This is a genomic window from Kitasatospora sp. P5_F3 (assembly GCF_054049135.1).
Genome location: NZ_JBFUMY010000035.1, coordinates 1 through 97230 on the forward strand (window position 1 = coordinate 1; position 97230 = coordinate 97230).

The window sequence follows — 97230 nt, forward strand, 5'->3', positions numbered from 1 at the left end:
GAGCAGGCCCGCGCCCTGGTGGCCGGTGGCCGGGTGGAGCGCTCGCTGCGCAGGCAGGCAGCCGCCCGGGCCGCCTGGGAGGAGGCCGCGGGCCTGCTGGCCGAGGCCGGTGCGGCGCCGTGGCTGGAGCTCACCAGGGAGTTGCTGGCCCGCCTGAACGGCACGGCCGGGTCGATCAGCCCGGCTCTGGCGGCCGAACTGACCTGCACCGAGCGCCGGTTGGCCGGTCTGGTGAGCGACGGCGCGAGCAATCGGCAGGCGGCCCAGCAGATGTTCGTCTCGGTCAAGACGGTCGAGGGCACCCTGAGCCGGATCTACCGCAAGCTCGGCATCCGGTCCCGTACCCAGCTGGCCGCCGTGCTCGCCGAGCGGTCGTCCTGACGGTCCGTCGGCCCGAGTTGATTGTTTCGAGGCCCGATGATGGCGACCAATTCGGCGCTCTGTTGAACTCGTTGATGAGCGCAGGCCCCACCAGATTCGGCCGGTGATCCCGGTCCGCTCCGTCAAGTCGGCTCGACCGAGCCGGTACCGACAGGCCAGGAGGAATGAATCGTGAACAGTGCACTGCTGGTTTCCGACGCTGCCCACTTCCGGGTCGACTACGAGATCAACCCGTACATGCACACCGAGATCCAGCCCGATCTGGCGGCCGCCGTCGCCGAGCACGAGGCGATCGTGGCCGCGCACCTGCAGGCCGGCCGCAAGGTCGAGTACGTGCCGTCCGCACCGGAGTGCCCGGACATGGTCTTCACCGCCAACGCCGCCGTGGTCCGCGGTGACCGGGCGATCCTGGGCAACCCTCCGCCGGAGCGCAAGGCCGAGGTCTCGTACTTCCAGGAGTGGCTGACCTGGCGGGGGTACGACGTGGTCGAGGTGCCCTACGCGTTCAGCGGCCAGGGCGACGCGCTGGCCTTCGGCGACCTGCTGCTCGCCGCGTACGGCCAGCGCACCGACCAGCGGATGCTGGCGGTGCTGGCCGAGGAGCTGGCTTACGAGGTGGTGCCGCTGCAGACCGTGAGCTCGCGCTGGTACGACCTCGACCTGGCCGTGGGTGTGGTCGGCCTGCCGAACACCCTGGCCTACTGCCCGCAGGCCCTGGACGCGCCGAGCCTGCGGCGGCTGCGCGGACTCGGGGCCGACCTGATCGAGGTGTCGGAGGAGGAGGCGGCGAAGTTCGCGCTGAACCTGGTCGGCGACGGCACCACCGTGACCATGACCAAGGGCGCGCCGCGGCTCGCCGCCGAGCTGCGCGAGCGCGGCCTGAAGGTGATCGAACTCGAGACCACCGAGCTGGCCAAGGGCGGTGGCGGGGTCCGCTGCACCGCCCTGACGTTGGACAACCCGCCCGCCAGGACGTCCTTCTGACGTCGGGGCAGGAGTGGCACCGCCTAGATTGAGGTGCCGATCATCTACAGCCGGGAAGTGCCAGGTATGACCGAACGATCCGTGTGGATACGCCGCACCGTCGGCGCGCTGGTCGCGCTGTTCGCAGCCGTGCTGATGCTGTTCGGAGGGGCGGGAACCGCAGCCGCGCACGCGGCACTGGTCTTGACCGACCCGGCGCAGAACTCGGTGGTGCCGTCCGCTCCGTCCGCCGTCACGCTGACCTTCAGTGAAGGCGTGACGCTCAGCGCCGACTCGGTCCGGGTCCTCGATCCGGCGGGGAAGCAGGTGGACGCGGGCGACACCGGACGCGCCGACGGCAAGGGCGACACCGCGCGGGTCACCCTGCGCACCGGTCTCGCCGACGGCACCTACACGGTGGCCTGGCGGGCCGTCTCGGACGACTCGCACCCGGTCAGCGGTGCTTTTACCTTCTCGATCGGGGCACCCTCGGCCACCGTGGTGCCCGCCGACTCGACCCAGGGCGTCAAGACGGACGGCCTGATCTCGTTCATGTACGACACCGGCCGGGTGGCGGCGTACGTCGCGTTCGCGCTGCTGGCCGGGGCGGTGGCCTTCGTGCTGGTCTGCTGGTCGGCCGGGGCGGCGGTCAAGCAGGTGCAGCAACTGCTGGTCACCGGCTGGCTCGGCCTGCTGGTCGCGACGGTGGTCCTGCTGCTGCTGCGGGGCTCGTACGAGCGGGGCAGCAAGATCGCGCAGGCCGCGGATCCGGCGCTCGCGCACGTCTCGTTGGACGGGCGGATCTACACCGCGCTGGCGGTCAGGCTGCTGCTGCTCGCCGTGAGCGGGGTGTATCTGGCCATGCTGGTCGGGCAGTTGGGCCAGCCCGGCGAGGAGCCCGCGCCGCGAAGGGCCCGCGCCAGGCTGGGCCTGACCGGGGTGCTGCTGGCGGTCGCGCTGTCGGCGACCTGGGTCGGCACCGACCACTCGGCGGTCGGCATCCAGGTCTGGTTGTCGCTGCCGACGGCCGTCCTGCACCTGCTCGCGATGGCGGCCTGGCTGGGCGGCCTGGCCACCCTGCTGGCCGGGCTGCGGCAGGGTGTCGGGGCCGAGAGCGTGGCGCGGTTCTCCCGGGTGGCGTTCGGCGCCGTGACGGTGCTGGTGCTGACCGGGGTGTACCAGTCCTGGCGCGGGGTGGGGTCCTGGAGTGCCCTGGTCGACACCGAGTACGGGCGGTTGCTGCTGATCAAGATCGGCTGCGTCGCGGTGATGCTCGGGGCGGCCTGGTTCTCCCGCCGGTGGATCGCCCGGGTGCGGACCGAACCGACGGCGGACGACGCAGCCGCGCGGTCCGGGCTGCGGTGCTCGGTGCTGGTGGAGGCGGCCGTCGCGGTGGCGGTGCTGGTGGTGACCACGCTGCTCACCAGCGCACCGCCCGGACGGGTGGCCCAGGCGGTCGCCGACCTGCCGAAGAGCCCGGCGCCGGCCGCACCCGGCCGGGGTGTGGAGCTGAAGCTGCCGTACGACACCGGTGGGCGGACCGCGAACGCCAAGGGCACCGCGACCGTGGGCATCGCCCCGGTGGCGGTCGGCAACAACACCGTCCGGCTGGCACTGAACGATGCGGGCGGCCAGCCGGTGGAGGTCACGGAGATCGAGCTGACCTTCACGCTGCCCGCCCGGGACATCGGGCCCCTGACGGTGGCCCTGCAACCGGAGGGGACCGGACGCTGGACGGGTACCGCCCAACTCCCGCTGGCGGGTGAGTGGGTGGCCTCGCTCTCGGTCAGGACCTCCGACATCGACCAAGCAACGTCCGTGCAGAAATTGACGATTGGGAGCTGAGCGAAGCATGGGATCACGCACCACCGGGCCATGGCCCGAACCTGACAGAGTTGACGACCAGCGCTATCCGGAACCCGACCGGGGCGAGCACTCTGGCCAGGTGATTCGAAACAAGCAGATCTGGCCATGGATGATTGCGGCCATCGGTTTCGTCGCGCTGGTCGGCGCGGCGGGCTTCCGGGCCACCCCGGGTGCACTGGTGGAACCGCTCAAACAAGAGTTCGGTTGGTCGTCCGGCACCATCGGACTGGCCATGTCGGTCAACCTCGCGCTGTACGGCGTCACCGCGCCGTTCGCCGCGGCCCTGATGGAGCGCTTCGGCGTCCGCAAGGTGACGGCCGGTGCGATGACCCTGATCGCGCTGGGCAGTGGTCTGACCGTGTTCATGACCTCGGCGTGGCAGCTGGTGCTGCTCTGGGGCGTGCTGGTGGGCCTGGGCGCCGGGTCCATCTCGCTCGGTTTCGTGGCGACCATCGGCACCCGCTGGTTCGTCAAGCGCCAGGGGCTGGTCACCGGCATCCTGTCGGCCGGCGGTGCGACCGGTTCGCTGATCTTCCTGCCGCTGGTGGCCTCGCTGACCGAGACCTCGGGCGGCTGGCGGACGGCCGCGATCGTGGTGTCGCTGGTGGCGCTCGCCACGGTGCCGCTGATCCTGCTGTTCTTCCGCGAGCACCCCGCCGACCTGGGGATCCCGCCGTACGGCGGGGACGAGATCGTGCCCCCGGCGGCCCCCACCGGCAGCGCCGCCAGGCTCGCCGTCGACGGGCTGAGGAAGGCCGCGAAGACCCGGACGTTCTGGCTGCTCGCGGTCGGCTTCGCGATCTGTGGCGCCACCACCAACGGTCTGGTCGCGACCCACTTCATCCCCGCCGCCCACGACCACGGCATGCCGACCGTCACCGCGGCCGGCCTGCTCGCCATGATCGGCATCTTCGACCTGATCGGCACCATCCTCTCCGGCTGGCTCTCCGACCGGGTCGACTCGCGCATCCTGCTGGCCGTCTACTACGTGCTGCGCGGATTGTCGCTGCTGGTGCTGCCCTCGCTGTTCAGCGAGGAGATCAGCGGGCCCATGGTGATCTTCGTGATCTTCTACGGCATGGACTTCATCGCCACCGTGCCGCCGACCGTGGCGCTCTGCCGGGAGCACTTCGGGATGTCGGCCGGGATCGTGTTCGGCTGGGTCTTCGCCTGCCACCAGCTGGGTGCCGCGTTCGCCGCCACGGCGGCCGGTGTCACCCGCGACAGCTTCGGTGACTACGCGCCGGCCTGGTACGTCGCCGGTGTCCTCAGCGTCGGCGCGGCGCTGCTGTCGATGCGGATCAAGCGGGCCCCCGTCGAGAGTGCCCCGGAGGCTCCGGCCGCCGCGGACCTGGTGCCGGAGGAAGCACGCGGCTGAGCACGTCATCTCGTTCGCACCACCCGTCGCCAACGCCTAAGCTATTCCGGTAAAACCCCCTTACTGAAAGGTGCGTCATGACGAACAGTCAGCAGGCCAAGGCCGTCCTCCTCCGCGAGCTGCACAAGGACGGTGTCCTGGTGCTGCCGAACGCCTGGGATGCCGGGAGCGCGGCGCTCATCGGCCAGGCCGGTGCCAAGGCGATCGCCACCACCAGTGGCGGGGTGTCCTGGTCGGCCGGCCGCCCGGACCAGCAGGCGCTCAGCCGGGACGAGATGGTGGCGGCGGTCGCTCGGATCGTCGACGCGGTCGAGCTGCCGGTGACCGCCGACATCGAGGCCGGATACGGGCTCGCGCCCGAGGACGTGGCGGCCACCATCACCGCGGTGATCGGCGCCGGAGTGGTCGGGGTGAACCTCGAGGACTCCAAGCCGGACTACTCGCTGTTCACCGCCGAGGAGCAGGCGGCCCGGATCCGCGCGGCCCGGCAGGCGGCCGAGCAGGCCGGTCTGCCGGAGCTGGTGATCAACCTGCGTACCGACGTGTTCCTGTTCGGGATCGGCGAGCCGGAGGGCCGGGCGGCCGACGTGCTGGCCCGCGCGGCGGTCTACGCCGAGGCCGGGGCGGACAGCCTGTTCGTGCCGGGCCTGCTCGACCTCGCGGTGATCGCGGAGCTGGTGCAGGGCCAGCCGCTGCCGGTGAACGTGATGGCCGGTCCGGGTGCGCCGACGGTGGCCGAGTTCGAGGCCGCCGGGGTCCGCCGGGTGAGCGTCGGCACCGCCGTCGCGCAGGCCGCCTACACGCTGGCCCAGCGGGCCGCCGCCGAGCTGCTCGGCAAGGGCACGTACGACGAGCTGGCCGGCGCGCTGGACTTCGGCGCGGTGAACAGCAGCTTCAACCGCTGAGCGGAACGGGCCGCACGGTCAGCCGCCGGGGCCGGGCGGCACCGCCCTACGGGGAGACCTTGCAGTCCGACGATGTCACGACGCACGGGGAAGTGGAGCAGCCGGAGACACCGGCCACCCAAGTCCGCCGTGCTTTTCCGTAGGTAACCCGGGGGAGTGGACCGGCCGGAGACAACGGCCGCCCATTCCCCCGGGCATTTCCGTCGGCACACAGGCCGTCTGTGTGCGAGTGAGCAAAAGGGGATGAAGAGCATGGGGAGGCCGGAGAAGCCGGTGGACGAGACGGGCGGCGCGGTCGCGGAGTTCGCGAGCGGGCTCCGTCGACTGCGTGCCAAGGCTGGCAACCCGACCTATCGGGACATGGCCAGGACCGCGATGTACTCCGCCTCGGTGCTGTCCAGCGCCGCCAACGGACACCGACTGCCCACCCTGCAGGTGGCGTTGGGGTACGTGGAGGCCTGCCGGGGCGACCGGGAGGAGTGGCGGCGGCGCTGGATGGTGGCCGCCGCGGGAGGAGGTGTGCCGATGGTCGGGCCGCGTCCGGCGGTGTCCTTCACCGAGCCGGCCGCCGAGCAGCGCCCGTCGGCACCGGCACTGATGTCGGTGCCGGAGCAGCGGATGTCGGGGGCAGCGGTGGCAGGGGTGCCCGCAGCCGGTATGCCGAGGCCGGCCCAACTGCCGCTGCGCCCGCAGGGGTTCGTCGGCCGGACGGCAGAGCTGGCCCGGCTGGCCGGGCCCGGCGGCAGCCCGGTGCTGATCAGCGGGCGGGTCGGGGTCGGCAAGAGCGAGCTCGCGCTGCGGCACGCGTACGACCTGGCCGACCGGCTGGTGGACGGTCAGCTCTACGCGGACCTGGGCCCGTTGACCAAGGCCACCTTCAACCTGTCAGAGCTGGTCGGCGGTTTCCTGTCCGCACTCGGGGTGCCGCCGGAGCGAATACCGGCCGCACCGGACCAGCAGGCCGGGCTGTTCCGCTCACTGCTGGCCAGGCGCAGCGTGCTGGTGCTGCTGGAGAACGTGCACTGCGAGCGGCAGATCAGGCCGCTGCTGGCCGACAGCGAGACCAGCACCACCATCGTGGTGAGCCGTACCCCGCTGCTCGGCCTGCGCGACGTCCGGCGGATCAGGCTGGAACCGCTGCCCCGGGCCGACTCGGTCGAGCTGATCGCCCGGGCGCTGCCCGAACGGGCCCAGGCCGACCCGGCCGGGGCGGACCGGCTGGCCGAGCTCTGCGGTGACCTGCCGCTGGCGCTGGACATCGCCACCCGCAAGCTGGCGGCCCGTCCTGACATCTCGCTGCGCTGGGCGGCGAGCCGGCTGGACTGCCCGGACACCCTGCTGGACTGGCTGAGCGTCGGCGACCTGTCGATGCGTGAGTCGCTCAACTCCGCCCATGTCCAACTGGGCGACCGGGCCGCCGAGCTGCTCGATCTGCTGGCGAAGCGGGCCGATTCCGAGCTGCGGGCCGAGGAATCAATCCCGGCCGGAGCGGACGAATTGATCGACGAGTTGGTCGATGCGGGGATGCTCGGAGCCGGTGAACGGCAGGGCACGTACCGGGTCGACCCGCTGGTCCGGGCCTTCGTCTCGGACCGCGATCCGGCCCACAACCTGCAGCCTCGTCGGGAACTGCCCTTCCCGAGGATGCGGCCGGAGCCCACCGCCGGGCAGTTGTCCGGTCCGGCCGACCAACTCACCGCCGGCGCTGCTTGATCGGCCTTGCCGGACAAGGCTGCCGATCAACAGCCGCACTCGCTTGACTCGTCCTACCGAACGGCGCCGAACACCAGAACGGGGCCGGAACACCTACTCGCTCGAAGGGGCGGTAGGACGAGTAGCGAGGTGGCATAGCAATGACGAACCACGAGGTCGAGGTTCTGGCAATCGGTGCCGGCCCGTCCAACTTGGCCCTGGCCGTGGCGATCGAGGAGTCCGGCTCCACCGGTCTCGCCAACAACACCCTGATCCTGGAGCAGTACCCGGACGTGAAGTGGCAGCGGAACCTGCTGCTGCCCTTCGCCCGCAGCCAGGTCTCCTTCGTCAAGGACCTGGTGACCCTGCGCAACCCGCAGAGCCGGTTCTCCTTCCTCTCCTTCCTGCACGCCAAGGGCCGGCTCGACGAGTTCGTCAACCTCGGCACCTTCAACCCCTTCCGCCGGGAGCTCTCCGAGTACCTGCAGTGGGTGGCCAACTCCCTGGACCACGTGGGCATCCGCTACAACGCGAAGGGCCAGAGCGTCGCCCCGCGGCGGGCCGACGACGGCACCGTGATCGGCTGGCGGGTCACCCTCACCAACGGCGACACGGTGGACGCCCGGGACCTGGTGGTCGGCACCGGCCGGGACGCCCACGTCCCCAAGGAGTTCGCCCACCTCCCCGCCGACCGGGTCATCCACAGCACCGCGTACAGCACCCGGATCGCCCAGTACCCGATCGACCGTCCGGTCCGGGTGGTGGTGATCGGCGCAGCGCAGAGCGCCGCCGAGATGTTCATGGCCGTGCACAAGGACCTGCCGCTCAGCCAGCCCACCCTGATCCACCGTTCGATCGGTCTGCAGAACTACCAGACCAGCAAGTTCGTCAACGAGCTCTTCTTCCCCTCCTTCGTGAACGAGTTCCACGACAGCCCGGTCGAGGCCCGGAAGCAGATCCTCGAGGAGATCCGGCTGACCAACTACGCCGGCCTGGCCGCCCCGTTCCTGGACGAGACCTACTCGATGCTCTACGAGCAGAAGCTCTCCGGCTCGCAGCGCTCCGCCGTCCGGTCGATGACCGAGGTGCTGGAGACCCGCGAGGAGGACGGCGAGGTGGTGCTGGAGCTGCGCGACCGCCGCACCGGCAAGACCGACCAGATCCGCTGCGACCTGGTGCTGCTCGGTACCGGCTACGACCAGCGGATGCCCGCGATGGTCCGTCACCTGGCCGGCCAGGTCGGCATCGAGGACATCGCGGTCAACCGCCGCTACCGGGTCGACCTCGGCGACTCCACCCGCGCCGGGCTCTACCTGCAGGGCTTCAACGAGGCCACCCACGGCATCTCCGACTCGCTGCTGAGCGTGCTGGCACACCGCTCCCACGAGATCACCACCGACCTGCTGGACCGTCGCACCGTCGCGGCCGAGCGGAGCCTGTGATGGAGATCCGTCGCCTCGACCGGGCCAACCTGACCCCCGCCTACGGCATCCTCGGCGACCCCCTGAAGCCCTGGGACGCACTCAACGCCCCCTTCGAAGCCGCCTGGTGCGTGATCGGCGGCGGCGGGGAGTCCACCCCGCACTCGCACCACGAGTACGAGATCTTCATCGCGATGGCGGGCCGCTCGACCCTGGTGGTCGACGGCACCGACCACGAGTTCATCGCCGGCGACATCGTCCGACTCCCGCCCGGCTGCACGCACAAGGTGGTCAACAACCACCCGGAGGACTTCGAGTACTACGGGATCTGGTGGGACACCGAGATGTCGGACCTGTTCCTGGCCCGTCACCACAAGGAGAACGCATGAGCAAGCGCGTGGCGGTGATCTCCCCCGCCCCGACCGCCAACGGAGACCTGCACCTCGGCCATCTGGCCGGGCCCTTCCTGGCCGCCGACGTCTACACCCGCTACCAGCGGGCGGCCGGCCGCGAGACGGTCTTCGGTACCGGCGCCCAGGACACCTCGACCTTCGTGGTCACCACCGCCCGACGTCTCGGCACCACCCCCGAGGCCCTGGTGGCCGACTCGACCGCCCGGATCGAGGCCACCCTGACCGCGATGGGCATCGAGGTCGACGGCTTCAGCCGGGACGAGGAGCGCTTCACCAAGCTGGTGCTGGACTTCGTCGGCCGGCTGCACTCCGCAGGCAAGATCGTGCTCCGGCCGACCCGGTTCCCCTACCTGCCGAGCACCGGCGAGTACCTGGTGGACGGTTACGTCAAGGGCGGTTGCCCGGTCTGCCTGACCGAGGGCTGCGCAGGTCTCTGCGAGAGCTGCGGCCACTCGTCGGCGGCCGGCGACCTGATCGACCCGCACTCCACCGAGTATCCCGACGCCGTCGTCGAGATGCGCGAAGTCCCGGTCCTGGTCCTGCCGTTGGAGGAGTATCGAGCACAGCTGAAGGAGTACTTCGCGAGCAGCGGGGCCGCGCTCCGCCCGCACATGGCGCAGGCCGTGCAGGAGATACTGGCCGGCCCGCTGCCCGACCTCCCGATCACCTACCCGATCTCCTGGGGCATCCCCGCCCCGTTCCCCGAGGTGGCCGGGCAGACCATCAACCCGAACGCCGAGACGATGGCCTGGTCCATCTACACCACCGCACTCGGCGCCGAGAAGCGCGGCGGGCTGCTGGCCGCCGACGACCAGCTCTGGTGGCCGGAGGCGGAGACCGAGGTGGTCTACTTCCTCGGCTTCGACAACACCTTCCCGTTCGCCATCGCCGGTGCCGCCATGCTGCTGGCGCTGGGGGACCGGTACGCCCTGCCGGCCGGCTTCGTCACCAACGAGTTCTACGAGCTGGAGCACCAGAAGTTCTCCACCAGCCGGGGTCACCTGGTCTGGGGCCAGGACCTGGCGGACCGGCTGCCCCGGGACGTCGGCCGGTTCCACCTGGCCGCCACCAGCCCGGAGAACCAGCGCACCAACTTCGGCTGGGGCGCCCTGGAGGCCGTCACCGGAGCCCGGCTGATCCAGCCTTGGAACCGGGTGGCCGCCAAGGTCGAGCAGTGGGCCGGACAGACCCTGCCGGTCTCCGCCGCCTCCCGCTTCGCCGCCGACCGGATCACCCAACGCTTCGCCGCCACCTACCAGTTGCCCGCCTTCAGCCTCGGCCGTGCGGCCGAGACACTGGCCGAGCAGCTCGGCCGGCTGGACCGCTGGGAGGTGACCGCCGAGCTCGCTGGTGACTTCTGCCACCAGGTGGAGGCGGTCCTGCGCGGAGCCGCCCCGATCCTGATCGACCTGGCCGCCGCGGCCCTGGACGACACCGCCGTCCGGCTGCAGGACGAGACCACCGAGATCACCCCGAAGGTCCTGCCCCGGCTCACCGGTGGGGCGGTCTGAGATGGCTACCGAAGCGCGTCGGGTGCTGGTGGTCGGGGCGGGGGTGACCGGACTGCTGACGGCGGTACGGGCCTCGCTGGCCGGTCACCAGGTCACCGTGCTGGACCGGGGGGCGATCCCCAACCCGGGCTCCACCTCCTTCGACCAGCACCGCGCAGTCCGGGCACTGGACCCGGACGACCTGGCGGGAACCAGGCGCACCGCGGTCGCACACCGCAGGTGGCTGGCCATGGAAGCCCTGCTGGGTACCAAGTTCTACCGCCAGGTCGGCATGCTCTCCGCCTGGCCGGCCGCCGGGATCGACCAGGTGACCGCAGCCGCGGCCGACGCCGGTCTCCCGGTGACCCTGATGGACACCGCCGACTTCCCGCACGTGCGGTTCCCCGCCGACTCGGTCGGCGTGCTGGAGCACCAGGGAGGCGTCCTGCTCGCCGACCATGCCCTGGCGGCAGTGGTCCGCTGGCTGGCCGAGCAGCCCAACGTGACGCTCCGCCCCTGGCAGGAGGTCAAGGCGGTGGACCCGGATACCGGCGAGGTGCACCTGCCCGACGCGGAGACCCTGGAGTCCGACCTGACGCTGATCGCCACCGGCCCCTGGTCGAAGAACCTGGTCGACCTGCCGATGCTGCTGCACCGTCAGACCCTGGTCTACCTCAAGCCACCGGAGGACCTGGCAGCGGTCTGGGAGCGGACCCCCGGCATCGGGCGGATCGGCTCCGAAGGCACCGCCTGGCTGCTGCCGCCCGGTGAGGGGACGCTGCTCAAGGCGAGCTCGGCCACCGTCTGCCGGGAGGCCGACCTGGCCGCCGACGGCAGCCCCGCCGAAGAACTCCGCTGGGCCGAGCAGGTGCTGTCCGAGCCGATCCTGACCGACCCGAAGCGCTACACGGTGATGGCGGTCAAGCGCTGCCACTACCTGGTGGATGCCGGCACCGGCGCCGCCCACCTGATCCAGCTCGGCCCGAAGACCTGGGCCCGTACCGCCAGCGGCGGCGACGGCTTCCGTACCGCCCCGCTGGTCGCCGACCGCATCGTGGCGGCTCTCGACGACACCGACAACCTTGGAGATGAAGCGAAATGACCGGCGACGACCGAGTGCTGCTGGTGATCGGCAGCGGGCTCAAACTCTACCGCGAGTACATCATCGAATCCGCCGCCCGGCGGGCGGGTGAACTCGGCCTCAAGCTGGTGCTGGTCAACAACCTCAAGCCCACCTGGCAGCAGGAGTACTTCGACGAGATCACCGTGGTCAACGTCTTCGACCACGAGCAACTCCGGGACGCGGCCCGGGAGATCGCCGGCCGCCGGACGGTGGTCGGGGTGGCCTGCTACGACGAGCCGTTGGTGATGCCGGCCGCCGAGCTGGCCGCCGAGTTCGGGGTCCCGGGTCTCGGGATCGAGGGTGTGCAGGGCTGCCGGGACAAGCACCGGACCCGCTCGCTGCTCTCCGCCGCCGGACTCCCGCAGCCCGGCTTCGAGTTGACCGACACCCTGGAGCAGGCCCGGGCGGTGGCCGAGCGGATCGGCTACCCCGTGGTGGTCAAGCCGCGGGCCCTGGGCGCCTCGATGGGCGTGGTACTCGCCGCGGACGAGGCCCAGTTGGACCAGGCGTACCTGGTCGCCTCGAACGCCAGCCTGGTCGGCGACGAGCCGTTCCGCGGCGGGGCGATCGTCGAGGGCTACGCCGTCGGACCCGAGATCAGCATCGACGGTGTGGTGCACAACGGCGAGTACCGGGCGATGTTCATCGCCCGCAAGGAGACCGGACACCACCCGTACTTCGAGGAGATCGGCCACGTCGTGGACGCCGCCGACCCGCTGCTCCGGGACCAGCAGCTGCTGGACGTACTGACCAAGGCGCACGAGGTGCTGAACGTCGAGAACGGGATGACCCACGCCGAGGTCAAGCTGACCTCCTACGGCCCGGTGATCATCGAGATCAACGGCCGGCTGGGCGGCGACCTGATCCCCTTCCTGGGCCGGATCGCCACCGGGATCGACGTCGGTGAGGTGCTGGTGGAGGCCGCCACCGGGATCCGCCCGGACATCTCCTTCACCCGGCACGAGGTGGCCGGCATCCAGTTCGGCTACCCGACCGAGGACGTCACCGTCCGCGAGGTGCGGGTACCGACCGGCCTGCCGGGCCTGGTGACCGCCGCGCCGATGGTCGACCCGGGCACCGAGCTGCGGCTGCCGCCCGGCGGCTACCTGGCCAGGCACTCCTTCGTGGTCTCCCAGGCCGAGGACCGGGAGGGCGTCACCGAACGCCTCCGGATTGCACTGAACGCAGTTGAGCTGGACGCAGATCCGCTGGAACGAAAGGACGTGAGTGCGGTGCTGGAGATGCCTGCAGGGCTGTTGGACGTGGACAAATGAGGATTGATTACGACGGACGCCAGTTCCGGAAGCTCGAATCGACCGACGGTGTGGTGGCGGTCTACCACCAGCGGGACGACCTGGTCTGGGCGGACTTCGCCGGTGGACCGGTCCGCCGGGGGAGCGTGGCCGGCACCTGCAGCGAGGACGGCACGCTGCGGCTCGCCTACACCATGGTGCTGACCGGCGGAGAAGTGATCGCGGGGCATTCGACGAACACCCCGGAGGAAGGCGCGGACGGCGAACTGCTGCTGCGCGAGGAATGGGAGCGCTACGGCCCGCACGCCGAGACCGGAACCTCCTACCTGTCGGAAGTGACGGAACGTCAGAAGCAGGAGGCAGTGCGATGAGTATCGACTGGGAGGGCCTGCGCAGCCAGGTGGACGGCCGGGTCAGCCGGCCGGGAGAGCCCGGCTTCGCGGAGAACAGCAGCGCCTTCAACAAGCGCTACGCGGGGATCACGGCGGCCGGGGTGCTCTCGGTGGCCAGCGTGGCGGACGTGGCCCGGGGGATCGCCTGGGCCCGCTCGCAGGGGCTGCCGGTGGTGGCCAGGGGCGGCGGTCACAGCTACGCCGGCCAGGCCGTCACCACCGGTCTGGTGCTCGACCTGCACGGACTGGACGCGATCACGGTGGACCGGGGCTCCGAGCTGGTCCGGGTCGGCGGCGGGGTCCGGGCCGGCCAGCTGTACGCCGAACTCCAGCGCCACGACCTGGCGGTGCCGCTCGGTAACTCGAACGACGTCGGGATCGGCGGCCTCACCCTCGGCGGGGGTGTGGCCGCGGTCTCCCGGGCCTTCGGGCTCACCTGCGACGCACTGGTGGAGACCGATCTGGTGCTCGCCGACGGCACCCTGGTGACCTGCAACGAACACGAGAACTCGGACCTGTTCTGGGCCTGCCGGGGCGGTGGTGGCGGCAACTTCGGAGTCAACACCTCCTTCACCTTCCAGGCCAGGCCGACCGTCGCCAGCTCCACCTGCCTGCTGATCTGGCCGCTGACCGACGCGGCCACGGTGCTGCCGGTGATGCAGCTGATCATGCAGGGCGCCCCGAACGAGTTCTCCGCCCGGATCGGCGTCAACCGCTCGTCCGGAGATGACGGATTCGTCTCGGTGATCGGTCAGTACCTGGGCCCCGCCTCGGAGTTGCGGGAGCTGCTGGCCCCCGTGCTGGACACCGTGGTGCCGGACCGGGCCGAGATCGAGGACCGGAGCTACTGGGAGGCCAAGGACTTCCTGCACCACGAGACCTCGGGCGACCCGTTCGCGGTCCGCACCAGGACGGTCAGCGAGCCGCTCTCCGAGGAGGCCGTGCACACCGCGCTGACCGCCCTGGCCGCCTGGCCCGGCAGCGCGAACCCGGACGGCGCCGGCATCGCGCTCTTCACCTGGGGCGGCGCGATCAACAAGATCCCGGCCACCGAGACCGCCTTCCCGCACCGGGACGTGCTCTTCCTGGTCTCGATGGACACCTCCTGGAGCACCGAGGACAGCGCCGAGGTCCGGCAGGCCAACCTGGACTGGCTGACCGAACTGCACGACGCGATGGGCGAGTTCGCCCGGGACGCCAGCTACGTCAACTTCACCGACCCCGACCTGCCCGGCGCCCAGTCCGCCTACTTCGGCCCGAATCTGGACCGGCTGCGGCAGATCAAGCGCCAGTACGACCCGGACCGGGTCTTCGACTTCCCGCAGGGAATCTGACAGACCGCCGGGCGCTCTTCCGGCATCTGACATACCGCCGACAGACGGACCGTCACCCGACGTACCGTCTTCCGAACCGAGCACGAGAGGACCCTGACATGTCACCCGATCTGCGCGGCGCGATGCGCAATTTCGCCACCGGAGTCTGTGTCGCCACCACCTACGCCGACCGCGAGGGCATTCGCCGCCACGACGCGGTGACGCTCAACTCCCTGACCTCGGTCTCGCTCGACCCGCCGCTGGTCTCGCTCTCCCTGCACCGTGACTCACAGTTCCTCACCGATCTGCTGGAGACCAAGAAGTGGGCGGTCTCCATCCTCGACTGCGAGGCGGAGCCGCTGGCCCGGCGGCTCGCCAAGGGACGGGTCGACCGCGCCGAAGCGGTCGACGCCCTCCCGGCCACCCCGGGGCCGAAGACCGGAGCGCTCGTCCTGGACGAGCACAGCGGCCTGGAGTGCGTGCTCTGGGACAGCTTCGACGTCGGCGACCACACGATGGTGATCGGTGAGGTGGTCTCCACCGGCGTCCGTGACCTTCAGCCCCCCCTGCTCTTCCTGCACGGCAGTTTCCAGCACCTGGCGTCCGCCAGCACCTCGAAGGAGTCCTGAAGATGTCGTCGAACACCCCGGCGGTACCGAACACCGCCGCCGAGATCCTGGCCGCCGCCAAGGCGCTGGCCCCGCAGCTGCGGGAGCGCTCGGTGGAGATCGAACAGAACCGCCGACTCCCGGCCGACGTGGTGGAGTTGATCCGGGGCACCGGCGCCTTCCGGATGGGTTTCAGCCGGGCCTGGGGCGGCCCCGAGCTCACCTCCATCGAGCAGACCGAGGTGGTCGAGGCGCTGGCCTACGGCGACACCTCGGCCGGCTGGTGCGCGATGATCGGGATGGACTCGGGCCTGTACGCCAACTTCCTGGACGAGGTGACGGCCAAGGAGATGTTCCCCAGCATCGACATGGCCACCGCCGGGCTGCTGTTCCCGACCGGCAAGGCCGACCGGGTCCCCGGCGGCTACCAGCTCAGCGGGCGCTGGCAGTTCGGCAGCGGCATCACCCAGGCCGACTGGGTGGTCTCCGGCGCCTTCATCACCGAGGGCGGCAAGCCCTGGCCGGCCGAGGGTCCGCAGGACTCGATCCTGCTGGCGGTCCCGCAGTCCGACGTCGAGGTGATCGACACCTGGCACACCACCGGCCTGGCCGGCAGCGGGAGTTGCGACTACACGATCACCGACGTGTTCGTCCCGGAGAACCGCACGATGACCTTCGCCGAGGTCCGCAACGGTGAGGGCCCGCTGGCCCAGCCCGAGGTGCACATGCGCAACATGCCGGGCGTCCCGCTCGGGGTGGCCCGGGCCGCACTGGACTGGGTCCGGGACCAGGTGGTCGCCAAGTCGCAGCCGGGCGGCGGCGGTTGGAACGACAACTGGCGGATGCAGGTCGCGCTGGCCGAGTGCGAGGCGGACTTCAACGCCACCCGGAGCGCGGTCTACGGCGCGATGCGGCGCCAGTGGGAGGTGCTGGCGGACGGCGGCACGATGGACGACATGACCGCCGACGAGCGCGCGGCGCTGCCGCTGTCCCGGCTGCACGCCTTCCGGACCGCCCGCTCGATCGTGATGCGGCTGTACGACCTGATGCAGACGGGCTCGATCTACCGCCCGAGCCCCCTGGACCGCTGGCTTCGCGACACCATGACGATGTGCCAGCACGTGGTGGCCCAGGACAAGATCCTGCAGACCGCCGGCGCGTACCTGCTGGGCAGCAAGCCCGGCTTCCCGCTGAGCCTCGGCATCACCGGCTGAGACCTCGGGCGCCCCGAGCACATCTTCCAACACCCCCGGAAGGACACACACCCTCATGACCGACCTCCTCGCCCGCGAGACCGCTGCGACCCAGCGGCAGGCACGCATCCGGCACTTCCTGATGTGCCGTCCGGACCACTTCGACGTCACGTACACCATCAACCCGTGGATGAACCCGGCGAAGCCCACCTCCAACGACCTGGCCATCGCGCAGTGGGAGGTGCTGCACACCCTGCTGGTCGAGCTCGGCCACCACGTGCAGACCATCGACGCCGAGGCCGGCCTGCCGGACATGGTCTTCGCCGCCAACGGCGCCACCGTGGTGGACGACAAGGCCCTGGTCGCCCGGTTCCGGCATCCGGAACGGGACGGTGAATCGGCGTACTACGTGGACTGGTTCCGCAAACAGGGGTTCGTGGAGGTCGTGCAGGCGCAGTACCCGAACGAGGGCGAGGGCGACTACCTGACCACCCGTCGGGCCATCCTGGCCGGCAACGGTTTCCGCTCCGACCCGCGTTCGCAGGCCGAGGCCGAGGCGCTGTTCGGCCGCCCGGTGGTCGGGCTGACCCTGGTGGACCCGCGCTTCTACCACCTGGACACCGCGCTGGCCGTGCTGGACGAGGACGAGGTCATGTACTACCCGGCCGCGTTCACCCCGGAGAGCCGCCGGGTGCTGGAGACGCTGTTCCCGGACGCGGTGCTCGCCGACGAGGCGGACGCGGTGGTCTTCGGACTCAACGCGGTCTCCGACGGCTACAACGTGATCCTTCCGGAGGCCGCCACCGGCCTGGCCGCCAAGCTCCGGGCCCGGGGCTTCCACACCCACGGGGTGGACCTCTCCGAGCTGCTCAAGGCGGGCGGCAGCGCCAAGTGCTGCACGCTCGAACTCCGGCACTGACCCCCATACTTCCTCTTTCCGTGACAGGAGAAGCACCAATGACCGAGCAGCCCTGGATCATCGTCGGCTTCGTGAACGTCCTCCCGTACATCAAGGAGTTCGCTCCCGGTTCGGTGATCGTCATCGACGAGCCGGACGTGATCCGCAAGGGTGAGGTCAAGGCCGCCCTGGAGGGCGCCGCGATGCTCCGCGAGCTGATCGAGTGGGAGTACCAACTCCCGGGCTCGGCAGACGAGTTCTTCAACACCTACCCCGACCTCTCGCCGGAGCTGGTCTCCCCGCTGGTCGAGTACGCCACCCCGTTCGCGGCCCGGCTGGCCGAGCGGTACGGCGTACCGGGGGCGGGCGCCGCGGCGGCCCAGATCCTGCGGGACAAGTCGGTGCTGCGCAAGGTCAGCCGGGCGGCCGGTGTCCCGAACCCGGCCTCCCTGGAGGTCTCCTCCCCGGACGAGGTGCGGGAGTTCGCCGCCGCCCACCCCGGCTCGCTGGTCCTCAAGCCGGCCAATCGGCAGGCCTCGGTCGGTACCAAGGTGCTGCACTCGCTGGAGGACCTGGACGCGGCGTGGGAGGAGTGCACCACGCAGGACGAGGGCAACGTGGTCCCGGACCGCGAGCGCGAACTGCGGATGCTGATCGAGCAGTTCGTGAAGGGCGAGGAGTACAGCGTCGAACTCCTGGTCCGCGAGGGCGAGGTGCTGTTCTCCAACGTCACCGGCAAGCTGCTGTTCGCCGGACCGCGCCCGATCGAGCAGGGGCACACCGTCCCGGCCGCCGGGATCTCGGCCGAGCTGAGCGAGCTGCTGGTGGCGCAGACCGAGACGGTGATCCGATCGGTCGGGTTCGGCAGCGGCATCATCCACTGCGAGTGGATCGTCAGCGACGGCGTCCCCTACCTGGTGGAGTGCGCCGGCCGGTTCCCCGGCGACGGCATCCCGATGCTGATCGAGGAGGCCTACCGGATCAACCTGGCCGGTGACTTCTACACCGTGATGAAGGGCGGCCGCCCCGAGCCGATGCCCCGTCAGGCGACGGTCGGCGCGGCGGTCCGCTTCCTCCAGGCGGTGCCGGGCGAGGTGGTCGCGGTCACCGGGGTCGAGGCGGCCCGCGAGCTGCCCGGTGTGCTCTCCCTGACGCTGAAGGTGGCGCCCGGCGACACCGTCCAGGAACTGCGGAGCTCCTGGGACCGGGTCGGTTCGGTGATGGCGAGCGGGCCGGACTCGCTGGCGGCGATGCGGACTGCGGAGGCGGTGGTCGACGCGGTACGGATCGAGACCACTCCCGCCGTCACGGTGGGCTGACGTGCCCCGGCCGGACGTGCCGTACCCCGGGAGGGTGTTCCCGGCGGGCGGCGCGTTCCCGGGCTGCCGGGCTGTTCCCGGGCTGTTTCCGGCGTGAAACGGTTGGGTCCCCGGGCTAGGCAAGGGGCGGTGGAGGCGGGATCATCGACGCCACCCCACCACCCTCGCCCGGGAGTTGCCCTTGTCCAGTCAGCTGGTCCACCCCGACCGCCGGGTCGAACTGCTCCCTGACGTGGCCCTCACCGATCCACGGTTCGCCAACGAGGACCTCCGCCCGGTGCCGGTCGCCGACCGGCGCTGGACCACCTACAACTTCCTCGCGCTCTGGGTCGGGATGGCGCACAACGTGCCGTCCTGGACGCTGGCTTCGGGCCTGGTCGCGCTCGGGATGGACTGGAAGCAGGCGGTCCTCACCATCGGGCTGGCCAACCTGATCGTGCTGGTCCCGATGCTGCTGACCGGCCACGCGGGCACCCGGTACGGCATCCCGTTCCCGGTCTTCGCCCGGGCCTCGTTCGGGCTTCGCGGTGCCAACCTGCCCGCGCTGCTGCGCGCCGCCGTGGCCTGCGCCTGGTTCGGCATCCAGTCCTGGATCGGCGGGTCGGCGATCTTCCTGCTGGCGGGCCAACTGATCGGCGCCGGCTGGCTGGAGGCCTCCGAGGTGGGCGGCTACCCCTGGACCCAGTGGCTCTCCTTCCTGCTGTTCTGGCTGATCGAGATGCTGGTGATCGCCCGGGGCATGGAGACCCTGCGCCGGTTCGAGAACTGGGCGGCGCCGTTCGTCATCGCCGGGGCGCTCGCGCTGCTGGCGTGGATCTCGGTCAAGGCCGGCGGCTTCGGCCCGCTGCTCTCCCAGCCCTCCGCGCTCGGCTGGGGCAGCGGCTTCTGGCAGGTCTTCTTCCCGGCCCTGATGGGCATGATCGGCTTCTGGTCCACCCTGTCGCTGAACATCCCGGACTTCACCCGCTTCGGCGGCAGCCAGCGCGCCCAGGCGGTCGGCCAGGCGCTCGGCCTGCCCACCACGATGACGCTGTTCGCCCTGCTCTCGGTGCTCGTCACCTCCGGGTCGCAGGCCGTCTACGGCGCGCCGATCTGGGACCCGGTGGCGCTGGCCGCGAAGATGGACAGCACCACCGGCATCCTGTTCGCGCTGCTCACCGTGCTGATCGCCACCCTGTCGGTGAACATCGCCGCCAACGTGGTCAGCCCCGCGTACGACCTCGCCAACCTGCTGCCACGGTTCGTCAACTTCCGTACCGGCGCCCTGATCACGGGTGTGGTCGGGATCGTGATCTTCCCGTGGAAGCTGGTCTCCGATCCGGCCTTCTACATCTTCAGCTGGCTCGGCACGGTCGGCGGCCTGCTCGGCAGCGTCGGCGGCGTCCTGATCGCCGACTACTGGCTGATCCGCCGCACCGAGCTCACCCTGGCCGACCTCTACCGCCGCGAGGGCAGCTACTGGTACACCGGCGGCTGGAACTGGCGCGCCGTCACGGCACTCGCGGTGGGCGGCCTGCTGGCGGTCGGCGGCTCGCACGGCGGCCCGTTCCCGGCCGACGGGCTGATCCCGCTGCTCAAGCCGCTGGCCGACTACGGCTGGGCGGTCGGCTTCGGCGCGGCGCTGCTGCTCTACACGGCCCTGATGCGGCTCGCCCCACCAAGCCGGGAGTGACCGGCGGGTTGCCGTCGTGAGCTCCCCGGCCTGCTGACGCATCGTCACCAGTCGCGGCCGGCCGACCCCGCCCGTCCTCGGTGCACACGGCGCCGAGGACGAGCGAGGCAGAGCGCCGGCGGACGGCCCGTGTTCGCCTACTCGTGGAACTCGAAGCGCCACGCCTGGCGGAGGTCTGCCGGGTCCAGCGGTCGCAGTGCGGTCATCGGCGGGAAGATCCTCAGGAGGCTGAGGTCCACCGCCAGTTCCGTGCCGTCGACCGGGCCGCCGGGGACGACGAGGTGGAACGTGAACGGCTGGGCGGACTGCTGGAGTCGCCACTCGGTGGCCTGTGAGGAGCCCCGGAGCATCTTGTTTACTTCGGGGACGCCGTCGTAACTGAGGTAGGTCTCGTACCGCAGGTTCCGGACGGTGACATTGCCGTTGGGGAGGGATTCGACCTGCCACTCCTGGTTCCCGGGTTCACCGGTCGGCGGCAGGATGACCGCGGGGGACTTGTCCTCGGTGAGCGTCAGAAGCTGCTCGTTCTGCTTGGTGATTCCGTAGATACCGTTGGGGATCGGTGCCATGACAGATGTCTCCTCGGCAGGGGAAGGTGTCGGTGCGGCTCTCCCGTTGGAGCGCACACGGATGATCCTGGCCCTGACTGCGTTCCGCATGGCGCAGAATCGCTCAGCGGTCGCCCGAAGAGGTGATTGCCGCTCGTGAGGGTTTGGTCGGCCACCGTCCGGGGACAGGCCGGCACCTGCGCGTCAGTCCTCGACGATCAGGGAGGGGGTGTCGTGGCGGAGGGTCTCGCCCCGGAAGTACGCGGGGGCGCGGTGCTGCCACAGGAACATCAGGACCACGCCGAGCAGCAGCAGGCCGAAGCCGATCAGGAAGACGGTGCCGACGCCGAACAGCGAGGTGCCGGAGCCGTAGTCCGGGTCCCAGGTGTCGACGGTGGTCTTGGCGAAGATCAGGGTGAGCAGCACCGCACCGGTCAGCGGGAAGAGGCCCTTGAAGAGGAAGTCCCGGACCGAGTGGGTGAGTTCACGTCGGAAGTACCAGACGCAGGCGTAGGAGGTGAGGCCGTAGTAGAAGCAGATCATCAGGCCCAGCGCGAAGATGGTGTCCACCAGCACACTGTCGCTGACCAGGGTCATCACGGAGTAGAAGACCGTGGTGCCCACCCCGGAGACCAGGGTCGCGGTGGACGGGCTGGCGAAGCGCGGGTGGACGTTGGCGAGCCTGGCCGGGACGGCCCGGTAGGTGCCCATCGCCAGCATGGTGCGGGCCGGCGGCAGAAAGGTGGTCTGCAGGCTGGACGCGGAGCTGGCCAGTACGGCGATGAAGATCAGGATCGCCAGGTTGCCGAGCACCGGATCGGCCAGCGCCGCGAAGACGTTGTCCTCGGTCTCCGGATTGCCCAGACCGTACGAGGTGCTGCCGACCCCGGCGAAGCGCTGGGTCGCGACCGCGACCACCAGGTAGCTGGTGAGGATCACCAGCATGGTGAGCAGTGCCGCCCGGCCCGGAGTCTTCGCGCTGCCGCTGGTCTCCTCGTTGACGGTCAGCGAGGTGTCCCAGCCCCAGTAGATGAAGAGCGAGAGCGAGAGCCCTGCCGTGAAGGCGGCGAAGGACTCGACCGCGAACGGGTCCAGCCACTGCCAGCTGAACTCGATGGCCAGCTCGGAGCGCCCCTGGTCGGCCTTGACGAACGCGAACAGCGCGAACAGCGTCAGCACCACCAACTGGAGCCCCACCAGGACGTACTGGACCTCCTTGGTGAGCCCGACCCCCCGGTAGGCGATCGCGGTGGCGGCGGCGACGAAGACCACGCAGGTCAGGACGTTGAGGCCCTTGTTGTCCGCCAGATCCGCCAGGCTGGGATGGTCGAAGACCCGGGCCAGGAAGAGGTAGAAGAACGAGACCGCCACCCCGGCCAGGTTGGAGAGCACGATGATGGTGGCCACCACCAGACCCCAGCCGCACATCCAGCCGACGTGCGGGCCGAACGCCTTCGCGGTCCAGGTGAAGGAGGTGCCGCAGTCCGGCATCACCCGGTTCAGCTCCCGGTAGGCGAACGCCACCAGCAGCATCGGCAGGAAGCCGGCCAGGAACACCGCGGGCATCTGCAGACCGACCTGACCCACCGTCGGCCCCAGGGTCGCGGTCAGCGCGTACACCGGCGCCACCGAGGAGACGCTGAGCACCACGCTCGCCACCAGGCCGACCGCGCCGGAGCGCAGGCCCTTCTCCTGCAGGTCCGGCTCCGCCAGGTGTTCGCCGTCGGTACTGCGGTCGCTCGCGCGCACTAGGGCCTCTCTTTCGGGTCACGCCGGGCGGTCGGCGCCGGGGCACGACGTGACCCGAAAGAGAGGCCCTGCCTCCCGACCGTGATCATCGGCGGCCGGGCGGCGCGAAGTCACGGACCGGTGCGCCGAACCGCCGGGAACCACCCGTTCGGCGTGGCCTGCCAGGAACACGCTCCGGCGGTCGGAGGGTTGTCCCCCGACAGGGACCAGGACGACGGAGGAGAACGATGGACACCACGATGCGGGCCGTAGTGCTGGAGGCACCGGGCCCGGTGGAGAAGCTGCGGGTGGTCCGGCTGCCGAAGCCGGAGCCCGCGCCCGGCTGGGTGCGGATCAAGGTGGAGGCGTTCGGCCTGAACCGCTCCGAGCTGCACACCCGGCTCGGGCTGGCCGAGGGGGTGACCTTCCCCCGGGTGCCCGGCATCGAGGCGACCGGGACGGTGGACCTGGACCCGGACGGCGTGCTGCGCCCCGGGCAGCAGGTGGTGACCATGATGGGCGGCATGGGCCGGACCTTCGACGGCGGCTACGCCGAGTACACCGTGGTGCCGCGCGAGCAGGTCATCCCGTTCGCCTCCGAGCTGCCCTGGGAGGTGCTCGGCGCCGTCCCGGAGACCCTGCAGACCGCGTACGGCTCGCTCGCCGTCGGGCTCGACCTGAAGCCGGGTCAGTCGCTGCTGATCCGGGGCGGCACCTCGGCGCTCGGCCTGGTCGCCGCCACCCTGGCCAAGGACCTGGGCGCCACCGTGCTCTCCACCACCCGCAACCCCGACCGGCTCGGGGCACTGGCCGAGCACGGCGTCGACCACCCGCTGGTGGACGACGGCAAGGTGGCCGCCCAGGTCCGGGAGATCCTCCCGGCCGGGGTGGACGCGGCGCTCGAGCTGGTCGGCACCCCGACCCTGCCCGACACGCTGGCGGCGGCCCGGGTGCACGGCACGGTCTGCTTCACCGGGATGCTCTCCAACCAGTGGACGGTGCCCGACTTCTACCCGATCGGCTACCTCCCGCCCGGCGTCCGGCTGTCCGCCTACGGCGGCGAGGCCGGCGACCTCCCGGCCGAGGTGCTGCAGCGCTACCTGGACCGGATCGCCGCCGGCGAGATCACCGCCGGCCCGACCCACGTCTACCCGATGGACCAGATCAGGGCCGCGCACACCGACCTCGAGCACGGCCACCGGTTCGGCAAGCTCGTGGTCCGGGTGAACTGAGCCACACGGCACACCGCCGGAAGCGGTGAACCCGCAGGTGGGAGCCGTCCGCCGGGCAACGGGGAGCAGAMCGGGCCGTGGCCCGGCGGGCGGGACGGGTGACAGAGTGCGGCCATGGTCAACTCCGCCGCCCCCGTCACCGCCGAGCCGCTGGCTCCCGCCGCCGTCTTCGACTGGCTGGACCAGGCCGCCGACCTGCGCGCCGCCGCCGGGCTGACCCGGACGCTGCGCAGCCGCCCCGCCGAGGACCCGGTACTCGACCTGGCCGGCAACGACTACCTCGGGCTGGTCCGCCACCCGGCCGTCACCCGGGCCGCCGCCGMCGCCGCGCTTCGCTGGGGCGGCGGCGCCACCGGCTCCCGGCTGGTGACCGGCACCACCGCGCTGCACACCGAACTCGAACTGGAGCTGGCCGACTTCTGCGGGGCCGAGGCCGCGCTGGTCTTCTCCTCCGGCTACGCCGCGAACCTGGCCGCGCTCACCGCGCTGACCGACCCCGACACACTGATCGTCTCGGACGCCTACAACCACGCCTCGCTGATCGACGGCTGCCGCCTCTCCCGCAGTGAGGTGCACCGGGCGCCGCACGACGACCCGGCCGCCGTCGCCGAGGTGCTGGCCGCGCGGACCCACCGGCGGGCGCTGGTGGTCAGCGACTCGGTGTTCTCGGTGGACGGCAACGCCGCCCGGGTCGGCGAACTCTCCGCCGCCGCCCGCGCGCACGGCGCCGCGCTGCTGATCGACGACGCGCACGGCCTCGGGGTGCTCGGCCCCGGCGGCAGCGGCGCGCTGGCCGCCGCCGGTCTGGCCGGGGCGCCCGACACGGTCGCCACCGTCACCCTCTCCAAGTCGCTCGGCTCGCAGGGCGGCGCGGTGGTCGGCCCCCGACGGGTGATCAGGCACCTGACCGAGACCGCCCGTACCTTCATCTTCGACACCGGCCTGGCCCCCGCCGCCGCCGGAGCCGCGCTGGCCGCGCTGCGCCTGCTGCGGGCCGAACCGCAGCGCGCCGACCGGGCGCGCGAGGTGGCCCGGTTGCTGTCGGCGCAGCTCACCGCCGCCGGACTGGAGGCCAGCACCCCGGACGCGGCCGTGGTCTCGGTCCGCGCCCCCGGCCCGGAGGCCGCCGTGGCCTGGGCCGCCGACTGCCGGATCGCCGGTCTCGCGGTGGGCTGCTTCCGCCCGCCGTCCGTGCCCGACGGCATCTCCCGGCTCCGGCTCACCGCGCGCGGCGACCTGACGGACGCCCAGATCGGGTACGCCGTCGAGGTGATCCGGCGCACCGCCCCGGGTCGCTGACCAGGCGTCAGTCCCGCCAGCCGGCCGCGCCGCCGAGCAGCACCAGCAGCAGGATCGCGCAGATATTGATGACGGGGTACGAGACCAGCACGGCGGCGAACTCCCGCAGCACGGCGCTCGGCCAGTAGTAGCCGGCGGTCGGCGCGCCGGTCACCTGGCCCGGGACGCCGGCCCGGCGGGTGATCAGCGCGGTGCGCAGCACGTGGAAGTCGTTGGTCACCACCACGCAGCGGTAGTGTTCCCGCTCGGCCGACATCACGGCCGCACTGAACCCGATGTTCTCGACGGTGTTGCGGGACCGGTCCTCCAGCCGGATCCGGTCGGCCGGGAGCCCACGCCCCGTCAGGTACCGGGCCATCGCGGCGGCCTCGGAACACTGCTCGTCGGAGCCCTTGCCGCCGGAGACCACCAGGACCGGCGGTCGGCCCCGGGCGTCCTGCGCCAGGCAGAGGTCGAAGGCCCGGTCCAGCCGGGCGGCCAGCAGCGGGGGCACCTCGGTCCCGTTCACCAGCCCCGCGCCGAGCACCACCACGAAGTCGGCGTCGCGGCGGACCGGCAGCCGCCCGTACAGCCAGGAGTACCCGAGGAAGCAGAGCAGCAGGAAGGCCAGGTACCCAGCGGGCAGCAGGACCGCGCCCGCCACCACGTGCAGCGGCCGCGAGTCGACCCGGGCCGCCGTCCAGAGCAGGGCGAGCACCCCGAGCACGGCCAGACCGGCGCCGAGCGACAGCAGGTTGGCCGCCCGCCCGCTGCCCTCCTGACGGGCCATCACCACGCCGTTGGCGAGCAGGCAGACGGCCACCGCCACCGCGGCCAGTACGGCGGCGAACGGGGTCAGCACCTCGACGGCGTCCAGCACCCCGACCGGGAGCCGGTCGAGCTCGCCGAGCACACCCAGCACGAAGAAGGCCACCGCGAGCCCGAGCAGCACGGCGTTGCTGAACCGGCGGCGGTCCCGGCGGACGTTCCGGCCGAAGAGCACCAGGAACAGGACGGCGAGCGCGTAGGCGATCATCTGATGATCCTAGGCAGGCTGGTGCGTTCCGGGCGGTCAGCGCTCCGCGAGCGGTACGCCGTTCCAGCGCCACTTGGTGAGGCGGGGCCGGCCCGGGAGCTCGCCGCGGCCGGTGGACCAGAGCAGGGTGGGCCAGGGGTCGGTGTCGGTGGGGGAGTCGGGGAAGAGCCGGGCCAGGACGCGAGCGCAGAGGTCGGCGGGCGGGGTCCAGGACAGGCCCAGGCCCTCGGCCAGGTCGTGGGTGTGGGCCAGGATCTCCACGATGCCCATGGCGGTGAAGCCCTCGGGGTCGGAGACGCCGAAGCCGTGGTGGGCGCGGACCTGCGGCGGCGTGCAGCGGGCCATCGCGACCAGCAGCGCGCCGGTCGCCTCCAGCACCTGGCACATCCCGGCGGGCCCGGCCGCCCGGTCGGCCCAGATCGCGTTGGCGGGCCCGCCCGGCCGCTTCCGTTCCCAGCTGAACGGCACCTCGCGCTCCAGCGGCGGGGTGCGCGGGCCGATCTGGGCGGCGTACGAGAAGAGGTCGTCCGCCAGGTGCTCGGCAGTCTCCCAGCAGGTCCACTCCAGTGAACCGGCGGTCTGGTCCCAGGCCGCCTCGGGCGCCTCGCGCAGGGTGCCGACGGCGAGCCGGACGGCCAGGTCGAGGTCGTCCGGCGTCACCGGCCGGTCTGAAGAGATCATGGTCATGGCAGGACGGTACCCCGCCGGTCAGCGGCGGTGCGGTGATTATTCGTCAGTGCTTGCGGGCCCTGCTCGGCTGCACCCGGGGAGGTTCGCCCTCGACCTTGGGGTGGTCCGGCGGGTACGGCAGGTCGCCGACCCCGTGCTCGGCGGCCTGACGCTCCGCCAGCTCCAGCAGCGGGTCGAGCCGGAACGCGTGCTCGGGCAGGTCCGCGTGCAGGTCGCCCAGCTCCGCGTAGCGGGCGGGCATGGTGCGGATGGTGAAGTCGAGCGGAGCGACCTCGTCCAGCTCCTCCCAGCGCAGCGGCGCCGAGACGGTCGCCTCCGGGCGCGGCCGGACGGAGTAGGGCGAGGCGATGGTCCGGTCCCTGGCCATCTGGTTGTAGTCCACGAAGATCCGCTCGCCGCGCTCCTCCTTCCACCAGTTGGTGGTCACCTTGCCCGGCATCCGGCGCTCCAGCTCCCGGCCGAGCGCGATCACCGCGTGCCGGCAGTCGGCGAAGGTCCACTCCGGCACGATCGGCACGTACACGTGCAGGCCGCGCCCGCCGGAGGTCTTCGGCCAGCCGCGCAGGCCGTGCTCCTCGAGGACGGCGCGCAGCTCGTGCGCGGCCCGGACGGCGTCGTGGAAGTCGGTGCCCGGCTGCGGGTCGAGGTCGATCCGCAGCTCGTCCGGGTGCTCGGTGTCCGCGCGGCGGACCGGCCAGGGGTGGAAGGTCAGGCAGCCCAGGTTGACCGCCCAGAGCACGGCGGCCGCCTCGGTCGGGCAGATCTCGTCGGCGCTGCGGCCGCTGGGGAAGGCGATCCGGGCGGTCAGCAGCCAGTCCGGCAGGCTCTTCGGGGCGCGCTTCTGGTAGAAGAACTCGCCCTCGACCCCGTCCGGGAAGCGCTGCAGCGTGGTCGGCCGGTCGCGCAGCCCGCGCAGCGCGCCGGGGGCCACCGCCAGGTAGTACTCCGCCACATCCCGCTTGGTGTACCCGTGCTCGGGGAAGTACACCTTGTCCGGGCTGGACAGCCGCACCGCCCGGCCGTCCACGTCCAACTCGATCGCCGTACTCGCCATGCGCACCACGCTAGGCCGGGTGAGCTCCGGCCGCGCGCGCTGGCTGACGGACCGCCACCATCGGGGTATGGACCTCCCCGTGCTGCCGCCCGTCTCGCCGATGCTGGCCAAGGCGGTGACGAAGATCCCGCCCGGCCTGCACTACGAGGCGAAGTGGGACGGCTTCCGGGCGATCGTGTTCCGGGACGGCGACGAGGTCGAGATCGGCAGCCGTACCGGCAAGCCGCTGACCCGGTACTTCCCCGAGGTGGTCGAGGCGGTGCGGGCCGAGCTGCCGGAGCGGTGCGTGATCGACGGCGAGATCGTGATCGCCCACGACGGGCGGTTGCACTTCGAGGAGCTGTTGGAGCGGATCCACCCCGCCGCCTCCCGGGTCCGCACGCTGGCCGAGCGCACCCCCGCCTCGTTCGTCGCCTTCGACCTGCTCGCGCTGGGCGCGGACTCCTACCTGGAGCGGCCGCTGAGTGAGCGTCGGGAGGCGCTGGCGGCCGCGCTGGCCGAGGCCCGGCCGCCGGTCCACCTGGCTCCGGCGACCACCGACCTGGCGGTGGCCGAGCGTTGGTTCGGCCAGTTCGAGGGCGCGGGTCTGGACGGGCTGGTGGCCAAGCAGCTCGACCAGCCGTACCAGCCGGGCGCCCGGGCGATGTACAAGATCAAGCACACCAGGACCGCCGACTGCGTGCTGGCCGGCTACCGCGAGCACAAGAGCGGACCGGTGGTCGGCTCGCTGCTGCTCGGCCTGTACGACGGTGCCGGGCGGCTCCAGCACGTCGGCGTCTGCGCCTCGTTCACCATGGCCCGGCGGGCCGAACTGGTAGAGGAGCTGGCGGAGTTGCGGCTTCCGGAGGGGGCCGAGCACCCGTGGATGGCCTGGCAGGACGAGGAGGCCCAGGCGTCCGGCCGGCTGCCCGGCGGGCAGAGCCGGTGGACCGGGGGCAAGGACCTGAGCTGGGTACCGCTGCGGCCGGAGCGGGTCTGCGAGGTCGGCTACGACCACATGGAGGGCACCCGGTTCCGGCACACCACCCAGTTCAAGCGCTGGCGCCCGGACCGGGAACCGGCGTCCTGCACGTACGAGCAGCTTGAGGAGCCGGTGGGCTACGACCTGGCGGAGCTGCTCGGGCGCTGACGGGTGGTCAGCTGACCATGGTGCAGGGCAGCGGGTCGAAGCCGTTGAAGCCCTGGGTCAGGTAACTGGTGGCGTACGCACCGCTGGAGAGGATCCAGACCGGGTCGCCGGAGGCCACCGCCCGGGGCACGGGTACCCGGGCGTGCTCGGAGTCGTAGGCGTCGTCGCTGTCGCAGGTCGGGCCCGCCACCACGGCCGGGACGTACTCCGCGTCCGGGTGGGTCGGGAAGACCAGCCGGTACTGCAACTCGTCCATCTCGTAGAGGCCGTTGAACTTGCCGCAGCTCAGGTAGAGCCAGTGCTGCCGCTCGCCGCCCGGCTGCCGACGGGACGACAGCCGGTACACGTGCGCCCGGATCGCGCCCTGGTCGGCGACCAGGTGGCGGCCGGGCTCGATGACGAAGTCCAGGGTGCCGCCCGCGAGTTCCCTGAGCCGCTCGGTGCCCTCCCGGATCACCGCGAACATCTTGTCCAGCGGCGGGTCCAGCGGCCTGCCGTGCCGGTCCTGGTAGCCGAGCGCGGGCAGCCCGCCGCCGAGGTTGACGTGGTCGAGCCTGATGCCGTGCCGGCCGAGCGTCTCCAGCACCTCGCCCAGCTGCTCGAAGGCGTCCTGCCAGGCCTCGGTGGTCATCTGCTGCGAGCCGACGTGCACCGACAGGCCCGCCGGGGTCAGCCCCGCCGCCCGGGCGGCCGTCAGCACCAGCACCGCGTCGGCCGCCGAGCAGCCGAACTTCCGGCTCAGCCCCCAGAGCGCGCCGTCCCCGCTGGTGGCCAGCCGGCAGAACACCCGGGCGCCGGGGGCGTGCGCGGCGATCGCCGCGACGTCCTCCAGGCTGTCGGTGGCGAAGTCCCTGATCCCCAGCCGGTACGCCTCGGCGATGCCCCGGTCGGACTTGACGGTGTTTCCGTAGTGCACCCGGTCGGCCGGCACACCGGTGCGCAGCGCCTGGGTGATCTCGTTGGGGCTGGCCGCATCGAACCCGGCGCCCTGCCCGGCCAGTTGGGACAGCACTTCGTCCACGGGGCAGGCTTTCAGGGCGAACCTGACCGCGACCCCGGGCAACTCCTCGACCAGCGCGGCGTAGCGCTCGCCGATCCCGGCCAGGTCGTAGACGATCCGGTCCCCGGTGGCGGCGGCCAGCGCGGTCCGCAGTCCGGCGCTCGGGATCACTTCTCGGCGTCCTGTCCGCTCTTGGCGTCCAGTCCGCGCCAGGACCTGAGGCCGAGCAACTTCTCGCCGAGCTCGTCGAGTTCGGGGCTGCCGTAGCGCTCCGACTCGGGCCGGACGGCGTCGCCGACCAGGGTCCAGTTCCACTCGGGGGTGCTGAGGGTGCGCCAGGAGTTGATCCGGGAGCTGCGCAGCTCCTCGTGCTCCTCCAGGGCGGGCATCATCGAGAGGTACTGGACCGCCCGGACGCCCTCGGTGGAGGTGTTGGCGGCGACCCCGTGGGCCAGCAGACCGTTCCAGATCAGCAGGTCACCGGCCTGTAGTTCGGGTCGCACCACCGGGAGCTCGGCGCGGTCCACGGCGGGCCGGATCGGGTCGCGGTCGGCGGGCTGGGCGGCCTGCCACTGGTTGAACTGCCGGAACAGCTCCGGGTTGCACTGGAAACCGCCGAGCTCGGCCCGGGTGTCGTTGAGGGCGATGATCCCCTGCACCCGCTGCGGGAGGATGCCCTGGGTGGTGTCGACGTCCCAGTGCAGTTCGATGTCGAAGCCGCTCTCGGTGGCCTCGATCAGCGAACGCGAACGGCTGCCGGTGTTGGGCGGGTTGAGGTTGAGCCGGTCCAGGGTGACCCAGAGCTCCTCGCTGTCCCAGACGTCGACGAAGGCGTCGTAGATCCGCGGGCTCTGCCGCATGGCCCACTGGAGACGGTGCTGGTATGCCTCGACGAAGCCGTAGACGTGCAGGTGCCGGTCGAGCTCGTCCCGGTAGGGCCGCTCCGGGTACCAGGTGTCGGGTCGGTCCGGGTCCATGTCCTGGAACTCCCAGGCGAAGTCCAGCAGTTGCCTGGCGCTCTCGGCGGGGACGGCCTGCTTGACGATCACGTAGCCGTAGGTCTGCCAGAAGGTGTAGTCCTCCTCGGAGAGGACGCGCAGCGGCCGGGTCTTCCGGATCTCCCGCAGCGCCGTCTGCGCCAGATACGTCTCGCCGTCTGCACTGAAGTACGGTCGGTCGGTTGCGGCGCGGTGGAGATACCGGTCGGGCGTCGGCATGCATGCACTCCAGGTGGGGTGGTCGACGTGGCCCGGATTCCCGTCAGGGGAAAGGGCGTTGGAATCCGGCCGTGGGGAGTGGGCGCCGCACGAACCGCTTCCCTCACATTGGACTAGACCAACTTTCGGCGTCAACCCTTTCCGGGCGACAACTCGGCCCGGTGGCCCGGAAATCGGCGAAATTCTGCCCTGATGGTCAGTCGGCAGATGAAGAAAAGGGCAACGGGGCGATTATGTGCAATTGGCAAACAAAGAAGGGCACCCGCTCGGCGGATGCCCTTCTGCTGCGGAGGCCGACTCAGTGTGCCCCGGCCGGAGTCGCATACTGACGACGGGTCAGCCGCCAGACCAGATCCTCGCCGGTCTCGGCCGGGGCGAGGCGTTCGGCCGGGCGCCGCAGGTGCTCGGTGTAGCCGAGCCTAGCCGGTATCGCGCCACTGGCGACGTTGGCCGGGTCGTGCACGATCTCGACGAATTCCACCTCGGGAAGGCGGAAAGCCTGTTCGGTCACCGCCCGGGCAGTCCGGGTGGCCAGACCGCGGCCGGTGGCGGCGGGGTGCAGCCAGTAACCGATCTCGCGGCCGCCGGCCGGGGTGCCATCGTGGCGGAAAAGGGCGCAGATACCGACCATCGCTCCGTCCAGCACGATCGCGTAGGTGTACTCCGACCCGTCGGCCCAGCACTCCGCGCGGCGGCCGAGGAAGTCGGCGGTCTTGGCCGGACTGTGCTCGGCCACCCAGCCCATCCAGGGCCGCAGGTGCTCCAGCGACTCGTCGACCACCCGGAGCAGCTCCGGGAGGTCGGCCTCGCCGTCGAAGCGGCGCAGCGTCAGCTCGTCCAGCTCGATCACCTGCAGGGGAAGATCCATGCCCGGGATGATCGTCCGCGACGGGATCGCGGGGCAACGGAATTAGGGACGGCCGGCTGGCCGCGCGGGCGACGGACAGTGACCACGAACCATCCCTCGTGCGTCTGTGCGAGAGGCCGGTCGATCCGGTAAGGAGTACACGGAGCAGTGAAGTTGTGACCTATCATCGCCCGCGGGCCGGAACCTGTCGGCCGTCAGCCGCGTCACTCTCGGTGGCCACATGCGGTGTGGACCGACCTCTCGGGGGTGCAACAGATGGACGACGCGACAGCCAAGGCCGGACCGCAGGACCAGCGGTGGGAGCTGCCGGACTACGAGCACGGGCGCGAACTCGGTGCCGGCGCGGCGGGGCGGGTGGTGCTGGCCCAGCACCGGGCCACCGGTACGCCGGTCGCGGTCAAGTACCTCTCCGGAGCCGCCGCCGACCACGAGGGCTTCCGCGCCGAGGCCGAGCTGCTCGCAGCCCTGCACTCCCCGTACGTCACCCGGCTCTACGAGTACGTGGAGAGCCCGTACGGGGCCGCGATCGTGATGGAGCTGATCGACGGCATCTCGCTGCGCGACCTGCTCAGGGCCGAGGGGGCCACCGGGCCGGAGGCCGCCCTCACCGTGCTCAAGGGCTCGCTGCTCGGCCTGGTCGCCGCCCACCGGGCCGGGGTGGTGCACCGTGACTACAAGCCGGGCAACGTGCTGGTCGCCACTGACGGCTCGTCAAAGCTGGTGGACTTCGGCATCGCGGTCCGGGTCGGCGCCACCGGCGCGATCGCCGGTACTCCCGCCTACATGGCCCCCGAACAGTGGGCCGGCCGGCCCGCCGCACCCACCACCGACGTCTATGCCGCGACCGCCACCTTCTTCGAGTGCCTGACCGGGGCCAAGCCCTACTCCGGTACCACGCTGATCGAGTTGGCCGTCCAGCACACCGAGGCGGAGATCCCGGCCGAGCAGGCGCCCGAGGCGCTGCGTCCGCTGATCCTGGCCGGCCTGGCCAAGACGCCGGAGCAACGGCCGGACGGCGCCGCCCTGCTGATCGAGCAGTTGGAGGCGGTGGCGGGCGCCGCGTACGGACCGGACTGGGAGACCAGGGGGCGGCACCGGCTCGCCGCCCTGGTCGCCCTGCTGCCCGGGCTGCTGCCGTACGGCGGCGCGCCGTCGGTGGGCAGTACCTCGTTCGCCACCACGACGGTGGGTCGGGGGGCCGCCGGGCGGGGGCGGCTCGGGCGGCCGGCCAAGCTGGTGAGCGCGGGCGTCGGGGTGGTGCTGGTGGCCGGAGTACTGGCCGGGGTCGCGGTGGCGGGAGCGCCCGGCTCGGGCGGGAGCACGACGGTGGCTGCGCCGAAGGCGACCACGACGCTCGGGGCGGCGGCCGGACCTTCGCCTTCGGGTTCCGAGTCGCCGAGCGCTTCCCCCGTGGCCTCGGCTTCGCCGTCCGAGTCGCCGAGCGCATCCGCCTCGGCGACCGTGGCGGCACCGCCGTTGCCGAGCCTGAGCACGAAGGCCCCGACGCCGACTCCGTCCGCCACCATGTCCGCGAGCCCGACCCCGACGCCGACCGTCAGCACGCCCCCGCCCACGCCGACCGTGACGCCGCCCGCACCGCCGCTGCGGGTGCTGGCCATCGCGGGCTCGGCGAGCTGCACGCCTTCGTACATGACGGTCTCTGGCACGGTCAGCACCGACGGGGCCGCCGCCGGGACCTTGACGCTGACCTGGACCAGCAGCGCGTCCAGGCTGCCGGTCACCCACACGGTCGCGCTGCCCCAGGGGCAACGGAGCGTCAAGTTCAGCGACTCGATGCCCTTCGGCAACGCCTGGTCGCTGAGGGTCGGGCTGACCAGTTCGCCGGCCGCCGGCAGGGGACAGGGCTCGGCCTTCACCCTGGACACCGCCACTTGCAACCCGCCCCGCTGAGAGCAGGACAGCTATGACCACTCCACCGGCGTCCGAACCGGACCGTACCGTGCGCCTCGGGAAGGCGGAGGACGCGGAGCCCGTACCCGTACCTGTACCCGTGGTGGCGCTCGGCCCGGTGCGGCGGACGAAGCCCGCCGCACCCGAGCCTGCTGCCGTTCCCGCCCCCGCTCCTGCTCCTGAGCAGACCGTCCGGCTCGGCGGTCCGGTGGCCGGGCCGAACGCGACCGTCCAGCTGCGGATCGAACCGGCGGAGGCGGCGGCCCAGACCGTCGCGCTGAACGAGGAGTTGACGGTCCGGCTGAACCAGGACGAGTCCTCCGGCACCGTCCGGCTCGGCCCGCCGCCGGCCGGGAGCACGGTGCACCTGAGGGTGCCGGCCGAGGCGACCGGCTTCGAGAGCGCGACCTTCCTCGACCCGGAGGTCTGGCCGCCCCGGCGTCCCGCCGCAGGCCGCCGCCGTCTGGCACGGCACCGCCGAGCCGCCGCGCAAGCGGCGGTGGAAGCGGTGGCTGATCCTCCCGCTGCTGCTCGCCCTGCTGGCTGCCCTCGGCTACTGGGCCTGGCAGCAGTACGGCCGGCCCATGGTGGTCGAGTCGGTGGCGATGGAGACCGACCCGGCGGCACTCGGCTGCGAGGGCACCCAGGTGATCCGGGCCACCCTGGCCACCGACGGCGGTGGCGGCGACCTCCGCTACCGCTGGCGCCGCAGCGACGGAACGGACTCCGGCGAACTCGCCCAGCACATCACCCGAGGCCACCGCACGACCGAGTTGGTGCTCCGCTGGTCCTTCCACGGCCAGGGCTCGATGGACGCCACCGCCACCCTGGAGGTGCTCTCCCCGGACTCCCACACGGCGGGCGTCTCCTTCACCTACGAGTGCGCCTGACCACCCGTCAGCCGAGAGTGGCGGCCCTGCGGGGGAGAGCAAGGGCGGTGAGGGAGGGGGCGGTCAGGACCGGCACGTCGGCGCGGGCCCGGGCGGTGGGGAGAAGTGGGCCGTGGCGATGTTGGCGGCGACGTCCAGGGCGGTACAGGCGGCCTGACCGGCGGTCAGGGTGAGACCGGTGGACGGCAGGGCGTGAAGATCACTCATGGACGGCCAGAGTACCCACCCACGGGGGCACGTCAGCCGACGATCCCCGGCACCACCAGACCGGACTCGTACGCGATCACCACCGCATGGGTCCGGTTCTGCGCGCCGAGCTTGGTCAGTACGTTCCCGACGTGCGTCTTGACCGTCTCCTGGCTCACGGTGAGCGACTCCGCGATCTCCGGGTTGGACAGGCCGGTGGCCATCAGCCGCAGCACCTCCTCCTCACGCCCCGTCAGCGCCGCTCTCGGCAGGGCCTCGGCGGAACCCAGGGGCCGGGCGGAGACCATCCGGCGCAGCGCCGCCGGGAACAGGATCGCCTCGCCCGCCGCCGCCACCCGCACGGCCTCCGCGATCTGCCGGACCGGCAGCCGCTTGAGCACGAACCCGCTGGCCCCCGCGCTGAGCGCGGCGGTGACGTAGCCGTCGTTCTCGAAGGTGGTGATCATCACGACCTTCGGCGGTTCGCCCGGCTCGGCCAGCAGGTCCCGGGTGGCGTCGATCCCGTTGCGCCGCGGCATCCGTACGTCCATCAGGACCACCTCCGGCCGCAGCAGCCGGGCCTGTTCGACCGCCTCGACACCGTCGGCGGCCTCGCCGACCACCGTGATCCCCGGCTGGGCCGCGAGCAGCGTGCGCAGACCGCTGCGGGTCACCGCGTCGTCGTCCGCGATCAGGAGCGTGACGGGGGCGCCGGTCGGGTCGGAGCCGGTCATGCGGGCAGCCGTACCGGGAGCCGGACCGCCAGTCGCCAGAGCTGCGGCCCGTCCGGACCCGCCGTCAGCTCACCGTTCAGCAGCCGTACCCGTTCGGCCAGCCCGGGCAGGCCGTGCCCGGAGGTCGGGAACGCCCCCGGGCCCGCCCCCGCGCCGGTCCGGTTGACCACGGTGAGCTCAAGCCGGTCCGACGCGGCCGCCACCCGGACCTCGATCGGACCGCCCGCCCCGTGCCGCAACGCGTTCGTCAGACCCTCCTGGAGGATCCGGTACGCCGCCCGCGAGAGCGTCCCCTGCACCTGCGCCAACTCGCCCGACAGCTCGGGCTCCACCACCGCGCCCGCGTGCCGCAACCGGTCCAGCAGCTCCGGCAGGTCGGCCAGGGTCCGGGTCGGCGCCGTCCCCGCCTCCTCCTCGCGCAGCACGCCCAGCACGTAGTCCAGGTCCTCCAACGCGGCCCGGGTCGACTCCTCGATGCTGCGCAGGGCGGCCCGTGCTGCCACCGGGTCGGCGGAGAGCACCTCGCCCGCCACCGCGGCCTGGATGGTGGCCGCCGTCAGCGTGTGTCCGATCGAGTCGTGCAACTCGTGGGCCAGCCGGTTGCGTTCGGCCAGCTGCAGCTCCCGCTCCGCCGCCAGCGCGAGCCGCTCGGCCGAGGACGGGCCCAACAGCCTTGGCGCCAGCCACCGCAGAGCGTTCGTCACCAGCACACAGACCACCAGCGCCAGCAGTACGCAGCCGAGCGCCACCACCCAGCTCCAGCCGTCCGTCACCGAGGCCGACCAGCCGAACATGGTCACCCGCGCCTCGGTGCCGGTCCAGCCCGCCGGAACGGTCAGGCCCGCAAGCAGCAGCACGCCGCTCACCAGCGCCCCCGTCCACCCCAGTGCCACGTGCAGCACCAGCCAGAGCGGCGTCCGCCAACGATCGGCGCCGGACGGCCCGGTGGGGGCCTGAGGCAACGGCACCCCGAGCAGTCGACGGGCCGAGGCGACCAACGCCCGCCGGGTGGTGCGGGGCAGACCGAGCACACCGATCAGTGCCGCCCAGAGCAGCAGGCACAGTGCGGCCTGCACGCCGTACGGAGCGGTCGGCCAGGCCAGCGCCGGCAGCATGGCGAAGGGCAGCAGCGGCAGGCTCGCCAGCGCGCCGCAGTAGGCGAACAGCGCACCCGAATACGTGGAGCCGCGCAGCAGCGGCCGGATTCCCTTGATCATGATCGCAAGTATGGCCGGGCTGTTCACCGGCGACCTCCCCCGATCGGGGGAGCGTTCTCGCGTGAGTTGCTTGCCACAACTAGTTTGTGATGCAAAGCTGACTGCATGACAGACGCATCGGTGCCGTCGCAGGGCACCCCTCACGAAGTCCTCGCCGGCCTCGGCGATCTGACCCGCAGGGTCCGTGCCGCGCAGCGCGGTACCTGGTTCCCCCTCCTAATGCTGGGCGTGCTCACGCTCGGCGGAATCCTGGTCAGCCGCCTCACCTTCAAGGTCGTGACCGTTCCCTGCCCGGCGGGTGACGCCGCGACCGGCGGCTGCACCGTGGGCAGGCAGGGCTCGCCGGTCTACTGGCTGCTCGGACTCGCCCTCGCCTACGCGGCGACGGCGTTCTTCTACCTCCGCCGCTCCCGCAATCGCGGCGTCGGCACTCCGGTCCGGCCGTACGTCCTGACCGGGATCGCCCTGGTCGGGCTGGTGGCCGCCACCGGGTTCTGGAGCTTCCGGCATGGGATTCCCGGGCCCGGCGCCCCGGTCGACTTCTGGGGCGTACACCTCGATCCGGCCTCCGGGGTGACGAGGTTCCTCGAACGGCTCGCCGGGAACGCCACGGCAGTGGGACTGCCGCTGCTGGTGCTGTGCTGGGTGGAACGCAGCCGCGCGCTGCTGCTGCTCACCGTGGTGTACCTGGCCATCGAGCTGGTGCCGCTCGGCATCGGGTGGGCGGGATTCCCGGCCGGCACGCTCTGGTTCGACGGGGTGCTCCTGCTGCTCGGCGCCCTCGGCTTCCGCCTGGCCGAGCTGCGCGACCGGCGCGACGTCTCATGACCACCGAACCCGAGCAGCACCCCGTCAACGGACTGGACGACGTGGTCCACCAGCGCGTCCGCCTCGGCATCCTCACCGTCGCCCACCAGGCGCGCCGGGTCGAGTTCGGCTTCCTGCGCACGGCCCTAGGCCTGACCGCCGGAAACCTCAGCCAGCACCTGGCCGTTCTGGAGAAGGCCGGGCTGGTCCAGGTGGAGAAGGGCTACGAAGGCAAGCGCGCCCGCACCTGGCTCTCCCTCACCCCGGCCGGCGGCCGTGCCCTCCAGGATGAGGTCACCCAGCTCAAGCGCCTCATCCAGCAGATCGAACAAGGCAGTTCAGCCCCGGAGTCCTGATCCGGACAGCAGGCCGGCGGTGTGGCTCCGGGAGCGGCGTAGGCTGCTGGCACCCGCCGAACAGGAGAACGTGTGATCACCGCCGAGCCCGTCCGGACCAGCAGGCTGACGCTGCTTCCGCTCCAAGTGGAGCACGCCGAGGAGATGGCCGAGGTGCTGTCCGACCCGGGCCTGCACAGCTTCATCGGCGGTGAGCCGCTCGGCACCGAGGACCTGCGGGCGCGCTACCGGCGGATGACGGCGGGATCGCCCGATCCGGCGGTCGGCTGGCTCAACTGGGTGCTCCGGCTGGAGGATCAGGGCTGTCTGGTCGGTACGGTCCAGGCGACCGTCGTGGCCGGGGAGCGGGGGAGCGCCGCGGAGATCGCCTGGGTGCTCGGGACACCCTGGCAGGGGCGTGGCCTCGCCGTCGAGTCGGCCCGGGCGCTGGTCGGCTGGCTCGGGGAGCAGTCGGTGGGCACGGTGATCGCTCACGTCCATCCGGAGCACCTGGCCTCGGCGGCGGTCGCGGCAGCGGCCGGGCTGGTGGCCACCGACGAGTGGCAGGACGGCGAAGTCAGGTGGCGACTGCCCTGAGACCGGCGGGCCGGGCCCGACGGCTCCGGCCGCAGGGGGMGCCTGCGGCCGGAGCCGTCGGGATCAGACCTCCAACTCGGCTTCAATTCGCTTGAGTTGGTGCCGGGCCATCGCGAGGTTGGCCCGACCGCGGTCCAGGGCGAGGTAGAGGAAGAGACCCTTGCCCGAGCGTCCGGTGAGCGGGCGGATCAGGTGGTACTGGCTGTTCAGCGAGATCAGGATGTCCTCGATCGCCTCCTTCAGGTTGAGCAGCTCGATCGCCCGGACCTTGGCGCGGACCACGTCGGTGTTGCCCGCGGCGGCCACGTTCAGGTCGAGTTCGGCGCTGCCACCCAAAGTGCCCAGTGCCATACCGCTGTTGTAGTCGACCAGGGCGACGCCGATGGCGCCGTCGATCGAACTCATGACGTCCTTCAGGGCGGTCTCGGTGTTGGCCATGACGGTGGCTCCTATTCTGCGGTGAGGTTCGGGACGGGTGGGTAGAGAGGTCAGTCGCGGTCCTGGCGGGCCAGCACGGCGTCGGACAGTTCGGCGATCCGCCGCCCGGCCCGGCGGGCCTCCAGGTGCAGACGGCCGATGTTGGCGTCAGGACCGGCCAGCAGGGTGAGCACCACGAAACTGCCCGCCGCGTAGGTGGCGGTGTAGCCGAGTTCGCCCCGGGTGAGCAGCTCGCGGAACTCGCCCTGCCCGGTCGCCTCGGCCAGCCGGGCGCCGACCCCGAGTGCGGCGGCGGTGAGCGCCGCGACCCCGGACGGCTCCAGGCCCCGGGTGTCGTGGGCGACCACCAGGCCGTCGGTGGTGGCGACCAGACTGCCGGTCAGATGCGGGACTCTGGCCCGCAGCCCGTTCAGTTCGTCGAGCAGGCCGGGGCCGGCCAGTAGTTCGGGATCTATCAGGACGGGTGGCCGGCGGCCGGTGAACTGTCGCAAGGTGCGCTTCATGACTCGATCGGGCGGACGGTACGGACGGGTGGAACACTCACAGTCGGGCCTCCAGGCCGGCTCGGATCCTGAGCAGCAGGGCGACGTGCGGATCTGACGGGTCGTACGCCGGTGGGGCGGCGGATCCGGGCAGTACGGCGGATCTGGGTGGTGCAGTGGATCTGGGTGGTGCGGTGGCCACGCCCCCCGGCTCCACCAGCCCGCGGGCGGCCAGGTGCCGGATGTCCAGGACGGTGCCGTAGGCGGACCGGCCCAGCAGCAGGGCGATCTCGGCTGGCGTACGGTGCCCGTCGGCGGCCTCCAGCACGGCCTGCCGACGCCGGGTGCAGCCGCGCGGCACGGTGCCGGAGCGGCGGCGGACGGCGACCGCGTCCAACTGCGGTGAAGGCCAGACCCGGTCGAGCAGGGCCCGCCTGCGGCCGACCGCCACCCGCAGCTCTCGGACGCTCATCGGCCGGGCGAGCTTGAGCAGCGGCGCGCGGCCGGGCACGAAGCTCAGCTCGCCCACGTCCGCTTCGGGGCGGCTCAGCACGACGTACGCGGCGTCCAACACGGCGGTCAGCTGGCAGAGTTGGAGCTCGCCGAAGCTGACGTACCCGGCGCTGACCAGGTGCTCCGCCAGCGTGCGGCCGGTGCCGGGGCAGGCGGCCAGCTGGGCGGCCCACTGGGGGTGGGTCAGCCGGCCGCAGCCGGTGAGCAGGGCCCCGACGCCCGGTGCGGCCGGGCTGTCCGCGTCCACCACCGCGCCGTCGGCCAGGTGCAGGGCGCCGGCGCTGCCGTACAGGGTGCCGGTAGCCCGGCTGGCGGCGAGGTCGGCGAGTGCGGCCTCCGCGGGCCCGGCGGGGGAGCGGCCGGACCGACGCCGACGGGGGAGCCGGAGGGCGGGGGCGGGCGGGGGCGGTGCGGGCAGGGTGACGGTCATCAGTCGAGCACCAACTGCTCGGCGATGGCGGCCAGTCGGAGTCTGGCCATGGCCAGGTTGGCGCGCTCGCGGTCCAGCCGGAGGTAGAGGATCAGGCTGCTGTCGAAGTCGGTCTCCAGGAAGCGGACCAGGTGGTAGGCGGCGCCGGTGCTGAGGATCAGGTCCTCGGCGGGCGCGGTACCGGCGGCCGGGTCGTCGAACGAGGTGCTCTGGGTGACCGCCCGGGCCAGCTCGGTCGCGTCGGCGGCGCCGGCCTCGTGGTCGCCGCCGGGGCCCTCCCCGGCGGTGCCGAGCGCGAGGCCGCTGGTCCAGTCGACCAGGCTGGCCCCGAGGGCACCCGGTACGCCCATCGCCTCGGCGAGGCAGTCATCAATTCCCGGCACCGGTCCGCTTCCCTCCCGCCGTACCCGTGGCAGGGCACACGTGTGGCCACTCGCTCACAGGCGGTAACCTTTGCGGGACGTAACGCTAGCCCGGTCCATCCGATCGTGGGTCGGATTCAGTCATATTCCTCGGGCATATGCCCGAATCTGATAAGGGACAACCGGCGTTGCCCCCAAGAGAACTGACGGACCGTCGGTTGGTGGTGGCCGGGAAGCCCGGCGGTGGCCCGAGGCCGGCTCGGTGGCAGCACCGTGATACCGCCGTCCGGGTGGTCCCCGGCACGGCGGCGGGCCGGTGGCGGCGGGCTCGGGGACGATCGTGAAGCCGAGCTGTGGCGGCCGTTAAGAATTCCTCGATGGACCGCAGCCGCGCCCAGCAGGCAGATTGCACAGTGCCGCGCGGCCCCGGTCATGATCCGGGTCAGGCCGTCGGCAGCCCAGGACCGTCCCACCGTGCGTCAGGAGCCGTCGCCGTGAAGGCACTCGTCAAGCAGAAGGCCGAGCCGGGACTCTGGCTGATGGACGTCCCCAAGCCCGTGATCGGCCCGGCCGAGGTGCTGATCAAGGTGCTCCGGACCGGGATCTGCGGCACCGACCTGCATATCCGGAAGTGGGACGGCTGGGCGCAGCAGACGATCAAAACGCCGCTGACGCTCGGTCACGAGTTCGTCGGCGAGGTGGCCGAGATCGGCGCCGGGGTGACCGACGTCAACGTCGGTGACCTGGTCAGCGGTGAGGGCCACCTGGTCTGCGGCAAGTGCCGTAACTGTCTGGCCGGGCGCCGCCACCTGTGCCGCAACACCATCGGGCTGGGCGTCGGCCGGGACGGTGCGTTCGCCGAGTTCGTCGCGCTGCCCGCCTCCAACGTCTGGGTGCACCGGGTGCCGGTCGACCTGGACGTGGCCGCGATCTTCGACCCGTTCGGCAACGCGGTGCACACCGCGCTCTCCTTCCCGCTGGTCGGCGAGGACGTGCTGATCACCGGCGCGGGCCCGATCGGCATCATGGCCGCCGCCGTCGCCAAGCACGCCGGTGCCCGCAACGTGGTGATCACCGACGTCTCGCCGTACCGCCTCGACCTGGCCCGCGAGGTCGGCGTCACGCTCGCGCTGAACGTCGCGGAGGAGTCCATCGAGGACGGCCAGCGCAAGCTCGGCATGCGCGAGGGCTTCGACGTCGGCCTGGAGATGTCCGGCCGCCCCGAGGCGATGCAGTCGATGATCGCCAACATGACGCACGGCGGCAAGATCGCCATGCTCGGCCTGCCCGCCGAGCAGTTCCCGGTGGACTGGGCCTCGATCGTCACCTCGATGATCACCATCAAGGGCATCTACGGCCGGGAGATGTTCGAGACCTGGTACGCCATGTCGGTGCTGCTCGAGGGCGGCCTCGACCTGAGCCCGGTGATCACCGGCCGGTACGCCGCGGCAGACTTCGAGGCAGCCTTCGACGAGGCCGCCGCCGGCCGCTGCGGCAAGATCATCCTCGACTGGACCGTCTGATCCGCCGTCAGGTCTGACCCTCTCAGGTAGGAGCCCCTGTGTTCGACAACGTCCGCGACGACCTCGCCGCCACCCTGACCGAGATCCGTGAGGCCGGCCTGTTCAAGCCGGAGCGGGTGATCGGCAGCCCGCAGAACGCCTCGGTCACGGTGACCGGCGGCGGGCAGGGCGAGGTGCTGAACTTCTGCGCCAACAACTACCTCGGCCTGGCCGACCACCCCGCGGTGGTCGCCTCGGCCAAGGAGGCGCTGGACCGCTGGGGCTACGGCATGGCCTCGGTGCGTTTCATCTGCGGCACCCAGGACGTCCACAAGCAGCTGGAGGAGCGCCTCTCGGGCTTCCTCGGCCAGGAGGACACGATCCTGTACTCCTCCTGCTTCGACGCCAACGGCGGCGTCTTCGAGACGCTGCTGGACGAGCGCGACGCGGTCATCTCGGACGCGCTCAACCACGCCTCGATCATCGACGGCATCCGGCTCTGCAAGGCCCGCCGGCACCGCTACGCCAACCGCGACCTGGCCGACCTGGAGAAGCAGCTCCAGGACAGCCAGGACGCACGCCGCCGGCTCATCGTCACCGACGGCGTGTTCTCCATGGACGGCTACATCGCCCCGCTCCGGGAGATCTGTGACCTCGCCGACCGCTACGACGCGATGGTCATGGTCGACGACTCACATGCCGTCGGGTTCATCGGCAAGGGTGGGCGAGGTACGCCCGAGCTGCACGGGGTCATGGACCGCGTCGACATCATCACCGGGACCCTCGGCAAGGCGCTCGGTGGGGCCTCCGGGGGGTACGTCGCGGCGCGAGCCGAGATTGTTGCGCTTCTGCGCCAGCGCAGCCGACCGTACCTTTTCTCCAACTCCCTGGCCCCCGTGATTGCCGCGGCCTCCCTGACCGTGCTGGACCTGATTGAGCATTCCGGGGACCTGCGAGACCGGCTGGCCGCCAACACCGCGCTGTTCCGGGCCCGGATGACCGCCGCCGGCTTCGACATCCTTCCGGGCGAGCACCCCATTGCCCCCGTTATGGTTGGTGACGCGGCCCAGGCCGGTCGGCTGGCCGAACTGCTGCTGGCCCGCGGCGTTTACGTGATTGGGTTCTCCTTCCCCGTGGTTCCCCACGGGCAGGCTCGCATTCGGGTTCAGCTTTCCGCCGCTCATTCCACCGAGGACGTTGAGCGCGCTGTCGAAGCCTTCGAGTCCGCCCGTGCCGAGCTTGCCGCCGAGCTTTCCACCGAGCGCGCCACCGAGGCTTCCGCCGATCTTGGGGCGTAGCCCGTCGAAGGCCGCCAGGCCGGGGTCGCGGTGACCGCCGCCGGCCCCGGACTGACCGCCGGCTCCACCCGCCAGGGTGGGGCCGGTCGGGCCCTTGCCGAAGCTGGTGCCCAGCAGTGACATGCCGCCGTTCATCGCCTGGGTGTGGGTGTCCTCGTTCTCGGACAGGTTGCGGACCACCGTGTCCATCTTGTCGGCGGTGCCGCGGAACGAGTTGAGAATCCGGGTGAGCACGTCCATGCCGACGGTCTTGGCGACCTCCTCGGCGATGGCGATGGCGAGCTTGCCGAATGCGTCACCGGGCTTGCCGACGTCCAGGCTGTCGACCACCCCGCGGAACGAACTGCCCGCGCTGTCCACGTCGTCGGAGTGCCGCCGGATCTCCAGCGCGCACTGGGCCATCGCCGCCACGTCGACGCCGAAGCCCTTGCCGGCGCCGCCGCTCCCGGAGCCGCTGCCCATCACCTTGGCGACCACGGTGTCCGCCAGGTCGGCGATCGGCTTGGCCAGCTCGTGGGCGAGCCGGGAGACCGCCTCGTCCAGGATCTCGGACAGGATCACCTTGCCGGCCGCGATGATGGCGGGCGTGCTCAGGCCGAAGGTGGCCGATGAGGCCGCCAACTGGGCCTGGATGTTGATCAGTTGGATCAGAGCCTGGCCCTTGCACACCTGGATCACCAGGGCGGCGGCCTTGATCGCGGTGGAGGCGACACCCAGGACGTCCACCACGATGCTGGAGTACTTGGAGATCGTGCCCCAGAGCTCGGCCAGCTTGTCGGCGGACTCCCCGTGATAGACCTCACCCAGCTTGGCGAGTGCCTTGTCGGCCGCCATCTGGGTGGAGTCGATGGCCGAGGCCAGCTTGTCCAGCTGGTCGGCCAGCCTGGTCAGTTCGTCCTCGTTCGCCTGGGGCCAGTTCACCCCGAGGAGTTTCAGTACGAACGTCAATTCCGAAGGTAACTCGAGTGCCATTGCTGCTGCCCCCCAGCTGCTCGTGGTCGGCCCGTGATCGCAGAACGCGACGATACACACGGAACCCCGTTACCACTACCGGACCTTGACCTTGTGTGGAAGGCGTACCCCGTACGGACTGTGTGTCGTCGTTCGTAGCGTAGTAGTCGAGGCGGACAACGGAACGGGCCGTGGGCGTCCTGGTACAACTCCGTTACGGCGCGGGGCGTATGGCGAAGGGCGAATTTCGGCCAGCGCCGAGCGGTCGTGGCCGGAGCCCAACCGGGGCCGCCGGGTTTCTGACCTGGGACGGTGCGCTGGCAGAATGGGGGAGTGATCGACGCGAGACGGTTGCGGACCCTGCGGGCCGTGGCCGACCACCGGACGGTGACGGCCGCCGCCGCCGCGCTCTACCTGACACCCTCGGCCGTCTCCCAGCAGCTCGCCGCGCTGGAGCAGGAGACCGGCCACGAACTTCTCGCGCGGGAGGGGAGAGGGGTCCGGCTGACCGCGGCGGGGGAGATCCTGCTGCTGCACGCCGATCTGGTGCTGGCCCAGCTGGAGCGGGCCGAGGCCGACCTCGCCGCGTACCGCGAAGGCGTCGCGGGCGAGGTGAAGGTGGCGGCGTTCGCCACCGGGATCGCGCTGGTACTGGCCCCGGCGATCAGCGCGCTGGCCGAGACCGCCCCGGGTGTGCGGCTCCGGGTGCTGGACGCCGAAGGGGACGCCAGCCTGCCGATGGTGCTCGACGGCCGGGCGGATCTCGCGGTTGCGGTGGAGTACCGGGGTGCGCCCCGGGCCGACGACCAGCGGCTGACCCGGGTGGCGCTGTACGCCGAGCCGTTCGACGCGGTGCTGCCGCTCGGGCACCCGCTGGCGGCGGGCGTGGGGCCGATCGCGGTGGCCGAGCTGGCCACCGAGCCGTGGATCGGTCCCTACCCCGGCAACCCGTGCCACGACGTGGTGCTGCTGGCCTGCGAGTACGCCGGGTTCCAGCCACGGCTGGTGCACTCCTCGGACGACTTCCGCGCGGTGGTCGCGCTCGCCTCGGCCGGCGCGGGGGTCGCCCTGGTGCCGCGCTCGGCGCTGCGCGGGACCGACCTCGCGGCGGTGGCGGTCCGGCCGGTGGACAGCGCGCTGGCCACCCGGAAGGTGTTCGCGGCGATCCGGACCGGGGCGGAACGGCACCCGCTGATCCGTCCGGTGCTGGCCGCGCTGACCTCGGCGGCGGCACCGCTCGCGGTGGAGTGACGGTCGTACTGTCAAGTGGGCGTTCAGGGGCCTGTTCTGACTGATCGGTTGCCTGTTCTGACTGATCAGCACCCGTTCTGGCATATGCTGCTGAGCGTGGCCGGGCACCACGACGGCGTGGCGCCGCCGCTGGACGAACGGTTGGAGTACCCCGATGAGCGAGCACGCGCCGGACCCCGCGACCGAGCCGATCCCGGTCGGGGTGATCGGCCTCGGCGACATCGCACAGAAGGCGTACCTGCCGGTGCTCGCCGCGCTGCCCGGCCTGGACCTGCGGCTGATGACCCGGGACCGGGCCAAGCTCGACCGGATCGGCGACAGCTACCGGATCCCGCAGCGGTACACCGACCTCGGCGAACTGATCGACAGCGGTCTGCGAGCCGCCTTCGTGCACGCCGCCACCGACCAGCACGTGCCGATCGTCACCGCGCTGCTGGAGGCGGGCATCGACGTGTACGTCGACAAGCCGCTCGACTACCACCTGGACGGTGCCCGGGGGCTGGTCGAACTGGCCGAGCGTCAGAACCGGTCGCTGGTGGTCGGCTTCAACCGTCGGCACGCCCCCGGCTACCTGATGGCCAAGGAGCGGCCGCGCGACCTGATCGTGCTGCAGAAGAACCGCGAGGGCCTGCCGGAGGCCGCCCGGACCCTCGTTTTCGACGACTTCATCCACGTGGTGGACACCTTGCTGTTCCTGGCCCCCGGCGAGATCGACCACGTCGACGTCCGGTCCCGGGTCCGCGACGGCCTGGTCGAGCACGTGGTGCTGACCCTGGCGGGCGAGGGCTTCACCGCCCTCGGCATCATGAACCGCCTCTCCGGCTCCACCGAGGAGATTCTCGAGGTCTCCGGCGGCGAGTCCAAGCGGGCCGTGCACAACCTCGCCGAGGTGATCGACCACCGCGGCCAGCCCACCGTACGGCGCCGGGGCGACTGGGTGTCGGTGGCCCGGCAGCGCGGGATCGAGCAGCTGGTGGTCGGCTTCCTGGATGCCGTCCGGGCCGGCAAGGTGCTGTCGGGCCGGGACGCGCTGCGTACCCACGAGCTGTGCGAGCAGATCGTCAACGAGCTGGTGGCGCAGACGCGTTGACGTCCCGGGCGGTGTTGCCCCGGTGCGCGAGGTTCCAGCTGATGATGCGGTCCGGGTGAATCCGGATCACCTCGTCACTGAAGAACCCGGGCGCCCGGGGCGGCGCCACCCCCGTCAACAGCTCGGCGCGGCCCCGCAGTTCGACCCCACGCCCCCACCCGGGCGCCACCTGGTCGTCCACCGGGGCGAAGTCGTCCACCACGAACGACACCAGCGGATTCGCCTGCAGATTCCGGTACTTGCGACTCTCACTGAGCTTCGGCCCACCGATGTCGACCGTACCGTCCGGGTTGAGCCGGAACGAGACCGGCCGCACCTGCGGTCCCCCGTCCGGGCCCACCGTCGCCAGCCGCCCGAGCGACTGCCCCGCCAGGTACGCCCGCTCCTGCTCGGTCAGTGCCATCACCGTCTCCGTTCCGTCGCGTTCGTTCGACGGTAGAAGGTGAAGCCCACTTGAAGTCAAGGGTGGGCTGCGGGAGCGGGAGCGGGATTCGGGGTCAGGGCAGGGTGAGGATGAGGGGGCCGTCCTCGGTGATGGCGACGGTGTGTTCGATGTGGGCGGCGCGGCTGCCGTCGACGGTGCGCAGGGTCCACCCGTCGGGGTCGGTGCGGTAGTCGTTGCGTCCGCCGGCCATCAGCATGGGCTCGATGGCGAGCGTGAGGCCGTGGCGCAGAGGGAAACCGCGGCCGGGCCGACCGTGGTTGGGGACGTGGGGGTCCTCGTGCATCTGCCGCCCGATGCCGTGGCCGCCGAAGTCGGCGGGCATGCCGCAGTGGGCCTCGCGGGCGACGGTGCTGACGGCGTGGGAGATGTCGCCGATGCGGTGGCCGACGGTGGCTGCGGCGATGCCGGCGTCCAGGGCCTGCTGGGTGGCCGCGATGAGTTCGAGGTCGGCGGGGCGCGGGGTGCCGACAGTGAAGCTGATCGCGGCATCGCCGGTCCAGCCGTCGAGTTCGGCCCCGCAGTCGATGCTGACCAGGTCGCCGTCACGCAGCCGGTAGTCGGTGGGGATGCCGTGCACGACGGCGTCGTTGACGGAGGCGCAGATCACGGCGGGGAAGGGTATCGGGGCGAAGGAGGGCTGGTAGCCGAGGAACGGGGAGCGCGCTCCGGCCGTGGTCAGGACGGTGCGGGCGGCTTCGTCGAGCTCGCGCAGGCTGACTCCCACGGCTGCCGCTGCGCGGACGGCCGCGAGTGCGTCGGCCACGGTGCGGCCGGCTTCGCGCATCGTCGCCAGTTCCGCGTCGGTTCGAGCTCGACGGCCTCGATGCCGCCTCGTTCTCGATCTGGGACATCGTTCCCGGCGTGGCGGTGGCGGTGGCGGGTGTCGGCGCCGGCATGGTGATCGCCGCCCTGTTCAGCTTCATCCTGGCCGCGGTCGACGACGACGAGATCGGTTCCGCCTCCGGTGTCCTGTCGGCGGTTCAGGCACTCGGCGGTTCCATCGGCGTCGCGGTCTTCGGCTCGGTGTTCTTCGCCCAGGTCAAGACCGGTGACTTCACCGGCGGATTCCACCGCGCGCTGATCGTCCAGGCATGCCTGCTGGTGGTCTTCCTCGCGATCACCTTCCTGCTGCCCAAGAAGAGCCGCCCCGACGACGAGCAGCACGGCATCGCCACCGAGCCCGTCACCGGCTCCGACGCGAAGCAGCACCTCACCGTGTGAAACACAGCTGGGGAGAGCGCCCGCGGAAGCGGTCTCCCCAGCACCGACGTGGGCCGGCCGGGCAACCTGACCCGACTGCACGCCACGGGAAGAGCCCGGGCGAAGGCCGCTGTCGGATTACGGGACAGCCATCAGGAGGCGGCAGGTCACCCCCGAAATCAGGCCAGCAGCTCGGGCGCGAAGTAGTCCCGGAGCCGAGCGATCTTCCCCTCGCGGATGCGGAAGATCTGGACCAGCGAGACAGTCGTGTCGTCCTGGCCGTCGTCCCCGTCGAAGACCGTGTCGATCTCGGCGATGAACACGTCGGGGTCGGCGGTGGTGTGCAGCACGTATCCGGTCTTCGCAAGGTTCGGGGAGGGGCCGTCCTTCGGCTGCCGCCCGTAGTACGCCGCCATCGCGCTGCGGATCTCCTCCCGGCCCACCAAGCGCCGGGGGAAGGCAGCGTCGGCAGACATGAGCGGGGCCTCGAACACACCGTCCTCGGTGAAGCTCTCGGCCAGCGCATCGGCATTCCGGGTCAGAGAGTCGGCGTAGACGTAGCTCTCGAAGATCTCCTGCGGCGTACGGGACACGGCGGCCTCCTCGGACTCGGACACAGGGGTCCACATAATCACGGCGCCCCGCCGGGGACGGCGATTTACGTGAATGCCCCTCGCCGCCGGATCGGCCGGCTTCCAGTCACCAAGGCCGGCCGGAGGTCGGCGCGATGGCCGGACGCGCGGATTCGCTCCGGCTTCGGCGGTGCTGACGAATGGTCAGACGGTGGCCCCAGTCGGGAGCTACTTGCAGGCGAACCTTTCGGGTGGGCGTCAACGCCGAACCGCACCACCCGCGAAGCCTCGGCGAGGTGCGATCGCCGGTGAGAGTGTCCTGCGGATCGGGCCGCGTACCCTCGGCTCCGTGCCTCGTCATCCGAAGAAGGCCCGCCGGTTGGTCGCTGACGGGCGTACGTACCTCTGGACGCTCCGTCACAGCCACCACGCGCCGGACGGCGGTCGGCCAACCGACTGTCGCGAGACCCTCACGTTGTTTCCGCAGCCGGACGGCGCCGGAGGTTCGCTGCGCATCGTCTTCGCCGAGAGCCCGGGCCGGTACGTCCCGGGCGGGTTTCCCGTGGGTTCCGGGGACGTGGGGTACGTCCAGGGCAGCTCGCTGAACCTGCACGAACCGGGTGTCGTGCGGGCGTTGCTCGACGCGGCGTCGGCCGGTGGGTGGCAGCCGGGGGAGCGGCGGGCGGTGGAACTCGACGGCTGGCCCCTGCTGGAGTCGGCGGTTGCCGCGCGCACCGGGGGTGCCGCCCTGCGCAGTCCGTGAGGGGCAGTTCGTTTCGTTGATCCATGAGCTGGTTCCGACGCCACGTCAGACGTCAGTACGACCAGTCACCTTGCCGAGCCGGGCAGCCGGCGTCCGGAGCGGCCCGGGCTTCGGCCGACTGTCTCGGTCGGCGAGCGGATCGCCGATGACCCGCCACATGTGCTGGAACAAGTCGGCGTGCGCGTCGACCCGCTGACCCCGACCGACCACGCCGAAGCCCTGCTTCCCGGTGGAGCAGGCCCGCCAGAAGACGCCGAAGCCGGACGGATCGTCAGTGGCCGCTCGTGAACGGCACTGCCAGGTCACCCGCCGCTACGGCACGTTCCAGGCGGAGATGACGGGCTGCCCGTCCTCGGTGGCCAGGAAGCTGAGGGTGCCGGGGTGCGGGTGCCCGAGCAGTCGGCCGGCGGAGGCGTCGAGGCCGAGCCAGCGCACGGTGAGCAGGCGCGCCAGATGGCCGTGGGCGACGATGGCGACATCGCCCTCGTCGAGCAGTGGCCGGACCCGGCTCAGCACCGCGTCCGTGCGCGCGGCCACCTGCTGGAGCTCCTCGCCGGGATGGGCCGCATCGCCGGGAACGACGCCGTCCCGCCACAGGTCCCAGCCCGGCCTCGTCTCCTGGATCTGAGCTGCGGTCAGGCCCTCGTAGCCGCCGTAGTCCCATTCCAGCAGGTCTGGATCGGGCCTGACGCCGGTCAGGCCGGCCAGTTCGGCGGTCCGCGTGGCTCGGCTCAGCGGACTGCTGAACACGGCGACCAGTTTGCGCCGAGCCAGCCTGGGGGCGAGCGCCGTGGCGGCGGCCTCACCCGCGTCGGTGAGCGGAACGTCAGTTCGCCCCGCGTGCTGGCCCGAGAGGCTCCACTCGGTCTGGCCGTGCCTGATCACTATGAGTTCACCCATGTCGCGGACGATATCCGACATCATGCGGGCCGCCGGAGAGAACGACATCGCCGCGGCCGTCAGCTTCCCTGCCAAGTCCGCGAGTTGAGCCTCGAGCTTGACGCTCAGCCAGTGCGCTGGGGGGAACCATCTTGCGTCACCCCGTCAGTTTCCGGTAGGAACTTACCTGGCGAAGTAAGTTCCCAAAAGAAACTGACTGGAGTCCCGGACTTGCCCTCCCCTTCCGCACCCTCTCTCTCGGCGCCGAGAACCGCTCCTGCCCCTCCCCTCGCCCCCTCCGTCGCCTTCTGGCGCTACTGGGCCGCCTCCACCGTCAGCAATACCGGCAGCGCGGTCACCGTGATCGCCCTCCCGCTGATCGCGCTCACCGTCCTCGACGCGACCGCGCTGCAGGTCACCCTGCTGGCAGCGGCCGGGCAGATCTCCTGGCTGCTGCTCAGCCTGCCCGCCGGAGTGGTCGCCCAGCGCATCGAACTCCGCCGCCTCCAGGTCACCTTGGACCTGCTCCGGTTCGTCGCCCTCGGCTCGATCCCGCTCGCCTGGTGGCTGGGTGGCCTCGGCTACTCCCACCTGCTCCTCGCCGCCCTCGTCACCGGCGCGGCCACCGTCCTCTACGACATCGCCAACTCGACCTTCCTGCCGGCCGTCGTCCCGCCGGGGCAACTCACCGCCCGCAACAGCCTGATGTCAGGGACGCATGCGGTCACCCAGACCGCAGGACCCTCGGCCGGCGGGCTCCTCGTCCAGGCGGCCGGGCCGGTCGGCGCGCTGCTCGCCGACGCCGCCAGCTACCTGACCTCCGCGCTGGTACTGCGCACCCTGCCCGCCACCCGGCCGGCCGAGCGGCCGAAGGAGAGCACGGCACGGCTGATCGCCGAGGGCTGGCGATACGTCACCCGGCACCCCGTGATGCTGCCCTGCATGCTGTGGGCCACCGCCACCAACTTCGTCTGCGCGGGCTTCGCCGCACTCACCCCGCTCTACCTGGTCCGCGAGGCGGGGCTGCCGCCGGCACTGCTCGGCCTGGTCATCGCGGCGGACGGCCTCGGGGCGCTGGCCGGCGCGGCCCTGGCCCCGTGGGTCTCCCGTCGGCTCGGGACCGCCCGCGCGCTGCTCGCCAGTACGGTGACCAGCCTGCTGTTCCTGTTCCTGGTGCCGCTGACCACGGACACCGGCAACGTGTACTGGTTCGCCCTGGGCAGCTTCGGGTTCGGACTCGGCATCGTCATCGGCTCGATCACCACCCGTACCCACCGGCAGACCGACTCCCCGCCCGAGCTGCTCTCCCGCGTGATGGCCACCGTTCGGTTCGTCTCCTGGGGCGTCCAGCCGCTCGGGGCCCTGACCGCAGGCGTACTCGCGACGGCCGCCGACCCGCGGAGCGCCCTCTGGGTGATCTGTGCCACGGCACTGCTCCCGCCGGTCGTGCTGCTCCTCAGTCCCGTCGCCCGCCGCCGCAACCTGTCCTGACGGTCCGTAACTCGTAACTGCTGCGGGGGCGTGCAGACTGACCTTCCGTCACCGCCTGGCCGGCGGGGACGGGGCGGGCTTCCGATTCTGGACAGCCCGGGCCGGGACGTCGACAATCTGACCATGACCGCTCCAGAGTTCCGCACCGCCCAGCTGGCGGCCAGGCCGTCGCAGGCCGACCGTGACCAGGTGCTGGATGTGCTCCGGGAGGGTGTCGGCAACGGGCAGCTGTCCCACGACACGTTCGTGCGGCGGATGGAGCTGGTGCTCACCGCCAGGAGCCGGGCCGAACTGGCCACGGTGGTGGCCGACCTGCACTCGTACGGAGGGTTCGCCCGGGCGGTGCTGCGTGGGGTGGCGTGGCTGTCGGCGTTCAAGGTCCGGATGGCGCGGACCTGGGAGACCGAGCAGTTGCCCGGTCTGCGGCTGCCGGGTCCGGGTGCCGGGCGGCTGGTGATCGGTCGGCAGACCGGCTCGGGCCTTCGGCTCGGTGATGCCTCGGTGTCGCGCTTCCACGCGGAGCTGCGGCGGGAGCCGGAGGGCTGGGTGCTCCAGGACCTCGGGTCCAGCAACGGGACGTACGTAAACGGGCTGCGGGTGGCGGGGGCCGTGCTGGTGCGGGCCGGCGACCAGGTGCGGTTCGGGCGGCTGGCCTTCCAGCTGGTCGCGGACTGACGGACAGAATCCCTCTGTCTTGGTAGCCGCCATCGACCAGTACGGGTGCGTCGCGGCAATGTTGGCGTCGATCACGACCTGGCGGTCGGTGGCGCAGGGGTAGTTCTTGTTGGAGGTTGCGACCGTTCGGGCCAGGCGTCCCGGCGACCGAAGTGTGCTCTGTATAGGCGACAGGGGCACCGCGAAGATCCGCCGGACAGACCGAACGGCACGGGGTGGCCCGGTTCCTCCGAGCCGAGCTGGAGGGCGCCAGGGTCGTAGACCGAGCCGGTGGTGGGCGATGTTCGACCGGAGGCCACCCTGCTCAGAACGGTTCGAAGCTCGGCTGAACGGGGCCGATCTCGCCCTCGGCGGCAAGTTCCTCGAGGTCTTCCGGTTCGAGGAACTCCAGCGCCTCCGGATCGACGCCGTGGTACCGATCCACCTCGGAGAGCCGCTTCACGAAGGCGAGCGCGAAGCTCGAGAAGGGGCCGTCGAATGTCTCGCAGCCCTCCTCGTGGACCATTGTGACGATCTTCCAGCGGTCCGGGTCCGGGTCGGAAGGCAGGAAGAAGTGCTCGTCGCCGCTGGGGTCGTATCCCCAGGAGATCAGCCCGCCCGGCTCCGGATGGAAGGCATACGGGATGTGCTGGGTGTCGCCGTAGTCCAGGGCTCTGCCTCGACGCTCGGAGAACATCTGATGGGTCTCGATCATGCGGGCCAGCAACGGGCTCGATCCGCGCGGGTGGAAGACGGCGAGTTCGCCGGAGATGACCCCGCTGCCGTAGGAATTCAGGAACGTCTTGAAGTCACCGGGCAATGCGGAGCCCAGATGCCGTTCGATGTCGCTCCAGTTGTCCCCGTCGGACGGCCGGAGGACCGGCTCGCCCAGGAGGCCCTGCAACTCATCCAATGAGGACATGAACTGCTCCAATGGTCGTCAGCGGTGGGATCCGAGCTGCCACCTTACGAGCACTCCCGGAAGAAGGGAGTCGGGGTGGGGTGGAGGCTCCGCGTCAGGGCAGGGCGAGGACGCAGAACTCGTGACCCTCCGGGTCGGCCAGGCACGTCCACGGGACGTCGCCCTGGCCGAGGTCGAGGTCGGTGGCGCCGAGGGCCCGCAGTCGGGCCACCTCCGCTGACTTGTCGTCACCGGGGTACGGCAGCAGGTCGAGGTGGACGCGGTCCGGCACGGTCTTCACGTCCGGTGTGCGGATGAACTCGAGGTACGGGCCGACGCCCTTGGCGGAGCGCAACACCGCGTGGTCGTCGGCCACTTCGTGCAGGGTCCAGTCCAGCGCCCCGTCCCAGAACCGGGCCATGGCCCGAGGGTCCGTACAGTCGACCACCACCGCGGCGATCGGCCCGGTGTCCTGGTAGATCTCCCGGGGCTCCAGCACGCAGAACTCGTTGCCCTCGGGGTCTCCGGACGGGCGGTCTTAGGGGTTCTGAGAGTACCCCGTCCGAATCGCATCCGGACGGGGTACGCCGCTCTAACCGGCGTCAGCTCTCGGCACTCTCGGTCGAGCGCTGCCGCAGGTGCTCTGGTAGCAGGTAGCCGAGCTGATCGCCGTTCAGCGCGTCCCGCAGGGCGGTCAGTTCGGCGGGAGTACCGACGACCACCGCGCCGGGGCTGGCCACGTTCGCCAGGGCGATACGGCGGTCCGCCAGGACGGCCAGGACGAACCCGTGCACGTCCTCGTCCGGCTCCGGCGGAGCTGCCGCTTCCCAGTGCAAGCCCCAGAACCCATCCGGGTAGAACTCGACCATGCTCACTGCTTCCCCTCCGGCATCTTCACTTCGACTTCCGACCAGATGGCCAGCCACGTCAGCTTCTTGATCGTCCCGAACCGGTCACCCTGGTCGAGCACGTTCAACGTGGCCACCGTCAGGGCTTCGTCAGGCTGCTCGGCGAGCCGCAGGGACACCCGCAGATACCCCTCCTCCGTCCACGTGATCGACGGCGTACGGCCGTACAGCAGGTGCAACCCCTTGGCGATCTCCCGCGCCCTGGCCTTCGCCGTCTCGCGTGGGGAGAGCGTCACCGGAGAACCCCCAACCCGACCGAAACCGGTTCCACATCCGGGTAGTGGGCAACCCGGACCTCACACCACCCGTCCGGCCCTCCGTACTGCCACACCCCGGACAACCCGGCTTCGGGGCGGGCCGACCCGATCAGGTCAGCCGCCAACTCGGCCGCGCGCTTGCCGTCCGCTGCATCGGCCTCCACAGCCGTCCGCACGATCCGCGCCGCGATCTCCGAGAACTGGTCCGACCCCATCCACCCACGCGTCAACTGCGCACCGTCGAACGACCACGACGCCACCCACCGCCGCGCCACCGACCCACCAGCACTGGCACTCACCGGACCGCCGGAGCGACCGACACCAGGTGGCAACGGCCGGCCAGCGCGAACGTCAGGTCGAGGCGGCCGTCCCGGGTCAGGAACTCTGTCACCCGCTCCACCGCATCCGGCCGCGTCAGGAAGTAACGGTAGGCGTCAGCCTGCACCGCGCCGAGCGGCAGCGCCCGCAACGACTCCCACAACGCCGCCAACGCATCCGGCAGGTGCTTGAACGTCGCGGGTTCGGTGACGCCCTCGATGGACACCGTCACCGGCTCTCTCATGGGTGCTGTAGGCATGCTGCTGCTCCTCGTCAAAGCCAGGGCCGCTCACACGGCGGGGCAGCATCCAGAATTGGCTGACTGGCAGTCACAAGCGATACCAGACCAGTAATCTCACCGTGAGATGCCTTGTACACGGCGGAGAGGACACCACGTGGCGACGACGATCCTGCCCATCACCTTGCCGGACTCGGCCTGGCAGAACATCGAGATCCGCCAAGCCCTCAAGGCCCGCGAAGTAGGAAAGCTCTTCCGCTACGTCCAGCACCACAGCGGTGTCAGTCAGGCTCGTATCGCAGTGGCGACCGGCATGACCCAGGGACGGGTCAACGAACTGATCAACAATCGCCGGGAGGTCAACCGCTTGGACGTCTTCGAGCGGATCGCCGATGGTCTCTCCATGCCCGACGACGCCCGACGGCTCCTCGGGTTGGCACCACAACGCGAGAACCGACCGGGTGGAGCGGCATTCGATCTGGCGGCGTTTCCCGAGATCGTCCGGGTCTACTCCGACCAGGCAGGTGCTGCGGCCGAGATTCAACAAGCCGCCCGAAGTGCACAGGAGTTGGACGTGCTCGCAGTGCGGGGGCTCGGCCTGCTCGGCCTCCGTGACTCCCTCCTACGGCCACACCTCGACCGTGGCAGGGCAGAGCCGACCCGCCTTCGGGTCCTTCTGCTCGACCCGGACTCGCCGGCGACGGCGCGGCGTGCGGCGGAGATCGGGGAGTCCGCGGAGTCACTGGCGGGTGGTGTCCGCCTCGCAGAAGCCCGCTTACGGGAACTCGCCGCCGAGTGCTATCTAGAGGTCTACCGCTACCGGACGTTGCCGGTCTGGCGGATCATCAGGCTCGACACCACTCTCTACCTATCGGCGTTTGACCCGCAGTGGGAAGGGCACGAGTCCGCCACCTATAAGGTGCTGGCCACGCCGTTCGGACCGTTGTACCGAGGATTCCGCAGGCAGTTCGACGCAATGATCGAGGACGCCGAGCGCGTCATCTGAGAAGGGAGAGCAGAGTTGCCGATCGAGGCGGAGCTGAAGGCCCGGGTCCACGACCCCGAGAGCGTCATGGCGCTGCTTGAGCAGACCTACGGACCCGGTCGTGCCGAGGTCTACCGCGATACCTACTACGACACCCCGGGCGGTGGGCTCGACCAGGGTGACCGCGAGCTGCGCATCCGGACCGTGCACAGCAGCGACGACACCCGGACGGTACTCACGTACAAGGGTGCCCGAGTGGATGCCGCGTCAGGCTCCAAGCCGGAGCACGAGACCCGGGTCGAGGACGCCGACGCCGCCCATGCGATCGTCCAGGGACTCGGCTACGTACCGGTGATCGCGTTCGAGAAGCGGTGCCGCAACTACTCGGCCCGGCACGGTGACCGAGACCTGCTCGCCACCCTCGTCCGCGTCCCCGAGATCGACGGCACGTTCATCGAAGTCGAGACCATCGCAGCCACAGAGGACGACGTGGCGGCAGCGCTGGACACAGTGCGGGCGGTACTTCAGCAACTCGGTATCACAGAGGGTGACCTGACCACCGAGCTGTACACTGACGCTGTCGCAGCCATTCGGTAATGTGAGGCCGCTCAGCATGAGATTAGCGTGGCAGTCGCCACCCCGAAACGCCGAAACGGCCCCCGCGCCGACCCCTTAATGGGGAGGGTACGGGGGCCGTTGTGGTCCTGCTGGTGGATCAGCCGTTCAGTACGTTGGTGAGGCGGGCGGCTGCCTTGCCGCCGAACATGGCGATGCCGCAGTAGAACTCAACTCGGGTCCGGTACACGGGCTTGTCGTGGGCCTCGCCGAGGTCGGTGGCCTGGATGCCGCCGTTGGTCAGACCGGTGACCCCGGCTTCTGCCTCCGAGCTGCCGAAGCGGACGGCGTAGATGTCGCCGGTCTCCTTGCCGCCCTCGCCGGCTGTCAGCGGCAGCACGTCGGTACCGTCGAGCTTCTGGCCCGGCTCCAGCATCGGGACGCCGTTCCACATGGTGACGTGCTTTCCGTCGATCTGGGCGGTCAGCAGCTCGCTGCCGCCGAGGCGGCGGAACCCGGAGCGGACCTTGGCGATCAGCGCGGCGTTCATGTAGAGAGCGCCGTTGCTGCCGTTCAGTCCCGGCACGGAGGAGACCAGGGCGTCGAGCTTGTCGAAGAAGTCGTAGCCACCTGCGACCGGCCCGACGGATGCGCCGTCGATGACCTGACGTCCGATCAGGCGCTTGCGCAGGCCGTCGAAGCCGAGCGGGTTCACCATCGTGTCACCGTTGAAGAACTGGTCGGCGAAGTGGATGGACGCCGCCTTGACCTTCATCGTCTCCTGAATGGCGCGCTGGTCGTTCAGGTCGCCCCGGGTGTGCGCGATGAACTTGTCCACATCCGCGTCACCGCCCAGGATCGCCAGCGTCTCGGTGCGCTGGTTCACCGCCCCCGTGGACTCCGGGTACGCCTGGTAGACGCCTCGGAAGGAGACGCCAGGTAGTGCGGCTTCTTCGTTGTACTGGTAGGCGGGGCCGTCGAAGCTGATCAGCGGCAGCCGGTCAAGGATCGGTGACTGCTGAATGAACGTCTCGATCACGCCGCGCTGAAGGTCGTTCTGCGAGAGCTTCGCGGACTCGGCAAGGGTCAGTGCCATAAGTTGTTCTCCCAATTCGTAGAAACAGAATGGGAGTTGACTATGCGAGACAGTCAACTCCCCACAGAAATGCCCGATTTAGCCATCAGAGCTTTTTCCCTCCCTGCCGCGCTTTGGGGCCAGGGGAGGGAGTCACCCCCTGGGTATCACCGCAGGTCAGGGGCTTTTCATGGGCTTTCGGCGCTCCGAGGCCCATCCTCCGGGCTGGTGAACGGCCGTCTCGCGGCTGTGGCACGACGTGCACAGCGGGCGGAGCCGTGACCAAGCGTCAGGATCGGGCACGCCCCGAGCGACCAGTGAGCGGCGCGACTCGGGGAAGTGGTCCGCGGTGGTCGCCTGCCTCGCGCACAGCGCGCACCAGGGATGCGCATAGATGAACGCCTTCCGGACGCGTGGCCACCGAGGGCCGTACGCGCTTCCGCCTGGTGTGCCTCGCTGTGCGTCTGCCTCGGCCTGGTGGCGAGGGCAACGACCACCAGTGGTCAGCTCGGGACACCCCGGGACAGAGCACGGGGGCTTGGGCTTGCGGGGCATGGGGGGTCACCTCCTGCACGGACTGAGGCAGCAAAGAGTGCGCCGTTAGCTGCGGGTTTGACGGAGACCCCCAAGACGCGGTGTCCTGCGTCCATGCCCAAGAACACGGATGACAGCGATGTTGCACCTAGCTCCCCTGGCGCCTTTGAACTCGGTTACGGCAACGCCTATATGCGGGTGGGGAACGCCTCGGAGAACGTCCAACTGGCGATCATCGGAACGATCTGTCTGGTAGGTCTCGCAGTCATCGCCCGTTCCACCATCATCGACGTGTGCACACTCCGTGTTTGACAGCTACGGGCCGAGGGCGAACGCCCCGAAGTCCCTTGCGGTCTTCCCTCGGTGGCACTCGCGGCACAGTGGCCACACGTTGCTGTCCGTGTCCTCGCCGCCGAGGGCAAGCGGGGTCCGGTGGTCCACGTCGACCGCTGAGGCGGGGAAGTCCTCGCCGCACAGTCCGCAGACCGCGGAGCCGTCCCGGTCGATCCGCCGGCGAAGCCTCTCGGCGCCGCTGTAGTGCCGCGAGACAAGCCGTTGCAGGCGCCTACGGGCTCGGACACTCGGACGGGCTTCGTAGGCTGCGTGATGGGCCTCGCAGCGTCCCCGATGGGTCGGAGCCTCGGGGCAGTCGATACAGCGCATTTGCCGCCCCCTTGTTGGTAGTTGGGTGCTGGTGCCCGCCCCCAGATTCGAACCGGGAACCACGCGGGCCAATTCTCCGGGTGCCTGTCCAGGAGCGGTCACTGCCGTTTGGAGCTGTGTGTTCCGGCGGTTCAGGCGGGGTGCCGCACGCTCGTGAACGCGGGTGAATTGAGACGGAACTGAGACGAGAGCGGACGCCGAGCTATGGGGACATCTGTGCTCCGCCGATCTCTGCACCCTGCCATGCCTGCCCAGATCCAACCTTCCCCCTGGGCGCGCAACTGGCCCCGTCATGCTGGTCGAATCGCCCAGCCTCTCGTCGTGTGGGTGGGGCGGTCTGCAGAGCCGGAAGATCAGTGAAGGAGGGAGACCAAGGCTCCGGCCGTGGCTCCCGCTACCGCACCACCCGCAGTAGCCCACGAGATGAGTCGACTATCAAGACGTGATTCAACCTGGCTTGCGATGCTCTCCAGCCTCGCTAGATTGATTGACTCGATCATTTCCACATCGTCGCGATAGTCAATTTTGAAGATTGGCTCTATGCCTGCCTCTGCTGCCTGCTCATCAAAGTTCCGTCGGTCGTCCCGCCAATTCCTGAGCAGCACCTCCATTGCGGTTAGGCATAGCCAAATCTGGGCCGACAGTGTCCGTACCTCCGAGCGCCATCCTCTATTGTTCCACCTCCTTTTCAGGCTCTTCAGGAATGGTAGCGTCGAAATCTTGACGTGCTCGGTGTAGTGACCCAATAGATGTGAGAGCTGGGCCCAGGATGCTATTTCGAGATCGAGAACTCGTCGGCCAATATTCTTCTGCTCTGAAAAGTGACGACATGAAATTGTGAGGTTCGATACGATACTTCGTAGCGATTCTCTGTCATCCTCGCTACTGGCGATATCCACGAAAACCGTTGAGTGGTGGCTGCTGGTCACGTGGGCTGCTTCTACTCCTGCCGTCTTCCTCAGTGCCATGTCTGCGTGCATAAAGACGTTCTCACATCCCGGGGAGCAGGCCTGGTTATAGACGGAGCACCCGATCTCGCCAGCTGCTTTCTCAAGGATCTCCAAGATCACCTGACCTCCTGATCTCGGTATCTCTCCCCCCGGATGCTTCCATAGAACTGTGGCAACCATCCCATCCCATGCCATCCAGTAAGTATCAGTGGGGATGTCGTCGGCGTTGTGATGCTTCGGCTGATTCTTGACTGGAACGACGACTTTGAATGTGATGGGGAGGTGGAACTGGAGGGCGGTGAATACGTCGCTCCCGGTAATGACTGCTTCGGGATCGCGAGTGTCCCAAGCGGGGAAGAACTGCCGGTGGTGCATGTAGGCCGGATTTTGGTTGCCTGTTGATATCGAGATCACTCTCGAATCATTTTCGAGTGCCCCTGCTATGGCTTTGAGGCGATCTTCAGGGCCCGAGTCGTTCGGGACCGCAAGGTAGATTGTGCCAATTCGGCATACGTAGTCAAATTGTTTCTCTGTGGACTGCCCATCCACGACCGTGAGATCCGCCATCATAACTCCCGCGAGCTCCTTGACTTGCCCGAATGGCGGGCGCGAGATGCCCTCAAGTTGGCTATATATATCAAGTGTGCTCGTGGGCTGGCTCGTGCGCGCGGGGGAGCGCTTCCGATGCCGCCTGGCCCGAGCGGGGCGACCTTGGCTGGGCCGTGGCTGACGGCAGCTTGAGCTCCGTCAGATCAGAGCATCTGCGATGAGCTCCATGGAAGGGATGATCACTAGTGCGCCAGCTGCGGCGAGGCGTGTGCCCTTCCCCAGCTCAGCGAGGTACTGGGACCGGAGGGGTCTCCCCCGTACCGTGTCCGTTTTGACGATGGGCACGAAACGCTGATGTCCCCTGGTCCCGACACCGTCGTTCAGCGCTTTGAAGACGAGTAGCACGGCGTGCGGGGCGCCCTCGCTGGCTCGGCCGGTCTGGGTGGGGGCCGCACTCGGTCAGTCCCTTTCGGTGCGCCCTGGCGGACGCCGTTACTCGGGTTGGTGCGGTCCCCGCTGGTGCCCTGCCTCACGACTCCGGCGGCCACCCCCGAGAGGGTGCGTGGTGCACGGGCAGAGCAGCGAGAGAGGGGCGCGGGCACTCGGTCCGCCGGTTCCCGTCAGTGGGGTGCGCGGTAGTCCTGCGCTCCGTCTCTCAGAAGTAGAAGAGGGGGACGATATCCCGCGGCCCGTTGTGCGGCGCCGTCGGGGTGTTCCGTTCCCTCTTCCTGGGAGTAGAAGAGGGGGACGATATCCCGCGGAGCCCGAGGGGTGGTGATGGGTGACGTTCGAAGGGCCGTTTTCTGTTTTATCTAGACACCCGTGTGTATAGAAGAAACTAGATTTTGCGTCTCCAACGTCACCCATCACCACCCCCGCCGACGCCCTACGCGGCTGCCCCGACGGGCTCGGCAAGCCGGACGCTGGTGCCCGACGCCGGGGTGGCACCAACGGGCATGGCCAGCACGTCCCGAAGCCCCGCCAACTCCTCGATAGCGCGGTCAAGCTCGCCACTGATCATGAACTCGACCCGGCGCATGTCGAGCTTCCGCCACCCGCCGCGAGTGCCGCGCTTCACTTCGAGCCGTGCGCCTACGTCGACCAGCATTGCCCGTCGGGCGTTCGTGTCCGCCTCGGCCCACTTGTCCGCGTAGGTCCGGCCGGTGGGCGTGACGACGCGCTGCGGGTCGCGCTTCTCCCGGTTCTCCAGATCGGCAATCCGGGTGTCCAGTGCATCGGCGCGCGCCTGCCACTCGGCCGCAGCGTGCCGGGACTTCTGGCGCCCCTTCTGCTTCTGGTGCTCGGCGAACTCGGCAACCGTAGCGAGTAGTTCAGGCTCGGGGTCGTACCCGGGTACCTCTACAACGTGCTTGGCCGGGACGGGGCCGACCAGGCGCAGGAACTCGGCGGACACGAAGTCGTCCACCCAGTCACCGCGCACGCTGGCAGGCAGCTCGCACAGATCGCCCCGGGCGTAGCTGTTGCACTTGTAGGTAGGCGTCTTGCCCTCTTGCTTGTTCAAGTACATGCGCCCGCCGCAGGCGTCGCAGTGGATCACGCGCAGCAGCAGCGCGTCAGTGTCCTGCCGGTCCCCGGCGTTGATACTGCGGGAGTCCAGCAACGCCCCGATCCGGTCGAACTCCTCGCGGGTCATGATCGGCTGTTCCGTCGCCATGATCGGGTTGCCCTCGGCGTCCCGGACCGGCTTCCCGCGGTGCATCTTCCAGCCGAGCAGCGTCTCACTGCGGAGCATCCGCGTAATGACAGCGGGCGTCCACTGGAACACGTCGCGGACGACGTGCTGTCCCTTGACCCCACCCGTCTTGCCGCCGCGCTCCCGGCCCATCTTGTCGGCCCAGTAGTCCCGCGGGCTCAGCACACCATCGGTGTTGAGACCGGCCGCAACGGCGGATGCGGTGCGCTTGTCCAGCAACTCACGGACGATGCGCTCGATCACCTCGACCGCATCGGGGTCCGGCACCAGGGTCCAGCCGACCCCGCCGTGTTCCACGGGCATGGGGGCGGGCATGTAGCCGTACGGGGGTCGGCCACCACCACGCCACCGAAGCGGCATCTTGCGCATGGCAGCCATGGCGCCGGTCACGCGGTCGCTGATGCTCTGCGACTCGACCTGCGCGGCGAACGCCAACATGAGCATCTGCAACTCGGCCATGGGGTCCATGGGGTTGCGGAAGTCGAAGACCAGCCGGCCACCGCCGATACCCTCGGCGAAGACCAACACCTTTCGGTGCTCTCGCGCCCACTTCGCGAGTTCGTGCATGTGGGCCATGGACCGGATAGCGCGGTCGAACCGCCACCACACTAGGGCGTCGAAGCTGTCCGGGTTGCTCAGCCACCGGCCGAGCTGCGGGCGGTCAAAGGGGCCGGTCTTGCTCGCCGACACGTCAAGGTCGACGGCTTCGCGGAGTGCGTCACCCTCGCCGAAGTCGATCCCGAGCGCCGCGGCAACGATGTCGTCGGCTTCGCGCTGTCGCTCGGGGCTGGTCGTCTCGTCAGTAAGGACGGACAGGCGGATTGCTCGGACGCCTCGCAGCGTCCCGGTAAAAACGGTGCCCTCGGTCCCAGGCAGGCTGCCAGTAGTCATGCCCTCCGGAGAGGGGGACGATATCCGCTGGTCACGGGTAAGGGGGGCGGTCGGCACCGGGGACTACTCCAGAACTGGTAGTCCGGAGTGTTCGGGTCGGCGAGGACCGTCCACGGCACCTCGCCCTGTCCGACCTGGGCGGGCGTCGCGCCGAGAGTCTTCAGGTGGGCGACCAACTCCGCCTGGTGGGCGGCCGAGGTGCTGGCGAGATCGAGGTGCACGCGGTTCTTCGTCGTCGTCTTGGGCTCCGGAACGGGAACCACGTCGACGCAGACGGCGACCGGGTCCGGCCAGACGAGGCCGTCGCCCGGGCCGACGTAGGTGGTCACGCCGGGGCTGTACGCCGTCCAGCCGAGCGCCTCCGCCCAGAACCGGCCTACCGCTGCGTGGTCGAGAGCCTTGATGTTCACCTGAACAGGTCGCAGTGCCATGCGGGCGATCCTATGCACCGGCAGTCACAGCACGACGGCAGAGCAGATCCATCGGCCGGGCAAAATAACAAGCACGCGTGCTTGATTTGTTCCTGACGTCCTGTCACGCTGCTGCCCGTGGATGGAGCGGAGCCGGCTGGGGAGGCCAAGGTGCTGCGGATCGGGAATGCCTCGGGGTTCTACGGGGATCGCTTCGAGGCGATGCGGGAGATGCTGACCGGTGGGCCGTTGGACGTGCTCACCGGGGACTATCTGGCCGAGCTGACCATGCTGATCCTGGCCCGGGACCGGCTGAAGGATCCGGGCCTGGGGTATGCCCGGACCTTTCTGCGGCAGTTGGAGGAGTGCCTCGGGCTGGCGGCGGACCGGGGCGTGCGGATCGTGGTCAACGCGGGTGGGCTGAATCCGGGCCGACTCGCCGAGGCGATCGGGGAGTTGGCGGCCAAGCAGGGGGTGCCGGTCCGGCTGGGGGTGGTCGAGGGGGACGACCTGCTCGGCCGGCCGGGGTTGCCCGGGGGGCTGCTGGCGGCCAACGCGTACCTCGGGGGTCAGGGCATCGCCGAGTGCCTGCGGGCCGGGGCCGACCTGGTGGTGACCGGACGGGTCACCGACGCGGCGCTCGTCTCCGGGGCGGCGGCCGCGCACTTCGGCTGGGACGCACAGGACTTCGACGCGCTGGCGGGGGCGGTGGTGGCTGGCCATGTGCTGGAGTGCGGGGCGCAGGCGACCGGCGGGAACTACGCGTTCTTCCACGAGCACGACGTGACGCACCCCGGCTTTCCGATCGCCGAGCTGCACGCCGACGGCTCCAGCGTGATCACCAAGCACCCGGGCACCGGCGGCGCCGTCACGGTCGGGACGGTCACCGCCCAGCTGCTGTACGAGACTTCGGGTGCCCGCTACCCGGGTCCGGATGTGACGGCCCGGCTGGACAGTGTCCGGCTGACCGAGGACGGGCCTGACCGGGTGCGGATCAGCGGGGTGCGCGGGGAGGCGCCGCCACCGACCCTCAAGGTCGGGCTGAACCGGCTGGGCGGCTGGCGGAACGAGGTGGTGTTCGTGCTCACGGGGCTGGACATCGAGCGCAAATCGGAGCTGATCCGGCGTCAACTGGAACACTCCATAAGGGCGGCCGAGGTGCGCTGGACGCTGGCCCGGACCGACCACCAGGACGCCGCCACCGAGGAGACCGCCTCCGCGCTGCTCCGGCTCGCCGTCAAGGACCGCGACAAGGAGGCGGTGGGCCGAGCGTTCACCACAGCCGTCGTCGAGCTCGGTCTGGCGGGCTACCCCGGCTTCCACCTCACCGCGCCGCCCGGACCGGCCGCCCCGTACGGAGTCTTCGAGACGACCTACGTCGACGCGTCGAGCGTCCCGCACCGGGTGCTGCTCCCCGACGGCACCCAGCGGGCGATCCCGGAAGCCCCGCTCACCCGCCCGCTCGAGCGGGTCGAGGACCCGCCGCTGCCAGCCCCGCCGCCCGAGGGCCCGACCCGGCGGGTGGCGCTCGGCCACGCCTTCGGCGCCCGCAGCGGTGACAAGGGCGGCGACGCCAACCTCGGCGTCTGGGCCCGCTCCGACCCCGGCTGGCGTTGGCTGGCGCACCACCTGACAGTGCAGAGGCTGCGCGAACTCCTGCCGGAGACCGCCGAGTTGCCGATCGACCGGCAGCTGCTCCCCGAGCTGCGCGCGGTCAACTTCGTGATCACCGGACTGCTCGGCGAGGGCGTCGCCGCCCAACACCGCTTCGACCCGCAGGCGAAGGCGCTCGGCGAGTGGCTCCGCTCCCGGCACGTCGACCTCCCGGAGGAACTGCTGTGACCACGCTGCCGACCCACCTCGACCCGGCCGCTCCCGAGTACCACGCCAACCGGGCCGCGATGCTGGACAAGCTGACCGCGCTGGACGCCGAGCACGCCAAGGCGCTGGCCGGCGGCGGCCCCAAGTACTTGGAGCGCCACCGCAGTCGGGGCAAGCTGCCGGCCCGGGAGCGGATCGAGCTGCTGGTCGATCCGGGCTCGCCGTTCCTGGAGCTGTCCCCGCTGGCGGCCTGGGGCAGCGACTACCCGGTCGGTGCCGCGCTGGTCACCGGGATCGGCGTGATCGAGGGCACCGAGTGCGTGATCACCGCCAACGACCCGACGGTGCGCGGCGGCGCCAGCAATCCCTGGACGCTGCGCAAGGCGCTGCGGGCCAACGAGATCGCGCTGCACAACCGGCTCCCGCTGGTCAGTCTGGTGGAGTCCGGCGGGGCCGACCTGCCCAGCCAGAAGGAGATCTTCATCCCCGGCGGGGCGCTGTTCCGCGACCTCACCCGGCTGTCCGCCGCCGGGGTGCCGACGGTGGCGGTGGTGTTCGGGAACTCGACAGCGGGCGGCGCGTACGTGCCGGGGATGTCCGACCACACCGTGCTGGTGCGCGAGCGGGCCAAGGTCTTCCTCGGTGGCCCGCCGCTGGTGAAGATGGCCACCGGCGAGGACGCCGACGACGAGTCGCTCGGCGGCGCGGAGATGCACGCCCGGGTCTCCGGCCTGGCCGACCACCTGGCCGAGGACGAGCACGACGCGCTGCGGATCACCCGCCGGATCGTGCACCGCCTGCACTGGCGCAAGGCGGGCCCGGACCCGGACCCGACCGCCGCGCCGCCCAAGTACGCCGAGGAGGAGCTGCTCGGTCTGGTGCCGGGCGACCTCAAGGTGCCGTTCGACCCGCGCGAGGTGATCGCCCGGATCGTCGACGGTTCGGACTTCGACGAGTTCAAGCCGCGCTACGGCCCGAGCCTGGTAACCGGCTGGGCCGAGCTGCACGGCTACCCGGTCGGCATCCTGGCCAACGCCCAGGGCGTGCTGTTCAGCGAGGAGTCGCAGAAGGCCGCCCAGTTCATCCAGCTCGCCAACCAGCGCGACCGGCCGCTGCTCTTCCTGCACAACACCACCGGCTACATGGTCGGCCAGGCGTACGAGCAGGGCGGCATCATCAAGCACGGCGCGATGATGATCAACGCGGTCTCCAACAGCAAGGTGCCGCACCTCTCGGTGCTGATCGGCGCCTCGTACGGGGCCGGGCACTACGGGATGTGCGGGCGGGCGTACGAGCCGCGCTTCCTGTTCGCCTGGCCGAGCGCCAAGTCGGCGGTGATGGGGCCTCAGCAGCTGGCCGGGGTGCTGTCGATCGTGGCCCGGCAGTCGGCGGCGGCGAAGGGGATGCCGTACGACGAGGAGGCCGACGCCACCATCCGGGCCATGGTCGAGCAGCAGATCGAGGCCGAGTCGCTGCCGGTATTCCTCTCCGGCCGGCTCTACGACGACGGGGTCATCGACCCCCGCGACACCCGCACCGTGCTCGGTATCTGCCTGTCCGCGATCCACAGCGCCCCGGTCGAGGGCGCGCGCGGCTACGGCGTCTTCCGGATGTAAGGGACCTGACCCATGATCACCTCCGTACTGGTCGCCAACCGGGGCGAGATCGCCCGCCGGGTCTTCCGGACCTGCCGTGACCTGGGCATCGCCACGGTGGCCGTGCACTCCGACCCGGACGCCGACGCCCCGCACGTCCGGGAGGCCGACACCGCTGTCCGGCTGCCCGGGGCCGCGCCCGCCGAGACCTATCTGCGGGCCGACCTGCTGGTCGCCGCAGCGCTCACCACCGGGGCGGACGCGGTCCACCCTGGCTACGGATTCCTGTCCGAGAACGCCGAGTTCGCCTCGGCGGTGCAGGCCGCCGGACTGACCTGGATCGGCCCGCCCGCCGAGGCGATCGCCGCGATGGGATCGAAGACCGAGGCGAAGCGGCTGATGGCCGCGGCCGGGGTACCGGTGCTCTCGGTGCCGGCCGAGCCGACGGCTGCCGACCTGCCACTGCTGGTGAAGGCGGCGGCGGGAGGTGGCGGCCGGGGAATGCGGATCGTCCGCGAACTCGCCGATCTGCCGGGTGCGTTGGCCGCAGCCCGGGCCGAGGCGGCGGGAGCCTTCGGGGACGACGAGGTGTTCTGCGAGCCCTATCTGCCGAACGGGCGGCACGTCGAGGTACAGCTGCTCGCGGACGCCCACGGCACGGTCTGGGTGGTCGGCGACCGGGACTGCTCGCTCCAGCGCCGGCACCAGAAGGTGATCGAGGAGGCCCCGGCGCCGGGGTTGGGCGAGGCACTCCGGAGCGAACTGCACCGGGCCGCGACCGCCGCCGCCCGGGCGATCGGCTACCGGGGAGCGGGAACGGCCGAGTTCCTGGTCACCCCCGAAGGCCGGTGCTGGTTCCTGGAGATGAACACCCGGCTCCAGGTCGAGCACCCGGTCACCGAGTGCGTCACCGGCCTCGACCTGGTCGCCCTCCAGCTCCGGATCGCCGAGGGCGAGGCGCTGCCCGTCGAGCCGCCACCGGCCAGGGGCCACGCGATCGAGGCCCGGCTGTACGCCGAGGACCCGGAGCAGGACTGGCAGCCCAGGACCGGCACCCTGCATCTGCTCGAAGTCCCAGGCGTATCGGTAGAGTTCGGTACCGGAGAGCGGGACACCGGGCTGCGGCTGGACTCCGGGGTGACCGACGGCACCGAGATCGGCCCGCACTACGACCCCATGCTCGCCAAGCTGATCGCCTGGGCGCCCACCCGGCCCGCTGCCGCTCGGCTGCTGGCCACCGCCCTGAGCCGGGCCCGGATCCACGGCCCGGGCAGCAACCGGGCGCTGCTGGTCGCGGCGCTGCGCCACCCGGCGTTCCTGGCAGGTGAGTTGCACACCGGCTTCCTGAAGGAGCACGAGCACGACCTCGGCGGCAAGGGCGAGAGTCTCGCGCTGCCCGCGCTCGCTGCCGCACTGTCGGAGACGGGCAGCTCGCCGTTCCCCCCGGGCTGGCGCAACCTGCCCTCGCAGTTGGAGACCAGGCGCTACCTGGCGGCCGACGGTACCGAGCACGAGGTGCGCCACCGGCTGACCCGGGACGGACTGCAGGGCCACCCGGGTGTCGAACTGGTCGAAGCTCGAACGGACTTGGTCACGCTGCGGGCCGAAGGGCGGACGCACACGTACCGGATCGCCCGGTACGGCAGCACGCTGCACCTGGACGGACCCGAGGGTGCCGCCACCCTGACCGCGCTGCCCCGGCTGCCCGAACCACAGGCCGAACCCACCCCCGGCGCGCTGCTCGCACCGATGCCCGGCACCGTCACCCGGACGGCCGCCGCACCCGGCGACCACGTCACCGCCGGGCAGCCACTGCTCTGGCTGGAGGCGATGAAGATGGAACACCGGGTCAGCGCGCCCACCGACGGCGTACTCACCGAACTACGGGTCGCCACCGGCCAACAGGTCGAACCCGGCACCCTGCTGGCTGTCGTCCGCCCGCACGACTGAACCCCCACCCACTGAGCCCCACCGCACGGAAGGGACCTTCGCCATGTCCGCACCGCTGCTCAACCCGGTCGAGCCCGAGGAGCACCAGGCCCTGCGCCGAGCCGTCGGCGACCTCGCCCGTCGCTACGGCCCCGACTACTTCCGCCGCAAGGCCCGCGCGGGGGAGCCCGTCGACGAGCTCTGGGCGGAGGCCGGGAAGGCCGGCTACCTCGGGGTCAGCCTGCCCGTCGAGTACGGCGGCGGGGGCGCCGGCATCACCGAACTGGCCATCGTGCTGGAGGAGTTCGGCACGGCAGGCTGCCCGCTGCTGATGATGATCGTCTCGCCCGCGATCTGCGGCACGGTGATCGCGCGCTACGGCACCGAGCAGCAGAAGCTGGCCTGGCTGCCCGGACTCGCCGACGGCAGCCGCCGGATGGCCTTCGGCATCACCGAGCCGGACGCGGGCTCCAACTCGCACCGGCTGACCACCACCGCCCGCCGGGACGGCGACGACTGGCTGCTCACCGGCCGCAAGGTGTTCATCTCGGGCATCGACCACGCCGACGCGGTGCTCTTCGTGGCCCGCACCGAGGACGCCCGCACCGGGCGGTTGAAGCCCGCGCTGTTCGTGGTGCCGCGCGAGACGCCGGGCTTCGAGTACCGGGCGATACCGATGGAACTGGTCACCGCCGAGAAGCAGTTCGAGGTCTTCCTGGACGACGTACGACTGCCCGCCGACGCCCTGGTCGGGGCCGAGGACGCCGGGCTTGAGCAGCTGTTTGCCGGGCTCAACCCGGAGCGGGTGATGACCGCCGCGTTCGCCCTGGGCCTGGCCCGCCAGGCGCTCGCCACCGCCACCGACTACGCCCGCACCCGTACCGTCTGGGACACCCCGATCGGCGCCCACCAGGCGATCGCGCACCCGCTGGCCCAGTGTGCGATCGAGATCGAACTCGCCCGGCTGATGATGCTCAAGGCCGCCCAACTCTACGACCAGGGCCACTACGTGGAGGCCGGCGAGGCCGCCAACATGGCCAAGTACGCGGCCGCCGAGGCGGCTTGCCACACCGTGGACCAGGCCGTGCACACGCTGGGCGGCAACGGGCTCACCCAGGAGTACGGGCTGGCCGCCCTGCTGACCGCGACCCGGGTCAGCCGGATCGCCCCGGTCAGCCGGGAGATGATCCTCAACTACGTGGCCCAGCACACCCTGGGGCTGCCCCGCTCGTACTGACGGGCCGTCAGGACCGATGCCACCAGCGGCGTGGACGCTGTCCCACCTGCTGCGCCTGCTCCGCGTCGGGCCAGGCGTCACGGTGCTGCTGATCGGCGAGGGCCCGGCGGGCGGCTTCGGCTGCCGCCGGGTCGTCGTACTCGCGCGAGATCAGCTCGATCCGCCCGGTGGAGTGGTCGATCCGGATGGTGTCGAGCCCGTTCCGGTCCAGATCGGCGATGGTGTCGGCGTGGGTCACCCGGTGGAGCGCGAGCATGGTGAGCGACGGGTCGGCATCGCCGAGGGTGATCTCCTGCGTGAGCAGGACGTCCATCAGCCGCTTGGCGGCGGGCGACGGGAGCTCGTCGCTGACGGACATGTGCACCATCAGCTGCTCGTGGCCGGTGTCGAGCCAGCGGGCCCAGGACACCCAGACGCAGTGGATGTCCGGGAACTCGCGCAGGCGGCGGAAGACGGAGTCCCGCAGGGCCACGGCCAGGGGGTGGGTGGACCAGGTCAGCCTGATCATCTGTCCCGTGCCCGGTATGCCGTGCTCGGAGACCGTACCGAAGAGGCGGGAGGCCGGGACCTCGATCCGCCACCCGTCCGAGCTGGTGACCAACAGACGCCTGGCCTCGATCTCGCGGACGACCTCCATCAACCGCAGTGCATCGGCGTAGAAGGTGTCCGCGGCGCCCTCCACGTGCTGCACCGCCGCTGCCGTGGTGCAGATCTGGAGTGCCGCAGTGCCGTCCTTGTGCGTCAGGTAGTACAGCGAGCCGTCCTGGTGGACCGGTACGAACACGCCCTCGGCCACCAGGGTGCGGACGACCCGCTCCTTGGCAGCCTCGGAGTCGCCCTGTTCGATGAGCTCGGCCAGGGCCGCGTCGAGTGTCATCGGGCGATCATAGGCCAGCTGTAAATCCGGTGCGCCGCAAGGGCGCTGAAGCCCTCGCTGTGCGGCGACCTGGTCGGCACTCTGTCCGCCCAGGGCATCAGCCGCCACTCTAGGGGAGCCCACTCAACCCAGCCCGCGCAGGAGGCACCTATGGCGTTCCGCAGCGACTACCCCGACATCGAGCCGCTCGACCTGCCGATCCACGACGCGGTGTTCGGCGACTTCGCCGCCCACGCGGACCTACCGGCCCTGATCGACGGTCTCACCGGACAGTCCGTCAGCTACGCCCAGCTGGACGGCGCCAGCCGGCGCTGCGCGGCGGGCCTGGCCGAGGCCGGGGTACGCAAGGGCGACCGGATCGCACTGTTCAGCCCGAACACCATCGCCTACCCGGTCGCCTTCTACGGCGCCACCCGGGCGGGCGCCACCGTCACCACGGTCAGCTCGCTCAGCACGGCCGCCGAACTGGCCGGGCAGCTCCGCGACAGCGGGGCCCGCTGGATCATCACCATCTCGCTCTTCCTCCCGGTCGCCACCGAGGCCGCCGACGCGCTGGCGGCCGAGGGCAGTCCGATCGAGGAGATCTTCGTCTGCGACCAGGCCGAGGGCCACCGTTCGCTGACCGACCTGCTGGCCTGCACCGGGCCCGAGCCCAGCCCCGAGATCGACCCGGCCACCGACATCGCCGTACTGCCGTACTCGAGCGGCACCACCGGTCTGCCCAAGGGCGTGATGCTCAGTCACCGCAACATCAGCAGCAACCTGCTGCAGACCGACGCGGTGCACTCCACCGGGCAGGGCGAACGCATCCTGGCCGTGCTGCCCTTCTTCCACATCTACGGGCTGACCTCGCTGCTCAACCACCCGCTCCGGTCCGGCTCCACGGTCGTGGTGCTGCCGCGCTTCGACCTGGAGCAGTTCCTGCGCACCATCCAGGACCAGCGGATCGAGGGGGTGTTCGTCGCCCCGCCGATCGTGCTGGCCCTGGCCAAGCACCCGCTGGTCGACCAGTACGACCTCTCCTCGATCCGGTACGTGCTGAGCGCCGCCGCCCCGCTGGACGCCGACCTTGCGGCGGCCGCCGCCCGCAGGCTCGGCCTGGAGCGGATCCACCAGGGGTACGGGATGACCGAGCTCTCGCCCGTCACCCATGTGGTGCCGCTGGACGACCCGAACCCGCCGGCCGGGACGGTCGGCCGGCTGGTCGCCTCCACCGAGCTGCGGGTCACCGCGCTGGACGGCTCGGGCACCGAGCTCGGGGTCGGCGAGCGCGGCGAACTCCTGTTCCGGGGACCGCAGGTGATGCAGGGGTACTTCGGCCGGAAGAGCGAGACCGACGCGATGATCGACCCGGACGGCTGGCTGCACACCGGGGACGTCGGCGTGGTGGACGAGCAGGGCTACCTGTTCGTGGTGGACCGGGTGAAGGAGCTGATCAAGTACAAGGGCTACCAGGTCGCGCCCGCCGAGCTGGAGGCCCTGCTGCTCACCCACCCCGAGGTGGCCGACGCCGCCGTGATCGGGGTGACCGGGACGGACGGCGAGGAGCGGCCGAAGGCGTTCGTGGTCCGCGCCCCCGGCAGCGAACTGACGGAGCAGCAGGTCAACGACTTCGTGGCCGGGCAGGTGGCGCCGTACAAGAAGGTCAGGTCGGTCGAGTTCATCGACCAGGTGCCCAAGTCGGCGGCCGGGAAGATCCTCCGCCGCCAGCTGCGCGACCGCACCTGAGCGGCGGGGGGGGGGGGGGGGGGGGGGGGGGGGGGGGGGGGGGGGCGGCTGCTGGAGGCCGCCGTGGAGTGCCTGGCCGAACTGGGCTGGAACGGCAGCACGGTCGCGGTGGTGGCCGAGCGGGCCGGGGTCACCCGGGGCGCGGCCCAGCACCACTTCCCGACCCGGGAGGACCTCTTCACCGCCGCCGTCGAGTACGTGACCGAGCAGCGGCTGGCGGCCGTCCGGGCCGACACCGAGGTGCTGCCGCCGCCGGGCGAGGGGCGGACCGAGGCGGTGGTCGAGCTGATCGTCCGGCTGTACACCGGGCCGCTGTTCCGGGCCGCGCTGCACCTGTGGGTGGCCGCGGCCACCGAGCAGGCGCTGCGGGAGCGGATCGTTGCGCTGGAGAACCACCTCGGCCGGGAGGCGCACCGGGCGGCGGTCGAGTTCCTCGGCGCCGACGAGTCGCACCCCGGTGCCCGGGAGACCGTTCAGGCCACATTGGACCTCGCCCGGGGGCTGGGACTGGCCAATCTGCTCACTGATGACGGCCCGCGCCGGGCCGGAGTGGTATGTCAGTGGGCCAGAACTCTGGACGCCGTGCTGATCACCTGAAAAGCTCAGCCGTCCTGATGGTGTACCCCACCTGACGGACCAGCAGTAGCCGCACTCTCCACCGCCGTGCAGTCTGGTGGAAGCCGATTCGCCCTGGCCACACCAGGGAAGGTATCTGACAGGTGATCCCCTGATCATGCAAGGCAGCGAGCGCAACGTACCGGACGGCACCGGCCCCGTGGCAGGTGCCGCTTCGCCGCGTCCGGAGGGGCACCCGGCACTGGACCACCGGTTGGAGGGCCACCGGCTGGTCCCGCTGGCGACCGCCCTGGTCGAGGGCGACGGCCGGATCCTGCACTGGAGCGAGGACGCCGAGGCACTCACCGGCTACCCGGTGGGGGAGGCGGTCGGCCGCTACGCCGCCCAGCTGCTTGTTCCCGAGGAGTCCCGCCGACGGGCCTTCGAGCTGTTCGAGCAGATCATGGCGGGCAAGGGCTGGTCCGGGGTGTTCCCGATCCGGCACCGGGACGGCCATCTGGTGGAACTGGAGTTCCACACCTATCCCATCGTCGGCCCCGGCGGCGTCCGGCTGCTGCTGGCGACCGCCTCCGACGTCGGCTCGCTGCGCCAGGTCGAGGGCGACCTCGCGGTGCTGGACGGCATCTTCACCCAGTCGCCGATCGGCATGGCGGTGTACGACACCGAGCTGCGCTACGTCCGGCTGAACGACGCGCTGGCCAGGATCAACGGCCTCACGGTGGCCGAGCACCTCGGACGGCGGATCAGCGCCATCCTGCCGGGCATCAACAGTGCGGAGATCGAGGGGGTGATGCGCCAGGTGCTGGCCACCGGCCAGCCCGTGGTGGACGCCCGCTCGCACGGCCGCACCCCCGGCGACCCGCGCCGGGAGCGGGCCTGGTCGGCCTCGTACTTCCGACTGGAGGACTCCACCGGCCGGATCCTCGGGGTGAGCTCCTCGATCATCGACGTGACCGAACGGTTCCAGGCCGAGGCCCGGGCCTCCCGGGCCCAGGAGCGGCTGGCCCTGCTGGCCGAGGCCACCGCCAGGATCGGCACCACGCTGGACCTCCAGCGCACCGCCGAGGAACTGATCGAGGCGGTGATCCCGAGATTCGCCGACTTCGCGACGGTCGACCTGCTGGAGCCGGTGCTCCGAGGTGAGGAGCCGTCATATCTGCAGCCGGACCGGGGTGTCCAGCTACGCGCGGTGGCGGTCGGCGAGGCGTACGAGTCGGGCATGACGATCGCGGCGGACGCGGTCGGGGCCACCTCGGAGTACGACTCCAAGCGGGTCTACACCGAGTGCCTGCGCAGTGGGCGCCCGCTGCTGCGGCCGCACGTGGACGAGCAGGTGCTGTCGGCGCTGGTGAACGAGCAGTCCCGGGTCGGGCCCGGGGTCAGGGCGGGCATCCACTCCTACCTGATGGTGCCGATCCTGGCCCGCGGCATGGTGCTCGGCGGCTCCGAGTTCGTCCGGATGCGCAACCCCGAGCCGTTCACCGCGGCCGACGTGGCGCTGGCCGAGGAGCTGGTCGCCAGGACCGCGATCGCCCTCGACAACGCCCGGCTCTACCGGCGCGAGCGGGAGACCGCGCTCACCCTGCAGCGCAGCCTGCTGCCGCAGGAGATCCACCGCACGATCGGCCTGGAGATCGCGTACCGGTACCTGCCGAGCAGCGTGGTGAGCGAGGTGGGCGGGGACTGGTTCGACGTGGTGCCGCTGTCCTGCGGGCGGGTCGCGCTGGTGGTCGGCGACGTGATGGGCCACGGCATCCGGGCCGCCGCGACGATGGGTCAACTCCGCACGGTGGCCCGGACGCTGGCCACCCTGGACATGCCGCCGGACCAGGTGCTGACCCGGCTGGACGAGACCGCGATGGGCATCGGCGAGGGCCAGTTCGCCACCTGCATCTGCGCGGTCTACGACCCGGTGGACGGCACCTGCACGATCGCCTCGGCCGGCCACCTCCCGCCGGTCCGGGTCGCCCCGGACGGCACCTCCCGGGCGCTCGACCTGCCGCCGGGCGTCCCGCTCGGGGTGGGCGGAGTGGCCTTCGAGAGCACCGAGTTCACGCTGCGCGAGGGCAGCCTGCTGGCCCTCTACACCGACGGCCTGGTGGAGCGCCGCGGCGAGGACATCGACCACGGCATCGGCATACTGGCCCAGACCCTGGCCGGCCACGGCCGGACGCTGGAGGAGAGCTGCGACGCGGCGCTCGCCGCGCTGGTCGTGGACGGGACCGAGGACGACATCGCCATGATCATGGCCCGCGCCCTGCCGATCCCGGCCGACCGGATCGCGACGCTGGAGCTGGACGGCGACGGCCCGGCCCCCAGCCGGGCCCGCCGTTTCACCCGCCGGACGCTGGAGGAGTGGGGGCTCACCGCCCTCTCCGAGTTCGCCGAACTGCTGGTCAGCGAGCTCGTCACGAACGCGCTGCTGCACGCCGACGCACCGCGTCGGCTCCGGCTGTTCCGCGACCGCACGCTCACGGTCGAGGTGGCCGACTCCGGCGGCCAGGCACCGCGACTGCGAGCCTCGGCGGAGGAGGACGAGGGCGGGCGGGGCATGCACCTGGTGAGCGAACTGGCCCACCGGTGGGGCACCCGGCAGACCAAGGACGGCAAGGTGGTCTGGGCGGAGATGGAGCTGGACTACCGCTACCGCTGAGGTGGCGGTCGACGGGTGGTCGGACGTCGGTTGGTCTGGTTCGAGGTCCGAGCAGGCGTTGTCGTACTGCCCTGACACTCTGCTCGCATGGATGACTTCGCTGGTACACAAGCTCCGGTTCGCCGGCTGACCGACCCTGAAGAGGCGATCGCGGAGCTGGAGAACGCGGTTCCGGACCTGTCATCGCTGCGTCTGCAGGAGGCCAGGAACCTCAACTGGCTGGTTGTGGAAGCCGAGTTGGGCACCTCCCTGCCCGAGGACTACAAACTCCTCTGTGAGCGCTACCCGGCCTTCGTTATCGGGGACTTCCTCGGCCTCGGTGGCCCAGAGCCCGGCCATGAGTACCCCTGGATGCAGGGCCTCCGCGACATGTTGGAGATCATCGCGGAGTGGTGCGCGGATGCCGACCTGGCCGTACCGCTCCACACCTATCCCGCCCCGGGCGGTCTGCTTCCCTGGGCCAGCTCGAACAGGGGGGACTTGTTCCTGTGGGCCACCAGTGAGGCCGGGCCGGCGGAGTGGACTGTCACGGTCGCCTCGCGGAGTTCCGCCTGGTGGCACTACACGGGCGGAGCCGTTCAGTTCCTGGCCGACCTGGTCGGGGGCAAGGTGGAACCGTGGGCCCTGCCCATGGTCAGCCCCGACGTCACGCCGTGGTGACTTCGGCTCAGGTCATCGCAGCCGGCGGGCGTGCTGGGCCGACCGTCACAAGCCCTGGATGGCCTCACCCAGGTCGGTGCCGTAGGAGGACCAGCAGATGACGGAACCGTCGGTGTCGAGGTCCCCCATGAACCAGTCGCCGTCGGCCTGGACGAGGCACAGGCCGTGGAAGGAGAGGATGACATCGGGTCGGAGTGGGGTGTAGTCCGCGCGGCCGTGTTCTTCGAGCACGACGAGTCGTTCGAGGGACAGTGGGACCGCTTCGGTGTCCCCTGATGCGGAGCGTATTCGCTCGAGCGTCCAGCCGTCGGGCAGTCCATCGTTCACCGTTGCATGGTCGCAGCGAGGTTGGTCCCACAGCCATTCGTTTACGGTGGCGACCAGGACGGCCGCCGCGTACCGAGTACTGCGGACTGTCCGTCAGGCGTGGCTGCACGTGCTGCGACTGGGAGGAGGCGGCTCACGGCCCGGCGGAGAGGAAGTCCCGTAGGTGGGCGATGAGGGCGGTGGGTTGGTCCTCGGGGATGAGGGTGTAGCTGTCGGGGATCTCGACCAGTTCGGCTTGGGGCAGGAGCTCGGCCAGGCGGTGGGCGTGGGCGAGGGGCATCACGCGGTCCTCGGTGGCCCAGGCGATCAGGGTGGGGCGGTCGAAGGTGCGGAGGGCTTCGGTCCAGGCGAGCAGGTCGGGTCGGGGCGGGGTGCTGAGGACGTACTTGCGTAGGTCGCGGCGGATGGCGGGGGAGCTGAGGACGGGCCGGAACCAGGCGTCCATGATCTCGGGCGGGACCGGACGCTTGGTCATCCGGCCCCAGGTCATCGGGAGTCGGCGGAGGGGCTTGAGGCGGAGCAGGTTGAACGCCAGGGCCAGGCCGCCGGGCAGTCTGGCGGAGGCGACCAGGTTGCGGCCGGGGAGGCCGGGCGGGTAGTTGTCGAGCGCTTCGCAGGAGGTGAGGACGAGCCGGCCGATGCGGGAGGTGCGGCCGTCGGCGACCAGGCTCTGGGCACCGCCCCAGTCGTTGAGCACCAGCGTGACGTCGTGCAGGTCGAGCCGGTCGAGGAACTCTGCCACCAGCCGGGCGACGCCGAGGATCGACAGGTCGGCGTCCGGGTGCATCGGTCGGCGGTGGCCGCCGAGCGGGAGGGTGGGCACGAGGCAGCGGAAGTCGTCCCGGAGCCCGGCGACGACGTGGCGCCAGAGCGAACCGTCCATCGCGACGCCGTGCAGCAGGACGACGACCGGGCCGTTGCCGCCGGTGTCCTGGTAGTCGATGGTTCCCGCCGAGAGTTCCAGCTCGGGCATGAAGTCCCCTCCTGCGGTCGGTACGGAGCACTGACTGAGGCTCAATACACCATCACCGTAACGCACCTGACGAGGGGTGTGGCCGGAGGGGAGGGTGGGGCGGGAGGGAAACTCACTCCTCGCCACTCTCAACATATAGCGCACGGGGGGCCTTGCGACAAGACCCGGGTGGTGCCGCAGAATCGTCGGCCTGGGCCCGGAACCTGCGGAAATGAGAATCACGAAGATGCGTGTGGTGTTGTCGACGTACGGAGCGCGTGGGAGCGTCGAGCCGATGGTGGGACTCGCGGTGCGGCTGCGGGAGTTGGGCGCGGAGGTGCGGGTGTGCGCGCCGCCGGACGAGGAGTTCGTGGAGCTGCTGGCCGGTGTCGGCGTGGAGTTGGTGCCGACCGGTCGGCCGGTGCGGCAGGTGGTGACCTCGGTGGTGCCGGGGTCGGCGGTGGGCTTGGCGCAGCGGGCGGCGGAGTTGATGGCTGCTCAGTTCGAGACGGTGGCTGCGGTGGCCGAGGGCGGTGATGCGTTGGTGGCGACCGGACCGTTGCCGGTCACGGCCGGTGCGCGGTCGGTGGCCGAGAAGTTGGGCATCCGCTTCGTGCACGCGAGCCATCAGCCGGTCAGTCTGCCGTCGCCGTACCAGCCGCCGCCCGCGCGGCGGGGACGGCCGTTGCCGGCGGGGGTGGCCGACAACCGGGCGCTGTGGGAGGTGGATGCCCGGAACGCGAACGAGATGTTCGGCGAGATGCTCAACACCTACCGGGCGGCGGCCGGCCTGGCGCCGGTGGACAACGTCCGGGACTACGCCTTCACCGACCGGCCGTGGCTGGCGACGGACCCTGTCCTGAGTCCGTGGCGGCCGACCGACCTCGACGTCGTACAGACCGGTGCGTGGAGCCGGGCGGACGAACGCCCGCTCCCGCCCGAGCTGGTGGCGTTCCTGGAGGCCGGTACGGCGCCGGTGTACGTGGGCTTCGGCAGCACACCCGTCAGCGATCCGAAGCAGCTCGCCCGGGTGGCCGTCGAGGCCGTCCGGGCGCAGGGCCGCCGGGTGGTCGTCGCCCGGGGCTGGGCCGAGCTGGACCTGATCGACGATCAGGACGACTGCATCGCCGTCGGCGAGGTCAACCAGTCGGCCCTGTTCGCCCGGGTGGCTGCCGTCGTGCACCACGGTAGTGCGGGCACCACCACGACGGCCGCCCGGGCCGGCGCACCCCAGGTGGTGGTGGCCCAGGGGGCGGACCAGCCGTACTGGGCCGAGCGGGTGGGCGACCTGGGTATCGGCCTCGCGCACGACGGTCCGGCCCCGACCACCGAGTCGCTGGCAGCCGCGCTCGGGACGGCCCTGGCCTCCGAGACCCGCGTACGGGCGCGGGCCGTGGCCGGCACGATCCGTACCGACGGGACCACGGTGGCCGCCCGGCTGCTGCTCGACGCAGCCGGCTGAGGGACCGTCAGGGCGGGGTCAGTGGACCAGTTCGGACGGCTGCCTCACGGTGGCGCGGTCTGCGGCCCGGCGGCGGAGCAGGTACCAGGAGAAGGCGGCCGAGGAGAGAAGCAGCGCCGCCGCGATGAAGGCGGCGATGTTCATCCCGTGGACGAAGGCGGTGCGGCTCGCGTCGAGCAGTTCGCCGCCGAGCGGGGCCGGGAGGGTGCCGGCGGCCTCGACCGCGTTGCCGATCGACTCCTTGGCCTGGTCGGCGGCGGCCTGGTCGGTCCCGGCCGGGGCGACCAGGGTGGCGGCGTAGATGGCGGTGACCACCGAGCCGACCAGGGCGATGCCGAGGGCGGTGCCGAGCTCGTACGCCGTCTCGGAGACGGCCGAGGCGGCGCCGGCCCGGTCGGCGGGGGCGGCGGTGAGGACCAGGTCGGCGGAGAGGGTGTAGACGATGCCCTCGGCGGTGCCGATGGCCAGGAAGGAGGCGCCGAGCACCAGGTAGCTGCTGTCCTGCTGGACCCAGCCGAGCACCGCGATGCCCAGGCCCATCACCAGCAGGCCGCCCACCAGGGTGGCCCGGGCGCCGGTGCGGCGGGCCAGCTGGGCGGTCAGCAGCCCGCCGACCACCGCGCCGACGAAGGCCGGGAGTTCGGCCAGGCCGGCCGTCAACGGGGAGTACCCGCGCACCAGTTGGAGGTACTGCGACATGAAGAAGATCACGCCGGACAGACCGATCAGTGAGGCGAGCGAGCCGAGCACCGCAGCCGTGAACCGGGGGTTCCTGAACAGCCGTACGTCCAGCAGCGGGGTGGGCAGGCGGAGTTGGCGACGGACGAAGACGGCCAGCGCGGTGGCGCCGAGCACGAAGGTGACCGGCACCAGCCAGTGGCCGAGCCCGCCTGCGGCGGCCTCCTTGATCGCGTAGACCACGCCGATCACACCGGCCATCGAGAGCAGCACGCTGAGCACGTCCCAGCGGCCCGGGTTCGGGTCCTTGGACTCCGGCAGCAGCCAGCCGCCGAGCACCAGCAGCAGTGCCAGGATGGGCAGGTTGAGCAGGAAGACCGAGCCCCACCAGAAGTGCTCCAGCAGGACACCGCCGACCACCGGGCCGAGCGCGGCACCGGCGGTGGCGCCCGCGCCCCAGATGCCGATCGCGGTGGCGCGCTCCCGGGCGTCCGGGAAGAGGCTGCGGATCAGCGAGAGGGTGGAGGGCATGATGGTGGCGCCCGCGACGCCGAGCAGCGCCCTGGCCACGATCAGCCAGCCGGCGCTCGGCGCGTACGCGGCCAGCAGGGAGGCGGCTCCGAAGGCGCTGGAGCCGAGCAACAGCAGCTTCTTGCGGCCGATCCGGTCGCTGAGCGCGCCCATGCTGACCAGCAGGCCGGCCAGCACGAAGGAGTAGCTGTCGCCGATCCAGAGCAGTTGGGTGCCGGTGGGGTGGAGGGTCTCGCTGATCGAGGGCAGGGCGAGAGAGAGGACGGTCGCGTCGAGCGCGACCAGGGTCACCGCCAGCACCAGGACGGCGAGGCCGACCCAGCGCTGCCTGGCGACGGGGCGGCCGAGGGTGGTGCTCATGATCGGTCAGGGCTCCTGAGGGCGCCGCCGAGGAAGAGCTCGGCGAGCGAGTAGGCACTGTCACGGGGGGCGAGGCGGCCGTCCTGAACGGCCCAGCCGACGCCGGCCACCAGGTCGAAGAAGGCTTCGCTGAGCCAGCCGGCCGAGAGTTCGATCCGGAACACCCCCTCCTGTTGGCCACGGAGGAAGAGGGAGCGGACCCGTTCGTCCTGGATCTCCCAGAGTTCGTTGATCTCCGGGTCGTCGAAGAGCTGGTTCTCGCCGGCCAGGAAGGCGCAGAGGGCCGCGTCCGGGACGACCGCGTCGACCAGTCGGCGCAGCGCGGCCTGGGGGTCGCCGGTGTCGATCGCGGCGGTGTCCAGCGCGCTGGCGAACTTGCGCAGGCTGAGCGCGCCGACCTCGCGGATCAGGGCCTCGCGGCCCGGGAATATCCGGTGCAGGGTGGCCCGGCTGATCCCGGCCGCCCGGGCGATCTCGTCCAGGTGGGCGGTGGGGCGGCGGGAGAGCACGCCGACGGCGGCTTCGAGGACGGAGTCACGGTCGGTGGCCATGAGCCGAGTGTATATCAGGTGAGACATCGATGTCTCACCTGATGCGGATAGGGCTCATTCGAGAACTTCGGGCGAACGGGGTGTCCGACGGGCTAGGGTCGTCGGCTGTGACCGAACCGACCTGCCACCCAGCTGCGACCGCCCGGGCCTACGACGCCGTCGCCGTCCTGTACGCCGACCTCTTCCGGGACGAGCTGGACGGGCTGCCACTCGACCGCTCGGTGCTCGCCGCGTTCGCCGACTCCGTCCGGGCGGCCGGGGGTGGGCCGGTCGGTGACCTCGGGTGCGGGCCCGGGCGGGTGACGGCGCACCTGCGGGAGCTGGGGCTGGACGCCTTCGGGGTCGACCTGTCGCCGGTGATGATCGAGCTGGCCCGCCGGGAGTATCCGGAGCTGCGCTTCGAGCTCGGGACGATGACGGCGCTTGAGCTGGCCGACAGCGAGCTGGCCGGGATCCTGTCCTGGTACTCCGTCATCCACGCCGAACCGGCCGAACTTCCTTCGTACTTCGCGGAGTTCCGGCGGGTGCTGGCCCCGGGCGGGTACCTGTTGCTGGCCTTCTTCGAGGGCGGGCCGCTGACGGTGTTCGACCACAAGGTGGCACCGGCCTGGCGGTGGCCGGCCGACGAGCTTGCGGAGCTGGCGGGCGCGGCCGGGTTCACCGAGGTCGGCCGGATGCTGCGGGAGCCGCGCGCGGGGGAGCGGGCTTTCCGCCGCGGGCATCTGCTGATGCAGGGTCAGTAGCCGGGCCGGGACGGCAGTGAGCCCGGAACGACCTCGAAGGTGGTTCCGGGCTCGGGCTGCTGTGGGCCGGCGGTCAGCTCTGGTTGTAGAAGCCGGTCTCGTCGAGCGGGCGGTCGATCACCATCACCTCGACGTCGGCCGGGGTGAGCAGGAAGACCCGGCGGGCGATCCGCTCGATCCCGCCCTGGGTGCCGAAGACCAGGCCGGAGGCGAAGTCGACCATCCGCTTGGCCTCGGCGTCGGTCATCTCGGTCACGTCCATCACGACCGGGATGCCCGCGCGGATGTGCTCGCCGACGGTGCGGGCCGCCTCGAAGCCGGTCGGCTTCAGGGAGACGATCTTCGCCGGGGCGGGGACGGCCACGGCCGACTCCTGGGTGGCCCACGAATCCTCGTAGACCGCGGCGGGGTAGTTACCGGAGGGCATCAGCCACCCGTTGTGGTGCTCGTCGCGAAGTGCTCCCATTGCCGCGCCTCCCTTTCTCGTCCCGTACTCGTCCCCCCGGGTGACCACGTCAGCTGACGCGTCATCCATCCGTCGGAACTGTCCGAGTATCGCACTGATCACCGCTTCGGTGCCCGTTCGCGACCGCCGTGCGGGGCGTGGCTCGCGGGACAACCCGGATTTTCCGGGCATCTCCTGCGACGCCGCAGCTCGCCGTTCGGTTCCGCGCGTAGACCATATCCGTGTGCGTCAGGCCACAGTTGACTGTTCGTCAACAGTCCTGTAACGGATTTACCTGCCGGTCGTGTCGCCGATGAGTTCATTCTTGCGGATCACACCGACAGGGGACAGTGAATTCGACGGTGCGTCAGCGACTGTGCGAGGGAACGGCGGAGAGTTCCGGTGCGCTCTCGGCGGCGGCGGCGGCGACGGCGGGGCGGCGCCGGGCACGGCGGTACGCACGCCAGCCGGCCAGCACGGTGTACAGGCACATCAGCACGATCAGGGCGGCCGAGATCAGGAAGGCCGGTGAGCCCGGGTGGCCGGCGCTGGCCCCCGCGATCACGTACGCGGCCGTGCCGGGCGCCACGCCCAGCGCGGTGGCGAGGGTGTACGGCAGCACCCGGACGCCGGAGAACGCGGCGGCGTAGTTCGCGGCCTGGAACGGCACACCAGGGATCACCCGGACCAGCAGCATGCTGCGGAAGCCGTGCTCGCTGAGCCGCCGGTCCAGCGCGGACGCGACCTTCCCGCGCAGCAGCGGCCGGACTGCGTCCCGGCCGAGGGCCCGCCCGAGCCAGAACCCCAGCAGCGCGCCGAGGGTGGTCGCCGCGACGGCCACCGGTACGCCCTGGGCGCTGCCGAGCACCATGCCCGCCGCGCCGTTCAGGGCGGGCTTGGGCACGAAGGCGACCGTGGCCACGGCGTAGACCAGGACGAAGACCGGGATCGGGACGCCGTCCCGCAGCAGGTCGGTCGGGCTCCAGAGCAGCAGTGAGCCGGCCGCCGCCGCGAGCACCGCGAGCAACGCCCCCAACCGGAACCACGGCGACCGGATCACGCGCGACACGACAGGCACCGGGCGATTCTACGGTCCGGTCCGGGGCCGGCTCACACCCTGTCCAGGAAGGGGAGCAGGGCCGCGGTCAGCTCGGCGGGTGCGTCGAGCGGGATCAGGTGGGCAGCGGTGGGGAACTCGACCAGGGTGGCGCCGGGGATCGCGGCGGCGTACCGGCGGGAGATGTCCTGGAAGTCGGCGACGTCCAGCAGGCCGATCCCGACCATGGTGGGCACGGCGACGGCGCTCAGGTCACGGTCCGGGAGGTCCTGGGTGAACTCGCCCCGGACGTCCTGGTGCACGAGGGAGATCCGCACCGGGTCCTGGAGCTGCTCGGCCAGGCCCGGGGTGACCTCCGCCCAGCTGCGGGACGGGCCGCGCAGCCACATGTCCAGGTTCACCGAGACGGCGGCCGCCAGATCGCCCGCCTGCAGCGCGGCCGTCTCGGCCTCGTCGTAGGCATGCATCTCTGCCGACCAGTCATATCCGGGCCACATCGCGGCCAGCATGGTCAGCGACCGTACGCGCTCGGGGTGGGCGAGGGAGAAGGCGAGCGAGAGCAGGCCGCCCCAGGACGCGCCGACGAGCTGGACGCGGTCGTGACCGAGGTGGTCGAGGATCCGGCGCAGGTCGTCGGTCATGCTGAACGGGCCCGACGGGGGAGCGGACTCGCCGAAGCCGCGCAGGTCGTACCGGATGACGGTGTGCCGCTCGGCGAGGGCGGGCACGATCGGGTCCCAGAGCCGGTGGTCGGTGACGCCGGCGTGCACCAGGAGGACGGGTGAGCCCTCTCCGGTGACGGTGTACGAGAGGTGGCCGAGGTCGTCGGCGACGGTGATCATCCGAAGATGATCGCAGTGCTCCCGGTGCAACGCCAGTGATTTGTGCAGGTCAGGCGCCCACGGTGCCGTCGATGCCCTCGCGGAGGAAGTCCGCGTGGCCGTTGTGGCGGCCGTACTCCAGCAGCACGTGCACCATCACCATCCGCAGCGAGACTTCCTCCTCCCACCTCGGCTGGTACCCGGCCAGGTCGAGCGAGTCGGCGGCCTGCTCGATCCGGCGGGAGTTCGCCACCTCGGCCTCCCAGGCGCCGAACGCCTCCTCCCGGGTGGAGTTGCTCGCGTCGTAGGCGGCCTGGAAGTCGATCTTCTCGGACCAGACCATCGGCGCCTCGTGGTCCTCGAAGACCCGGCGGAACCAGGCGCGTTCCACCTCCGCCAGGTGCCGGACCAGGCCGAGCAGCGAGAGAGTGGAGGGCGGGCTGGACTGCTGCCGCAGCTCCTCGTCGGTCAGCCCCGCGCACTTCATCGCGAGGGTGGCCCGCTGGTAGTCGAGGAAGGTCCGCAGCATCTCGCGCTCGCTGCCGAAGTTCGGGGGGCCGATCCGGGTGTCGTCGGTCACTGTTCGCGCTCCTGGGTCCGTACTGATGGGCGGGGCCCAGTATCGACTGCCGGCCGCCGGCCTGGTCGACCGGGTGGGCAACTCCCTGACGCCCGCCGTGGCGGGCACGCTCGGGCTGCTGACGCGTAATCAGTTGGCCGGTGACGAAGCGCCGCCGGGTACGGTCTGCTCGTGTGCACCTATGCCTTCGTCCACTACAAGCTGCACTACGCGTGCGTGTCGTGCCGGATCAGCTTCAAACGGCATCCCGGTGGTGCCGGAAACACCTGCCCGCGCTGCGCCGGGCAGCTGCTGTGTGCGGGGCACGACTTCGCGGCACCGCGCCGTAGCAACCGGAAGGCGTGGTCGGTCGTGGCGGCCGTACTCGGCGCAGGGTTGCGCTACGAGGGCTTCGAGGCGTGCGGATGTGGGCGGGAGCCGAAGTTCCGCCCCCGCACCCGTGCCCAGCTGCGGGCCCGCCGCGTGATCGCCGCTCGGACCGGCGTCCCACTCGCGGAACTGCTCGGCCGGGCCGACCCGTTGGAGACCCGCTGATCCCGGCGCTACAACGTCCGTCAGTGGTCTCGCCGCAGGTGGTCAGGAGTCCGGAGCTGCTTCAGCAGGGCGATGTCCGCCGCGTGGCGGGCGCCCTCGATGCGGGCCGGGTCGTGGCGGCCGTCGGGGGTCTCGATGATCAGGGGGACGCCGTCGGTGGCCGGGTGGGCGAGCAGGCGGGCGAAGGCGGGGGAGCCGATGTGGCCCGCGCCGATGTTGGCGTGGCGGTCCTTGCGGGCGCCGACCACGTCCATCGAGTCGTTGGCGTGGATCAGCCGGAGCCGGCCGGGGCCGACGGCGGCGAGCAGGGTGTCGAGGAGTTCGGTGACGCCCTCGGGGTCGGCCAGGTCGTGCCCGGCGGCGAAGGCGTGGCAGGTGTCGAGGCAGACGCCGACCCGGGGGTGGTGGTCGAGGGCGTCGAGGTAGGCGGCCAGGTCCTCCATCCGGGAGCAGAGCGAACTGCCCTGCCCGGCGGTGGGTTCCAGCAGCAGCCAGGGGGCGTCCTCGCCGAGCGCGTCCAGCTGGTCCAGCAGCGGTCGGACGTCCGCGCGGACCTGCGCCATCGCCTCGGCGTAGCGGGAGCCGCCGTCGGCGGCCCGGCCGACGGCCGAGCCGGTGTGCACCACCACGCCGAGCGCGCCGATCTCGTGCCCGCGCACCAGGGAGTGCCACAGCGATTCGGCGGAGCGCTCCCGGGTGGCGGTCGAGTCGGAGCCGAAGTTGATCAGGTAGGGCGCGTGGACGTACGCCGGGATGCCGGCGGTCGCGCAGGCTGCCCGGAACTCCGCGTCCCGGGCAGGTGTCCCGGCGGGGGTGGCCCAGCCGCGCGGGTTGGCGACGAAGACCTGGACGGCCTCCGCGCCGACCCGCTCCGCGTACGCCAGCCCGGTGCCGACCAGCCCGCGACCGGCCACCGGCACATGGGCGCCGACGGGGTTGCGGGTGGCGGGAACGGGCGGCTGAGCTGCGGTGTTCATGGCCACGAGGGTAGCGGGGGCACCGTCGTGGCCATCCGGCGGAGGTCGGACCCGCGGGGTCCGTCAGACCGGCTGGGTGGCGGCCCAGCTCGCGAACGCGGCCCAGGCGCGGACCGGGAACTCCAGGTGCGGGCCGGCCGGGTTCTTGGAGTCGCGGACCGGGACGACGCCGTGCGCGACGGCGAGATTCAGGGCCGGCTGGACGCAGTTGCCTCCGGAGGCCCCGCTGTAGCTGGACGACTGCCAGTCAGCCCGGTTCAGCTCGGTGCTCGTCAGCATGGTGTTGGTGCTCCTTCGCTACCTTTTCAACGAGGTTCAGCGACGCTTCCGGTGACAGGGCGTCAGCCCGTGTCAGGTCGTAGGAGAGCCTCAACTCTCGTACCGTGTCCGGGTGTTCGATCAGCACACCGGCGTGCGGCGCCTCGACGTACCCCGTGTCGGGGATCCCGTCTGCGAAGGACATTAGCGTCATGGACCCCTCCAGCAACGCGTGTGCACCCCTGGAGGTCTCCAGCACCTGGATCACAACCATCCGCGACCGGACGAGATCAACAAGGTGCCCCAACTGATCAGCCATCGTGCCGAATCCGCCCACCGGGCGACGAATGGCATTTTCCGCCAGAAGCCACCACAACAACGGACGTGTTGGACCACGGAGCAGCTCCTGGCGGCCCAGCCGGGCGGCCACCTTCTCCTCGATGGTCTCCGGCGGGGCCAGTGGCAGCCCGGCCTCGAAGACCGCCCGCATGTACCCCTCGGTCTGCCCGAGGCCGGGGATCAGCTCGCCCCCGTACTCCAGCATCTGGCAGGCCCGGGGCTCCAGTTCGGCGTACGACTTGAAGAAGCCGGGGAACTGGCCACGGGTGATGTGCGGCCAGAGCTTGGAGAAGATCCCGCCGGTCTCCAGCGCCCCGTCGAGCCGCTCGGCGAACTCCCGGGTGGGGGTACGGCGGCCGGTCTCTATCTGGCCGACCAGCGAACCGGTGTAGCCGAGCACCTCGCCCAGGTTCTCCTGGCTGAGCCGGGCCCGGGAGCGGTGCTCGCGCAGCTCGGAGCCGAACAGGGCCAGCATGGATTCGGACGGGTCGAGTTCGCGTGGGCTGGGCATCTGTCGGTGGTTCCCCCGGGTAGGCGGGCCCGGCCGGGAAGGGCGGCCGGATCTGTCGGCTCGACTGTTGGACCGTCAACTCTGTTCCCGGTCGCTCTCCGTGTCGATCCTGTTACAAGCTAGTCGATCGAGATCACGGTCGGCGGGACAACGAGGCAAAGCGCGACAGCGGAGGTCGGTCATGAGCGAGACGGCGGAGCGGATTCAGGAGCGGGTGCGGCAGGGGCGGACCTCGGCCGAGCGGCGGGGGTTCGACCGGGCCGAGTACGTCTCGGGCTCGGCTCTCTCCTTCGGCGAGTGCGGCTGCCCGATGCCGGACTGCCCGATCCGGGCCGGTGACGGCGAACGGCTGCGGCTGGACCGGGGGTTGCGGTAACCGGGACCGCCGCCGATGATCACCGGATGGACGCGCCCAGGCTCCACTCGGGAGACACCACCACATGAACACCGCACCATCGCCGGCCGGAGCAGAGCGGACCGACGGCTCGTCAGTCCGGATCGGCGCTATCGTTCCGCTGACGCGGCCCGGCTGGGTCGAGGCGGGCCGGCACCTGCTCGCCGGACTCGAGCTGGCCGTTCACGACGTCAACGACACCGGTGGGATCGGCGGCAGGCCGGTCGAGCTGCTGGTCAGGGACACCGCGGCTGATCCGGAGCGGGCCGCGGCGGCCGTGGACGAACTGGCCCGGCTGGGCGTGGTCGCCCTGGCGGGGGAGTACCACAGCGTGGTCGCCCGTGCCGCCGCCACCAGGGCGGACGCGCTCGGCCTGCCATACCTGTGCTCGTCGGCGGTGCTCGACGCGCTCACCGACCGGCCGACGGAATGGGTCGCCCGGCTCTCCCCACCGCAGTCGCGCGGCTGGCGGATCTACGCGGACTTCCTGCTCGGTGCGGGCCACCGTCGGATCGCCGTGGCAACCCAGCCGAGTGTCTACTGGGCAGCCGGGACGAGCATCCTGCGGGACCACCTCGGTGCACGCGGCGGCACCGTCATCGAACTCGAAATGCGCGAACTCACCCCCGAGGCCGTGTGCGACGCACTCGTCGAGGAGCGCGCGACCGCCCTCCTCCTGCTGGTCGGCCAGCCCGATCCGGCCGTGCCGATCGTCAGGGCCGTCCGCCGGGACCCGCGCCTCGCCGAGACCGTGATCGGTGCGCCGGCCGGGCAGCCGGAGTTCGCCGGGTGGGCGACCGCACTGGGCGCCGACGGCGCCGCGATCCCGTTCCTGCGCTACCTGCCCGAGCGCCTCACCCCGCTCGGCGCGCGCGTCGAGGCGGCCCTCGGTGAGCGACTGTCCGCAGCGCCGTCCTTCGTCGCCTTCGAGGGCTACGACACCGTCACCGTCCTCGCCGACGTCCTGCGCTCCCACGGCACGGACCGGGCGAGCACCGCCGCGGCCTGGCCACTCGTGGCGGTCGAAGGCACCCGTGGCACGATCCGGTTCTCCCGGCTGCCGGGCATCGGCGTCCGGCAGTGGGCGTCGACGCCGATCCAGGTCGTCGACCGCGATCCGGCGGAACCGGGGCGGTTCCGGATCCTGCACGCCGACTGAGGGCGCGGGGCTGGCTGCCCCGCGCCCTCCCGTCACGCCGCGTTCACGCTCCGGCGGTCGGGACCGGTGCTGGGATCGGCGCCGGGCTCGGTGCGGGGCTCGGTGCGCGGTGAGGCGCTCTGCCGGAGGGCACCTGCGCTGAGCACCAGGGCGGCGGTCAGCGCGGTGACCACGCCGAAGGAGACGGTGAGCGAGGTGGTCTGGGCGATCAGGCCGATCACGGCCGGGGCGATCAGGCCGGAGGTGTAGGTGATGGTGGCGACCCCCGCGATCGCCTGGCTCGGGTTGCCGCCGCTGCGCCCGGCGGCCGCGAAGGCGAGCGGGACGACCACGGCGATGCCGATACCGATCAGCGCGAACCCCGGGATGGCCAGGTAGGGCGAGTCGGAGCTGATCACCAGCAGGCCGCCCAGGGTGGCGACGCAGCCGCTGACCCGGACGGCGCGGACCGGGCCGAGCCGGCGGACCGCCAGGTCGCCCGCCAGCCGGGCCGCCGTCATGGTGGCGGCGAAGGCGGTGAAGCTGGCCGCCGCGATGCTGGGCGAGGCACCGGTGACGTCCCGCAGGTAGACCCCGCCCCAGTCCATGCTGGCGCCCTCGGCGAAGACCGCGCAGAAGCCGACCAGCCCGATCGCCAGCGCCGAGCGGGGCGGCAGGGCGAAGCGCGGCGGCGCGTCCTCGTCCTCGGCGGGGCGGACGTCGATCAGCCCGCCGCAGACCGAGACGCCGAGTGCGGTGAGCACCAGCGCGGTGACGGCCAACTGCACCCGGGCGTCGAACTGCTGATGCGCCGCCAGTACGCCGAAGCCGGAGGCGATCAGCCCGCCCGCGCTCCACATGCCGTGCAGACCGGACATGATCGAGCGGCCGAGCCGCCGCTCCACCTCGACGCCCTGGGCGTTCATCGCGACGTCGGCCATCCCGGCGGCGCCGCCGTACAGGAACAGGATGATCCACAGCGCCGCCAGGTTGGGGGCGAGCGCGGGCAGCGCAAGCGCCAGGCACCAGAGCGCCAGCAGCCCCCGGACGGCGGCCCGCGCGCCGTAGCGGTGGACCACCCGGCCGGCCAGCGGCATGGAGAGCGAGGCACCGATGGCCGGCGCGACCAGGGCCAGGCCGAGCTGACCCGGGCTCAGGTCCAGGTGGTCCTGGATCCAGGGGATCCGGGTGACGAAGGTGCCGGTGACCGCTCCGTGCACGGCGAAGACCAGAGCGATCCGCACTCTGGCCCGCCGGGCCTCCTGGTGACTGTCCATGACCTCGGGCTCCCCCTTCTGGATGACTGTCCGACAAACTATCAGGCAGGTACCCTGATAGATAGCTCTGGAAGGATGCCTCTCCATGACCATCGCGCGCACGGCCACACCGAGCACCGCCCGCGCCATCAACGATCGACTGGCGCTCGATCTGATGCTCGCCCACGGCCCGCTCACCGCACCCGGACTGCGGGACCTGACCGGCCTGTCCCGTCCCACCGTGGCGGACCTGCTGGAGCGGCTCCAGCGCGGCGGCCTGGTGGCGGTGGTCGGCGAGAGCGGCGAACAGCGGCGTGGCCCGAACGCCCGGCTGTACGCCCTGGTGGCCGACCGGGCGCACCTGGGGGCCATCGACGTCCGCTCCACCGGGGTGTCCCTGGTGATCGCCGACCTGACCGGCCGTACGCTGGCCACCGCCGAGATCCCGGCGGGCCCCGAGTACGGCGAGGATCTGGCCGAGCGCACCGTACGGACGCTGCTGAGCACCGCGGCGGAGGCCGGGGTCCGGCACCTGCACACCGTGGCGGTCGGCGCCCCCGGGGTGGTCGACCCGGCCACCGGCGTGCTGAACAACTCCGGCAAACTGCCGCGCTGGCACGCCGAGTTGCTGGACGCCCTGCGAGCCCAGCCGGAGACCGAGGTGATCCTGGAGAACGAGGTCAACCTGGCCGGGATCGCCGAGCACCGGATCGGCGCCGCGCAGGGCCGGGAGGACTTCGTGCTGCTCTGGCTCGGCCACGGCGTCGGTGCCTCGGTGGTGCTGAACGGCCGGCTGCGCCGGGGCGCCTCCGGTGGCACCGGGGAGATCGGCTTCCTGCCGGTGCCCGGTACCGAGGTGCTGCCGAGCGCGACCGGCTGCGACGGCGGTTTCCACTCGACGGTCTCCAGTGCGGCGATCTGTGCGCTGGCCCGGGAGCACGGCCTGGAGGTCCCGCCGGGCGGGCCGGTCGAGCAGGCCGAAGGGGTGCTGCGGTCCGCCCTGGAGAAGGGCGAGTCCGCCTTCCTGGCGGAGCTGGCGGAGCGGATCGCGATCGGGGTGTCCGCCGTCTGCGTGGTGATCGACCCCGGGTGTGTGGTGCTCGGCGGCGAGATCGGCCGGGCCGGCGGCGCCGCGCTGGCCGCGCTGGTGGAGCGGCGGCTGGCCGGTCTCTCACCGTTCCGGACCGAGGTGCGGGCCGGGTCGGCCGGGGGTGGCGCGGTGCTCGCGGGTGCGGTGCTGACGGCGGGTGACGCGGTGCGGCGGGACCTGTTCGGCGAGCCGTAGCCGTAGTAGTGGGCGTGGTGACGCCGGGTCAGCCGACGGAGGGCGGGCGCAGCGCCGGCATGCCGAGCGCCACGGCGGCCACCAGCCCGGCGATCAGGACCATGGTGATCAGCACCCCGCCGCAGACCGCCCGGGCCGAGCGACGCTCGCGCCGTGGCGGCGCGATGTTGCTCTGGTACCGGTCCGCCTCGGCGATGAACGAGAACGGGACGGGCTCGGGTGCCATGAACTGCTCCTCCTGGATCTGCGACGGGCTGATGGATTCCATCGTGCCCGATTCGTTCAGTTTAATGCCGAAAAATGGCTGACTGACCGTTAGCTGACCAGCCCCCCGATACGGCAGGATGGCGGCGACAGCAGCAGTGCACAGTCACAGCACGGGAGCAGCTCATGGGCCAGGCGGACCGGCCGGTCAATCCGTACCGAATCGGCGAGGCCGCCGCGATGCTGGGCGTCAGCGCCGACACCGTGCGCCGCTGGGTGGACGCCGGGCGGCTGGTCGCCGAGCGGGACGAGCACGGGCACCGGATCGTCGCCGGGGCCGAGCTGGCCGCCTTCGCGCGGGAGCTGGCCAAGCCGGAGAACGCCGAGGCGGAGGGCCGTCCCTCTTCGGCCAGGAACCGGTTCCCCGGGATCGTCACGAACGTGGTGCTCGGCGACGTCGCCGCCCAGGTGGAGATCCAGGCCGGACCGTTCCGGGTGGTCTCGCTGATCAGCCGGGAGTCGGCCGAGGAGCTGAACCTGGTGCCGGGGGCCCCGGCCACCGCCGTGATCAAGTCCACCAACGTCGTGGTCGAGCGGAGCTGACCATGGCTCAGCAGGTGCTCGCCGTCGCCCACCGGGGCGACCCGTACCGCCACCGGGAGAACACCCTGCCCTCGGTCGAGTCCGCGCTCGCCGCCGGGGCCGACGCCGTCGAGGTGGACGTCCAGCTGACCCGGGACGGCGTCCCGGTGCTGCTGCACGACCTCACCCTGGAGCGGCTCTGGGGCGACCCGCGCCGGGTCGGCCGGGTCACCCTGGCCGAGCTGGAGCAGGTCGGCGGGCCCGGCCTGCGGGTGCCGACGCTGGCCGAGGCGGTCAAGGCGGTGGCCGAACGGCCCGGCGCCCGCCTGCTGGTGGACCTGGACGACCCGGGCCCGGCCGCCGCCGCCCACGCCGTGGTGGCCGGGCTCGGCGCAGAGGAACTGGTCGGCTACTGCGGCCCGGTCGGGGCGATGCTGGCGGTCCGGGAGCTGGACCCGGCGGCCGAGCTGTCGCTCACCTGGAAGCTGCCCCGGCTGCCCGTCCCGGCCCTGCTGGCCGATGTCCGGCCGCGTTACCTCAACCCGCCGTTCGGCCTGGTGGACGCCGAGTACGTGGCCGAGGCCGCCGGGGCCGGACTGGCCGTCAGCACCTGGACGGCGGACCGGCGGCGGACCATGACCCGGCTGCTGCGGGCCGGGGTGGCCTCGGTGACCAGCAACCGGGTCGCGCTGCTGCGCCGGGTTCTGGACCGCAGCGACCGCACCGACCGTACCGACCGCGCCTAAACGGACATTTCATCAGATCCTGTGCTGAGATGGGATGATCAACAGCGCTAGCACAGGAGCAGGCATGTCAGCGGAGCCCGGGCAGGTGGAGCAGTCACCGGCGGTCCGCCCCGAGGACCGCCGGTCGGCGCAGCAGATGCTCCCCCCGGTGGTCCGGGCGACCGCCGCCTGGTCGCTCGCGGTGATCCTGTTCATCGGGGTGGCGACCCTGGTGGTGTACGCCATCGTCGCGCTGCGCGCCGCCACCATCCCGATGGTCCTCTCGCTGCTGGCCACCGCGCTGCTCTACCCGGTGATGCCCTGGCTGGTCCGGCACGGCGTCAAGCGGGGCCTGGCGGCCGCGCTGACCTGTGCGGTGCTGGTGCTGGTGGTCTTCGGGGTGCTGGCGATCCTGACCAACTCCCTGGTGCACAGCGCCCCGCAGATCGCGGCGGCGCTGCGGGACGCGGGCGACAAGCTGGCCGACTGGCTCGGCCCGATCGGGGAGAAGATCCAGTTCGCGCTCTCCCAGTCGGCGGGGAGCGGAAGTTCGTTGGTCACGTCGGTGGCCAACGGGGTGCTCTCCGGGCTCGGCCTGGCCACCCAGATGATCACCGGCGCGGTGCTGGCGCTGGCCCTGGCGTTCTTCTTCCTCCGGGACGGTCACCGCACGGCCGACCTGGTCCGCTCGGTCGTGCCGCAGCCGCAGGCCGAGACGGTGGTGGCCTGCGGGCAGCAGGCGTTCAAGGCGACGGCCGGCTTCATGCGCGGCACCACGCTGATCGCCCTGATCGACGCCACCTTCATCACCATCGGCCTGCTGATCCTCGGGGTGCCCGGGGCGCCGGGACTGGGCGCGCTGGTGTTCATGGGCGCGTACATCCCGTTCGTCGGGGCCTTCCTCTCCGGCACCGTCGCGGTGCTGGTCGCACTGGCCGACGGCGGTCTGGGCACCGCGCTCTGGACGCTGGGCGTCGTGCTCGCCGTGCAGATGATCGAGGGCAACGTCCTGCAGCCGGTGATCCAGAGCCGGACGGTCGAACTGCACCCGGCCACCATCATGTTCGCCGTGGTGGCGGGTGCCGGGGTGGCCGGCATCCTCGGCGCCCTGCTGGCCGTGCCGGTCTGCGCCGCAGGTCTCGGCATCGTGTCGGTGCTCCGGGGCACCGACGGCCGGCCCCACCGCGGCCGCGCCGAGGGGTAGGGGTTCCCATCTCGGGTGGTCTGCGCGCGAGTTGGCGGTGGTGACGAGTTATCAGGTCAGTTGTCCCGGACTGTTGACTCGGAGTCCAACAGCCGGGATTCTCGTCACACCGTGAACGCGGATCCCGACTGAGTGGTGATCATGACTAGACACGCGCACAGCAGGCACAGACTCCTGGCGGTTCTCTCGCTGCTCCTCGCCCTGGTGGCCATGGCGCTGGTCCCGATGCCCGGGGCGGCGGCCCAGACCGACTGGTGGACGCCGACCGCCCGTCCGACACCCGACTCCGGGATCAACGTGACGGGCGCGCCCTTCCAGGGGACGGACGCCAACGGCCAGGTCCGGGGATTCGTCGACGCGCACGACCACCTGATGTCCAACGAGGCGTTCGGCGGCCGGCTGATCTGCGGCAAGCCGTTCTCCCAACTCGGCGTCGCCGACGCGCTGAAGGACTGTCCCGAGCACTACCCCGACGGCTCACTGGCGGTGTTCGACTACATCACCAAGGGCGGCGACGGCCGGCACGACCCGGACGGCTGGCCGACCTTCAAGGACTGGCCCGCGCACGACTCGATGACCCACCAGCAGAACTACTACGCCTGGGTCGAGCGGGCCTGGCGCGGTGGCGAGCGGGTGCTGGTCAACGACCTGGTCACCAACGGCGTGATCTGCTCGGTGTACTTCTTCAAGGACCGCAGCTGCGACGAGATGACCTCGATCCGGCTGCAGGCGCAGAAGACGTACGAGATGCAGGCGTACATCGACACCATGTACGGCGGCCCGGGCAAGGGCTGGTTCCGGATCGTCACCGACACCGCGCAGGCCCGGCAGGTGATCCAGCAGGGCAAGTTGGCGGTGGTGCTCGGGGTCGAGACCTCCGAGCCGTTCGGCTGCAAGCAGATCCTGGACGTCGGGCAGTGCAGCAAGGCGGACATCGACCGGGGCCTGGACGAGCTGTACGGGCTCGGGGTGCGCAGCATGTTCCTCTGCCACAAGCTCGACAACGCGCTGTGCGGGGTCCGGTTCGACGAGGGCGCGCTCGGTACGGCGATCAACGTCGGCCAGTTCCTGTCCACCGGCACCTTCTGGCAGACCGAGAAGTGCGCAGGACCGCAGCACGACCACCCGATCGGCCTGGTCCCGGCACCGACCGCCCAGCAGGAGCTGCCGGCCGGAGTGGCCGTCCCCTCCTACGCGGGCGACGCGCAGTGCAACACCCGTGGCCTGACCGAGCTCGGTGAGTACGCGGTACGCGGCATGATGAAACGCAAGATGATGCTGGAGCTCGACCACATGAGCGTCAAGGCGGCCGGCCAGGCCTTCGACATCATGGAGTCCCAGTCCTACCCGGGCGCGCTCTCCTCGCACAGCTGGATGGACCTGGACTGGATCGAGCGGGTCTACAAGCTCGGCGGGTTCGTCGCCCAGTACATGAACGGCGCCGAGGCGTTCAGCGCGGAGGCCAAGCGGACCGACGCGCTGCGGGACAAGTACAACGTCGGCTACGGCTACGGCACCGACATGAACGGCGTCGGCGGCTGGCCGGGCCCGCGCGGGGCCAACACGGCCAACCCGGTGAAGTACCCGTTCCGCAGCGCCGACGGCGGCTCGGTGATCGACCGTCAGACGGCCGGTCAGCGCACCTGGGACATCAACACCGACGGCGCCGCGCACTACGGCCTGGTGCCGGACTGGATCGAGGACATCAGGCTGGTCGGCGGCCAGGGCGTGGTCGACGACCTGTTCAAGGGCGCCGAGTCCTACCTGCGCACCTGGGGCGCCGCCGAGCAGCACCGGGCCGGGGTGAACCTGGCCGCCGGCTCGGCAGCCTCGGCCGGCTCGGCCGAGTGGAACCCGTTCACCAGCTACGCGCCCGGCCGGGCCGTGGACGGTGACTCGGGCAGCCGCTGGGCCAGCGACTGGAGCGACGACCAGTGGCTGCAGATCGACCTGGGCTCCGAGCACCTGGTCAAGCGCGTCACGCTGGCCTGGGAGCGGGCGTACGGGAAGGCGTACCGGATCGAGGTCTCCACCGACGGCGCCACCTGGCAGTCCGTCTGGTCCACCACCACCGGTGACGGCGGTCTGGACACGGCGCAGTTCGCCGGGGTGCCGGCTCGATATGTGCGGGTGCACGGGGTACAGCGCGGCACGCAGTGGGGCTACTCGCTGTACGAGGTCGGCGTCTACAGCACCTGACAGCCGCCGTTGGTGCGGCCGGACCGGTACCCTCC

General features: G+C 71.1%; 94 protein-coding genes and 6 pseudogenes. 56 read left to right on the forward strand and 44 right to left on the reverse strand.

All coding sequences use genetic code 11. From position 1 onward, the window contains the following. From ACXJMZ_RS21615 to ACXJMZ_RS21700, 18 genes are all read left to right on the forward strand, one after another. Positions 1-381, forward strand: a 381-nt coding sequence (locus ACXJMZ_RS21615; RefSeq protein WP_457031710.1) for a response regulator transcription factor, incomplete at its 5' end; no start/stop codon positions are given. A gap of 171 nt (positions 382-552) precedes the next feature. Continuing rightward, positions 553-1365 (forward strand): dimethylarginine dimethylaminohydrolase family protein, encoded by an 813-nt coding sequence (locus ACXJMZ_RS21620; RefSeq protein WP_457031711.1) that lies wholly within the window; start codon positions 553-555, stop codon positions 1363-1365. A gap of 66 nt (positions 1366-1431) precedes the next feature. Continuing rightward, the gene (locus ACXJMZ_RS21625) at positions 1432-3189 is read left to right on the forward strand and encodes a copper resistance CopC/CopD family protein (RefSeq protein WP_457031712.1); all 1758 of its coding nucleotides are present in this window, start codon (positions 1432-1434) and stop codon (positions 3187-3189) included. A gap of 100 nt (positions 3190-3289) precedes the next feature. Then, the gene (locus ACXJMZ_RS21630) at positions 3290-4588 is read left to right on the forward strand and encodes an MFS transporter (protein WP_457031713.1); all 1299 of its coding nucleotides are present in this window, start codon (positions 3290-3292) and stop codon (positions 4586-4588) included. 77 nt (positions 4589-4665) lie between these two features. Continuing rightward, positions 4666-5493, forward strand: coding sequence for an isocitrate lyase/PEP mutase family protein (locus tag ACXJMZ_RS21635; RefSeq protein WP_457031714.1), 828 nt, complete (start codon positions 4666-4668; stop codon positions 5491-5493). 252 nt (positions 5494-5745) lie between these two features. Continuing rightward, positions 5746-7206 (forward strand): XRE family transcriptional regulator, encoded by a 1461-nt coding sequence (locus tag ACXJMZ_RS21640; protein WP_457031796.1) that lies wholly within the window; start codon positions 5746-5748, stop codon positions 7204-7206. Positions 7207-7346: 140 nt separating this feature from the next. After that, on the forward strand, positions 7347-8627 hold the full coding sequence (locus ACXJMZ_RS21645; protein WP_457031715.1) for a SidA/IucD/PvdA family monooxygenase: 1281 nt from the start codon (positions 7347-7349) through the stop codon (positions 8625-8627). Then, positions 8627-8995 carry a cupin domain-containing protein gene (locus ACXJMZ_RS21650; protein WP_057234695.1) on the forward strand — a complete coding sequence of 123 codons (369 nt, stop codon included), beginning with the start codon at positions 8627-8629 and terminating at the stop codon, positions 8993-8995. The genes ACXJMZ_RS21645 and ACXJMZ_RS21650 overlap by 1 nt, the downstream gene beginning before the upstream one ends. Then, positions 8992-10530 carry a class I tRNA ligase family protein gene (locus ACXJMZ_RS21655; protein ID WP_457031716.1) on the forward strand — a complete coding sequence of 513 codons (1539 nt, stop codon included), beginning with the start codon at positions 8992-8994 and terminating at the stop codon, positions 10528-10530. The genes ACXJMZ_RS21650 and ACXJMZ_RS21655 overlap by 4 nt, the downstream gene beginning before the upstream one ends. Before the next feature lies 1 nt (position 10531). After that, on the forward strand, positions 10532-11611 hold the full coding sequence (locus ACXJMZ_RS21660) for an NAD(P)/FAD-dependent oxidoreductase (protein ID WP_457031717.1): 1080 nt from the start codon (positions 10532-10534) through the stop codon (positions 11609-11611). Next, on the forward strand, positions 11608-12906 hold the full coding sequence (locus ACXJMZ_RS21665) for an ATP-grasp domain-containing protein (RefSeq protein WP_457031718.1): 1299 nt from the start codon (positions 11608-11610) through the stop codon (positions 12904-12906). The genes ACXJMZ_RS21660 and ACXJMZ_RS21665 overlap by 4 nt, the downstream gene beginning before the upstream one ends. After that, positions 12903-13256 carry a hypothetical protein gene (locus ACXJMZ_RS21670; RefSeq protein ID WP_457031719.1) on the forward strand — a complete coding sequence of 118 codons (354 nt, stop codon included), beginning with the start codon at positions 12903-12905 and terminating at the stop codon, positions 13254-13256. The genes ACXJMZ_RS21665 and ACXJMZ_RS21670 overlap by 4 nt, the downstream gene beginning before the upstream one ends. Then, complete coding sequence (locus ACXJMZ_RS21675; protein ID WP_457031720.1) at positions 13253-14611, forward strand: FAD-binding oxidoreductase; 1359 nt, start codon at positions 13253-13255, stop codon at positions 14609-14611. Before ACXJMZ_RS21670 ends, ACXJMZ_RS21675 begins: the two co-directional genes overlap by 4 nt. Before the next feature lie 98 nt (positions 14612-14709). After that, positions 14710-15219 (forward strand): flavin reductase family protein, encoded by a 510-nt coding sequence (locus tag ACXJMZ_RS21680; protein WP_057234686.1) that lies wholly within the window; start codon positions 14710-14712, stop codon positions 15217-15219. Between the two features lie 2 nt (positions 15220-15221). Continuing rightward, entirely contained in the window at positions 15222-16412 is a 1191-nt protein-coding gene (locus tag ACXJMZ_RS21685) for an acyl-CoA dehydrogenase family protein (RefSeq protein WP_457031721.1), read from the forward strand. Between the two features lie 55 nt (positions 16413-16467). Next, complete coding sequence (gene ddaH, locus ACXJMZ_RS21690; protein WP_457031722.1) at positions 16468-17310, forward strand: dimethylargininase; 843 nt, start codon at positions 16468-16470, stop codon at positions 17308-17310. A 38-nt stretch (positions 17311-17348) separates the two neighbouring features. Further along, entirely contained in the window at positions 17349-18608 is a 1260-nt protein-coding gene (locus ACXJMZ_RS21695; RefSeq protein WP_457031723.1) for an ATP-grasp domain-containing protein, read from the forward strand. A 181-nt stretch (positions 18609-18789) separates the two neighbouring features. Then, a complete protein-coding gene (locus tag ACXJMZ_RS21700) occupies positions 18790-20280 on the forward strand; it encodes an NCS1 family nucleobase:cation symporter-1 (protein ID WP_457031724.1) in 1491 nt (496 codons plus the stop codon). A 137-nt stretch (positions 20281-20417) separates the two neighbouring features. On the opposite strand, the gene ACXJMZ_RS21705 is transcribed toward ACXJMZ_RS21700, so the two are convergent. Together ACXJMZ_RS21705 and ACXJMZ_RS21710 are read right to left on the reverse strand one after the other, a co-directional pair. Then, the gene (locus ACXJMZ_RS21705; protein WP_457031725.1) at positions 20418-20849 is read right to left on the reverse strand and encodes a hypothetical protein; all 432 of its coding nucleotides are present in this window, start codon (positions 20847-20849) and stop codon (positions 20418-20420) included. A 183-nt stretch (positions 20850-21032) separates the two neighbouring features. Further along, positions 21033-22577: an APC family permease gene (locus ACXJMZ_RS21710; protein WP_457031726.1), complete on the reverse strand. Its 1545-nt coding sequence runs from the start codon at positions 22575-22577 to the stop codon at positions 21033-21035. A 227-nt stretch (positions 22578-22804) separates the two neighbouring features. On the opposite strand from ACXJMZ_RS21710, the gene ACXJMZ_RS21715 reads away from it, so the two are divergent. Further along, the gene (locus tag ACXJMZ_RS21715; RefSeq protein ID WP_457031727.1) at positions 22805-23788 is read left to right on the forward strand and encodes a zinc-binding alcohol dehydrogenase family protein; all 984 of its coding nucleotides are present in this window, start codon (positions 22805-22807) and stop codon (positions 23786-23788) included. Between the two features lie 114 nt (positions 23789-23902). Then, positions 23903-25087 (forward strand): 8-amino-7-oxononanoate synthase, encoded by a 1185-nt coding sequence (locus ACXJMZ_RS21720; protein WP_457031728.1) that lies wholly within the window; start codon positions 23903-23905, stop codon positions 25085-25087. A gap of 7 nt (positions 25088-25094) precedes the next feature. Here the strand turns inward: ACXJMZ_RS21720 and ACXJMZ_RS21725 are convergent, their stop codons facing one another. Genes ACXJMZ_RS21725 through ligD form a run of 3 tightly spaced genes read right to left on the reverse strand, consistent with a single transcriptional unit; the run spans position 25095 to position 27831 of the window. After that, a complete protein-coding gene (locus tag ACXJMZ_RS21725) occupies positions 25095-26102 on the reverse strand; it encodes a YdcF family protein (RefSeq protein ID WP_457031729.1) in 1008 nt (335 codons plus the stop codon). 36 nt (positions 26103-26138) lie between these two features. Continuing rightward, on the reverse strand, positions 26139-26789 hold the full coding sequence (locus ACXJMZ_RS21730) for a hypothetical protein (RefSeq protein ID WP_457031730.1): 651 nt from the start codon (positions 26787-26789) through the stop codon (positions 26139-26141). A 46-nt stretch (positions 26790-26835) separates the two neighbouring features. Beyond that, entirely contained in the window at positions 26836-27831 is a 996-nt protein-coding gene (gene ligD, locus ACXJMZ_RS21735) for a non-homologous end-joining DNA ligase (protein ID WP_457031797.1), read from the reverse strand. Positions 27832-27913: 82 nt separating this feature from the next. Between ligD and ACXJMZ_RS21740 the strand changes: the two genes are divergently transcribed. Next, entirely contained in the window at positions 27914-28975 is a 1062-nt protein-coding gene (locus ACXJMZ_RS21740; protein WP_457031731.1) for an ATP-dependent DNA ligase, read from the forward strand. A 7-nt stretch (positions 28976-28982) separates the two neighbouring features. Here the strand turns inward: ACXJMZ_RS21740 and ACXJMZ_RS21745 are convergent, their stop codons facing one another. From ACXJMZ_RS21745 to ACXJMZ_RS21755, 3 genes are all read right to left on the reverse strand, one after another. Beyond that, complete coding sequence (locus ACXJMZ_RS21745) at positions 28983-30146, reverse strand: type III PLP-dependent enzyme (RefSeq protein WP_457031732.1); 1164 nt, start codon at positions 30144-30146, stop codon at positions 28983-28985. Next, entirely contained in the window at positions 30143-31192 is a 1050-nt protein-coding gene (locus ACXJMZ_RS21750; RefSeq protein WP_457031733.1) for a phytanoyl-CoA dioxygenase family protein, read from the reverse strand. Before ACXJMZ_RS21750 ends, ACXJMZ_RS21745 begins: the two co-directional genes overlap by 4 nt. A 298-nt stretch (positions 31193-31490) precedes the next feature. Further along, positions 31491-32060 (reverse strand): GNAT family N-acetyltransferase, encoded by a 570-nt coding sequence (locus ACXJMZ_RS21755; RefSeq protein ID WP_457031734.1) that lies wholly within the window; start codon positions 32058-32060, stop codon positions 31491-31493. Between the two features lie 255 nt (positions 32061-32315). Here ACXJMZ_RS21755 and ACXJMZ_RS21760 point away from each other — a divergent pair, with 255 nt between their 5' ends. Together ACXJMZ_RS21760 and ACXJMZ_RS21765 are read left to right on the forward strand one after the other, a co-directional pair. Continuing rightward, positions 32316-33971: a protein kinase domain-containing protein gene (locus ACXJMZ_RS21760; RefSeq protein WP_457031735.1), complete on the forward strand. Its 1656-nt coding sequence runs from the start codon at positions 32316-32318 to the stop codon at positions 33969-33971. Between the two features lie 584 nt (positions 33972-34555). After that, positions 34556-34861 (forward strand): hypothetical protein, encoded by a 306-nt coding sequence (locus ACXJMZ_RS21765; RefSeq protein ID WP_457031736.1) that lies wholly within the window; start codon positions 34556-34558, stop codon positions 34859-34861. Between the two features lie 63 nt (positions 34862-34924). On the opposite strand, the gene ACXJMZ_RS21770 is transcribed toward ACXJMZ_RS21765, so the two are convergent. The 3 genes from ACXJMZ_RS21770 to ACXJMZ_RS21780 are packed head-to-tail and all read right to left on the reverse strand — an operon-like array spanning position 34925 to position 36998. After that, positions 34925-35068: a hypothetical protein gene (locus tag ACXJMZ_RS21770; RefSeq protein ID WP_457031737.1), complete on the reverse strand. Its 144-nt coding sequence runs from the start codon at positions 35066-35068 to the stop codon at positions 34925-34927. Positions 35069-35100: 32 nt separating this feature from the next. Beyond that, complete coding sequence (locus tag ACXJMZ_RS21775) at positions 35101-35781, reverse strand: response regulator (protein ID WP_457031738.1); 681 nt, start codon at positions 35779-35781, stop codon at positions 35101-35103. Next, entirely contained in the window at positions 35778-36998 is a 1221-nt protein-coding gene (locus ACXJMZ_RS21780; RefSeq protein ID WP_457031739.1) for a sensor histidine kinase, read from the reverse strand. The genes ACXJMZ_RS21775 and ACXJMZ_RS21780 overlap by 4 nt, the downstream gene beginning before the upstream one ends. 105 nt (positions 36999-37103) lie before the next feature. Between ACXJMZ_RS21780 and ACXJMZ_RS21785 the strand changes: the two genes are divergently transcribed. From ACXJMZ_RS21785 to ACXJMZ_RS21795, 3 genes are all read left to right on the forward strand, one after another. After that, the gene (locus ACXJMZ_RS21785; protein WP_457031740.1) at positions 37104-37826 is read left to right on the forward strand and encodes a hypothetical protein; all 723 of its coding nucleotides are present in this window, start codon (positions 37104-37106) and stop codon (positions 37824-37826) included. After that, on the forward strand, positions 37823-38161 hold the full coding sequence (locus ACXJMZ_RS21790) for a winged helix-turn-helix domain-containing protein (protein ID WP_457031741.1): 339 nt from the start codon (positions 37823-37825) through the stop codon (positions 38159-38161). The genes ACXJMZ_RS21785 and ACXJMZ_RS21790 overlap by 4 nt, the downstream gene beginning before the upstream one ends. 72 nt (positions 38162-38233) lie before the next feature. Continuing rightward, positions 38234-38737 carry a GNAT family N-acetyltransferase gene (locus ACXJMZ_RS21795; protein ID WP_457031742.1) on the forward strand — a complete coding sequence of 168 codons (504 nt, stop codon included), beginning with the start codon at positions 38234-38236 and terminating at the stop codon, positions 38735-38737. Positions 38738-38800: 63 nt separating this feature from the next. Here the strand turns inward: ACXJMZ_RS21795 and ACXJMZ_RS21800 are convergent, their stop codons facing one another. Genes ACXJMZ_RS21800 through ACXJMZ_RS21815 form a run of 4 tightly spaced genes read right to left on the reverse strand, consistent with a single transcriptional unit; the run spans position 38801 to position 40983 of the window. Beyond that, positions 38801-39175, reverse strand: coding sequence for a hypothetical protein (locus ACXJMZ_RS21800; RefSeq protein ID WP_457031743.1), 375 nt, complete (start codon positions 39173-39175; stop codon positions 38801-38803). Positions 39176-39225: 50 nt separating this feature from the next. Then, entirely contained in the window at positions 39226-39678 is a 453-nt protein-coding gene (locus ACXJMZ_RS21805; RefSeq protein ID WP_457031744.1) for a roadblock/LC7 domain-containing protein, read from the reverse strand. Between the two features lie 37 nt (positions 39679-39715). After that, on the reverse strand, positions 39716-40600 hold the full coding sequence (locus ACXJMZ_RS21810; RefSeq protein ID WP_457031745.1) for a hypothetical protein: 885 nt from the start codon (positions 40598-40600) through the stop codon (positions 39716-39718). Beyond that, entirely contained in the window at positions 40600-40983 is a 384-nt protein-coding gene (locus ACXJMZ_RS21815) for a hypothetical protein (protein ID WP_457031746.1), read from the reverse strand. The genes ACXJMZ_RS21810 and ACXJMZ_RS21815 overlap by 1 nt, the downstream gene beginning before the upstream one ends. Before the next feature lie 473 nt (positions 40984-41456). Here ACXJMZ_RS21815 and tdh point away from each other — a divergent pair, with 473 nt between their 5' ends. Both tdh and ACXJMZ_RS21825 read left to right on the forward strand, forming a co-directional pair. Further along, on the forward strand, positions 41457-42485 hold the full coding sequence (tdh, locus tag ACXJMZ_RS21820; RefSeq protein WP_457031747.1) for an L-threonine 3-dehydrogenase: 1029 nt from the start codon (positions 41457-41459) through the stop codon (positions 42483-42485). 38 nt (positions 42486-42523) lie between these two features. Then, entirely contained in the window at positions 42524-43762 is a 1239-nt protein-coding gene (locus tag ACXJMZ_RS21825; protein WP_457031748.1) for a glycine C-acetyltransferase, read from the forward strand. 603 nt (positions 43763-44365) lie between these two features. Here ACXJMZ_RS21825 and ACXJMZ_RS21830 read toward each other — a convergent pair. Continuing rightward, positions 44366-44734 (reverse strand): annotated as a pseudogene (locus ACXJMZ_RS21830) (WXG100-like domain-containing protein); the annotation flags it as partial. Positions 44735-45046: 312 nt separating this feature from the next. Between ACXJMZ_RS21830 and ACXJMZ_RS21835 the strand changes: the two are divergent. Both ACXJMZ_RS21835 and ACXJMZ_RS21840 read left to right on the forward strand, forming a co-directional pair. After that, a complete protein-coding gene (locus ACXJMZ_RS21835; RefSeq protein ID WP_057234624.1) occupies positions 45047-45964 on the forward strand; it encodes a LysR family transcriptional regulator in 918 nt (305 codons plus the stop codon). Positions 45965-46154: 190 nt separating this feature from the next. Beyond that, positions 46155-47054: a Gfo/Idh/MocA family protein gene (locus ACXJMZ_RS21840; protein ID WP_457031798.1), complete on the forward strand. Its 900-nt coding sequence runs from the start codon at positions 46155-46157 to the stop codon at positions 47052-47054. Here ACXJMZ_RS21840 and ACXJMZ_RS21845 read toward each other — a convergent pair. Then, entirely contained in the window at positions 47026-47457 is a 432-nt protein-coding gene (locus ACXJMZ_RS21845) for a PPOX class F420-dependent oxidoreductase (RefSeq protein ID WP_457031749.1), read from the reverse strand. The two genes, ACXJMZ_RS21840 and ACXJMZ_RS21845, sit on opposite strands and share 29 nt — an antisense overlap. A 94-nt stretch (positions 47458-47551) precedes the next feature. Continuing rightward, complete coding sequence (map, locus tag ACXJMZ_RS21850; RefSeq protein ID WP_457031750.1) at positions 47552-48283, reverse strand: type I methionyl aminopeptidase; 732 nt, start codon at positions 48281-48283, stop codon at positions 47552-47554. Positions 48284-48303: 20 nt separating this feature from the next. On the opposite strand from map, the pseudogene ACXJMZ_RS21855 reads away from it, so the two are divergent. Beyond that, positions 48304-48720: pseudogene (locus ACXJMZ_RS21855) on the forward strand (MFS transporter); the annotation flags it as partial. A 158-nt stretch (positions 48721-48878) separates the two neighbouring features. On the opposite strand, the gene ACXJMZ_RS21860 reads toward ACXJMZ_RS21855, so the two are convergent. Next, on the reverse strand, positions 48879-49292 hold the full coding sequence (locus ACXJMZ_RS21860; RefSeq protein ID WP_457031751.1) for a nuclear transport factor 2 family protein: 414 nt from the start codon (positions 49290-49292) through the stop codon (positions 48879-48881). A 328-nt stretch (positions 49293-49620) separates the two neighbouring features. Here ACXJMZ_RS21860 and ACXJMZ_RS21865 point away from each other — a divergent pair, with 328 nt between their 5' ends. Continuing rightward, on the forward strand, positions 49621-50034 hold the full coding sequence (locus ACXJMZ_RS21865) for a hypothetical protein (RefSeq protein WP_457031752.1): 414 nt from the start codon (positions 49621-49623) through the stop codon (positions 50032-50034). A 312-nt stretch (positions 50035-50346) separates the two neighbouring features. On the opposite strand, the gene ACXJMZ_RS21870 is transcribed toward ACXJMZ_RS21865, so the two are convergent. Beyond that, complete coding sequence (locus ACXJMZ_RS21870) at positions 50347-50934, reverse strand: histidine phosphatase family protein (RefSeq protein ID WP_457031753.1); 588 nt, start codon at positions 50932-50934, stop codon at positions 50347-50349. A 210-nt stretch (positions 50935-51144) separates the two neighbouring features. On the opposite strand from ACXJMZ_RS21870, the gene ACXJMZ_RS21875 reads away from it, so the two are divergent. Further along, positions 51145-52404, forward strand: a complete 1260-nt coding sequence (locus tag ACXJMZ_RS21875) for an MFS transporter (protein WP_457031754.1) — start codon at positions 51145-51147, stop codon at positions 52402-52404. A gap of 123 nt (positions 52405-52527) precedes the next feature. Continuing rightward, the gene (locus ACXJMZ_RS21880) at positions 52528-53079 is read left to right on the forward strand and encodes an FHA domain-containing protein (RefSeq protein WP_457031755.1); all 552 of its coding nucleotides are present in this window, start codon (positions 52528-52530) and stop codon (positions 53077-53079) included. A 304-nt stretch (positions 53080-53383) separates the two neighbouring features. Here ACXJMZ_RS21880 and ACXJMZ_RS21885 read toward each other — a convergent pair whose 3' ends face one another. The 5 genes and pseudogenes from ACXJMZ_RS21885 to ACXJMZ_RS21905 form a co-directional block, all read right to left on the reverse strand. Next, positions 53384-53992 (reverse strand): SMI1/KNR4 family protein, encoded by a 609-nt coding sequence (locus ACXJMZ_RS21885; protein ID WP_457031756.1) that lies wholly within the window; start codon positions 53990-53992, stop codon positions 53384-53386. An 82-nt stretch (positions 53993-54074) separates the two neighbouring features. Beyond that, positions 54075-54482 (reverse strand): annotated as a pseudogene (locus tag ACXJMZ_RS21890) (VOC family protein); the annotation flags it as partial. Between the two features lie 79 nt (positions 54483-54561). Beyond that, positions 54562-54834, reverse strand: a complete 273-nt coding sequence (locus ACXJMZ_RS21895) for a hypothetical protein (protein WP_457031757.1) — start codon at positions 54832-54834, stop codon at positions 54562-54564. After that, positions 54831-55103: a hypothetical protein gene (locus tag ACXJMZ_RS21900; RefSeq protein ID WP_457031758.1), complete on the reverse strand. Its 273-nt coding sequence runs from the start codon at positions 55101-55103 to the stop codon at positions 54831-54833. The genes ACXJMZ_RS21895 and ACXJMZ_RS21900 overlap by 4 nt, the downstream gene beginning before the upstream one ends. A gap of 316 nt (positions 55104-55419) precedes the next feature. Then, complete coding sequence (locus ACXJMZ_RS21905) at positions 55420-55701, reverse strand: hypothetical protein (protein ID WP_457031759.1); 282 nt, start codon at positions 55699-55701, stop codon at positions 55420-55422. 136 nt (positions 55702-55837) lie between these two features. Here ACXJMZ_RS21905 and ACXJMZ_RS21910 point away from each other — a divergent pair, with 136 nt between their 5' ends. Together ACXJMZ_RS21910 and cyaB are read left to right on the forward strand one after the other, a co-directional pair. Then, a complete protein-coding gene (locus ACXJMZ_RS21910; protein WP_457031760.1) occupies positions 55838-56686 on the forward strand; it encodes a helix-turn-helix domain-containing protein in 849 nt (282 codons plus the stop codon). Between the two features lie 15 nt (positions 56687-56701). Continuing rightward, positions 56702-57262, forward strand: coding sequence for a class IV adenylate cyclase (gene cyaB / locus ACXJMZ_RS21915; RefSeq protein ID WP_457031761.1), 561 nt, complete (start codon positions 56702-56704; stop codon positions 57260-57262). A 118-nt stretch (positions 57263-57380) separates the two neighbouring features. On the opposite strand, the gene ACXJMZ_RS21920 is transcribed toward cyaB, so the two are convergent. Further along, positions 57381-58316 carry a major capsid protein gene (locus tag ACXJMZ_RS21920; protein WP_457031762.1) on the reverse strand — a complete coding sequence of 312 codons (936 nt, stop codon included), beginning with the start codon at positions 58314-58316 and terminating at the stop codon, positions 57381-57383. Positions 58317-58943: 627 nt separating this feature from the next. On the opposite strand from ACXJMZ_RS21920, the gene ACXJMZ_RS21925 reads away from it, so the two are divergent. Further along, on the forward strand, positions 58944-59141 hold the full coding sequence (locus tag ACXJMZ_RS21925) for a hypothetical protein (protein WP_457031763.1): 198 nt from the start codon (positions 58944-58946) through the stop codon (positions 59139-59141). A gap of 3 nt (positions 59142-59144) precedes the next feature. Here ACXJMZ_RS21925 and ACXJMZ_RS21930 read toward each other — a convergent pair whose 3' ends face one another. Then, on the reverse strand, positions 59145-59786 hold the full coding sequence (locus ACXJMZ_RS21930; RefSeq protein WP_457031764.1) for an HNH endonuclease: 642 nt from the start codon (positions 59784-59786) through the stop codon (positions 59145-59147). Between the two features lie 59 nt (positions 59787-59845). Continuing rightward, positions 59846-61012 carry a hypothetical protein gene (locus ACXJMZ_RS21935; RefSeq protein WP_457031765.1) on the reverse strand — a complete coding sequence of 389 codons (1167 nt, stop codon included), beginning with the start codon at positions 61010-61012 and terminating at the stop codon, positions 59846-59848. Between the two features lie 264 nt (positions 61013-61276). Between ACXJMZ_RS21935 and ACXJMZ_RS21940 the strand changes: the two are divergent. Beyond that, positions 61277-61393: pseudogene (locus tag ACXJMZ_RS21940) on the forward strand (DUF1918 domain-containing protein); the annotation flags it as partial. A 484-nt stretch (positions 61394-61877) separates the two neighbouring features. On the opposite strand, the gene ACXJMZ_RS21945 reads toward ACXJMZ_RS21940, so the two are convergent. Both ACXJMZ_RS21945 and ACXJMZ_RS21950 read right to left on the reverse strand, forming a co-directional pair. Then, positions 61878-63596 (reverse strand): recombinase family protein, encoded by a 1719-nt coding sequence (locus ACXJMZ_RS21945; RefSeq protein ID WP_457031766.1) that lies wholly within the window; start codon positions 63594-63596, stop codon positions 61878-61880. A gap of 77 nt (positions 63597-63673) precedes the next feature. After that, positions 63674-64027 (reverse strand): annotated as a pseudogene (locus ACXJMZ_RS21950) (VOC family protein); the annotation flags it as partial. A gap of 117 nt (positions 64028-64144) precedes the next feature. On the opposite strand from ACXJMZ_RS21950, the gene ACXJMZ_RS21955 reads away from it, so the two are divergent. From ACXJMZ_RS21955 to ACXJMZ_RS21970, 4 genes are read left to right on the forward strand one after another with little or no spacing between them, the layout of a single operon-like run. Beyond that, positions 64145-65848, forward strand: a complete 1704-nt coding sequence (locus tag ACXJMZ_RS21955) for an acyclic terpene utilization AtuA family protein (protein WP_457031767.1) — start codon at positions 64145-64147, stop codon at positions 65846-65848. Next, positions 65845-67443: an acyl-CoA carboxylase subunit beta gene (locus ACXJMZ_RS21960; RefSeq protein WP_457031768.1), complete on the forward strand. Its 1599-nt coding sequence runs from the start codon at positions 65845-65847 to the stop codon at positions 67441-67443. Before ACXJMZ_RS21955 ends, ACXJMZ_RS21960 begins: the two co-directional genes overlap by 4 nt. 12 nt (positions 67444-67455) lie before the next feature. Continuing rightward, positions 67456-69372: an acetyl/propionyl/methylcrotonyl-CoA carboxylase subunit alpha gene (locus tag ACXJMZ_RS21965; protein ID WP_457031769.1), complete on the forward strand. Its 1917-nt coding sequence runs from the start codon at positions 67456-67458 to the stop codon at positions 69370-69372. Positions 69373-69415: 43 nt separating this feature from the next. After that, positions 69416-70588, forward strand: a complete 1173-nt coding sequence (locus ACXJMZ_RS21970) for an acyl-CoA dehydrogenase family protein (RefSeq protein WP_457031770.1) — start codon at positions 69416-69418, stop codon at positions 70586-70588. A 7-nt stretch (positions 70589-70595) separates the two neighbouring features. Here ACXJMZ_RS21970 and ACXJMZ_RS21975 read toward each other — a convergent pair whose 3' ends face one another. Next, positions 70596-71465, reverse strand: a complete 870-nt coding sequence (locus ACXJMZ_RS21975) for a hypothetical protein (RefSeq protein ID WP_457031771.1) — start codon at positions 71463-71465, stop codon at positions 70596-70598. A 150-nt stretch (positions 71466-71615) separates the two neighbouring features. On the opposite strand from ACXJMZ_RS21975, the gene ACXJMZ_RS21980 reads away from it, so the two are divergent. From ACXJMZ_RS21980 to ACXJMZ_RS21995, 4 genes and pseudogenes are all read left to right on the forward strand, one after another. Continuing rightward, entirely contained in the window at positions 71616-73193 is a 1578-nt protein-coding gene (locus ACXJMZ_RS21980) for an AMP-binding protein (protein WP_457031772.1), read from the forward strand. A 45-nt stretch (positions 73194-73238) separates the two neighbouring features. After that, a pseudogene (locus tag ACXJMZ_RS21985) lies at positions 73239-73790 on the forward strand (TetR/AcrR family transcriptional regulator); the annotation flags it as partial. A 136-nt stretch (positions 73791-73926) separates the two neighbouring features. Further along, the gene (locus ACXJMZ_RS21990; RefSeq protein WP_457031773.1) at positions 73927-76422 is read left to right on the forward strand and encodes a SpoIIE family protein phosphatase; all 2496 of its coding nucleotides are present in this window, start codon (positions 73927-73929) and stop codon (positions 76420-76422) included. An 87-nt stretch (positions 76423-76509) separates the two neighbouring features. Beyond that, the gene (locus ACXJMZ_RS21995; protein ID WP_457031774.1) at positions 76510-77082 is read left to right on the forward strand and encodes an SMI1/KNR4 family protein; all 573 of its coding nucleotides are present in this window, start codon (positions 76510-76512) and stop codon (positions 77080-77082) included. A 45-nt stretch (positions 77083-77127) separates the two neighbouring features. Here ACXJMZ_RS21995 and ACXJMZ_RS22000 read toward each other — a convergent pair whose 3' ends face one another. Then, complete coding sequence (locus tag ACXJMZ_RS22000; protein ID WP_457031775.1) at positions 77128-77409, reverse strand: hypothetical protein; 282 nt, start codon at positions 77407-77409, stop codon at positions 77128-77130. Positions 77410-77542: 133 nt separating this feature from the next. Beyond that, on the reverse strand, positions 77543-78382 hold the full coding sequence (locus tag ACXJMZ_RS22005; protein ID WP_457031776.1) for an alpha/beta fold hydrolase: 840 nt from the start codon (positions 78380-78382) through the stop codon (positions 77543-77545). Positions 78383-78608: 226 nt separating this feature from the next. Here ACXJMZ_RS22005 and ACXJMZ_RS22010 point away from each other — a divergent pair, with 226 nt between their 5' ends. Next, positions 78609-79823 (forward strand): glycosyltransferase, encoded by a 1215-nt coding sequence (locus tag ACXJMZ_RS22010; protein ID WP_457031777.1) that lies wholly within the window; start codon positions 78609-78611, stop codon positions 79821-79823. An 18-nt stretch (positions 79824-79841) separates the two neighbouring features. Here the strand turns inward: ACXJMZ_RS22010 and ACXJMZ_RS22015 are convergent, their stop codons facing one another. Both ACXJMZ_RS22015 and ACXJMZ_RS22020 read right to left on the reverse strand, forming a co-directional pair. Beyond that, complete coding sequence (locus tag ACXJMZ_RS22015) at positions 79842-81392, reverse strand: MFS transporter (RefSeq protein WP_457031778.1); 1551 nt, start codon at positions 81390-81392, stop codon at positions 79842-79844. Then, on the reverse strand, positions 81389-81943 hold the full coding sequence (locus ACXJMZ_RS22020) for a TetR/AcrR family transcriptional regulator (protein WP_457031779.1): 555 nt from the start codon (positions 81941-81943) through the stop codon (positions 81389-81391). The genes ACXJMZ_RS22015 and ACXJMZ_RS22020 overlap by 4 nt, the downstream gene beginning before the upstream one ends. Before the next feature lie 107 nt (positions 81944-82050). On the opposite strand from ACXJMZ_RS22020, the gene ACXJMZ_RS22025 reads away from it, so the two are divergent. Next, the gene (locus ACXJMZ_RS22025) at positions 82051-82686 is read left to right on the forward strand and encodes a class I SAM-dependent DNA methyltransferase (protein WP_457031780.1); all 636 of its coding nucleotides are present in this window, start codon (positions 82051-82053) and stop codon (positions 82684-82686) included. Positions 82687-82759: 73 nt separating this feature from the next. Here ACXJMZ_RS22025 and ACXJMZ_RS22030 read toward each other — a convergent pair whose 3' ends face one another. From ACXJMZ_RS22030 to ACXJMZ_RS22045, 4 genes are all read right to left on the reverse strand, one after another. Next, the gene (locus tag ACXJMZ_RS22030) at positions 82760-83152 is read right to left on the reverse strand and encodes a cell division protein SepF (RefSeq protein WP_057234943.1); all 393 of its coding nucleotides are present in this window, start codon (positions 83150-83152) and stop codon (positions 82760-82762) included. 346 nt (positions 83153-83498) lie between these two features. Further along, a complete protein-coding gene (locus ACXJMZ_RS22035) occupies positions 83499-84209 on the reverse strand; it encodes a TVP38/TMEM64 family protein (protein WP_457031781.1) in 711 nt (236 codons plus the stop codon). 32 nt (positions 84210-84241) lie between these two features. Further along, entirely contained in the window at positions 84242-85030 is a 789-nt protein-coding gene (locus ACXJMZ_RS22040) for an alpha/beta fold hydrolase (RefSeq protein WP_457031782.1), read from the reverse strand. A 49-nt stretch (positions 85031-85079) separates the two neighbouring features. Beyond that, entirely contained in the window at positions 85080-85589 is a 510-nt protein-coding gene (locus tag ACXJMZ_RS22045; RefSeq protein WP_457031783.1) for a DinB family protein, read from the reverse strand. Between the two features lie 171 nt (positions 85590-85760). Between ACXJMZ_RS22045 and ACXJMZ_RS22050 the strand changes: the two genes are divergently transcribed. After that, positions 85761-86123, forward strand: a complete 363-nt coding sequence (locus ACXJMZ_RS22050; protein ID WP_457031784.1) for a hypothetical protein — start codon at positions 85761-85763, stop codon at positions 86121-86123. A 20-nt stretch (positions 86124-86143) separates the two neighbouring features. Here ACXJMZ_RS22050 and ACXJMZ_RS22055 read toward each other — a convergent pair whose 3' ends face one another. The 3 genes from ACXJMZ_RS22055 to ACXJMZ_RS22065 all read right to left on the reverse strand — a co-directional run bounded on the left by ACXJMZ_RS22055 (position 86144) and on the right by ACXJMZ_RS22065 (position 88208). Further along, positions 86144-87100: a deoxyribonuclease IV gene (locus tag ACXJMZ_RS22055; RefSeq protein WP_457031785.1), complete on the reverse strand. Its 957-nt coding sequence runs from the start codon at positions 87098-87100 to the stop codon at positions 86144-86146. 63 nt (positions 87101-87163) lie between these two features. Beyond that, a complete protein-coding gene (locus ACXJMZ_RS22060; RefSeq protein WP_457031786.1) occupies positions 87164-87379 on the reverse strand; it encodes a DUF397 domain-containing protein in 216 nt (71 codons plus the stop codon). Next, positions 87348-88208, reverse strand: coding sequence for a helix-turn-helix domain-containing protein (locus tag ACXJMZ_RS22065; RefSeq protein ID WP_457031787.1), 861 nt, complete (start codon positions 88206-88208; stop codon positions 87348-87350). Before ACXJMZ_RS22065 ends, ACXJMZ_RS22060 begins: the two co-directional genes overlap by 32 nt. Positions 88209-88389: 181 nt before the next feature. Between ACXJMZ_RS22065 and ACXJMZ_RS22070 the strand changes: the two genes are divergently transcribed. Both ACXJMZ_RS22070 and ACXJMZ_RS22075 read left to right on the forward strand, forming a co-directional pair. Further along, the gene (locus ACXJMZ_RS22070; RefSeq protein WP_457031788.1) at positions 88390-88584 is read left to right on the forward strand and encodes a hypothetical protein; all 195 of its coding nucleotides are present in this window, start codon (positions 88390-88392) and stop codon (positions 88582-88584) included. A 64-nt stretch (positions 88585-88648) separates the two neighbouring features. Then, positions 88649-89761, forward strand: a complete 1113-nt coding sequence (locus tag ACXJMZ_RS22075) for an ABC transporter substrate-binding protein (protein ID WP_457031789.1) — start codon at positions 88649-88651, stop codon at positions 89759-89761. A gap of 32 nt (positions 89762-89793) precedes the next feature. Here ACXJMZ_RS22075 and ACXJMZ_RS22080 read toward each other — a convergent pair whose 3' ends face one another. Next, on the reverse strand, positions 89794-91017 hold the full coding sequence (locus ACXJMZ_RS22080; RefSeq protein WP_457031790.1) for an MFS transporter: 1224 nt from the start codon (positions 91015-91017) through the stop codon (positions 89794-89796). Positions 91018-91102: 85 nt separating this feature from the next. On the opposite strand from ACXJMZ_RS22080, the gene ACXJMZ_RS22085 reads away from it, so the two are divergent. Next, positions 91103-92281 carry an ROK family transcriptional regulator gene (locus ACXJMZ_RS22085; protein WP_457031791.1) on the forward strand — a complete coding sequence of 393 codons (1179 nt, stop codon included), beginning with the start codon at positions 91103-91105 and terminating at the stop codon, positions 92279-92281. Between the two features lie 28 nt (positions 92282-92309). Here the strand turns inward: ACXJMZ_RS22085 and ACXJMZ_RS22090 are convergent, their stop codons facing one another. Continuing rightward, positions 92310-92507, reverse strand: a complete 198-nt coding sequence (locus tag ACXJMZ_RS22090; protein ID WP_457031792.1) for a hypothetical protein — start codon at positions 92505-92507, stop codon at positions 92310-92312. 164 nt (positions 92508-92671) lie between these two features. Between ACXJMZ_RS22090 and ACXJMZ_RS22095 the strand changes: the two genes are divergently transcribed. From ACXJMZ_RS22095 to ACXJMZ_RS22110, 4 genes are all read left to right on the forward strand, one after another. Continuing rightward, positions 92672-93088 (forward strand): TOBE domain-containing protein, encoded by a 417-nt coding sequence (locus tag ACXJMZ_RS22095; protein WP_405020944.1) that lies wholly within the window; start codon positions 92672-92674, stop codon positions 93086-93088. Between the two features lie 2 nt (positions 93089-93090). Then, positions 93091-93813 (forward strand): glycerophosphodiester phosphodiesterase, encoded by a 723-nt coding sequence (locus ACXJMZ_RS22100; protein ID WP_457031793.1) that lies wholly within the window; start codon positions 93091-93093, stop codon positions 93811-93813. A 64-nt stretch (positions 93814-93877) separates the two neighbouring features. After that, positions 93878-94996, forward strand: coding sequence for an AI-2E family transporter (locus ACXJMZ_RS22105; RefSeq protein ID WP_457031794.1), 1119 nt, complete (start codon positions 93878-93880; stop codon positions 94994-94996). Positions 94997-95137: 141 nt separating this feature from the next. Continuing rightward, a complete protein-coding gene (locus ACXJMZ_RS22110) occupies positions 95138-97195 on the forward strand; it encodes a galactose-binding domain-containing protein (RefSeq protein WP_457031795.1) in 2058 nt (685 codons plus the stop codon). The last annotated feature ends 35 nt before the right edge of the window (positions 97196-97230 follow it).

Coding starts and splice junctions, on each gene's coding strand:
- ACXJMZ_RS21980 (WP_457031772.1), top strand. CDS start 71,616: ATGGCGTTCCGCAGCGACTACCCCGACATCGAGCCGCTCGACCTGCCG.
- ACXJMZ_RS21650 (WP_057234695.1), top strand. CDS start 8,627: ATGGAGATCCGTCGCCTCGACCGGGCCAACCTGACCCCCGCCTACGGC.
- ACXJMZ_RS22100 (WP_457031793.1), top strand. CDS start 93,091: ATGGCTCAGCAGGTGCTCGCCGTCGCCCACCGGGGCGACCCGTACCGC.
- ACXJMZ_RS21765 (WP_457031736.1), top strand. CDS start 34,556: ATGGTGGTCGAGTCGGTGGCGATGGAGACCGACCCGGCGGCACTCGGC.
- ACXJMZ_RS22070 (WP_457031788.1), top strand. CDS start 88,390: ATGAGCGAGACGGCGGAGCGGATTCAGGAGCGGGTGCGGCAGGGGCGG.
- ACXJMZ_RS22075 (WP_457031789.1), top strand. CDS start 88,649: ATGAACACCGCACCATCGCCGGCCGGAGCAGAGCGGACCGACGGCTCG.
- ACXJMZ_RS21880 (WP_457031755.1), top strand. CDS start 52,528: ATGACCGCTCCAGAGTTCCGCACCGCCCAGCTGGCGGCCAGGCCGTCG.
- ACXJMZ_RS21760 (WP_457031735.1), top strand. CDS start 32,316: ATGGACGACGCGACAGCCAAGGCCGGACCGCAGGACCAGCGGTGGGAG.
- ACXJMZ_RS22105 (WP_457031794.1), top strand. CDS start 93,878: ATGTCAGCGGAGCCCGGGCAGGTGGAGCAGTCACCGGCGGTCCGCCCC.
- ACXJMZ_RS21665 (WP_457031718.1), top strand. CDS start 11,608: ATGACCGGCGACGACCGAGTGCTGCTGGTGATCGGCAGCGGGCTCAAA.
- ACXJMZ_RS21695 (WP_457031723.1), top strand. CDS start 17,349: ATGACCGAGCAGCCCTGGATCATCGTCGGCTTCGTGAACGTCCTCCCG.
- ACXJMZ_RS21670 (WP_457031719.1), top strand. CDS start 12,903: ATGAGGATTGATTACGACGGACGCCAGTTCCGGAAGCTCGAATCGACC.
- ACXJMZ_RS21990 (WP_457031773.1), top strand. CDS start 73,927: ATGCAAGGCAGCGAGCGCAACGTACCGGACGGCACCGGCCCCGTGGCA.
- ACXJMZ_RS21770 (WP_457031737.1), bottom strand. CDS start 35,068: ATGAGTGATCTTCACGCCCTGCCGTCCACCGGTCTCACCCTGACCGCC.
- ACXJMZ_RS21930 (WP_457031764.1), bottom strand. CDS start 59,786: ATGACGGGGCCAGTTGCGCGCCCAGGGGGAAGGTTGGATCTGGGCAGG.
- ACXJMZ_RS21680 (WP_057234686.1), top strand. CDS start 14,710: ATGTCACCCGATCTGCGCGGCGCGATGCGCAATTTCGCCACCGGAGTC.
- ACXJMZ_RS21675 (WP_457031720.1), top strand. CDS start 13,253: ATGAGTATCGACTGGGAGGGCCTGCGCAGCCAGGTGGACGGCCGGGTC.
- ACXJMZ_RS21715 (WP_457031727.1), top strand. CDS start 22,805: ATGGACACCACGATGCGGGCCGTAGTGCTGGAGGCACCGGGCCCGGTG.
- ACXJMZ_RS21730 (WP_457031730.1), bottom strand. CDS start 26,789: ATGACCATGATCTCTTCAGACCGGCCGGTGACGCCGGACGACCTCGAC.
- ACXJMZ_RS21780 (WP_457031739.1), bottom strand. CDS start 36,998: ATGATCAAGGGAATCCGGCCGCTGCTGCGCGGCTCCACGTATTCGGGT.
- ACXJMZ_RS21810 (WP_457031745.1), bottom strand. CDS start 40,600: ATGACCGTCACCCTGCCCGCACCGCCCCCGCCCGCCCCCGCCCTCCGG.
- ddaH (WP_457031722.1), top strand. CDS start 16,468: ATGACCGACCTCCTCGCCCGCGAGACCGCTGCGACCCAGCGGCAGGCA.
- ACXJMZ_RS21645 (WP_457031715.1), top strand. CDS start 7,347: ATGACGAACCACGAGGTCGAGGTTCTGGCAATCGGTGCCGGCCCGTCC.
- ACXJMZ_RS22065 (WP_457031787.1), bottom strand. CDS start 88,208: ATGCCCAGCCCACGCGAACTCGACCCGTCCGAATCCATGCTGGCCCTG.
- ACXJMZ_RS21995 (WP_457031774.1), top strand. CDS start 76,510: ATGGATGACTTCGCTGGTACACAAGCTCCGGTTCGCCGGCTGACCGAC.
- ACXJMZ_RS21705 (WP_457031725.1), bottom strand. CDS start 20,849: ATGGCACCGATCCCCAACGGTATCTACGGAATCACCAAGCAGAACGAG.
- ACXJMZ_RS21785 (WP_457031740.1), top strand. CDS start 37,104: ATGACAGACGCATCGGTGCCGTCGCAGGGCACCCCTCACGAAGTCCTC.
- ACXJMZ_RS21845 (WP_457031749.1), bottom strand. CDS start 47,457: ATGGCACTGACCGAGCAGGAGCGGGCGTACCTGGCGGGGCAGTCGCTC.
- ACXJMZ_RS22060 (WP_457031786.1), bottom strand. CDS start 87,379: ATGCTGACGAGCACCGAGCTGAACCGGGCTGACTGGCAGTCGTCCAGC.
- ACXJMZ_RS21975 (WP_457031771.1), bottom strand. CDS start 71,465: ATGACACTCGACGCGGCCCTGGCCGAGCTCATCGAACAGGGCGACTCC.
- ACXJMZ_RS21790 (WP_457031741.1), top strand. CDS start 37,823: ATGACCACCGAACCCGAGCAGCACCCCGTCAACGGACTGGACGACGTG.
- ACXJMZ_RS21725 (WP_457031729.1), bottom strand. CDS start 26,102: ATGATCGCCTACGCGCTCGCCGTCCTGTTCCTGGTGCTCTTCGGCCGG.
- ACXJMZ_RS21660 (WP_457031717.1), top strand. CDS start 10,532: ATGGCTACCGAAGCGCGTCGGGTGCTGGTGGTCGGGGCGGGGGTGACC.
- ACXJMZ_RS22090 (WP_457031792.1), bottom strand. CDS start 92,507: ATGGCACCCGAGCCCGTCCCGTTCTCGTTCATCGCCGAGGCGGACCGG.
- ACXJMZ_RS21935 (WP_457031765.1), bottom strand. CDS start 61,012: ATGATGGCGGATCTCACGGTCGTGGATGGGCAGTCCACAGAGAAACAA.
- ACXJMZ_RS22005 (WP_457031776.1), bottom strand. CDS start 78,382: ATGCCCGAGCTGGAACTCTCGGCGGGAACCATCGACTACCAGGACACC.
- ACXJMZ_RS21625 (WP_457031712.1), top strand. CDS start 1,432: ATGACCGAACGATCCGTGTGGATACGCCGCACCGTCGGCGCGCTGGTC.
- ACXJMZ_RS21920 (WP_457031762.1), bottom strand. CDS start 58,316: ATGGCACTGACCCTTGCCGAGTCCGCGAAGCTCTCGCAGAACGACCTT.
- ACXJMZ_RS22055 (WP_457031785.1), bottom strand. CDS start 87,100: ATGAACACCGCAGCTCAGCCGCCCGTTCCCGCCACCCGCAACCCCGTC.
- ACXJMZ_RS22040 (WP_457031782.1), bottom strand. CDS start 85,030: ATGATCACCGTCGCCGACGACCTCGGCCACCTCTCGTACACCGTCACC.
- ACXJMZ_RS21925 (WP_457031763.1), top strand. CDS start 58,944: ATGCCCAAGAACACGGATGACAGCGATGTTGCACCTAGCTCCCCTGGC.
- ACXJMZ_RS21635 (WP_457031714.1), top strand. CDS start 4,666: ATGACGAACAGTCAGCAGGCCAAGGCCGTCCTCCTCCGCGAGCTGCAC.
- ACXJMZ_RS21655 (WP_457031716.1), top strand. CDS start 8,992: ATGAGCAAGCGCGTGGCGGTGATCTCCCCCGCCCCGACCGCCAACGGA.
- ACXJMZ_RS21970 (WP_457031770.1), top strand. CDS start 69,416: ATGTCCGCACCGCTGCTCAACCCGGTCGAGCCCGAGGAGCACCAGGCC.
- ACXJMZ_RS21775 (WP_457031738.1), bottom strand. CDS start 35,781: ATGACCGGCTCCGACCCGACCGGCGCCCCCGTCACGCTCCTGATCGCG.
- ACXJMZ_RS21640 (WP_457031796.1), top strand. CDS start 5,746: ATGGGGAGGCCGGAGAAGCCGGTGGACGAGACGGGCGGCGCGGTCGCG.
- ACXJMZ_RS22080 (WP_457031790.1), bottom strand. CDS start 91,017: ATGGACAGTCACCAGGAGGCCCGGCGGGCCAGAGTGCGGATCGCTCTG.
- ACXJMZ_RS21805 (WP_457031744.1), bottom strand. CDS start 39,678: ATGAAGCGCACCTTGCGACAGTTCACCGGCCGCCGGCCACCCGTCCTG.
- map (WP_457031750.1), bottom strand. CDS start 48,283: ATGCGCGAAGCCGGCCGCACCGTGGCCGACGCACTCGCGGCCGTCCGC.
- ACXJMZ_RS22085 (WP_457031791.1), top strand. CDS start 91,103: ATGACCATCGCGCGCACGGCCACACCGAGCACCGCCCGCGCCATCAAC.
- ACXJMZ_RS21755 (WP_457031734.1), bottom strand. CDS start 32,060: ATGGATCTTCCCCTGCAGGTGATCGAGCTGGACGAGCTGACGCTGCGC.
- ACXJMZ_RS21740 (WP_457031731.1), top strand. CDS start 27,914: ATGGACCTCCCCGTGCTGCCGCCCGTCTCGCCGATGCTGGCCAAGGCG.
- ACXJMZ_RS21905 (WP_457031759.1), bottom strand. CDS start 55,701: ATGCCTACAGCACCCATGAGAGAGCCGGTGACGGTGTCCATCGAGGGC.
- ACXJMZ_RS22095 (WP_405020944.1), top strand. CDS start 92,672: ATGGGCCAGGCGGACCGGCCGGTCAATCCGTACCGAATCGGCGAGGCC.
- ACXJMZ_RS22030 (WP_057234943.1), bottom strand. CDS start 83,152: ATGGGAGCACTTCGCGACGAGCACCACAACGGGTGGCTGATGCCCTCC.
- ACXJMZ_RS22010 (WP_457031777.1), top strand. CDS start 78,609: ATGCGTGTGGTGTTGTCGACGTACGGAGCGCGTGGGAGCGTCGAGCCG.
- ACXJMZ_RS21965 (WP_457031769.1), top strand. CDS start 67,456: ATGATCACCTCCGTACTGGTCGCCAACCGGGGCGAGATCGCCCGCCGG.
- ACXJMZ_RS21800 (WP_457031743.1), bottom strand. CDS start 39,175: ATGGCCAACACCGAGACCGCCCTGAAGGACGTCATGAGTTCGATCGAC.
- ACXJMZ_RS21945 (WP_457031766.1), bottom strand. CDS start 63,596: ATGACTACTGGCAGCCTGCCTGGGACCGAGGGCACCGTTTTTACCGGG.
- ACXJMZ_RS21750 (WP_457031733.1), bottom strand. CDS start 31,192: ATGCCGACGCCCGACCGGTATCTCCACCGCGCCGCAACCGACCGACCG.
- ACXJMZ_RS21870 (WP_457031753.1), bottom strand. CDS start 50,934: ATGGGTGAACTCATAGTGATCAGGCACGGCCAGACCGAGTGGAGCCTC.
- ACXJMZ_RS21685 (WP_457031721.1), top strand. CDS start 15,222: ATGTCGTCGAACACCCCGGCGGTACCGAACACCGCCGCCGAGATCCTG.
- ACXJMZ_RS22020 (WP_457031779.1), bottom strand. CDS start 81,943: ATGGCCACCGACCGTGACTCCGTCCTCGAAGCCGCCGTCGGCGTGCTC.
- ACXJMZ_RS22110 (WP_457031795.1), top strand. CDS start 95,138: ATGACTAGACACGCGCACAGCAGGCACAGACTCCTGGCGGTTCTCTCG.
- ACXJMZ_RS22015 (WP_457031778.1), bottom strand. CDS start 81,392: ATGAGCACCACCCTCGGCCGCCCCGTCGCCAGGCAGCGCTGGGTCGGC.